Origin of the sequence: Billgrantia kenyensis (genome assembly GCF_013697085.1) — a bacterium.
Taxonomy (GTDB): domain Bacteria; phylum Pseudomonadota; class Gammaproteobacteria; order Pseudomonadales; family Halomonadaceae; genus Halomonas; species Halomonas kenyensis.
On record NZ_JACEFT010000001.1, the window covers coordinates 396515 to 510147 of the forward strand.

Genomic DNA, 113633 nt, shown 5'->3' on the forward strand with positions numbered 1-113633 from the left:
CTGCGCGAGGAAGTCATCGATGGCGCTTCCTATACCTACAGTCATGGCCTCAAACAGCATGCCGGCAACTGCCAGCGTATTGCCCATGGCCACCGCTCGCGACTGCACATCTGGCAGCGGGGCGAGCGTTGCCCTGAACTGGAAGCGCATTGGGCGGCTTACCTGAACGATCGCTATCTGGTCGACCAGGCAGACATCAGCAGGCACAGCGAACCCGAGCTCAACCCCAGCCTGATCAGCCGCTATCGCGCCGGCCAGGGACGCTTCCATATACGGCTGCCACTGGAACGCTGCATCGTCATGGACGTGCCCAGTACCGTCGAGCACATTGCAGCATGGCTGGCAGAACGGATTGCCGACGAGACGGGGAGATCCACACGGGTGCAGGCATTCGAGGGCATCGACAAGGGCGCGATAGCCGAGGCCAGGGCATGAGCCGCCAAACGGCACGGCCAAGCGAAATCGGGAGTGAACAACCGGGGTGCCGTCCCGGCTGCGGCGCCTGCTGCATCGCTCCTTCGATCAGCTCGCCGATTCCCGGCATGCCTCAAGGCAAGCCGGCGGGCGTGCGTTGCGTGCAGCTGGATGACGACAACCTGTGCCTGCTCTTCGGCAGTGCCCTGCGTCCGACAGTGTGCGAGCGTTTCGCCTTCGACAGCGCCCTTTGCGGCTCCGATCGCATGCAGGCGCTACAGCGCATTACCCTGCTCGAGGGTGGCACTCACCCTGCCGTCTAATCGTTACCGACAACCTCGCGCTTGTTGGCACTGTTCGAAGGCAGCAACTGGCGATCCAGCAGGGTGCGCCAACGGATGAGCACCGGCGCATCGCTGTGGCTCACGGAATCCAGCAAGCTGCGGAACTGCTCGCGCACTGCCTCGTCATGAAGGTCGATCAGGGTCAACCACGCCTCCAGTGCGCAGAGCTCCTGATGCCGGTTCTCATGCAGGCGTGAGCACTCGAGCGCCTGCTCGACCAACAGCCTGATCTCTTCCTTGGGGCGGCCGAGCCGGTCACGCACACGGGCCAACTGCACTGCCAGCTCGGGCATGAACAGCGTGTTGCGTTCTCGAGCAATCATCAGGCACTGATCCAGGTAATCTTCCGCCCGGTCGAGTTCATCGAGCCCGAGACAGGCATCGCTGTACCACAGGGCCGGCCGGTGGTAGCGGTCGCGGCCGGTGATCTCACCGAGCTCCTCCTGGGCCAGCTCGATCATCGTCAGGCCGTCGCGATCTCCCGATAGCGCCCGGCGCCAGCCGAGGATACCTTGGGCCGATACCTGCCACAGGTGCAGATCGGGCATCTCGGTCATGGCGACCGCCTGCTCGGCCCGGCGTGCCGCCAGGTGGACGTGCCCCAACTGCCGGTAGAGAGCTGCCGCAAACAGCAGCGCCATGGCCAGCGACCCCGGATGGCCGATCTGTTCGGCCAGGCGTATGGCCGACTCGACCTGCTGCTCGGCACGACGATAATCGCCACGCAGGCAGATCGCCCAGCCCTGGAAGCAGGCGGCCGCCACCTGGGGGTGCTCGGAGAACGGCAGCCACTCGATCATCATCGGCTGCTCCAGCGGGGCAATCTCGTCGAGATGCTCATGGGCCTGCCTGATGCGGCCGGCCCAATACTCGCAGTTGGCGCGGGCATAATCGGCCAGGCGCTGGTAGCGCGGATCCTCGAGGCGGCCGGCGATGGTGGCCAGGCTGGCCGCCAGCGAGAAGGCGTCGGCGTGGGCATGGCGCTGGCTGCAGCCGACCCACAGGCCCCACTTGACCAGGAAAGCCTGCTCCAGATCCTCCGCATCCTCTGCGTGGCAGCCCTCATGCTGGACCAACAGCTCACGGGCCCGCACGAAACTCTCGTGCGCGGTTGGCGAGCCGTGTCCCTCGAGGGCGAAGGCGGCCTGGCCGCGCACGGTCAACAGGCTTATCTCGCGCTCGACCTGATCTTCCACATGACGCAGGCTGGCCAGGCCGAAATCTGCCATCTTCATGGCCGTACGGTTGGCGCTGACCTTGAGCGCCTCCCGTGCGGCCAGCTCGAAGTAGCGTGCCCCGCGCGCATAGTGGCCGCTGCGCCGCAGGTGCGTGGCGAAATCCCCGGGGTGACGGCCGATCCACATCGGAAAGCGCTCCTCGATGAGGCTCACCACCTGCCGATGGATCCTCACCCTGACGTCCCGCGGGCAAGAGAGATAGGCTGCCTCCTGAAGCAGCTGATGGCTGAACTGAAACTCGCGACGGCCCCCCTCTCCGCCTGCGGGCTCGATGATCTCGAGCCGTCGCATCTGTTCAAGAGCGCGATTGAGCTGAGCCATGTCCCAACCGCTGCACTCGGCCAGGAAGTCCAGCCGGAAGCGTCGCCCAAGCACCGCGGCAATATGGGCCACCTCGCGGTCGCCGTCGAGCTGATCGATACGGCCGGCAAGCAGCCCAAGCAGCCCACGTGGCAATTCATCCAGGTGCACGCTGCGCCCTTCGCGGCGATCCATCTCCAGGCGGCGGCAGATTTCCTGCATGTATAGCGGCACGCCATCGCAGCGCTCGATGATCTGGCCGCGCAGGCGCGGGCTGAGGTGCAGCCGATAGCGACGGGCCAGCTGGGATAGCAGGCGTGACGACTGCATGGCATCAAGATGGCCGAGGGTGACCTGCTGGTCCCAATGCAACCGGGTGGGCAGCGCCTCACGGCCATGGTGGCTGGCCACCAGCATGAAGGCGCAGTTGATCGGCAGACGTGCCTGGAGCCCGGACAGCACCCGGAACGAAGGCTCATCGAGCCACTGCAGATCGTCGATCATCAACACCTGGGTGCGCTCGATCGCCTGCCGCTCGATGACCCGGCACAAGAGCGCCACGACGAGATCGGCTGCTTCACCGCTCTTGGCCAGTTGCGCGACTTCCGATGACTCTCTGACGCCCAGGGCCTCTTCGAGAAGCGCCTGCTGCTCCGGCGTCAGCACCAGATCGACATCGCTCACGAGCTGCTCGAGGCTGTACTCGTCGAGCTTGCCGTCGAGGTGCCAGCGCAGCAGGGCACGGGCGACCCCATAGGGTTCAAGCACGGAAAGGCGCGTGGTGGGTTGCCAGCAGATCGCAGCGTCGCGACTCAGCTCGAGTTGGCGAAAGCCGACCATCAGGGCCGACTTGCCCATGCCCGAGGCGCCGCGCACCAGTACGCTCTGGCGCAGGCCGATGCCTGCCCGGGCCAGTGCATCGCGCAATACACGCAGGGAGGATTCGCGGCCCACCAGGCTGGGCGGCATCGCCTCGCGGCCCCCTTCATTGTGACCCAGCACCAGGGCGCGCAAGCGCACGCGACCATCGCTCGCCACCAGCCGTGAAGAGAGACGCGGCTGCAGGTCCAGCGCCGGCGGCATGTGCTGGCTGGCCTCCTGCGAGATCACCAGCTCGCTGCCCTCGGCTGCACTCATCAGCTCGAGCGCCCCCTGGGTCACCTGTCCCAGGGGGTCGACGAGCTGACGCTCGGGGAGGTAGACGACACGGCCACTGTTGAGACCGGCCGCCAGCTCGATTCGGGGAGGCTCGCCTTCCCCATTCCAGTGGCGCGTCACTTCCTCGGGCAGCACCCGTCGACAGTGTTCGTAGAGCGCGACCAGCTCGGCGAGCTGATGAGCCGGGCCATGGGTGCCGAAACAGGCCAATCCCAGCCCGCCAGTGGCACCGGGCAGCCAGAAACCGCCCAAGTGGTGACACTGCTGCTCGAGCCAGCGCATCAGCTCGATCTGCAGCACCAGGCAGGCGCGGGTTTCGTCACGGGCCGAGAAATCACCCTTCACCCGCAGCCGAATCGCCATCACCGACAGCTGGCGCTGCTCGATCTCGTCTTCACGCAGCGGAGAGCTTCCCGGCGCCAGGGTTCGAGAGAAGGCGCCTTGGGGGGACAGGCTCTGCAGATCGGGGGAGCCATCCGACCAGAAGCGCGCCAATTGAAGAAAATTTGGCTCTGGCTGCTGGCCGGAAAGCGCCAGCAGCTGCAGGTAAGCGTTGTACTGCTCGTGCGCAGCGGCCAGTTGGCCCTGCTCGGCGAGCTGGCGAACCAGCCGCTCGTGAAACGGCCCGTAGCCGGAGAAGCGGCTGACCAGCGTCTGCAGCAGCGCGTCGGGTACTTCCTCGTTACGCTCGAGAACGCCTTCGGCAAAGCGAATCACGCGTTGACGCCATTCATTGCGCAACTGCACCAGCCAGCGCTGGAATTCGGTGCAAGCAGGGAGCTGGAGCTCTTCGACCAGATCACCCCGGTAGTGCGACAGCAGCTGTTCCAGCGTCGCCACGTCAAGTGATCCCTCGAGCAGTTGCTGAAGCTCGTGCAAGTCGAAGCGCCAGCTGTCAGGGCGACTGAAAGCAATCGTCTGCCGGGTCACGACCAGCACCCGGTCCGCCTCCTCGCCCAGCGACTGGCGAAGGCAATGCAGCGCGTGACGAAGATTGGTACGTCCTGAGGAAAGGCCCTGATCAGGCCACAGCAGTTCGGCGAGGCTGGCCCGGTTGACAGGCTGCCGGTGTAGCAACAAGTAGACCAGTAGCCCCTTGACCTTGTCGTAGCTGAACTGGGTCAGCACGTCATCACCCAGGGACAGTGAGAATTGGCCGAACAGTGCTAGGTGGTCAGACTCACTGTGGTGCGCGATTACTGAAGCGTCCTGCATGACGGAACCCTGCATGGCAAAGTGGCGGAATCAGGCCGGCACGCCACTATGGAAACGAAACGCCGTGTCCGGCGTGACTATTAGTTGTGCTTCGCATTCGGCAAAGAAATCCACCCTCTTGTCAATGGGGGCCGGCGAAAGATGCTGAGCCAGCATCAGGTAATCTTCGTAATGCCGGCCCTCCGACTTGACCAGAGAGCGATAGAACCTTGCCAGCTCGGGATCGAGATGCGGTATCAGCCGGGCAAAGCGCTCGCAGCTTCTCGCCTCGATAAACGCCCCTATGATGAGAATATCGACAAGTCGCTCCGGTTCTTGAGGGCGAACGTGTCGGCGCAGCCCCTCGGCGTAGCGCGAAGCGCTCAGGTGGCGGTAGGCGATCCCCCTCGCTTCCATCAGCTTGACGACCTGCTCGAAATGCAGCAGCTCCTCGCGTGCAAGCTGGGACATCTTGGTCATCAGCAATGGCTGGTCGACATAGCGATAAAGGAGGCTCATGGCGGTCGAGGCCGCCTTCTTCTCGCATTGCGCGTGGTCGATCAACAGCAGCTCGGGGTTTTCGAGAGCCCATTGCAGCCAGGTATCGGGCGTGGGGCAGCGGAGGAAATCGAGCAGGCCAGACGGCAGCTCGACATCGCTGGGGGTCGCTTCAAGAGTGTCGGACATAATACAGGCTCATAGTCATGATCGAGAGCAGCCGGAGGAGGACAAGTCGCGATGGAGGTTGCATCGTCGTGCGCTGGCTTCTTCGAGCAGCTGCTCGCTCATCCGTGCGTGCAGCTCGGCAGCACTGTACCCGGCGGCGCCTGCCGCAGGTTCCAGGCCGTAGTGGCCGATCTCGCGAATGCGGTCGCGGCCGACACGCAGCAGCTCTACGGCCCGGGACAAGGCCGGCTGGTCCGCCCGGTAACGAATCCGGTGGCGGCGCATCTGCTCCTCGAGTCGAGCCTCGTCGACGACACGCAGGAAGCGACCGGCGACTCGCACACGCAGGCTGTCCAGCTCTGCCATACGATTTTCGCGCTGGCGGACGCTCAGCCCCGGCCACGCCGTGATCTCCTCATCCGTGCGCTGGCATCCCCGGCATACCGGATCGCCCAACGTCGTCGAACACAGACCTACGCAAGGCGACGCGATACGCGAACACATCCCACACTCCTTATTACTCATCCGTTCAATCTTACCGCGCTGCGCCCCTGGTAGCACGCTGTAGTTCAGCCGACATTGCGACGACCAAAGTCTAGGCTCCTGAAAGATGGGGTAACTTAACATTGTCGACAGTTTCCCGTAGAATCTCGCCACCCAGTGACCACGGTTGTTACACCCGCCAAGGCGGCAGTTTCGACGATCTTCGTCGTGTATCGCCCCGCCTTGGGCAACACACCAGATGAGGGCCCGAACGTGCTTGAAGCCTATCGCCAACATGTCGAAGAACGCGCCGCCGAGGGCGTCCCGCCGAAGCCCCTGACTGCCGAGCAGGTCGCCGCACTGGTCGAACTGCTCAAGAACCCGCCGGCCGGTGAAGAGGAGTTCATCCTCGACCTGATTACCAACCGCGTTCCGCCGGGTGTTGACGAGGCCGCCTACGTGAAAGCCGGTTTCCTTACCGCCATCACCAAGGGCGAGGCCGAGTCCCCGCTGATCGACAAGATCCACGCGGTCAAGCTGTTGGGCACCATGCAGGGCGGCTACAACATCGCCACTCTGGTGGAGCTGCTGGACGACGCCGATCTCGCCAAGGAAGTGGGCGAGCAGCTCAAGCACACCCTGCTGATGTTCGACGCCTTCCACGACGTGGAAGAGCGCGCCAAGGCGGGCAATGCCGTGGCCAAGGATGTTCTGCAGTCCTGGGCCGACGCCGAGTGGTTCCTGTCCAAGCCGGCCCTGGCCGACAAGATCACCCTCACCGTCTTCAAGGTGCCGGGTGAAACCAACACCGACGACCTCTCCCCCGCTCCGGATGCCTGGTCACGCCCCGACATCCCGCTGCATGCCAACGCCATGCTCAAGAACGAGCGCGAAGGTATCAACCCCGAAGTGCCCGGCACCACCGGCCCGCTCAAGCAGATCGAGGAAGTGAAGGCCAAGGGCTTCCCGGTCGCCTACGTCGGCGACGTGGTCGGCACCGGCTCCTCACGCAAGTCCGCCACCAACTCCGTGCTGTGGTTCTTCGGTGACGACATCCCGAACGTGCCCAACAAGCGCGCCGGCGGCTTCTGCTTCGGCGGCAAGATCGCCCCGATCTTCTTCAACACCATGGAAGATGCCGGCGCCCTGCCCGTCGAGATGGACGTCTCCAAGCTCGAGATGGGCGACGTCATCGACGTCTATCCCTACGAGGGCAAGGTGTGCAAGCACGGCACCGATGAGGTCGTCAGCACCTTCGAGCTGAAGACCCAGGTGATCCTGGATGAGGTGCGCGCCGGCGGTCGTATCCCGCTGATCATCGGCCGCGGCCTGACGACCAAGGCGCGTGAGTCCCTGGGCCTGCCCGCTTCCGATGTCTTCCGCCTGCCCGAGCAGCCCAAGGACACCGGCAAGGGCTTCACCCTGGCCCAGAAGATGGTCGGCAAGGCCTGCGGCATGGAAGGCGTTCGCCCGGGCATGTACTGCGAGCCGAAGATGACCACCGTGGGCTCCCAGGACACCACCGGCCCGATGACCCGCGACGAGCTCAAGGACCTCGCCTGCCTCGGCTTCCAGGCCGATCTGGTGATGCAGTCCTTCTGTCACACCGCCGCCTACCCCAAGCCGGTCGACGTGGACACTCACCACACCCTGCCCGACTTCATCATGAACCGCGGCGGCGTTTCCCTGCGTCCGGGCGACGGTATCATCCACAGCTGGCTCAACCGCATGCTGCTGCCCGACACCGTGGGCACCGGCGGCGACTCCCACACCCGCTTCCCGCTGGGCATCTCGTTCCCGGCCGGCTCCGGCCTGGTGGCCTTCGCCGCCGCCACTGGCGTGATGCCGCTGGACATGCCGGAGTCCGTGCTGGTGCGCTTCAAGGGCAAGCGTCAGCCCGGCGTCACCCTGCGTGACCTGGTCCACGCCATCCCCTACTACGCCATCAAGCAAGGCCTGCTGACCGTCGAGAAGTCCGGCAAGAAGAACGCCTTCTCCGGTCGCGTGCTGGAGATCGAGGGCCTCGAGGACCTCACCGTCGAGCAGGCCTTCGAGCTCTCCGACGCCTCCGCCGAGCGCTCCGCCGCGGGTTGTACCATCACCCTGTCCGAGGACAGCGTGACCGAGTACCTGAAGTCCAACATCACCCTGCTCAAGTGGATGATCGCCAATGGCTACGGTGACGAGCGCACCATCAGCCGTCGCATCCTGGCCATGGAAGAGTGGCTGGCCAACCCGAGCCTGATGCGCGCCGACAAGGACGCCGAGTACGCCGAGGTCATCGAGATCGACCTCGACGCGCTCAAGGAGCCCGTGCTGTGCGCGCCGAACGACCCGGACGACGCTCGCCTGCTCTCCGAGGTGGCCGGCGAGAAGATCGACGAGGTCTTCATCGGCTCGTGCATGACCAACATCGGCCACTTCCGCGCCGCGGGCAAGCTGCTCGAGAAGCAGCCGGCCGGTAGCCTGAAGACCCGCCTGTGGCTGGCGCCGCCCACCAAGATGGACCAGCACCAGCTGACCGAGGAGGGCTACTACGGCATCTACGGACGCGCCGGGGCGCGCATGGAAATGCCGGGCTGCTCGCTGTGCATGGGCAACCAGGCCCGCGTTGCCGCCAAGAGCACCGTGGTCTCCACCTCCACCCGCAACTTCCCGAACCGCCTGGGCGACGGCGCCAACGTCTACCTTGCTTCGGCTGAGCTGGCGGCAGTTGCCGCCGTGGAAGGGCGCCTGCCGACCGTCGATGAGTACCAGCGTTACATGGGCGAATTCGACGCCATGGCCGGCGAGATCTATCGTTACATGAACTTCCATGAAATCGAGGAGTATCAGAACGCCGCATCCAACGTGATTCCGGTCGCTCAGGAAGCCTGATCCCCCGAGTTCTGATAGAATCAATTTCGACTCCGATGCTCGCAACATCGATGGCGGCTGGGGACAGACGCCGGAGCCGATGAACGAAACGCCCTCGCAAGAGGGCGTTTTTTTTCGCCAAGACAGTGGATTATGTCGGCAAAAAACGACGCCTCGCTACGTTTTTTTACCCGCTTCGTCTTGTTGGGCACTCCTTGCGAGTCTAAGTTTAAGAAGTCTTTGTGTGCGACCGGACGGGACACCGAGCGCCCACGAATTGAACTAGGGACATATGGGACATTCAAGGAGTCAGAACATGTCGAACAGAACGCTCCTCTGCGTATCACTGTCCGCTGCATCGCTGCTGATCGCCAGCGGCGCTCAGGCGCAAACCCACTACGAACCACATGAGCGCTATGCCTATCTGGGACTGGGCACCGGTTTCAGCTCACTGGAAAACGATCGCGATGAAGTCGACAACTTCATCGAAAGCGGGGGCCGCAACTTCAGCATCGACGACGACGGCAATGTCTGGAAAGGCTTTGCCGGCTATCAGTTCAATCGCTACCTGGCGGTGGAAGCCTTCTATGCTGACCTTGGCCGGGTTCGTCTGCGTGGAACCGATGGGGCCAGCGCCGATCTGGAGTCGACCGCCTACGGCGCCAGTGTGGTTGGCCAGCTGCCCGTGACCGACTGGTTCACTCCCTTCGCCAAGATCGGTGCCGCCAGCTGGGAAACCGAGGTGCGGGGCAACCTGGGTGATACCGATTTAACTCTGCAGGACAACGACGGCTTCGATCCGGTCTATGGCCTGGGAGCCCAGTTCAACATCAACCCGATCCTGATCCGCGCCGAGTACGAGCGCTACGATTTCGATAGCGACTACACCATCGATACCTTTACCGCCTCGGTGGGACTGCGCTTCTAGCCTGCAGATCCACGTGCGGCGCCACCAAACCGACGCCGGGGACTCCCGGCGTCGGTCATCTTGCGACGAATCGATGAAGACCGGACGACGGGCGTTATGGCATCATCCTGTCACTCACTATCCAGGCAAGGAGCCTACGATGAGCTCGATCATCACGCCCGACATCTGCGACGCCCATCCGGACGTGCAGGTTCTCGACCCCATCTTCGTCAGCTTCGGCGGCCGCGAGGCGTTCTGCGGGCCGATTCGCACGGTCAAGTGCTTCGAAGACAACTCGCTGGTGAAGCAGGCAGTGGGCGAGCCCGGAGAAGGCGCCGTACTGGTCGTGGATGCCGGTGGCTCGCACCGCTGCGCCATGCTCGGCGACATGCTGGCAGAGCAGGCAGTGGACAATGGCTGGGCAGGTGTCGTGATGTATGGCTGCGTGCGCGACGTCGATGTGCTGGCCGAGACGGACCTTGGCGTACATGCCCTGGGCGCCCATCCTCGCAAGAGCGAGAAGCGCGGCGAGGGACTGCGCGACATACCCGTCACCTTCGCCGGGGTGACAGTCGAACCAGGCCAATGGCTGTATGCCGACAACAACGGCATAGTGGTGGCAAAGGAGCGCCTGCCGCTGGACACATGAGCCCGCGCTCATCGCGGCAGCACTTGTGCATGGTGTGGTCGCGATGCCACCCTAGGGGCATGGACCCGTGTCGTGAGCCCGACATAACATGAAGTCACTCGGCGTCGATGTGCTGCGCAGCCTGCGAGAGCACCTGCGCCCTTTGGTGGCGTTTCATCTCTTCTTCACCGTGCTCGCCTCGAGCCTGCTGCTTCCGGCCGTCGCATGGACCCTGACCAGCCTGCTGCGCCGCTTCGATCGCCCGGTCATCACCAACGCCGGCCTGCTCGACCTGCTGCTCAGCCCAGCCGGAATCCTGTGGTTGCTGGCTGCCATCGCCCTCACCTTCCTGGTGCTCTACCTGCAGCAGGCCGGCATGATCCTGGTGGCGGTGAAGCGCCGCGACAATCATTTTCGTCTGGCCTTCATTGCGCTGTGGCAGTCCCTGCACCGGCTCCCCTCGTTGGCCGGCCTGGTCGTGCTGCAGGTAGGGGCGCATCTACTGCTCCTGCTGCCTGCGGCCATCCTTCTGGGCTGGCTCTACGACCTGATCATCGGAGGGCTGGACCCCTACTACGTACTGCGCATGCGTCCACCGGAGTATTGGACCTACCTGGCTGTCGCGATACCGCTAGGCCTCGGCTGGGCGCTGGTTGCCGCATCGCTCTACGTGCGCTGGATACTGGCGTTGCCGGTCGCCACACTGGAGGGTCTCTCCCCCCTGCCGGCCCTCAGGCGCAGCCGGGACCTGACGCGCGGCCACCGCGCTGAAGTGGCGCTGGTCGTGCTTTCCGTGCTTCTGGTCATCGTCGCGCTGCCCCTGATTGCCACTGCGCTCTTCGACCGGATCTTCACTCCGATGCTGTGGTGGCTGCCCGAGCGCAATGCCGTGCTGATACCTGCCATGCTGGGCTATGTCACCGGCTATATGCTGGTCACGCTTGCCATCACCTTCATTGGTATCGCAGCGAATGCACTGCTTTCGGCCTGTCTTTACCTGCGGCTGGCTCACCGCGAGCCTCGCCCCGCCCCGCCGCCGCCCGATGCACACCCCGGGCGACTCGCCTGGGGTGTCGAGCTGGCCGTGGTGCTGTTTGCGCTGGGTCAGGCCTGGTGGATCGTCAACAGCTTCGAACTGCAGGACGACGTGGCGATCATCGCCCACCGCGGCAGCTCCATGGCCGCTCCGGAGAACACACTTGCCGCCATCGAGCAGGCGATCGATGACAGGTCGCATTATGTGGAAATCGATGTACGGCTGACGGCTGACGGTGAGGTGGTGGTCTTCCACGACCGCAGCATGCGGCGCCTGACCGGCGATCCGCGCAACGTCCGAGATCTCAGCCTCGACGAGCTCAGGGAGTTCGATGTCGGCAGCTGGTTCGGTGACGCCTTCGTCGGGGAACGCATTCCCACCCTGGACGAGGCGTTCGCTGCGGTCCGTGGCAGAAGCGCACTGATGATCGACATGAAGCCTGATCCAGGCGCAGAAGAGGCATTGGTAGAAGCGGTGCTCGATGCCCTGGCGCGCGAGCAGGAGGTGCGCCGTCACTGCCTGGCCACCAGCGGCTCGAACCAGGCAGCTCAGTGCGGTAATCCGGAAGTCGCCAGTGAAACACGCCTCGCCGTGATGTCGAGCAACGTGCTGGAAATGGTCAAGGCGAGGGAACCGGAGCTGCGCGTGACACTGCTGGCCCAGCTGGTCATGCCGGGGACGCTCGACCGGCGCAGCTTCGATGCCCTTGGCCTGCGTCACAACCGAGTGACGCCCAACGAGATACGCCTGGCACGAGAGCTCGGCTATGAAGTGCACGCCTGGACGGTCAACGACCGGGCACGCATGTCACAACTGATCGACCTGGGTGTGGACGCCATCATCACCGACTATCCTGACCGGCTGGCGGAGCTAATCGACGATCGTCGCGAGCTCGGTGACGGGGCAATCCTGCTGGTGAAATTGCGCAACTGGCTGCGGCGATGAATAAAGGCGCCCGGTGGGCGCCTTCGGCTCGCCTGGCAGCGAATCACTCACCCATGACCACACCCTCACGGCGCGGGTCGGCGCCACCGAACAAGCCCTCATCGGTGCGCTGGATCGCCTGCAGGCCGCTGACCAGCTCGCGCTCGCTTACCTCATGGCCAAGCTCATTCAAGGCGTCGAGCACTTCTTCGGGGAAGCGCCCCTCCTCAAGGAAGGCCGGCCCGCCCAGGGTGATCGCATGGGGCAGGTTCAGCGCTTCCTGGGCATCGAGCCCCCAATCGAACATCGCCACCAGTGCCTTGGCGGTATAGTGAATGATGGCGGCTCCGCCGGGGGAGCCGAGGCTGGCAATGAGCTCGTCGCTCTCGCGATCGAAGACCAGCGTCGGACTCATGCTGGAGCGCGGTCGCTTTCCGGGCTCGACTCGGTTGGCGATCGGCGAGCCATCGGTGTCCAGGGGGCGAAACGAAAAGTCGGTAAGCTCGTTGTTGAGCAGGTATCCGCCAGCCAGTCCGGTACCGCCATCCGCCAGGATGCGGGAACCGAAGGCGGCCTCGATGGTAGTGGTCATCGCCACGGCGTTGCCTTCCTCATCGATGATACTGATGTGGCTGGTGCCGTACTCCGGCTGCATCGGCTGTATCGCCCAGGCCGTTTCGACTTCGCCTGGCACACCCGCCTCAGCGCCATCCGGCCCCATGCTGTGCTCACCGATGAGCTCGGCTCGCTCGGCCAGGTACTCTTCGTCGAGCATGCTGCTCCACTCGCCGCCGGGCGCATTGACGAAATCCGGGTCAGCGATGTATTTGCCACGATCGGCAAAGGCCAGCCGCGAGGCCTCGAGGAAGCGGTGCAGCCACTCGATGCCGAGACGGTCCTCATCGAGCGGCTCATCGAGGGCCGGGAGGTGTTCCAGCAACCCAAGGATCTGCATGATGGTCAGGTGACCAGAAGAGGGAGGCGGAAAGCCGCAGACACGATAGGCCTGCCAGTCGGTGCACAGTGGATCGCGCTCCTTGGCCACGTAGGTCGCCATATCCTCCAGGCTGATCGCGCCGGGCCGCCCGGGATGATTCTGCACACGATGCACCAGGTCCTCGGCAATCTGGCCGGTATGGAGCGCCTTGCTACCGTGCTCGGCAATCTCTTTCAGGATGGCGGCCAATGCGGGGTTCTTGAGCCGATGCCCGGCAGGCAATGGTTCGCCATCTTCCGTGTAATAGAAGGAGCTACCCAGCGGGTCATCACGCAGCCGCTCTTCGCCGGCAAGGCTGGTGTGCAGGCGCGGGCTGACCTCGAAGCCCTCTTCCGCCAGGGAGATGGCCGGTGCCAACAGCTCTGCCCAGGACAGCTTGCCATGCTTCTCATGGACCATTTCCAGCATGCGAACGGTGCCCGGCACACCCACCGAAAGGCCGCTTGCCGCCGCCTCCATGAATTCGAGAGGATCTCCTTCGCCGTTGAGGAACAACGATTCGCTGGCTGCTCGGGGCGCCGTCTCGCGACCGTCGTATGCCGTCACATCACTGCCGTCGTAGTGCATGAGGAAGGCGCCGCCACCGATACCGCTCGACTGGGGCTCCACCAGGGTCAGCACCATTTGTACGGCGATGGCGGCATCCACAGCCGAGCCCCCCGCCTTGAGCACCTGATAACCGGCATCCGTGGCCAACGGATTGGCGGCGGCGACGGCGAAGCGTTCGGACGCCCAACCTGGCTTCTCGGTATAACCGGATGCCGATTCCGGTGCGATAGCGGGGGTCTCATACTGAAAGGACGTCTCGGCGGATGCCAGCAGCGGCAGGCCCAACACATACGATGAAAAGACGCAGGCCAGCCAGCGTCGGGGAAAAATGACAGAGCGCATGTCCATGAAAAAAGCCCCTCGGTAACTCCATGTAAGAGGTGTAAGCATAGGCGAAAAAAGACCCGATTGAGAGCTCTCAATCGGGTCAGTTTGTAACCTAAGTACGCTTTATTTATGCCAGCGTCTCCCCCGCCAGCATGAACCAGGTTTCGAGCACCGCATCGGGGTTGAGCGATACCGAGTCGATGCCCTGCTCCATCAGCCATTTTGCCAGGTCGGGATGATCGGACGGCCCCTGGCCACAGATACCGATGTACTTGCCCTTGGCCCGGCAGGCCTGAATGGCCATGGCGAGCAATTTCTTGACCGCAGGATTACGCTCATCGAACAGATGCGCCACGATGCCGGAGTCGCGATCCAGGCCCAGGGTGAGCTGGGTCAGGTCATTGGAGCCGATAGAGAAGCCGTCGAAGTGCTCGAGGAACTCATCGGCGAGCAGTGCATTAGCCGGCAATTCGCACATCATGATCACCTTGAGGCCGTTCTCGCCGCGCTTGAGGCCATTGGCTGCCATCAGCTCGACCACTTCACGAGCTTCTTCGGTGGTGCGTACGAAGGGGACCATGATCTCGACGTTTTCGAGCCCCATCTCGTCTCGCACGCGCTTGAGCGCACGACACTCGAGCTCGAAGCAGGGCCGGAAGGCATCGGAAACATAGCGCGAGGCGCCACGGAATCCGAGCATGGGGTTCTCTTCCCCTGGCTCGTAGAGCTTGCCACCGATCAGGTTCTCGTACTCGTTCGACTTGAAATCGGAGAGTCGCACGATCACGCGCTGGGGATGGAACGCCGCGGCCAGGGTGGAGATACCCTCGACCAGCTTGTCGACGTAGAAATCCACCGGGCTGGCATAACCGGCGGTGCGCAGATTGATGGTCTGCTGCAGGTCCAGCGGCAGGGTGTCGTACTCCAGCAACGCCTTGGGGTGCACGCCGATCATGCGGTTGATGATGAACTCCAGGCGCGCCAGGCCGACGCCCGCATGGGGCAGGCCGGCAAAGCTGAAGGCGCGATCCGGGTTGCCCACGTTCATCATGATCTTGAACGGAATCTCGGGCATGGAGTCGACCGAGGTGACGCGACGGTCGAAGTCCAGCAGGCCCTCGTAGACGTGGCCGGTATCACCCTCGGCACAGGAGACGGTGACGTCGCGGCCATCTTCGAGCACCTCGGTGGCATCACCACAGCCCACCACCGCGGGAATGCCCAGCTCACGGGCGATGATCGCCGCGTGGCAGGTACGACCGCCACGGTTGGTCACTATCGCCGAGGCCCGCTTCATGATCGGCTCCCAGTCGGGGTCGGTCATGTCGGTGACCAGCACGTCGCCGGCATTGACCTTGTCCATCTCCTCGGGGGTGAAGACGATCTTCACCGCGCCGCGGCCGATGCGCTGGCCGATGGCGCGCCCGGTGACCAGGGTGCGCCCCTTTTCCTTGAGGTGGAAGCGCTCGAGCTTGCCGCCCTCCTGCTGCGACACCACCGTTTCCGGTCGTGCCTGAACGATATAAAGCTCGCCGTCGTCCCCGTCCAGCGCCCACTCGATGTCCATCGGACGCTTGTAGTGCTCCTCGATGGTGACCGCCTGGCGTGCCAGCGCCATCACCTGTTCGTCGTTGATGCAGAAACAGGCGCGATCCTTGAGCGGTACGTCAATGGTGGAAACCGACTTGCCGGCGCTGGCATCCTCGCCGTATACCATCTTGATCAGCTTGGAGCCGAGGTTGCGACGCAGCACCGCCGGGCGACCTGCCGCGAGAGTCGGCTTGTGCACATAGAACTCATCAGGGTTGACCGAGCCCTGCACCACGGTCTCGCCCAGCCCCCAGGAGGCGGTGACGAACACCGCATCGCGATAGCCCGATTCGGTATCCAGGGTGAACATGACGCCGGAGGCGCCGGTCTCGGAGCGCACCATCTTCTGCACGCCGGCCGACAGCGCTACGTTCTCGTGGGCGTAGCCGCGGTGCACGCGATAGGAGATCGCACGGTCATTGAACAGCGAGGCGAACACCTCATGCACGGCGCGCTTGATGTTGTCGAAGCCTTCGATGTTGAGGAAGGTTTCCTGCTGGCCGGCAAAAGAGGCGTCGGGCAGATCCTCGGCGGTGGCCGAGCTGCGTACCGCCACCTTGAGGTTCGGGTGCTGGCTGGCCAGCTTGTCATAGGCCGTACGCAGGTGCGCTTCGAAAGTAGGCGGCAGCGGGGTGTCGATCACCCATTGGCGAATCTCGGCGCCGACCCGAGCCAGCTCGTTGACGTCATCGACGTCGAGCCGGGCCAGGGCCTGATTGATACGTTCGTTGAGTCCCTCGTGGGCCAGGAACTCACGGTAGGCATGGGCGGTGGTGGCAAAGCCGCCGGGCACGGTGACACCGGCTCCCGAAAGGTTGGAGATCATCTCGCCAAGCGAGGCGTTCTTGCCGCCTACGCGCTCGACATCGTCCATGCCGAGTTGATCGAACCACAGGATGTAGTCTTCCACATAACCCCCTTGAATCTTCGTTGCCCAGATGTGGCCGCACCGGCCTGGCGAGATTCGGTGCCAAACCGCTTGCCAGCATCTGGTTTCAGGCAAAAAGCGCAATGGTGCTCACCTTAAACGCAAGCGGCCATATACGCCATTGGTCTAACATCGAAGTCAGTGGAGGTTTTTTACAACAATCGTCCGATTTGGGCGATTCCTGTAGTCGAACAGCCGACACCGGAAGAGCAAAGCGCCTTGCCGCCAGCACACCGAGCCCCGACAATGAGGCAGGACAATTCACCGAGGGACTCGCCAAGCCATGCCCCGCACAGCCTTTTTCATCTCCGACGGTACCGGCATCACCGCCGAGAGCCTTGGCCGCAGCCTTCTGGCCCAGTTCGAGAATGTCGACCTGAAGATGTCGACCAAGCCCTATATCGACACCATCGACAAGGCCCGTAACCTCGTCGACATCATCGAATCCACCGCCGTACGCGACGGCGAGCAGCCGATCATCATCGACACCATCGTCGACGAGTCGATTCGAGAAGTGATTCGTAGCGCGCCAGGCTTCAAGATCGACATCTTCTCGACCTTCCTCAAGCCGCTGGAGAAGGAGCTAGGCACGCACTCCAGCTACACCGTGGGGCGCACTCACTCCATCGGCAAGGACGAAGTCTACATGGACCGCATCCACTCGGTGCACTTCGCCCTGGACAACGACGACGGCGCCCGTACCCACCAGTACGACCAGGCCGACGTGATCCTGATCGGCGTCTCGCGCTGCGGCAAGACGCCGACGTCGCTCTACCTGGCGCTGCAGTTCGGCATCCGTGCCGCCAACTACCCACTGACCGAAGACGACCAGGACGAGAACGGCACGCTCAAGCTGCCTCCGGCGCTGGCCAAGCACCGCCACAAGCTGTTCGGGCTGACCATCGATCCGCGTAGATTGACGGCGATCCGTCACGAGCGCCGGCCCAACAGTCGTTACAGTTCACTGGACCAGTGCACGCAAGAGGTGGAACAGGCGGAAGGGCTCTACCGACAGATGCACATTCCCTACATCGACACCACGCGTTTCTCGGTGGAGGAGATATCCACCCGCATGATCGCCGAGACGGGGCTCACGCGGCGGTTCACGCCGCGCTGAGGCCGATGCACCATGCGCAAGCTGTCCCTGGGGCTCCTGATATTGCTGCTGACCGGCGGCCCACTCTACATGTGGCAGTTCGGCAATATCGACACCCGTGGCGATTGGCGCAGTGCCGATCGCACGCCTGCTGGCCTGGCCCCGGCGCCCAGCGAATTCGGTGAAGCCGTGGTTCAGGTGTACTCGGCCCGAGCCTTCAACTGGCGCGGGATCTTCGCCGTTCACGCCTGGGTGGCCACCAAGCCGGCGAATGCCGACAGCTATACCCTGCATCAGGTGACCGGCTGGGGCCGCCCCAGCCTCTCCTCGCGCGCCGGCACACCCGACCGCGCCTGGTTCGGCAGTGCTCCGACGCTGCACGCCTCCCTGTGCGGCAGGGAAGCCGAAAGCGCCATCGAACGGATCGAGGCACTGCTGCCCGACTACCCCTATCGCGATCACTATCGCGCCTGGCCGGGCCCCAACAGCAACACCTTCGTGGCCTGGCTGATCCGTGAAGTCCCGGAGCTGGACGTGGCCTTGCCCTCCAGCGCCATCGGCAAGGACTATCTGGGCGGGAACGTACTGGCCCCGACCCCTAGCGGCACGGGGATTCAGCTATCGCTGGCCGGCATACTCGGCGCCTCGGCCGCACTGAGAGAGGGGCTGGAGCTCAATATCGGCGGGCTCATAATCGGCATCGACCCGGCAGCGCTAGGGGTCAAGTTGCCCGCTATCGGCACCCTGGGATTGCGAGATGGCAGCCGGTCGCGGGGAGAGTGTTTCCCCATGCCGGCCGCAGATAGCTGAGACGACAGATCAGCGCACGATGCCCTCTCGGCGCAGCCGCTCGATCTCCTCGCCGCTGAGCCCCATCTCCGCGAGAATCGCGTCGCTGTCCTGACCCAGGCGTGGTGGCGCCAAGTCGCTGAGTGCCGTTTCGCCGTCGAAGCGTAGCGGAGACGACACCTGGGGTACCTCGAGGCCGTCGCGCTTCAAGGTGCACTGCATGCCGCGGTGCTTGACCTGGGGATCGTCAAACACTTCGGCCACGGTATTGATCGGGCCGGCGGGGATGCCGCGAGCCTCGAGATCGGCAAGCCACTGGTCGCGGCCACGGGTGCGGAAGATCGCCTGGATCAATGGCACCAACACGTCACGGTTGCCTACCCGCGCCGCATTGGTGGCGTAATCCGGGTCCCTGGCCCACTCGGGATGGCCCATCAGTTCGGCCAGTCGTGCAAACTGACTGTCGTTGCCCACGGTCAGCACCAAGTGTCCATCGGAACAGGCGAAGGCCTGGTAGGGCACGATGTTGGGGTGGGCATTGCCATGGCGCTCCGGGGAGTTGCCGCTGACCAGGGCATTGAGCGCCTGGTTGGCCAGCGCCGCCACCTGCACGTCGAGCAGCGCCACGTCAACGTAGCGCCCTTGTCCGGTGCGACTGCGCTCGTGCAGCGCCGCGAGCACACCGATGGTAGCGTAGAGCCCGGTCATCACGTCGGTGATGGCCACGCCGGTCTTCATCGGCATGCCGTCCGGCTCGCCGCCGATACTCATCAGCCCGCCCATGGCCTGGATCATGAAGTCGTAGCCGGCACGGTGCGCATAGGGCCCATCCTGACCGAAACCGGTGATGGAACAGCCGATCAGGCCGGGGTTTTCCACCTTCAGGCTGGCGTAGTCGAGCCGGTACTTGGCCAGCCCGCCCACCTTGAAGTTCTCCAGCACGATATCGGCACCCTTGGCGAGCCGGCGGATCATCGCCTGGCCGCCCTCGCTGGCGATATCGATCGCCAGCGACTGCTTGCCGCGATTGGCGCAGAGGTAGTAGGCCGCCACCCGCTCGACCTCATCGTCCTCGGCGAGCCACGGCGGCCCCCAGCCGCGGGTGTCGTCACCCCGCTCGGGGTGCTCGATCTTGATCACACGCGCTCCGAGGTCGGCCAGTAGCTGACCGGCCCAGGGGCCGGCCAGCACTCGCGACATGTCGAGCACCGTGATGCCTTCCAGCGGTCGGCTCATCTTGATTCCTTCCACACTCATCGCAGCGGCGGACAGGCCTGCCCTTCTTTCGGCCTGCCCCGTCGCCCGCGTTAGAGGTAGCGTTTGGATCTCGGTGTATCAGTTGGCGAATGCCTGGAGCCCGGTCTGCGCACGGCCGAGAATCAGCGCGTGGACATCATGGGTGCCCTCGTAGGTGTTCACCGCCTCGAGGTTCATCGCGTGGCGAATCACATGGTATTCGTCGGCGATGCCGTTGCCACCGTGCATGTCACGCGCCACCCGGGCGATATCGAGCGCCTTGCCGCAGTTGTTGCGCTTGATCAGCGAGATGGCTTCAGGCACCAGCTGGCCGGCATCGATCATGCGACCCACGCGCAGGGCGGCCTGCAAGCCCAGGGCGATTTCGGTCTGCATGTCGGCCAGCTTTTTCTGGATCAACTGGTTGGCGGCCAGCGGACGGCCGAACTGCTTGCGGTCCAGGGTGTACTGCCGGCCGGCGTGCCAGCACGCCTCGGCGGCGCCCATGCTGCCCCAGGCGATACCGTAGCGGGCACGGTTGAGGCACGAAAACGGCCCCTTGAGACCGGTCACGCCGGGCAGGCGCTGCGCGTCGGAGACCTCGACGTCCTGCATGGATATCTGGCCGGTGATGGAGGCACGCAGGCTGAACTTGCCGTCGATCTTGGGGGCGGTCAGTCCCTTCATGCCCTTCTCGAGGATGAAGCCATTGATCACGCCCTCGTCATCCTTGGCCCAGACCACGAAGACGTCGGCAATCGGCGAGTTGGTGATCCAGGTCTTGGCGCCGTTGATGCGCCAGCCGTTGTCGGTGCGCGTGGCGCGGGTGGACATGCCGCCCGGATCGGAGCCGTGGTCCGGCTCGGTGAGGCCGAAGCAGCCGACCCATTCGCCGGTCGCCAGCTTGGGCAGGTACTTCTCGCGCTGAGCTTCGCTGCCGAAGGCATGGATCGGATACATGACCAGGCTCGACTGCACGCTCATGGCGCTGCGATAACCGGAGTCTACGCGCTCCACCTCGCGAGCTATCAGGCCATAACTGACATAGTTCATTCCCGCGCAGCCGTAGCCGTCGATGGTAGCGCCCAGCAGGCCCAGCTCACCCATCTCGTTCATGATCTCGCGATCGAAGACCTCGTGGCGGTTGGCCTCGAGGACGCGCGGCATCAGCTTGTCCTGGCAGTAGTCGTGTGCTGTCTGCAGGACCATGCGCTCGTCTTCGTCGAGCTGATCGATCAGGCGGAACGGGTCTTCCCAAGTGACGGGGGTGATCTGGCTCATGGCGGGCTCTCCTGTTGGAATTTCTACATTTCCAACGAATGTAGAGCAAAGAAGCCATGAAGCCAACCCCTTTTGCGGCTTTTTGCTTACACTTTTGGCCGCAGCGGAATACCTTGGTCCGCATGATTGGACAGCCGGTCGAGGCGTCGATGCAGCGCCACCCAGGCCACCAACCCCACCGCTACATTGGCCAGGAACAGGCCGATGAAAATGCCCTGGGTACCGCCCACCACTCCACCAAGCCAGGCCAGGGGCACGGTGAGCAGGAACAGGCGGACGATCGAAAGGCGCATGGCACGCGCGGGTTCGTGCAGGGCATTGAAGGAAGAGACCGCCAGGATTACCACGCCCTGCGCCCCCAGGCCCAGTGGCACCCACCACAGGAAGCTGCGCAGCACTTCGCCCATCTCGTCGCCGGCGGTATAGCCGGCCACCAGCCAGGGAGCGAGCAGTTGCAGTAGCAGCCATATCCCCAGCTGCCACACCAGCACGAAGGCGAAGCAGCCGAAGATGGCTCGCCGCACGCGCTCATGCTGCCCTGCCCCTGCGTTCTGACTAACCAGCGGCGGCAGGGTCATGGAAAGCGCCAGTACACCGATCTGGGCGATCGCCTCGATGCGGGTGCCCACACCGTAGCCCGCTACCGCATGGTGCCCATGACCGGCGACGATGCGCGTCACCAGAGCCAGGGCCAGCGGGGTAAAGACGCTGGTGATCGCCGCGGGCACGGCGATACGCGAGAGTTCACGCCACGACTCAACCAACCCGGCCAGTGTCAGATGGCGCAGGTCGAGACAATCGCGAAGCTCGCGCTGCCAGAACAGCGCGGCGGCCATGGCACTCCAGCTGAGCACCGTGGCCAGGGCCGCGCCCTGGACGCCGAGCGCCGGGAAAGGTCCCACCCCGAAGATCAGCAGCCAGTCGAGCAGGCCGTTGAGCAGGGCCGCCAGGGCCATCATCAAGCCAGGGATCAGTGTATTGCCCTGGGCGCGCAGCACGCTGTTGAGCACCCGAGGCACGATCACCGCCGCCGCCCCCAGGTACCAGATCCCCATGTAGTCACGAATGTGTGGCAACAGCGCTACATCGGCGCCAAGCAGCCGAAACAGCGGCTCCAGCGTGGCCAGGCCCAGCAGGGTCAGCCCGACACCGACCGCCAGCGCCAACAGAGCGGCATCGGTGGCCCGCCGGCGCACTGTCTCCATATCTCCCTGCCCCAGACGCCGTGCCACCACCGCCGAGGTGCCGATACCCAGGCCGATAGCCAGGCTGATCACCGCGAAAACCACCGGGAAAGTGAACGACACCGCCGCCAGTGGCTCCGGACCCAGGCGCGATATGAACCAGGTATCGACCAGGTTGAAACTCATCATGGCGATCATGCCACCCACCACGGGCAGGCACTTGCGCAGCAGGGTCAGGGCAATGGGACCTTCGAGCAGTTCGCGGCGCATGGGCCGGCGGGCACCGGAATCTGAAGAAGAGGGCTTCATGAAACCTCTGGAAACGAGAAAACGGGCACATGATTGTGCCCGTTTCGAGAGAGCCTGCCAAAAAGACTCAGTCCTTTTCGCCACCCCGATAGAGCTTCTGAATGCTGGAGAAGTCCAGCCCGCCATGGCCCTGGGAAGCGTGCAAGACAAACAGGTTGCGGGCCTGGGAACCCATTGGCACCGTGGCCTTGCTCTCCAGCGCCAGCTCCCAAGCCAGCCCGAGGTCCTTGGCCATGAGTTCGGTGAGGAAGCCGCCCTGATAGTTGCGGGAGGCAGCTGAACCTTCCATGACCCCCGGCCAGGGGTTGTAGACGTTGAGCGCCCAGTTGCCGCCGCTGCTCTGTTTCATGATTTCGGAAAGCACGGCCGGTTCGAGTCCGTTCTTGACGCCCAGGGCCAACGCCTCGGCGGTACCGCTCATCAGGATGCCGAGCAGCATGTTGTTGCAGATCTTGGCCACCTGGCCGGCACCGATCTCACCAGCATGGAAGATGTTCTTGCCCATCCCCTCGAGGACAGGCCTGGCCTGCTCGAAGCCGGCTTCACTGCCGCCGACGATAAAGGTCAGGGTACCCGCCTGGGCGCCACCCACCCCACCGGAGACCGGAGCATCCAGATAGGTCAGGCCACGCTCCTTGGCGGCCGCACCGACGACACGGGCGTCCTCCGGGGAAATGGTGGAGGCGTCGATGATCAACGGCTTGCCCTCCAGCGCATCGAACAGCCCTGGCGAGCCTTCGCGCCCGAGGTAGAGGCGGCGTACATGCTGGCCGGCCGGTAGCATGGAAATGACCACTTCCGCACCGCTTGCCGCGCTCTGGGCACTGGCACAGGCGTGGGCACCGGCCTGCTTGAGCTGTTTCATGGCGGCTTCGACCAGGTCGAAAACGCTGACCTCATGGCCGGCCTTGACCAGGTTGTGGGCCATCGGGGCGCCCATGTTGCCAAGGCCGATGAAGGCGATTTTCATGCGAACTGCTCCTGTTTGTCGTTATCGTGATCTATCTGCAACGAGGCCTTCAGTGAATCGACTCGCCAGTCCCCAGGTCGCGGAGCGGATGCTCCCCTTCGCTCCATAACGGGGCCAGGAGTGCCTGAATGTCCTCTTCGGGGACACGGTCAACGCTGGCATGCTGCCACTGCGGGCTCTTGTCCTTGTCGACCAACAGCGCCCGCACCCCTTCGACGATATCTCCACGTCGGCAGCACTGCACCGAGAGGCTCAGCTCATCGCGGAAGGCGTCGGCCAGGCTGGTGTGACGGTGGCGTTCAAGCATTCGCCAGACCAGGTGGGCGCTCAAGGGGCTGCCTGCCTCGAGCCGCTTGCGGTTGGCGGCAAGCCAGGCATCCTCACGCTCGTCCTCGAGGATACGCAGCACTGCCGAGGCGGCATCGATGCGGCCGACCAGTGCCTGAATGTGGTCGAGGTGGGGCCCAACCTGGGCTGGCGGAGCCTGATCCCGCGCCTCCATGTCATCGAGCACGCGCTGTACCCCAGCCTCCAGGTCGCGCGGGCTCCGTGTACCGAAGTCAGCTTCGCCCAAGGCCTCGAGCAGCGAATCGCGGCACTCGCGAGGTATGAAATGATCGGCCAGGCCAAGATCGAGGACATCGCGAGCATTCAACTGAGCGCCGGTAATCCCGAGGTAGGCCCCGACCCCGGGCGGCATGCGATTGAGGAACCAGCTTGCGCCAATATCCGGATACAGGCCGATGGTGATCTCGGGCATGGCGATCAGGGTCCTTTCTGTCACCAGGCGCCGCGAGGCGCCCGCCATCAGGCCCAGGCCGCCACCCATGACAATACCGTCGCCCCACACCAGCATCGGCTTCGGATAGGTATGGATGCGGTAGTCGAGCCGGTATTCCGTGGTGAAGTAGGTTTCGGCAAAGAGGCTGTCCGGGCCGGATCCTCGGTTGTCGCCCACTTCGGTCATGGAGCGGTAAAGCGCGACCACGTCGCCGCCGGCGCAGAACGCCTTGTCCCCGGCCCCTTCCAACCAGACCGCTACTACGCTGCGATCCACCGCCCAGGACTGTAGCTTGGCATCCAACTGCCTAGCCATGTCGAGCGACAGCGCATTGAGCGACTTGGGTGAGTTGAGGGTGGCGATACCGATGCGTCCCCCGTCCCGGGTCGGCAGCTCATCGAAGATGACCGCAAGGTCTGTCATGCCGCTCTTCTCCTTGTGCTTATTGCAACGCTTCGATCACGCCATCCGCCAGCAGGCGGCGGGCCACGATCACACGCATGATTTCGTTGGTACCCTCGAGGATCTGGTGGACGCGGGTATCGCGTACCATGCGCTCGAGGGGAAATTCGCTCAAGTAACCATACCCGCCATGCAGCTGCAGCGCCTCGTTGCAGACATTGAAGCCCATGTCGGTGGCATGGCGCTTGGCCATGGCGCAATAGGCGGTGGCCTCGGGGTCGCCCTGGTCGAGCCGCCATGCGGCATGCCGAACCATCAGCCTGGCCGCCGTCAATTCGGTCGCCATGTCGGCCAGCTTGAACTGCAGCGCCTGGAAATGTGCCAGCTCGCGGCCGAACTGCTTGCGCTCCTGCAAGTAGTTACGCGCCAGGGTCAAGGCGTGCTGGGCCGCTCCCAGCGAACAGCTGGCAATATTCAGCCGCCCCCCGTCAAGCCCCTTCATGGCCAGCTTGAAACCCTCGCCCTCCTCGCCCAGGCGATTGGCGACCGGCACACGCACTCCATCGAAGCTGACCAGGCGTGTCGGCTGGCTCTTCCAGCCCATCTTCGCTTCGTTCTTGCCGTATTCGATGCCCTCGGCATCCGCCGGCACCAGGATCGCCGAGACTCCGCCAGCGCCACTGTCGGGCGCCCCCGTGCGTGCCATGACCACCATTACATCGTTGGCACCAGCGCCGGAGATGAACATCTTCGAGCCGGTAATGACGTAGTCGTCGCCGTCGCGCACGGCCTTGGTTCGCAGGCTGGCAGCGTCGGAGCCGGAGCCGGGCTCGGTGAGGCAGTAACAGCCAAGGCACTCGCCGCTGATCAGACGCTCGGTCCAGGTTTCGCGCAGCGCTTCATTACCCCAGCTCGCCACCATCCAGGCCACCATGTTATGGATGGTAAGATAGGCGGTCGTGGCAATGCAGCCTTGCGAGAGCTGCTCGAATATCAGCGAGGCCTCCAGGCGTGACAGACCCAGTCCGCCACGCTCCTCGGGAATGTAGATGCCCAGGAAGCCCGCCTCTCCTGCCCGACGAATCACATCGACCGGGAAGTGGGAACTGGCATCCCATTCGGCAGCGTGGTCGGCGAGTTCCGCCCGTGAGAAGTCGGCGGCAGCCTGGACGAGCGCCTTTTGCTCATCGGCAAGGGAGAAGTCCATCGAGAAACCCTCTTGTTATGGCAGGTATTCCTGCTGAAAAAATCTGGCCTGGCCTGCGTATCCGGTTCGCCCGTGAGATGCGCCTGCCAACCAACCTAGCACTTGCTAGGTTTTATAGCATACCTCCCTTGGTCGACAACCACTTTACGTTAACGTCAACGTCGTCTAGTGTTGCGGTAAATAGGGAGGCACGTCGTGTACGGATCCCCCCACTCATAGGACATAACAATGATGAACGCATCGAAAGCGGACCCCACCCCCACGGCCAATGGCAGCCTGCCGACGCAGCGCCGCACCTATTCGATAGGCGAGCTGGCCCGCATGTTCGAGGTGACACCGCGCACCATACGCTTCTATGAGCAGGAAGGACTTCTGGCACCGGAACGGCGCGGCCAGACCCGCATCTACCATGAGAAGGACCGGGTACGCCTCAAGCTGACCCTGCGCGGCAAGCGCCTGGGCTTTTCCCTGGCGGAGATCCGCGAGGTCATCGAGATGTACGACGCCATGCCTGACGGCAATGCGCGTCAGCTCAAGCGCCTGCTGGAAATACTCGCCGACAAGCGCAACAACATGGAGCGCCAGCTCGAGGACATACGCCTGATGCAGCGTGAGCTGGACGACGTGGAAATGCGAGCGCGGGAAGTCCTGGAGCGTCTCGACCACTGAGTCGACGTCATGCCAGCAGCCAAACGCGCTAAGGATGGGCACCTCACCGTCCGCCCACCGGCAAACGACTTCACAGCAACTGCCACAACAAGATGGGTAACACGATGACACGCCAAGCACTGCAAGAACGCGCCCCGAACAGCTACGTCAGCGGCATCAGCGACACGCCGCTCAAGGGTGAAACCATCGGCGACTGCTTTGATGCCACCGTCTCACGCTTTCCCGATGGCGACGCCCTGCTGAGCCTGCACCAAGGGCTTCGCTACACCTGGAAAGAGCTGCAGCAGGCGGTGAACCAGGCCGCTCGCGCCCTTATCGCGCTGGGCGTGAAGAAAGGCGACCGCGTCGGCATCTGGTCACCCAACTGCGCCGAGTGGACCATCACCCAGTTCGCCACCGCCAAGATCGGCGCCATCCTGGTCAACATCAATCCCAGCTACCGCACCCATGAGCTGGAGTATGCGCTGAAGCAGTCGGGTGCCTCCACCCTGATTCTGCAGGGCAAGTTCAAGACCTCCGATTACGTGGCCACCCTGGCGGAGCTGGCCCCGGAGCTGCGTGACGGTGCGCCCTCCACCTTCTCCTGTGCCAAGCTGCCCGAGCTCAAGCGCGTGGTGTGCCTCGATGCCGACCGTGCCTTGACCGGCATGTTCAGCTGGCAGAGCATGCTGGCCCACGCCGACGAGGTCTCCGAGGAGCACCTGGCCGAGATCCAGGCCACGCTGCAGTTCGACGAGCCGATCAACATCCAGTACACCTCGGGCACCACCGGGGCGCCCAAGGGAGCCACCCTCTCCCATCACAACATCCTCAACAACGGCTTCTTCGTTGCCCGCACCATGGGCTTCTCGGAGAAGGATCGCCTGGTGATCCCGGTTCCGCTCTACCACTGCTTCGGCATGGTGATGGGCAACCTGGGCTGCGTGACCCACGGCGCTACCATGATCTATCCGGGCGATGGCTTCGATCCGGAGGCCACGCTCAAGGCGGTATCCGAGGAGAAAGCCACGGCGCTGTATGGCGTGCCGACCATGTTCATCGCCGAACTGGAGCATGCCGACTTCGCCAAGTACGACCTCTCCACCCTGCGCACCGGCATCATGGCAGGCTCCATCTGCCCCATCGAGGTGATGCGCAAGGTCATCGACAAGATGAACATGGAGGACGTCACAATCTGCTACGGCATGACCGAGACCAGCCCGGTCAGCACCCAGACCCAGACCGATGCACCGCTGGACAAGCGCGTGACCACGGTGGGCACTATTCACCCCCACCTCGAAGTCAAGCTGGTCAGCCCCGAAACCGGCGCAGTGGTGCCACGCGGCGAGACCGGCGAGCTGTGCACCCGCGGCTACAGCGTCATGCTTGGCTACTGGAACAACGAGGAAGCCACCGCCAAATCGATCGACAGCGCCGGCTGGATGCACACCGGTGACCTGGCAACCATGGACGACGAGGGATATATCGCCATTGTCGGCCGGATCAAGGACATGATCATTCGCGGCGGCGAGAACATCTATCCGCGCGAGATCGAGGATTTCCTCTACACCCACCCAGCGATCTCCGACGTGCAGGTGATCGGCGTGCCTGACGAGAAGTACGGCGAAGAGGTCATGGCCTGGGTCAAGCTTGGCGAGGGGCAGAAACTCACTTCCGACGAGCTCAAGGAGTTCTGCAAGGGCAAGATCGCCCACTACAAGATCCCGCGCTATGTGAAGTTCGTCGACGAGTTCCCGATGACCGTGACCGGCAAGATCCAGAAGTTCAAGATGCGCGAAGAGGCGACCCACGAGTTGGGCCTCTCCTGACCCCGGGACGAGCCAGGCTCGTCAGTCGGCCTTGGCGCCCCTGCTTCGGCAGGGGCGCTTGCCGTTGATGGGAGGGTGACCTCACTGGCCGATCATGCGCCGTAGCTCATCAAGGTAGGTTTCCAGTACCAGGTTGGGCGGAGCGCCCTTGCGGGTAATGGCGCAGTAATGGGTAAGGTAGCAGCAGCGCTGCGGGCTCAGGGGTCGCATCCGGCCCTGCTCGACCCAATGCTCGGCATAGTGGGTCGGCAGGTAGCCGATGTAGCGGCCGGAAAGAATCAGGAAAGCGATGCCTTCACGGTCTGTCGCTGTGGCGGCGGCCCGCAGCGGCTCATGCAGTGCCTTGACCTCGGCGGTCTGGGCGTAGGCCGGGATCACGGCATCGCAATCCGACAGCTCACGCGCGGTGACTTCCGGGTCATCGAACAGGACATGGCCGGCGGCACAATAGAGCCAGGACGTTTCCTGGTAGAGCGGCAGGTAATCCAGCCCGGGCAAGGCCGAGAGTGAAGGCACGACCCCGGTATGCAGGCGCCCGTCCAGCACCCCCAGCTCGATGTCGTTGGGCGGAATCATGCGGATGTTGATGCGCACGTCGGGCCCGCGCTCCTTCAGCGCGCTGAGGGCGTTGGTGATATGCATTTCGGGCATCGTCACCAGGTTGTCGGTGATGCCGATATTGAGTTCACCCTTGAGCCAGGCATGGAGCCCGTTTACACGGGTGCGAAATCCTTCGACCGCCGAGAGTAATTGCAGGGTGGCTTGGTAGACCTCAGCGCCCTCCTCGGTAAGCGCGAAACCGCTACGCCCACGATGGCACAGCCTGAGCGAGAGACGCTTTTCCAGATCGCCCATGGCCATGCTGATGGCGGCTCGGCTGATGTTGAGCTCCACCTCCGCTGCGGAAAAGCCACCGCATTCAACCACTTTACGGAAGATTCTCAGCAACCGAAGGTCGGCATCGCCAGGCTGGGCCGAAAAGCCCTCCTTGCGGCGTGTCATGTGCAGTTCTTCCCCCTTGGGCTGGCAGAACTCGACCATACTCTCGCTGGGAAGGAAAGTTAAGTGATGGCTTACCCGAGCTTAAACAAAACTGGATTTAACTTATCTTCATGGGCTTCTAACCTCAACCAAGCACCTTCAACAATAGCGCTACCACGGGGGCGTATCGCCATGTCGAGTCAACAGCCTTTGCCAGCGGCCGGATTGAGCCAGGAACAGCTGGATGCCTACTGGATGCCCTTTACCGGTAACCGGCAGTTCAAGCGCGACCCGCGCATCATCGTGGCTGCCGAAGGCAGCTATTTCACCGACGCCGACGGCCGCCGCGTCTTCGACGCCCTGTCGGGGCTGTGGACCTGCGGCGCCGGCCACTGCCGCCCCGAGATCACCGAAGCCGTCACTCGACAGCTTCAGCAGCTCGATTACTCCCCGGCCTTCCAGTTCGGCCACCCCAAGGCATTCGAGCTGGCCCATCGCCTGCGCGGGCTGACCCCCGAGGGTCTCGACCATGTCTTCTTTACCGGCTCAGGGTCGGAGAGCGCCGATACCGCGCTGAAGATTGCCCGTGCCTACTGGCGCAAGAAAGGAAAGCCCAGCAAGACCAAGTTGATCGGTCGCACCAAGGGCTATCATGGCGTCAATTTCGGCGGCATCAGCCTGGGGGGAATCGGCGCCAATCGCGCCCTCTTCGGCCAGGGCGTCGATGCCGATCACTTGCCTCACACCTTACTGGCAGAGAATGCCTTCACCCGAGGCATGCCCGAACGCGGTGCCGAGCGCGCCGATGAGCTGCTGGAACTGATCGCCCTGCATGATGCGTCCAATATCGCCGCGGTGATCGTCGAGCCATTGGCCGGCTCGGCCGGGGTGATTCCGCCGCCCAAGGGCTATCTCAAGCGGCTCCGCGAGATCTGCGACACCAACGACATCCTGCTGATCTTCGACGAGGTGATCACCGGCTTCGGTCGCATGGGGTCGATGACTGGTGCCGAGGAGTTCGGCGTGGCGCCGGACATCATGAACGTGGCCAAGCAGCTCACCAACGGCGCGGTGCCCATGGGGGCGGTGATCGTACAGGGCGAGATCTATCACACTTTCATGGAACAGGGCGGCCCCGACTACATGCTCGAACTGCCCCACGGCTACACCTACTCAGGGCATCCGGTATCCTGTGCTGCGGCGCTGGCGGCGCTGGACGTACTCGAAAACGACCGCCTGATCGAGCGCGTGCGGCTGATGAGCCCGGTCTTCGAGGAAGCGCTCCATGGCCTGAAGGGCACGCGCTACATCAGCGACATCCGTAACTATGGCCTGGCCGGCGCCCTGCAGATCCAGCCCTACCCCGGCGAGCCGGCCCGACGCCCCTTCGAGATCGCGATGAAATGCTGGCAAAAAGGCTTCTACGTCCGCTATGGCGGCGACACCATCCAGCTCGGCCTGCCCTTCATCGTCGAGAGTGACGAGATCGACCGCCTGGTCAACGCGCTTGGTGAGACGATCGGCGAACTGGACTGACACTGACCGGAAAGCAACGAGCCAGGCGGCTACGCCTGGCTCGTTCCGTTGATGCCATGTTCCGGTATTGCACAGCGTTCGCTCAAACTGTCAGCTGTACTGCTAAAGGCCTTTGGGCGCGAATATCCCCGGCGCATTGCGCCAATACCCCTTGTAATCCATACCGAAGCCGAACACGTAGCGATCGACCACTTCGAGGCTGCAATAGTCGGCCTTGAGGCCCGGCACTGCCTTGCGATCGTGGCGCTTGTCCACCAGCACGGCAGTGGAGATGCTCGCCGCGCCGGCCTCCTGGCAATAGTCGAGAATGGCAGCAAGGGTCGAGCCTTCGTCGAGAATGTCATCGACGATGACCACGTGGCGCCCGGCCATGGGCACTTCCGGCGATACCCGCCAGAACAGCTCGCCGCCACGAATGCCGCCGCGATAGCGGGTGGCATGCAGATAGTCGACTTCGAGCGGGAAACCCAAACGCGTCAGGAGATGGCCGGTAGTGATGAGGCCACCGTTCATCACGCAATAAAAGACCGGAAGCTTGTCACCGAGATCGGCGGTGATCTGTTCGGCCATGCGGTCCAGGGCCTCTTCCACCTCTTCCTGGGAGATCAGGCAGTCAGCATTGTCCATGACGTCGCGCATGGTCGCCAGGGATGCATGAAAATCGGCATCGAGTTTGGGCATGAAAGACTCGTATCAGGAAAATGTAGCAGGTCGAAAGTTCAGCTAGAGGCCAGGGCCTCGAGCCGTGCATGTACGCGCCGCCAGCGCCCGAGGGCTTCGAGCGCGCTGATCTCGGGGCGTGCACGACCATAGCGCAAGCGCGCTGCGAGGCGTGTCGTGCGCCCACGACAGGCCTCCAGAGCCTCCAGGGCGGCTGTGCGATCGTTGCACACCAGGACCATGTCACAGCCGGCATCCAGTGCCGCCAGGGCACGATCTCCCGGGCCGCCGGCAAAGCCGGCACCCGCCATTCCGAGGTCGTCGGAAAAGATGGTGCCCTTGAAGCCCAGGGACTCGCGCAGCAAGCCCAGCCAGCTGGGCGAGAAGCCCGCCGGGCGCGAGTCGAACGCGGTATAGATGACATGGGCAGGCATGACGCCATCGAGCCGGGAGGCGAGTTCGGCAAAGGGTACCAGGTCATGCCGGCGTAGCTCGTCGAGCGGTCGCTCATCGACGGGCAGCTCCAGATGGGAGTCGGCCGCCACGCTGCCGTGCCCCGGAAAGTGCTTGCCCACCGCGGCCATGCCGGCTTCGTGCAAGCCGCAGATGAAGGCACCTGCCATGGCGCTTATGGCCTGAGGGTCGGAGGAGAAACTGCGGTCGCCGATGACGCTGGAGATACCCGAATCGACATCGAGCACCGGTGCAAAGGTAAGGTCGAGCCCGCAGGCGGCCATTTCCATCCCCAGCAGCCAGCCGGTATCCAGGCATAGCCTCTCGGTAACTTCCGGAGCCACCTGGTAGTCACGGCCGATTCGACCCATGGCGGGCAGCCGCGTCACACCCTCATGCAAACGCTGCACTCGGCCGCCTTCCTGGTCGATGGCCAGCAGCAACTCGGGACGAACGCGCCGGATAGCTTCGCACAACTCCCTGACCTGTCGGGCATGTTCGACGTTGCGAGCGAACAGAATGACGCCACCCACCTCCGGACGCTGGAGCAGATCTCGCTCTTCACCACGTAGCGTGACGCTTTCCAGATCGAGCATTACCGGGCCGAGGGTCTGGATCATGGGCACAGTCCTTGAGGCATGAAAAGGGGCTGATTCTAGACTAAAGCCGCCCCTGGCAACAGCCACCCCATGACCGGAGTGCCTGGAGCCTGACGAGGATCATCCTGGCCGCCGGCCAGCTCACTCGTGGAGCCAGACCGGTGTGCCTGGCGGCGCCAGCGCATAGACCTCGAGCAAGGCGTCGTCGCGCATGCGGATGCACCCGTGCGAACGCGGCTCCCCCATCGGCTGATCGGGCGGGGTTCCATGCAAATAGATATAGCGCCTTTGGCTGTCGACGTCGCCCCCGCGGTTGAATCCTGGCTCGAGTCCGCACAGCCAGAGGATACGTGTCAGGATCCAGTCGCGCTCGGGATAGGCTTCAGCCAGCACGGCATTGAAGACTTCGCCGGTGGGACGACGGCCTCGAAAGACCGCGCCGGGCGGCTGTCCCTCGCCGATGGCGGCTCTCACGTAATGCCAGCCCAGCGGTGTACAACCACTCCCCTCGCGCTGTCCGGTGCCTGCCACGGCCGAAGATATCGGCCACTCCTTCAAACGTCTCTCCCCTTGCCATAGCACGAGGCACTGGCGGGAGATATCGATCTCGACCCAGCCCCCCTTGTCAGGAGGCAGCGATTGCAGCCTGGGGGTTGGCATCTCAGCTCGCCTTGGCTGGCTGTGCAGCGGGTGGCGGCGGCAGCGGCGCGTTCATGGCAGCCACGACGACGGGGCGCAGGCGGCGAATGAGGTCGCGCACCGTGACGTGCTCCTGGTAATCCTTCTCGGCGATGTCGCGCAGGGCATCGAGGCCTGACAGCGTGAAGATCACCGTGCCGAGAACGAAGTGGAGACGCCAGAAACGCTCGGCATCGGGCAGCTCGGGCGTTGCCTTGCGGACCAGCTCAGTGAAACGGCTGAACACGCTGCCGTATTCCTCCTGGATATAGCGACGCAGATGTCCCTGGGCCTGGCTGTAGGCCAGCCCCAGCAGCTTCATGAAGACCTTGAGGCTGTGCTTCTCCGCCGGAACCTCTAGCACCGTGCGCGCCATGGTTTCCAGCAGCTCCTCCAGGGGAATGACGCCGCCGGCGTGCCTAGCTTCGAGTTCGTCCAGCGCACTGTGGAAACGAACCGTAAAGGGGTCGAGATAGCGCGCAAATACCGCCTGGATCAGCGCCTTCTTCGATCCGAAGTGATAGTTCACCGCTGCGAGGTTGACCCGCGCCTTGCTGGTGATGGTGCGCAGCGAGGTTTCGGCGAAGCCGCGTTCGGCGAACAGGACTTCGGCCGTATCCAGGATACGCGTGACGGTATCTGACTGTGCCATGATCGGTTCCTGCAATAAACATTCGTTTGAAACATGACATAAGTCTACAAGATCCTGCTCCCCCCTCTCAATCAAAGGAGGATGCCAGACCGTTTAAAACGCCAATACATGAAAGGCCTGACATAATGTCGCCCTTTTACTGGATGTACTTCCATGCTGTATACTTTACCAATACGGCCGTCAGCTACCGGAGTACGCCATGAACCGCCCTCTCACTTCACGCCAGCAGAACGTCTATGACTTCATCGTCAAGACCATGAATGAGTTCGGCTACCCTCCGACCCGAGCCGAAATTGCCCGGGCACTGGGCTTTCGCTCCCCCAACGCTGCCGAGGAGCACCTGCGTGCGCTGGAGCGCAAGGGCGTAATCCGGGTAATTCGCGGCACCTCCCGCGGCATTCGCCTGCCGGCCCAGGAAAACGAGAGCGCCACGAGCGAAGCCCGCGAGGGACTACCGATCATTGGTGAAGTCGCGGCGGGCAGCCCCATTCTTGCCGCAGAACATATCGATCGCTACTGCCCCCTCCCCCCCGAGTATTTCACTCCACGCGCCGACTATCTGCTCAAGGTCCGCGGCCTGTCGATGAAGGACGCAGGCATCCTTGAAGGCGATCTGCTCGCCGTGCATCGTACCGACCGTGTGCGCGACGGCCAGATCGTGGTGGCACGACTGGAGGACGAAGTGACGGTCAAGCGCTTCCACCGCCACGGTCACGTGGTGACCCTCGAGGCGGAGAACACGGAGTTCGCGCCGATCGAGGTTGACCTGCGTCACCAGCCGCTGGAAATCGAAGGCGTAGGGGTGGGGGTCATTCGAGGCGGCAACGGCCAAGCTTTAGGGTAAGAGCTGGCTCCGATGCCTTGGTGAAACACCATGAGCCGCAAGATCCTGCATGCCGATTGCGACTGCTTCTATGCGGCAGTGGAGATGCGCGACAATCCGGCGCTACGGGAGGTGCCGCTGGCCATCGGCGGCAGCGCCGAGGGGCGCGGGGTCATCGCCACTTGCAATTACCCGGCCCGCGCCTATGGCATCCATTCCGCGATGCCGACGGCACGGGCACTGCGGCTGTGCCCTCACCTCACCCTGCTCAGTGGCGACTTCGAGCGCTATCGCGAGGCCTCACGGCAGCTTCAGGCCATCTTTCATGAGCTGACGCCGCTGGTGGAGCCGCTGTCGCTGGACGAAGCCTTCCTCGACGTCAGCGATGTGAGCCGATTCTCCGGCAGCGCTACCTGGATGGCACGCTGGTTGAAGGAAGAGTGCCTCAGGCGAGTGGGCATCACCGTATCGGTCGGTGTCGCCCCGGCGAAGTTCCTGGCCAAGATCGCCAGCGACTGGGAGAAACCCGACGGCCTCACCGTGATTGCCCCGTCCCAGGTGGAGGGCTTCCTACGTGACCTTGCGGTCACCAAGCTGCACGGGGTAGGACCCGCCACCGCGAAGCGTCTGGAGGCGCTTGAAATCGTCACCTGCAACGACCTGCAGGGCGTGCCGCTGGAGCGTCTGGTTCAGGAGTTCGGCAAGTTTGGCCGGCGCCTCTACGAGCTGGCGCGAGGCATCGACGAGCGGCCGGTACGCGTGGAGCGCGAGCGCAAGTCGATCAGCGCCGAGAATACCTTTGCGCGTGATCTCCCCGATTTAGCCCTTTGCCACGACGAACTCGTACCACTGTGCGAACGTCTCGAGGCACGCATCTCACGCCATGGCTCCCCACCGGTGGCCGCTGCTTTCGTCAAGGTCCGCTTCGATGACTTTTCCCTTACCACTTTGGAGTGCCGCGGCACGTCCCCTTCTCTAGCGACCTTTGTCGACCTGCTCGACCAGGCATGGGCACGCCGCTCGCGCCCGGTGCGCCTGCTGGGCGTGGGAGTTCGGCTCGTGCCTGAGGATGCGCGCCGTCAGCTCGACCTCCCCCTCTGATGGGTCACTTGGTATCGATATAGCGATGGCTGTCGAAAGTCGCGACCCAGTGGGGGTGGTAGACCATCAGGATGCTGAGCAGCATGCCGGTGATGAACGCTTCCGATGGCATCAGCAGCGGCAGGAAGAGTGCATACTCCCTGGCCAGGTAGACCGCTTCCGGATCGGTGGCACCCAGCATGACCAGCCCCAGGCCTGACAGCCCGGTCCCCAGGGTCGCCAGCGCCGAGCCAAAGAAGCCACACAAGAACAGAAAAAGCATCAGGTTGTCGGGCAGGTAGCGATCCACCAGACGCCATATCAGCACCATGACTGTGACGGGAATCACACCGGTTATCAGGATGTTGATGCCCAGCAGCTGCCATTCCGCCTTGCCCAGCACGACCAGCGACAGGTTGGCAAGCAGGTTGGCCAGCAAGGCCAGCGGTGCCTTGAAGACCAGCGTCAACAAGGCAGTCAGCATCAGGTGCAGGCTCAGCCAGTCCACCGACTGCGCCCTGAGCTGCCACATCAGGATCACGGCAACGCTCGCCCCCAACCAGCGGTGCTGCAGCTCCCGATCGGCAAGCAGTTCGCGCCAGGGGCGTTGAGCCAGCGCCAGCCCCAGCACGGATATCGAGATCAGCCAGGCGGCAACTACCACCCAGTGAGACAGGATCAGTTGGGAAAAGGTCATGCCCCCCTCCTGGCTGGGCTCAAGCAAAGACCACGGTCTTGTTACCATGGATCAATACCCGGTCCTCCAGATGCCAGCGCAACCCACGCGCCAGCACGGCTTTCTCCACATCGCGCCCGAACCGGACGAGGTCCTGGGGCGTATGGCAGTGGCTGACACGATGTATGTCCTGTTCGATGATGGGGCCGGCGTCCAGTTCCTCGGTCACATAGTGACAGGTGGCACCGATCAGCTTCACGCCGCGGGAATGGGCCTGATGATAGGGACGAGCTCCGGCAAACGAAGGCAGAAAGCTGTGGTGAATGTTGATCACTCGACCGGCGTAGCGCTCGCAGAGTCGCGGAGGCAGGATCTGCATGTAGCGCGCCAGCACCACCACATCGGCCTCCAAGGCCTCGACGCAACGCTCCACTTCATCGAAAGCGGCCAGCTTGTCGTCCGCGGCAACCGGTACGTGGAAGTAAGGCAGTCCATGCCACTCCACCAGGCTACGCATGTCGTCATGATTCGAGATGACACCGACGACATCGCCTTCCAGCTCACCGGCGGTCCAGCGATACAACAGGTCGACGAGGCAGTGTGACTCGCGGGACACCATGATCGCCACCCGGGGCCGCCGACGAGTGTCGCGTAGCGCCCAGGTCATGTCGAATTCGCGTGCCACCGGCTCGAAGGCTTCCTTGAGCTCGCTCGAGGTCATGCCGATGGAGTCGGCAAGGATTTCGTAGCGCATGAAAAAGCGCCCGGATTCCAGGTCCGAATGCTGGCTGGCCTCCGTGATAGAGCCTCCGTGACCGGCGATGAAACCCGAAACGCGAGCAACGATGCCGCGCCGATCGGGGCAGGAAACGACGAGTCGATAGTAATGTGACATGAGCCAATCCATTGCAAGACGGAACCGGGAGCACGCATTGTAGCGGAGTCGCCCATTTCCCGACATGCCCAACCCGCAGCAGCCGAGATCGCATTGTTCAGGGTCGCGTCGATCCCTTATAGTGAAGGCACACCTGACTGATCACGAAATGCCGATGCCATCAACTCGCGCCACGATTCGCCCCCGCCGCCGTTCTCCACTCTATTTCCTGCCACTGGGGGGCTGCGGAGAAATTGGCATGAACCTGAGTTTGTATGGACATGAGGAGGCGTGGATCGCCGTCGATTGCGGCATGATGATTCGCCAGGATCTCCCGGATACTCCTCTTCAGGTGCCCAGCCTGGAAACCACCGAGGCCCTCGGCATTTCTCCTGCCGCACTGATCATCACCCATGGTCACGAAGACCATATCGGCGCTGCCGCCTGGCTCTGGCCCAGGTGGCAGTGCCCTGTATATGCCACGCCACTAGCAGCCGGACTTCTACGCGCCAAGTTCCATGAACGTGGGCTCGCCAGCGACGCCATTCGGGTAATCGAACCCGGCGAAGCACTGGAGAGCGGCCCCTTCACCCTGCGCTACCTGCCACTCACGCACTCGATTCCGGAGAGCTGTGCCCTGTTGATTGCGGCTGGCGATCATCGCGTACTGCATACCGGCGACTGGAAGCTCGACCCGGAGCCGCTGATCGGTTCACCCATCAAGAGCTCGACTTTTCGCGCCCTGGCGCCGATAGACCTGGTGGTGGGAGATTCGACCAACGCGCCTATGCCGGGGCACTCCCGCAGTGAAGGTGAGGTTGCGCGGGCTCTGGAGCACCGGCTCGCCCAGTGCGAGGGTCGCGTGGTGGTAAGCTGCTTTGCCAGCAATCTGGCCAGGGTCCTGGCCGTGGCTCAGGCGGCAGAGCGTTGCGGCCGTCGTGTCAGCCTGATGGGTCGAGCCATGGAGCGCATGGTGGCGGTGGCTCGTGGCCTGGGCTATCTGGACGACATGCCCCCGCTGGTTCCGGTCGAAGACCTGGGCTACCTGCCGCCCGAAGAGGTGCTTGTGATCGCCACGGGAAGCCAGGGCGAGCCCCGAGCCGCCCTCAGCCGGCTGGCCAACGGCCGACATCGCAGCTTCGAGCTCATGTCGGGAGATACTGTCCTCTTTTCCGCCAAGGCGATCCCGGGAAACGAGCACCAGATCGAGCGCCTCAAGCATGCCCTCCGGCGACTCGACATCGCTATCTGGGATGAATTCAATCACCCGGAATTGCATGCCTCCGGCCACCCTGCCCAGGAAGAACTACGCACTTTCTATGGCTGGATCAGGCCTCGCCATTTGCTTCCGGTTCACGGCGAACGTCGCCATCAGCAGGCGCATCAGGTACTGGCAGAGTCGATGGGCATTCAGGCCCCTCTTGCACCGATAAACGGCGATATGATCCGTCTCGATACCGAAGGGCTGAGCCTCGAGTCTCGCCATCCCCAGCGCCCGTGCATCGTTGCCCAGAACGCTGTCACTCCCCTCCCCGGCCTGGCTGCCGAGCAAGGCTCTTCCCGACACGGCACCCTTTATCTTGCCCTCTCGGTCGCCTCGACGGGCACAGGCTGGACGCGTATCGGCAGGATGATGATGGATGCTCACGGCGTCAGGAGCATGGACGAGGAGAGCTTTACCGATTGGCTGGATGAGAGATTGGAAACCATCGAGGCAGAAACACTGGCGGAGCTGAGAACTGCCCTGCAGCCTCTCGTCACCTCGTGGCTGGGGCAACACCTACGCCAACTGCCTGACGTGCATCTACAGCTGATGGCCGTCGAGGTCCCCGTGTTCCGCTAGCTCGACGACAATGCCAGGTCTCACGACCTTGGACATGAAGGAAAGAAAAGAGGGCCATGCTTCATGCTTGGCCCTCTTTTGGTGTGAAGCTGACAGGCAACTGCTACCCTGCGGCTCACGAACCACTGGCGTTCTTGGGCGGACGGCCACGCCGACGACGCGGCTGCTCCCCCACGAGATCTTCCACGGAGAGACCGGCATCCATCATGGCCTCGCGGATCTCAGCCAGTTTCTTTTCCTTGTCCGCTTCTTCCTGTTTGCGGAGCTTCTCTTCCTCGTTCTTCTGCTCGATAACCTCGCCGATGACATCAGAGAGTTTGTGCAACTGCTCCATACTCAACTGGCGAGCCGCGGCGCGAGCCACGTTCTTGTTGCGGGCGATGCGCTCCAAGGTTTCGCTGGACATTTGCCTTCTCCATGCAAGATTACGACGAGTCAGCCATAAGGCTCACTCGTCGAAAGTATATGCCGATTTGCCGAATTGGCAAGAAAGGCCAGCAAGAAGGAGGATGAAATAGAGCCGATCAACCGCCGGTCATATTCATGAAGCGCACGACCTGCACATCCCCATCTGTCGTGAAATGATGGCGTTCAGGCTTCAGCGGGAGAGCCTTGACGATAGCCAGTTTCAGGGCATCGAGATTACCAGGATGCTGGCGGAGCACGGCACGCAAGTCAACAGAATGCTCATTGCCCAGACACAGCAGTAGACGACCTTCTGCAGTCACTCGCACGCGATTGCAGCTGGCACAGAAATTATGGCTATGAGGGGAGATGAAACCAATTCGAGACTCGCTGTCGCTCATGCGAAAGTAACGCGAGGGACCGAGGGTAGTCTCCGTCGTGGGTATCAGCTGATGACGCTGCTCGATCGCGGCCTTTACCTCGTCGCTCGAGCAGAAGGTTTCTGCCCGCGAGTGATCCGAGACCTCTCCGAGCGGCATCTCTTCGATGAAGCTCAAGTCGACTTGCTCGTTTCGGGCAAACTCCACCAGATCAAGCACCTCGTCATCATTACGCCCCTTGAGGATCACGGCATTGAGCTTGATCCTGTCGAAACCCGCATCACGGGCAGCGCGCAAGCCATCGAGCACCCTGGGCAGGTCGCCGGTGCGGGTCAGTCGGCGAAATCGCTCGGGGTCGAGCGTATCAAGGCTGATGTTGAGCCGTCCCAGCCCGGCCTCCCTAAGCCGATGCGCATGCTTGACCAGACCTGCCCCATTGGTGGTCATGGCCAGGTCGCGAAGACCGGGGAGAGCGCTGGTCTGCTCGATCAACTGATCGATACCGCGCCGCACCAAGGGCTCTCCGCCTGTCAGGCGGATCTTCTCGACCCCCATCTCGACGAAGGCCCGGGCCACCATGGCCAGCTCCTCGATGGTCAGTACCTGAGCCCGAGGCAAAAACGTCATTTCCTCGCTCATGCAGTAGACACAGCGAAAATCGCAGCGGTCAGTAACCGAAATGCGTACGTAGCGGACATGTCTGCCGAAGTCGTCGATGAGCTGATTCGGCAGCGTCTCAGGGGATCTCGTCATTATCGCTCTCCCAGCGATTGGCATCCCGGTGGTCAGACTCCCGTTCGGCGACCCAGTAATCCCCGGTGATGCTATGCTCTTTTTTCCAGAAAGGTGCGCGGGTCTTGAGATAATCCATGATGAAGTCGCACGCCTCGAAAGCCGCCCGGCGGTGAGCACTGGCGACGACTACCAATACAATAGGATCCCCGGGCGCCAGCCGTCCAACCCGATGAATGACCCGAGCCCCCTGCAGCGGCCAGCGAGATTCCGCCTCTGACACGATCTCGCCCAACGCCGCCTCCGTCATCCCCGGATAATGTTCCAGCGTCAGCGCTGTCACGTCGGGAGACTCGTTGAAGTCACGAACCAACCCCGTGAAGCTGACCACCGCACCGATATCCGTTCGCCCTGCCAGAAGCTGCCGTTGCTCCTCACCAGCGTCGAAGGAAGCCTGCTGTACCCGAATCATGCGTATCAGCCTCCGGTCACAGGTGGAAAGAAGGCGACTTCGTCATCATTGGTGATCGGCGTTGCGTCATGCGCCATGACCTGGTTCACGGCACACAGCACGCGACCCTCGGTCAACTTGCTCAAGCGGGTGTCGCGTTTCGCCAGTGCACTCTTGAGACTACCGACATCGGTACTTGGAAGGCTATCCAACGGTACTGCAAGATCGCTGATCCCCAGGCGCTCACGCAGCTCAGCAAGGAACTTCACTCGCACACATGGGCTATCGATATCGCAGCGACTGCCCACGGACACCTGTCCCGCCGCGCCTTCCCCCGTGACGATAGGGGCAGCTGCCGCGTCCGGGTGGCGCTGGTAGTCGCCCGACTTCCCCCCGCGCTTGGCATCGACTTGAATGGCGCCGATCACCATCTCCTTGTCCACCGCCTTGCACATGTCGTAGAGCGTCAGGCAGGCGACTGAAACAGCGGTCAATGCCTCCATTTCAACGCCGGTACGGCCGTTCAAGCGGCAGGTGGCGGTGACTTCGACACGCGAATTGTCCGTGTCCAGATGGAAATCCACGGCGACTTTCGACAGCGGCAGCGCATGACACAAGGGGATCAGTTCATGGGTGCGCTTGGCCGCCTGAATGCCGGCAATGCGCGCCGTCGCCAGCACGTCCCCCTTGGGTAGCCCGCCCTCGCTTAGCAGGGCAAGGGTCTCGCGTCGCATCACGACATGACCGGAGGCGACGGCCTCCCGGCGAGTTTCACGCTTGTCGGCGACATCGACCATGTGGGCTTCGCCGCGCTGATTGAGATGGGTCAGGCTCATGTGAGACTACCTCGAAAAATAAAGCCAAAAGAGACTCGGGTTAAATCCATCATGACCGGGGACGCGGCGCCCTCTCGTTTTGCCAGCGCCCCGGCCAGGCACAGACCCATTCGGTGATACCCTCCAGATCAGCGAGGTCGAGCCAATCGACCCCTGGAGGCACCTCCACCGCCGGCTGACTCGCCACCGCCTTGACCCAGGGATCCTCTGCGACTCGCAGTGGCTTGCCCACCGCGTGACGGTGAAGCTCCAGCTTGGGCAAGGGCCAGGCCTTGAAACCTTCGACCAGGACCAGATCGGGCTGTTGGCAGCGAACGACGTCGACCAGCTGGGCCAGGTCTGCTTCCTCTTGATCGGGCGTTTCCTTCATCATGGCCCACCTGGCACGGGAGGCAACCAACATGGGAGCCGCCCCCGCCTGGCGCAGGCGGTGACTGTCCTTGCCGGGCTGATCGACATCGAAGCCGTGATGCGCATGCTTGATCACCGCAGTGCGCAAACCTCGTGCCGCCAAGCGTGGCAGCAGTGCTTCCAGCAACGTGGTCTTGCCGGTCCCGCTCCAGGCGGCGATACCCAGCAGCGGGGGAGAATCGTCAAGGCGCAGGCGTATGGGCTCCGCTGGGTTCATCAGGCTCGTTCCTCCCTGTTCAGGCGCGACTCCAGGTCCCGTTTCTCCTCCTCGGTGTTGAGATTGACGAAACATTCCGGGCAATCGCTGAAATCCACCGGGGTCCAGGCGTGTCGCTCGATCCATCGACCCACCTTGCGCTCGCCCATCACCAGCGCTGCATGCAGGTCGTCGGCAAGCGAGCGCTCGAGCAGAAGCACGACCGGGTGCAGGCGTACGCCATCATGGGCCACGGCGATACGATGATCGCCGATGCCGGCGGCCATACGCACCACGAGGTCATGCGGCAATACCGGGGTATCGCAAGGGACCACCAGCACCCAGGGGGTGGAAGCCGTGCGCAAGCCGCTGTAGATACCCATGAGCGGGCCCTGGTAGCCCTCTTGCAGGTCGGGTACGACTCGCACTCCACGCCCCCGGTAGTCTTCGAGATGGCGATTGGCACTGATCAGCAGGTCGGCGACCCGCCCCCTCAGGCACGCCTGGACATGGCCGACCAGGGGCAGCCCCGCGAGTGGCTCGAGACCCTTGTCGCAGCCTCCCATGCGGCGCCCCTGGCCACCGGCAAGAATGAGAGCGGTGACGTCCTTCAGAGGGTTCACTACATTACGTCCAGCTAGGTCTGACATAGCTACATGATGCCTGAGGCGCCACGCCGCTACCATGACATGTGGGCCCATCCGCGGTATGCCATGACCGGTATCACCTTATCCAACGCCTGTTTTACGGGTATCATGTGTCAAACAAATCGAACGAACCCTGGATTGACGATGGAAGGATTTGATGTCGGGACTCGCCTACGCGAGTTGCGCAAGGCACGCAAGCTATCACAACGCGAACTGGCCAAGAGAGCCGGCGTAACCAACAGCACCATCTCGCTGATCGAGCAGAACAGCGTGAGCCCTTCAGTGAGTTCGTTGAAGAAGATCCTCGACGCACTGCCAGTCTCGATAAGCGCCTTCTTCGCCGGTGACGAACCTGCACCACCGCGCGCCTTCTACCCAGCCGAAGAGCTGACCGAGATTGGCGACGGCTACCTTTCATGGCGCCTGGTGGCGGCACGTCGGCCCGACCGTAGCATGTCGATCATCTACGAACGCTACCCGCCAGGCGCCGACACCGGTGACGCCATGCTCGAGCACGACGGCGAGGAAGGCGGCGTGGTGGTGGCCGGAGAAATCGAGCTGACCGTATCCGGTGAGGTGCAGATCCTCTGCGCAGGAGACGCCTACTACTTCGACTCACGCCTACCCCACCGCTTTCGCAACATCGGCAAGGAAGAGTGCGTGATCGTCAGCGCCAACTCCCCGCCGACCTTCGCGGAGGGCGGCAGGGAAATGCATCACGCCTAGGCCTTCGCACAGCCCCTCTTCCGACAAGCTTGAAGGCGCCGATCACTCCTCCTCTTCGGCGCCAGGCAGCACCCAGTTGAGCACGATGCCGACCAAGGCGGCGAGGCTCACGCCCTGCAGGGTAAACTGGCCGCCGCCGAACTGCATGCCGCCAATGCCGAACACCAGAATCAGCGAAACGACCACCAGGTTGCGTGGGGCGGTCAGCGAGTGGCCGGCACGCACCAGGGTGTTCATGCCCACCACGGCAATCGAGCCGAACAGCAGCGTCATGATGCCACCCATTACCGGTCCGGGAATGGTCTGCAGCAGCGCCCCGAGCTTGGCGACGAAGGCCAGGCCGATGGCAATGCAGGCTGCCACTACCATGATTCTGGGGTTGAAGGCGCGGGTCAGGGTCACCGCACCAGTGACTTCGGAATAAGTGGTGTTCGGCGGGCCGCCGAACAGTGCCGCAGTGGTGGTCGCCAGGCCGTCGCCCAGCAGGGTGCGATGCAGGCCCGGCTTCTCCAGGTAGTTCTTGCGCGTGACCGAGCCGATCGCCACCATGTCGCCGATATGCTCGACGGCTGGGGCAATGGCTACCGGGATCATGAACAGGATGGCCGCCCAGTGGAAGCTAGGCGCGGTGAACGAGGGTATGGCCAGCCAGGCCGCGTCCCGTACCGGCGTGAAGTCGACGACACCCATCAGCAGAGCCAGGACATAGCCCGTCACGATGCCGCCCATGATCGGCACCAGCCGCAGCAGGCCGCGGCCGAAGACGGCCAGTACCAGGGTGACCAGCAGACTCACCATGGAGAGGAAGATGGCGGGACCGTAGCCGATGTTATCGCTGGTCTCGCCGGTGGCCATGCTCACCGCCACCGGTGCCAGGGCCAGGCCGATCACCATGATGACCGGGCCCACCACTACCGGCGGCAGCAGGCGATGCAGCCAGGCGGTCCCCTTCAGGCGTACTGCCTGGGAGATGGCCACGTAGACCAGCCCCGCCGCGATCAGCCCCCCCATGGTTGCCGACACGCCAAAGTTGGCCACCGAACTCTGGATGGGAGCGATGAAGGCAAATGAGGAAGCCAGGAAAACCGGTACGGTGACCTTGGTCACGCCATGGAACACCAGGGTGCCGACCCCGGCGGTGAAAAGCGCGACGCTGGGATCGAGCCCCGTGAGCAGCGGCACCAGCACCAGGGCGCCAAAGGCGACGAAGAGCATCTGCGCACCGGTGAGGATGACCCTGGGCAGGGACTCGGCCGGCGCCTGTGCAGTCGCCACGTGTTCGTTCATGGGTTTTTCCTTCTTTTATCGATTCATGGAGTCGAAGGCTTCCTGCCCAGAAAAACGCCCCTGGATCGCGATCTCAGGGGCAACATCTTGCATTTTTTTGCTGCCTACCGGGTGCCGAAGATCTTGTCTCCCGCATCGCCCAGACCAGGCACGATATAGCCGTTTTCGTCGAGGTGATCGTCTACCCCGGCGGTATAGATCTCGATATCCGGGTAGGCATCCTGGACCCGCTTGATGCCTTCGGGAGCGGCCACCAGCACGATCACCTTCATCTGCTTACAGCCCCGCTCGCGCAGCATGTCGAGGGTGGCCACCATGGTGCCGCCGGTCGCCAGCATGGGATCGATGACGATGGCCAGTCGCTCGTCGAGCTCGCCCGCAAACTTGGCGAAGTACGGCACCGGCTCCAGCGTCTCTTCATCGCGATAGAGGCCCACCACGCTGATACGTGCGCTGGGGATCAGGTCCGTCACGCCGTCGAGCATGCCGAGGCCGGCGCGGAGGATCGGCACGATGGTCACCTTCTTGCCCTTGAGCAGCTTGACGGGGATCGGCTGACCGCTCCATCCATCGATGTCCTGTTCTTGCAGCTCCAGATCCTTGGTCGCTTCGTAGGTGAGCAGCTTGGCCAGCTCACCGGCCAGCTCGCGGAAGCTTTTGGTACTGATGCCGGCTTCGCGCATCAGCCCCAGCTTGTGCTGGACCAGCGGGTGTTGGATGGCATGGACGCTCATGACGGACCTCTTGGCATGGTGTGGAAATAGCGACCTTCGTCGCATCGACGGTCGCGCGCATTCTACCTGCAACCTTTCAGCAGGTTAAGGCATACACCGCATCTCTGCCTTCGCTTCAGGGCTCTTCGGGCAGCTGCCAGTCGACCGGCTCACGTCCGTTGGCTTGGAGAAAGGCGTTGGCCCGGGAAAAGTGATGATTGCCGAAGAATCCCCGGTGCGCCGATAGCGGCGAAGGGTGAGGAGACTCGAGCACGAGGTGGCGAGTGCTATCGACCAACGCTTTCTTCTGTCGCGCATGGCTGCCCCAGAGCAGAAAGACGCAGGGGCCTGCATGGGCATTGACCGCCTCGATGGCACGGTTGGTGAATTCCTCCCAGCCCTTGCCGCGGTGCGAGCCAGCGTTGCCCTGCTCCACCGTGAGTGAGGTATTCAGCAGCAGCACCCCTTGGCGGGCCCAGTGTTCCAGGTTGCCATGCCCAACGGGACGAAAGCCTACATCGGCGATCAGTTCCTTGTAGATGTTGGCCAGCGAGGGCGGAATCGCCACCCCTGGTCGCACCGAGAAGCACAAGCCATGAGCCTGATCCGGCCCGTGATAGGGATCCTGACCCAGGATCACGACCTTGACGCGATCCAGCGGGGTCAGCTCGAAGGCCCGGAACCAGTTCGAGGAGTGGGGATAGATCACTTTTCTGGCGGCCTTCTCGGCAACCAGAAAATCACGCAGCGCCAGCATGTAGGGAGCGTCGAACTCCCTACCCAGCCAGTGCTGCCAGCTCTCCGGCAATGGACGATTCATGGCATTCACGCGAGCCCTTACCGCTTGACCTGATCGACCAGCGGCTCGACGTAGGCGACACCCATGTCCCAGGGAAACTGGATCCAGCAGTCCTGCGCCACCTCAGTGAGATACTGATCCACCAGCGGACGCCCTTCCGGCTTGGCGTAGACGGTGACGAAATGCGCCCTGGGCAACATCTCGCGCACCTTGCGGGCAGTCTTGCCGGTGTCCACCAGGTCATCCACCAGCAGCCAGCCTTCACCATCGTGCTCCACGCCCTTGAGCACGGCGAGGCCGCCCTGCTCCATGTGGTCGTAGCTGCTGATGCAGATGGTATCGATCAGGCGCACGTTCAGCTCGCGGGCGATCAGCGCTGCGGGAATCAGGCCTCCGCGGGTGATCGCGACGATCCCCTTGAAGTCGCGCTCGACCAGGCGATGGCAGAGTTCGCGCACGTCACGATGAAGCTGGTCCCAGGAAACGGTGAAATGCTGGTGGTAGCGGGCATGGCTCATGGTGGTGTCACTCGTTTTCATTGAATGAGCAGACCGCAAAGACGCCGAAACCGGCCTCGCGAATCTTGCTCGACCCGCCGATCTCCGGCAGGTCGATGATGGTGGCGGTCTCCACCACCTGACCGCCGGAGCGGGTGATGAGCTTGGCGGCAGCCAGCATGGTGCCGCCGGTGGCGATCAGGTCGTCCATGACCAGGATCCGGTCGCCGGCGCGAAAGGCATCCGAGTGCAGCTCGACCTCGGCCTGGCCGTACTCCAGGGTGTAGGTTTCGCTGATAGTGCGAAACGGCAGCTTGCCCTTCTTGCGCACCGGCACGAAGCTGCAGCCCAGCTCGTAGGCGACCGGGGCCCCGATGATGAAGCCGCGCGCATCGATGGCGGCGATGGCATCCAGCTCCATCTCCTGGTAGCGATGCACGAAGCTGTCGATCAGCTTGCGAAAGGCCGAGCTGTTCTGCAGCAGCGGGGTGATGTCGCGAAAGTTCACCCCCTCCTGCGGCCAGTCGGGGACGGTTCGGATCACGGACTTGATGTAGTCGCCGTAAATGCTCATCGCAGCTCTCGGTGAGGAATTGTCAGTCTAGGAACAGGAACTTCAATACGAATAGGATCGCCAGCACGACGACCGCCGGGTTGAGATCCCGGAAGCGGCCGGACAGCGTCTTGATAGCAGCGTAGCTGATGAAGCCCAGCGCGATGCCTTCGGCAATGGAGAAGGTCAGCGGCATGGCCAGGGCGGCGATCAGCACGGGGGCGGCATCGGTGGGGTCGTCCCAGTTTGCATGGGCCAGGCTGCCGGCCATCAGCACAGCCACGTAGAGCAGCGCGCCGGCGGTGGCATAGGCCGGTATCGATCCCGCCAGCGGCGCAAAGAACAGGCTGATCAGGAACAGTCCGGCCACCACCACGGCGGTCAGGCCGGTACGGCCTCCCGCGGCGATGCCGGCAGTGGATTCGATGTAGCTGGTGGTGGTCGAAGTCCCCAGCGCCGCGCCGGCCATGGACGCCCCGCTGTCGGCCATCATCGCGCGATTGAGGCGCGGCAGCTTGCCGTCCTTGTCGAGCAGCCCGCCCTTGTGCGCCACACCTACCAGGGTCCCGGAGGTATCGAACAGGTCGACGAAGAGGAAGGCGAAGATGACGCTGAGCATGGCGATGTCGAGCGCGCCCATCAGGTCCATGGCCATGAAGGTGGGCGCCATGGAGGGCGGCATCGACATCAACCCGCCGTACTCGTTATGACCCAGCACGATGGCCAGCACGGTGATACCCAGGATGCCGATCATCACCGCTCCGGTGATCTTCAGGTAGGCCATCGCGGTGATGACGAAGAAGCCCAGCAGTGCATAGATGGCAGCCGGCTCGGAAAGATCGCCAAGGGCTACGTAGGTGGCCGGGTTGGAGACCACGATACCGGCGTTCTTCAGCGCGATCATGGCCAGGAACAGGCCGATACCGGCAGCGATACCCAGGCGCAGGGAGAGTGGAATGGAGTGGATGATCCACTCCCGCACCTTGAAGACACTGAGCAGGAAGAAGCAGAAACCGGAGAAGAACACCGCGCCGAGTGCGGCTTCCCAGCTGTAGCCCATGCCCAGCACGACGCCGTAGGTAAAGAAGGCGTTGAGGCCCATGCCGGGCGCCTGGGCGATGGGATAGTTGGCCCACAGCCCCATGATCAGACAGCCAATGGCTGCAGCCAGGCAGGTGGCAACGAACACCGCCCCATAGTCCATCCCCGCTTCGGAAAGAATGCTGGGGTTGACGAAAATGATGTAGGCCATGGTCAGGAAGGTGGTGATCCCGGCAATGACCTCGGTCTTCACGCTGGTGTTGTGTTCCGACAGCTTGAAGTGTCTATCGAGCATGTTCTTCATTTTTATCTCATCCTGCGCGCAAGGGCTGGTATTCGACCAGGGGGCGAGAAAAGCCGCACATGGTACCCAAAGGCTGGCTGCGATGCGAGGCCCTCCTCCGGGCACTTTGACGGCACGGTTCGCCCTGTATAAGCAAACTCTGCGCCATGCGCCAGCCGACCTACCAACGGAATCTTGACGAAACGGTCATTTGAACTCGTCTCAGGCGCCTCGTGCTGCCAGAACGCGCTCGACGGTTTCGACAATGGCCTGGGTCTGGGGGTCGATCTCGATATTGACCCAATCACCCGGCGCACGGTCAACCAGAGTGGTCCGCTGCAACGTCTCGGGAATCAGGTCGACGCAGAAACGCGGACCGTGCACCGCTGTGGCACGCCTCGTTTCACCTATCGTGAGGCTGATGCCATCGACGCCGACATAGCCCTTGTCGAACAGGAAGCGCGCCAGCGCATGGGGTACCTCGAACCACAGCCGGCGATTGTTGGGCGCCTGATCCAGCTCCACCAGCTCCGCCATGGCCATCACGTGGCCGGACATGGCGTGTCCGCCGATCTCGTCACCGAAGCGTGCCGCACGCTCGATATTGACACGGTCACCCACGCCCAGTGCACCAAGGTTGGTCACGCGCAGCGTCTCACGCATCAAATCGAAGCTGACTCGCTCCCCTTCAATTGCAGTCACGGTCAGGCATACGCCGTTGTGGGCCACCGAGGCCCCCAGCTCGAGGCCCTCGTGCAGAGGCGCCGGCAGACACACGACATGGGTGCGGAAGGCCTCCGCCTCCTCGATGGCGACGATCTCGGCCGTTCCTTGAACAATGCCAGTGAACATGGCGACTCCTGGGTAGGCTTAGAGGGAAGGACGGGCTCGCAGTGTAAAGAAACCCACGGCGCAGCGTCCATCGACTGCCGCCGCTCAGGCCTGGCTGTCGCCGCATAATTTGATGAGCAGAATGCAATGTGCAGCAAGATAACCCAGGACGAAGCAAAGCCTGACGGGATATATTCCACAGAAATTGACAGGCTACGTCTTTGGTCGTATCATGCCGGCTCACATTTCAGGCGCCGATTTGTACCCGGATTGCGGGCGCCCACTTCGCTGCCAGTCGAGATCCCGTATCTCGCTGGCAGCGAGGTGAAGTGCAGCTAAAAGGGTGTGTCCAGCGTTGATGGCCACCCGTCAGGGTGGCCTTTTTTTCGTTCGGCCATCCGCTCTGGTTCCGCTGCGCCCGCACCACCGGGACGGTCCCTCAGGAAGCCAGATGATCACGCTACGCAACGTCTCGAAAACCTACCATCTCGCCAGCTCCCGAAGCCGGCTGCCGTTTGTTTCGCGCAGCAGCACGCCTGCCAGAACCATCGAGGCCCTCAAGAACGTTGACCTGCATGTGCCAGGCGGCGAGATTCACGGGGTTATCGGCCTGTCCGGTGCCGGCAAGTCCACCCTGATCCGCTGCGTCAACCTGCTCGAGCGCCCCACCAGCGGCAGCGTCGAGGTCGATGGGCAGGAACTGACGCAGCTGACGGCCGCCGAGCTCAACCAGGCGCGCCACAGGATCGGCATGATCTTCCAGCACTTCAACCTGCTAACCACGCGCAACGTCTACGACAACGTGGCGCTGCCGCTGGAGCTGATGGGGATGAAGCGATCCACGATTCGCGAGCGGGTACTACCGTTGCTCGAGCTCACTGGCCTGGCCGACAAGGCACGCCAGTATCCGGCTCAGCTCTCCGGCGGCCAGAAGCAGCGTGTGGCCATCGCCAGGGCGCTGGCCAGCGAGCCCCGCGTGCTGCTGTGCGACGAGGCGACCTCGGCTCTAGACCCGCAGACCACCGGCTCGATCCTTGCCCTGCTGCGCGAGATCAACCACAAACTCGGCCTGACCATCCTGCTGATCACCCACGAGATGGAAGTGGTGAAGTCGATCTGCCATCGAGTCAGCCTGATCTCCGACGGCGAACTCGTCGAGGAAGCTGAGGTTGGCGACTTCTTTACCACACCAAGTACCCGGCTCGGCCGCGAGTTCCTCAACGATTTCCTGCAGCTGGAGCCGCCCAAGGCCCTGGTCGAGCGACTCGAGGAAGCGCCAGGGGAACACACCCACCCAGTGGTGCGCCTGGCGTTCTCCGGCGATGCGGTTTCCACGCCGCTGATCTCGCGCCTGGCGCGCGAATGCGAAGTAGACGTCAGCATCCTCCAGGCCAAGGTGGAGTCGATCCAGGAGCGCACGCTGGGGCTGATGATCGCAGAGCTGCTCGGCTCACCCGAGCAGACCCGCCGCGCCATCGACTATCTCGAAACCCATGACCTTCACGTGGAGGTACTCGGCCATGTCCAGCGCGATGATTGACCTGATTGTCCAGGCGACCCTGGACACTCTCTACATGGTGGCAGTATCGGGCGTGATCTCGGCACTGCTTGGTGTGCCCCTGGGGGTACTGCTCTATGTCACCCGGCCACGCCAGATCCTGACCCACCCCCTGCTCAACCAGGTGCTGGGAATGGTGACCAACATCGGCCGCTCGATCCCGTTCATCATCCTGATGGTGGCGATCATCCCATTCACTCGCCTGGTCGTGGGCACCTCCATCGGCACCAACGCAGCCATCGTGCCGCTGACCATCGCCGCCATCCCCTTCGTTGCCCGCCTGGTAGAGGGAGCGCTGAACGAGATTCCACCCGGCCTGGTCGAAGCCGCCCAGTCGATGGGCGCCACACCGCACCAGATCATTACAAAAGTGCTGCTGCCCGAGGCCCGCGGGGGAATCATTACCGGCCTGACGATTACCGTCGTGACACTGGTGAGCTACTCGGCCATGGCTGGCGCCGTGGGCGGAGGCGGCCTGGGCGACCTTGGCATCCGCTATGGCTACAACCGCTTCAACCCCACCGTCATGCTGATTACCGTGGCTATCCTGGTGATCATGGTTCAGGGCTTCCAGAGCCTGGGGGATTATCTGGTACGCAAGTCGGATCGCAAGTAACGCTACCTTCAAGGAGAAACACGCAATGCAAACCACCCTGCCCCGCCTGCTTGGCGCCGCCGCCCTGGCGGGCACACTCGCCACTACCAGCCTGATTGCCGGCTGCGGCAACGACGATGACGCCACCGAGACCCGTTCGATCAAGGTGGGCACCATGTCCGGTCCCGAGTCGGAGGTGATGGAAGTGGCGGTGGGAATCGCCCGCGAGCGGTACGACCTCGAGGTCCAGATCATCGAGTTCACCGACTATGTCTCACCCAATGCGGCACTGGCCGACGGCAGCCTCGACGCCAACGCCTTCCAGCACGAGCCCTACCTGCAGAGCATGATCGACGATCGCGGCTATGACCTGACCGTAGCAGGCTACACCTTCGTCTATCCGATTGGTGCCTACTCCGAGCGCCACGACAGCATCGAAGCGCTGCCCGAACGCGCCATCATTGCCCTGCCCAACGACCCCACCAACGGCGGCCGAGCGATGATCCTGATGCACAATGCCGGCCTGATCGAGCTGGATGATCCGGAAAATCTCGAAGCAACGCCGGTCAATGTCATCGATAACCCGCACGGCTTTCGCTTCCGCGAGATCGAAGCGGCCCAACTTCCGCGCGTGCTCCAGGACGTCGACCTGGCCTTCATCAACAATACCTTCGCCCAACCGGCCGGCCTGAGGCTGGAGGACGCACTGATCAAGGAAGGCACCGAGTCACCCTACGTCAACCTGATCGCCGTGCGAAGCGGCGACGAGGAGCGCGAGGAGATTCAGCAACTGGTTTCGGCCTACCAAAGCGACGAGGTCGCGGCCAAGGCGCTCGAACTGTTCGACGGCGGTGCAGTCCCCGGCTGGCAGTAAAATACCAGCGGTGACCTGACCCTGACGGGCCGACGCAGTGCGCCGGCCCGTTTCCATTTGCGAGTTCCACCGCTCAAGGAGAAGACAGGATGACGCAACCCGATTACGAGCGACTCAGCAGGCAGCTCGAAGCCCTGCTCGACCAACGCGACTGGCTGGTGAATGCCGCCCAGACCTGCGCCTTCATCATGCAGCAGATTCCGCAACTCAACTGGGTGGGTTTCTATCTGCAGCGGCAGCCGGAGCTGCTTACGCTCGGCCCCTTTCAGGGCAAGCCCGCGTGCAACCCCATCCCCTTCCACAAGGGGGTGTGCGGCGCCGCCGCACGAAGCCGGCAGACCCAGCGAATCGGCGACGTGCACGCCATCGCCGAACATATTGCCTGCGATGCCGAATCGAACGCCGAGCTGGTGGTACCCGTCATGCGGGGCGAATCGCTGTGGGGCGTCCTCGACCTGGACAGCCCGCAACGAGAACGCTTCACTACGCAGGACCAGGCGGGCATCGAGGGGCTGGTCAGCGTATTCACAGCGGCAAGCGAATTACCCGACTTCCTGAATCAGGATCGATAAGAAAAACAGAAACGCCCCGTGGGGCTGACCCACGGGGCGTTTCGCATGTCTGGTAGGACCAAGCGGATTTGAACCGCTGACCTCCACGATGTCAACGTGGCGCTCTAACCAACTGAGCTATGGTCCTGAAAGATAAGCGGGAAGTTTGGTAGGACCAGGCGGATTTGAACCGCCGACCTCCACGATGTCAACGTGGCGCTCTAACCAACTGAGCTATGGTCCTTCATCCCTTTTCCGGCACTGTCACTGGCCTTGCAGCCGTTCGACACCGCCATGCCGCCCAAGCCAAATTACGCTGTGGCAACGGATGCATATCTTACCGATATCGCTGGTTTTTGCAAGCTTCACAAGTGGCTTTTTCGGCCTCGACGCCTCCCGCTCATCGCCCCAAGGCAAGAACCTGGCCGACGTTACAGGCCCCTTCGATCGGATGTTCGCTTCTGACCACCTGCCGCACGCCAGCATGTTCGTAAATCTTTAGAACTTTCGTATAGACTGCAAACGATCATCTGCCGCTAACATGACGAATCGCTTACACTCGCGAAATCTGAAGGGAGCCGTCATGAACCAGCAACTCCGCCAAGAGGCCATCGTTGATCTGGTACGCCGCCAGGGTTACGCCAGCATCGAGCAATTGACCGAGCATTTCTCGGTGACGCCGCAGACCATACGCCGCGACCTCAATGCCCTGGCGGAAGAGGGCTTGCTCCGACGGGTGCACGGTGGCGCCGGACTGGAGTCCAGCACGGTAAACACCTCCTACAGCACACGCAAGAACCTGAACCTCGAGGCCAAGCGGCGTATCGCCGCCATGGTTGCCAGACACATTCCCGATCACGCTTCGCTGTTCATCAATATCGGCACCAGCAATGAAGTGGTGGCCGAAGCGCTGCTGGATCATCAGGGCCTCGAGGTGATCACCAACAACCTCAACGTCGCGGCCATCCTTCAGCACAAGGAGGACTTCAACGTCATCATCGCGGGCGGGCAGGTCCGCTCCCGGGACGGCGGCATCATCGGCGAAGCTACCATCGACTTCATCAACCAGTTCAAGGTGGACTTCGGCATCATCGGCATCAGCGGTATCGATGAAGATGGCTCATTGCTCGAGTTCGACTATCAGGAAGCACGTGTCGCCCAAGCGATCATTCACAACTCCCGCCAGGTCTATCTGATCGCGGACCACTCGAAATTCCATCGCAATCCCGTCGTACGCCAGGGCAACATCGCTCAGTTGGACGCCCTGTTCACGGACCGCCAGCCCCCCGAGCGCATCGTCCACCTGTTGCAGGTGAACGAGGTTGCCTTGCATCTCGCCTGAGCCGCCCACCGCGGAAACCTGACAACCGCGAGTACAAGCCACGGGTTCGCCACCCGGCTTCGCCATTGACACTTGATGTTCGCTTTCGATTGTCCTATGTTCGTTTTCAAACACAAACGAATCGTCAGCGTCTCCGCTGGCCTGGCTGCAAGATCGGAGCCCTTCCCCCATGGTGCAGACCTCCGGCAAGTTACTCGACATCTTCATCATCGGCGGCGGCATCAATGGCACCGGCATTGCTAACGATGCGGCCGGACGCGGACTCTCCGTCGGCCTCTGCGAACAAGGCGACCTGGCAGGGGCCACTTCCTCTGCGAGCAGCAAATTGATACATGGCGGGCTGCGCTACCTGGAGCATCGCGAGTTTCGGCTGGTCGGCGAAGCTCTCAAGGAGCGTGAGATCCTGCTTCGCAAGGCTCCCCACATCATCTGGCCTCTGCGTTTCATCCTGCCCCACCGCTCCCACCTGCGTCCCGCATGGATGATTCGCGCTGGCCTGTTCCTCTATGACCACCTGGGCAAACGCAAGACGCTTCCAGGCTCGCGCGGCGTTCGTTTCGGCTCCGACTCACCCTTGAAACCAGAGATGATGCGCGGTTTCGAATATTCCGACTGCTGGGTGGATGATGCGCGCCTGGTGGTGCTCAACGCCCTGCAGGCACACGAAGCCGGCGCAGAGATCCTGGTACGTACCCGCTGCACGCACGCCAGAGAGGATAACGGGATATGGCGAATCGAGCTGGAAGACGTTCGCAGCGGCGAACGCTTCGAGCGCCGTGCGCGCGCCCTGGTCAACGCCGCCGGCCCCTGGGTTGAACAGGTGGTCCGCGAGCAGGCGGCTCGCCCTTCACGCTACAGTATCCGCATGATTCAGGGCAGCCATCTGGTCGTACCTCGCCTGAACACCGACGAACGTGCCTACATCCTGCAGAATGGAGATCGACGTATCGTCTTCGTACTGCCCTACGAGGACGACTTCAGCCTGGTCGGCACGACCGATAGACGCTATCAGGGCGACCCCGCCAAGGTCGGTATCAGCGATGAGGAAGTCGACTATCTGCTGGGTGTGGCCAACGAACATTTCCGCCGCCAGCTCGATCGAAGCGATGTCATCGCCAGCTTTTCCGGCGTTCGCCCTCTGTGCGACGATGAATCGGCCGACCCTTCGGCCATGACCCGCGACTATACCCTGGCCCTCGACACCTCCGGCGTACCGCTGCTTTCCGTTTACGGCGGGAAGATCACCACCTATCGCAAACTGGCGGAGGCAGCGTTGCGCCAGCTGGCCTATGCCTTCCCCGTCATGGGAGCGAGCTGGACCGCCAAGACTGCCCTGCCGGGGGGCGATATCGGCAGCCAAGCAGACTTCCTCGCCCAACTGATGCAAGACTACCCCTGGCTGGAGGAGCAGCGAGCTCGGCGCTATGCGCGCAGCTATGGCACGCTATGCCTGCGCTTCCTGGAGGGCGCCGGGAGCGCGGACGACCTCGGCGAGGAGTTCGGCGCAGGTCTCACCGCAGCCGAAACCGACTATCTGATAGACCATGAGTGGGCCCACAGCAGCGAGGACATCCTCTGGCGACGCACCAAGCTCGGCCTGCGCCTGACGCCGCGGCAGGTCGAGCGTCTCACCCAGCACATCGAAGCCCACCGCCAGGCGATGGCCGCCTGACGCTGGCACGCTACTCCGGGATGCCGCCCCGGGTCAGCCTGGCGGGATCAAGCAGACGCTCGAGCTCCTCCCGGCCCAGATCGGTCTGCTCCACGGCGACATCGATGATCGGCCTCCCGGCCTGATAGGCCTGCTTGGCAATCGCTGCCGCGGCGTCATAGCCAATCACTCCATTCAACGCCGTCACCAGAATGGGGTTGCGGGCCAATGGCTCGGCAACCTGATCTTCGCGAACCTGGAACGTGGCGATGGCTCGCTCGCCAAGCAGGCATGCCGTGTTGGCCATCAGCGTAATCGAGGTCAGCAGATTGTTGGCGATCAACGGCAGCATGACATTGAGCTGGAAGTTGCCGCTCTGCCCTGCCACGGTGATCGCCGTATCCAGGCCGATCACCTGAGCAGCGGCTTGCGCCGCCGACTCGGGGATCACCGGGTTGACCTTGCCCGGCATGATCGAGCTTCCCGGCTGCAACGCTTCGAGTTCGATCTCGCCAAGGCCTGCCAGGGGGCCTGAATTCATCCAGCGCAGATCGTTGGCGATCTTCATGATGACGCAGGCCAGCCCCTTGAGCTGGCCCGACAGCTCCACGGCAGCGTCCTGGGAGCCGAGACTGGCGAAGAAGCTGTCGTTGGGCACCAGGGCAAGACCGGTCTGCTCGCTGAGTTCACGAGCCATGCGCGCGGCGAACTCTGGATGGGCATTGATGCCAGTCCCTACCGCCGTCCCCCCTTGCGCCAATCGGGACAGCCTGGCCATGGCACCGTCGATTCGCTCGATGGCCTGACCAACCTGGCTCGACCAGCCGGCAAGCTCCTGCCCCATGCGCAGAGGCATGGCATCCATCAGGTGGGTTCGCCCGGTCTTGACTACCCTGTCCAGCTCGACGGCGCGCTCATCGATGATCTCCCGCAGCCGCACCAGTGCCGGACGCAGGTTTGCCGTGACTTCGAGTGCCGCCGACAGATGAATGGCGGTAGGGATGACGTCGTTGCTCGATTGGCCCATGTTGACGTGATCGTTGGGCCCGATACTGAGCCCCTCGCGGCTGGCCAGATGGGCAACCACCTCATTGACGTTCATGTTGCTCGAGGTGCCCGAGCCGGTCTGGAAGACATCCACTGGAAACTGCTCGTCATGCTTGCCATCGACGATCTCGCGGGCCGCCGCCATGATGGCTTCGCTCCGCTTGTCATCCAGCAGACCAAGCTCTTGATTGACCTTGGCTGCAGCCAGCTTGATCCGCGCGATCGCATGGATGAAGGCCGCCGGCATCGGCTGTCCCGAAACAGGGAAGTTCTCGACCGCACGCTGGGTCTGGGCGCCGTACAGTGCCGTGCTCGGCACCCGCAACTCGCCCATGCTGTCGCGCTCGATGCGATATTGCTCGCTCATGCCACTTCCTCCTTGATCGCGTCCTTGTCTCACCATGAGGCCAGGAAAGACCGCATGCAAGAGCATCGATGGCAGGCAGGCACAAACGCCCACCCTCCCTCTTCACCCATAGATTTGCCCAAAGTTGACAGTTATCAAGATTCATGACGCACCGATCATAGTCGCTTGAACTTTATGACAACTGTCATTGTTCCGGACAACCCGCCTCCCTAAGATGACTTCGCCAGCCCACCGGAAGGCACTACAAAAAAGACTCTTCAACAGCCAATGTACAGCGGATAAATATCGACATGATGGACATGCATGCTTCCTTGCTGCTCCTGCCTCAGGAGCAACTGACGCTCGCCAACGCACACGAAACCACCGAGCTCAAACGCTACCGCCGCCTGACCCTCAGCTTCCTGCCCAAGGCGCCCCAGGCCAGTCGCCTGATGGCGAGCCTTGCCCTCCAGAGCGAGCGCAGGCTCGACACCCTGCGCCGGGCTGCCAGGAGCCTGGATCTCGAAGCCTGTGTCAGCGTCCCGCCCATGGATACGCCCAGCTACGAGATGACGCATCGCCACTTCTTTGTCGTAGACGACAACATGGCAACCCAGTTACTGGACCAGGCGATCCGGGCCGTCGTGGAGTCCAAGCACTTCTTTGACTGGCTGCTGAATACCAATGCGACACCGGAGCTGCACCAACCCTTCGTCGATTTTGTCAGCGAGAAGGAAAACGAGTGTCGTGTACTGCTTGAATTCCGTGAGCAATACCACCCTCGCGGCATCTTGCGTCACGCCTGACGCGCTCGCCTCACCTCCTCTTCTGCCGCCTGCCGGTGGAAGAGGCCATCTGCTCGAGGCGGGACAAGTCGAGGAGCTGGTACTCACGCCCCTCTATCCGCAGTAAACGCTGTGCCTGATAAGCCGCCAATGTCCTTCCGACGGTTTCCTGGGTCAGGCCCAGATAGTTGCCAATATCTTGTCGTGACAATGGCAGGCGAAAGTGCCTCGACGAGTAACCGCGACGGCGGAAGCAGTCCGAAATGGAGAGCAGAAAGCAGGCCAGGCGAGCCTCGGCGGTGCGGCAGAGCAATTGGTGCAGACTCATCCGCTCCTCATGCATGGCAAGGCTGAGGTTGTAGTGAAGGTACTGGTATAGCTGGGGCAGTTCATGCGCCAGCGCTAGAAAGCTATCGAATGGGAGCTTGCACAGTGTGGACGATTCGAGCGCACTCACCGTTCCGGGATACCGACCGAGCCCTATTGCATCGCTGCCGATGATATCGCCTGGGAACCACAAGGCGGTCAACAGCTGCTCGGCCCCATCAAGCGCCGTTTCCTGCTTCAGAAACCCGGTCCTGACAGCATAGAGGCTATCAAAACGCGCTCCCTGAGAGACGAGTACCGCCCGTTTGTCCAACCCGACGCAGGTGGTCACGACCTGACTGAAGAGCTGCTTCTCGCAGGACGACAGGTTCGCTGGTATGCACAGCGCCTTGAGGTAGCACGAGAGACATCCGCTATCTCGGGGTACGCCAGCATGCCGTTTCGTGTTCTGGCCTGGCATGGCTCGGCTCTCCAATCCGCACTCCATGAAAAACAGTATAAGGCGATACCGATTGGATGCAGGCTGACTTGCCTCATGCCCTTTACCGAGCGAATTGAACCAGGGTCCGTCTTCGTCATGATGAAATTCATGCTGCAGGGAGAGGTGACTGGACCTAACGTCAATTCATGCTGCAGAGCGGCATGTAACGCACTACCTCTGGGACAAAGAGGGGCGCAACTGAAGGGACAGGATCATGCATGAATCGACCAGGTTGACCTCCGATCTTCTCAATAGACTGAGCGCCAACGCTGGCATACTGCTGGTGCGTACTCTCTGGGAGTACTGCCCCGAGCATATGTTCATCGTGCGTGTCGAAGGGCCGACCGACTTCGTGATCGAAGCGATCAACCCCACCCGGCAGGCCATGCTCGGTGAGCAGGCAGCGTTTATAGGCAAGCGTATCGAGGAGGTGCTGCCGGCACCCATGTGCCACGCCCTGGTGGCCAATTTCATTCGCTGCGTGGAATCCGGCATGCCCATCCACTACGAGGAGAGCGGCGCGGCTTTCATCCACGAGGGGATCTATCAGCAGGGCAGGTGGCAGACCCTGTTGGTACCGATCACCCATCAGAATGGGAGGATCACCCACCTGTTCGGCGTTTCTCGCGACCTCGCGGCCCTGCCGATTTCCTCGACGGTCGGGCTGCCGGAGACCCGGGAGCTGGAACGTCGAGTGAATGAGCGCACCGCCGAACTGATGGCGACCAACGAGAAGCTGGCTCATCTGGCGACCCATGACCACCTGACGGATACCTATAACCGGCGCTATCTCATGGAACTGGCAGAGCTGGAACTGCGCCGCGCCGTTCGCTATGAGCAGCCCCTGTGCCTGATGATGCTCGACGTTGACCACTTCAAGACGATCAACGACACCGAGGGTCACCTGGCAGGGGACGAAGCCTTGCGAATCGTGGCACGGACGCTGCTGGCCTCGGTCCGCGAGTGCGATCTGGTTGGACGCTACGGTGGCGATGAGTTTCTTATCCTGATGCCCGAAACCACCGCCGAGGCCGCGTGGGAGATCGCCGATCGTCTGCGCCGAACTCTCGCCCAGACAAACCACCTGACGATCAGTATCGGCATCGCCGGCCTCCTACCTGAAGACCGCTTCGTCGTCGACCTGATTCACCGCGCCGACAAGCTCCTGCTCCAGGCCAAACGCAACGGTCGAAACCGCGTCGAGTGTGCGGCGTGATTATTGCGACGCAGCATCAGCTCTGCTATGCTGCGTCGCAATAAACCTTGTCTTTTACCTCATGGTTACCCTACACCTCATAGCCGGAGAAATCCTGAAATGATGCAGAACTACCGTTTCGACACCAAGCCCTTCGAAGCCATGTTGCTTGGCCCAGCTCGCGCCTATGCCACCCTGAGCCTCGAGTACACCGAGAAGCTCGTGGCCGCCCAGCTCGACGCTGCCAAGAGCTACACCGACACCAGCCTGGCCCAGGCTCGCAGCCTGCTCGACGTGCGTGACGCCGACAGCCTGCGCACTTACGTGGAGAAGCAACAGCAATTCGCCACGAATATTTCCGAGCGTCTCAAGAACGATGCCGAGAAGGTCGTCAGCCTGAACCAGGACTTCTTCCAGCAGAGCCAGAAGCTGGCCGAGAGCAACCTGAAGCAGGCTCAGCAGGCAACCAGCCAGGCTGCCAAGGCGTAACGCCACGTCCAGGGCTGCTTTCCACGAGGCCCCATCGAACTTGCTTCGATGGGGCCTTTCTCATTATCCGTGCATTTCCCCTGTCGCCTGCCCGACTTCATCATTTATGCTCCTAACGCACGGGCATGAGCATTGAGGATGCAACCGAATGAAAGCCTGGATTCCCCTGGCCCTGCTGGGCCTGACGCTTGCCGGCTGCCAGATGCAGCCCGGCCCGCCTCCCGAGCGCATCGAAGTGATCGATGTCAGCGATCCGCAGCGCACCGAAGAGATTCGCCCCGACGCCGAGCCCACGGCGCCGCCACCAGGCCGTATCGCACGACAGGTCGCCTTTCCTGCCGAGGAGTACGCTCAGCTGGAGCGAACGGGAAATGCGGCGATTTCCGGTCGGCTCAGCCTGAACGGCAGCCCGGGCGCTGGGGAAACGGTATCGGTGGCGCCGGTCACCACCTACTCGGCCGAAGCCGCCGAACATGCTCTCGCCGGGCGTGCCGTCGAGCCTGCCGATCCCCGTGCCCGCGAATTCACCCACACCGCGCGCACCGATGGCAATGGCAATTTCACCATCAATGGGCTTCCTGCCGGGGAGTTCTATGTCTCGGGGAGCATGGTCAACTCGAGTGGCCAGCGTCAGGTCATCCTGCGCCAGGTATCCCTGCGCAACGGCCAGCGCCTCGAGGTGAACCTGAGCCGCTGAACCTGGGTCACTACCATCCCAGCGCCTGCTTGACGAAGGGAATCGTCAGCTTGCGCTGGGCAGACAGCGACGCACGATCGAGTATGGCAAGTTCATCGAAAAGCTCGTCGAGGCGCCGCGGGCCACGATGGAGGATGTAGCGCGCCACCTCATCCGGAAGCTGCATGCCGCGAATCCGAGCGCGAAGCTGCAGCGCCTGCAGCCGCTCGCCATCGTCCAGTCGCTGCAAGTGAAAAGTGACGCCCCAGGTCAGTCGTGATGCCAGGTCGGGGAGCTCGACCGGCAACTGGCGAGGCGCCATGGACGCCGACACTACCAATCGCTTGCCGGCATCTCGCAGGCGGTTGAAGGTATGAAAAAGCCCCTCCTCCCAACGCCGCCTCCCGATCACGCTGTCGATGTCATCGATGGCGACCAAGTCCAGCCGCTCGGCATCCTCCAGCATCAGCGGCGGGAAGTGCCCCAGCTCCCGCAGAGGTAGGTAAAGTGCACGCAAGTCACTATCCGAGGCGGCGTGGCAAGCCGCCTGCAGCAGGTGGCTACGGCCGCTGCCAGAGGCTCCCCACAGGTAGATGAAGGGCTCACCATCATCACCCAACTGCCGGGAAAGGCTCTCCACCAGGCCGGCAGCATTGGCTGCCGGCAGGAAGCTATCGAAGGTGGCATCGTCACGCAGCCCCACCCCCAATGGCAGCTGCGCTGGTGCTCGGCTCATGGTGATTCCTCGTCGCTACGACCGCTCTTCTCGTCGTCGTACAGGGTGCTTCGCTTGTAACGCTCGTTGAGCTCCCGCAAGAGTACCATGATCACGGCAGCCGCCGGCAGCGCCAGCAGGACCCCGGTAAAGCCGAACAGGTTCCCCCCCGCCAGCACGGAGAAAATCACCGCTACCGGATGCAGTCCGATGCGATCGCCCAGCAGCTTGGGCTGCAGCAAGACACTTTCGATGATCTGTCCCACCGTGAAGACGATGACCACACCAAGCAGTGCCAGCAGGGTGCCGAACTGGAAGAAAGCCACGATCAGCGCCACGCTGATGCCGACGATGAAGCCAAGAAACGGCACGATGCTGGCCAGTCCGGCTACCATGCCGATCAACAGGCCGAAGCGAACGCCCATCAAGGTCAGGCCGATTGCATAGATGGCCCCGAGGGTAAGCATGACCAGCAGCTGCCCCCGCAGGAAGGCTGACAACACCTCATCGCAGCGCTTGGTCAGCCGTACAGCATCGGGCTCCCAGCGACGCGGTAACATGTTGCGCAGGTTGACCAGCAGGCGGTCCCAGTCGAGCAGCAGATAGAAGGTCACCACCGGGATCAGGGCAAAGTAGGTCACCCAGGCCAGGAAAGCGGCGCCGGAACGTCCCACTTGCCCCAGGAACTGGGCCAGGTAGCCACCGGCATCCTGCCAGTGCTCGGCCAGGGTCTGCTGCAGGTCATCGAGATCGGCGGCCACGTCGAGGCCGGTCCAGCCGCGAATCTGCGGGGCGAGCACGGTCTCCACCCAGGCGAAGATGCCAGGAACCATCATCCCGAACTGGCGTACCTGCTGCGCTGCCAACGGGATGAGCACCAGCAGAGCCACCCCCAGGACCAGGGTCAGGATAAGGAAGACACCACACACCGCCAGCGTGCGGGACAGCCCCATGCGCTGCAGCCGGTTGGCCAGGGGATCACTCAGATAGGCCAGTATCATGCCGGCGATGAACGGCATCAGCATCGTTTCCAATTGGAACAGCAGCCAAATCAAGGCCACCGCTCCAATGAGTATCCACCACTCTCTACGCATCACACCTCCCTGCGTCTGACGTTCACGGCGATGCGAGCCGTGCGCCGTGATGCTACAATTCCGGCCTTATCTTGCCCACTGTCGCGGGCCAGGCGCCCTGCCGTCTCGTGTCAGCCAACGCACCAATGACCGCTTCTTCTACGTACAGGACAGGCCATGACCGAATCCACCTCTCCCGATAACGCCAAGGGATCGCTGAGCTACAAGGATGCCGGTGTCGACATCGATGCAGGCAATGCCTTGGTCGACCGTATCAAGGGCGTTGCCAAGCGCACCATGCGCCCTGAGGTGATGGGCGGGCTGGGCGGATTCGGTGCCCTATGCCAACTTCCTTCCGGCTACCGCGAGCCTGTGCTCGTCTCAGGTACCGACGGTGTCGGCACCAAGCTGCGCCTGGCCATGGACCTGGGCCGTCATGACACCATTGGTATCGACCTGGTCGCGATGTGCGTCAACGATCTGGTCGTAGCCGGCGCCGAGCCGTTGTTCTTCCTCGACTACTATGCCACGGGCAAGCTGGATGTGGACATCGCCACCGATGTAGTTACCGGCATCGGCGAGGGCTGCGAGCGGTCCGGCTGCGCCCTGGTGGGTGGCGAAACCGCCGAGATGCCCGGCATGTATGAGGGCAGCGACTACGATCTGGCCGGCTTCTGTGTCGGCGTGGTGGAGAAATCGGACATCCTAGATGGCAGCAAGGTGGCTCAAGGCGACGTTCTGCTGGGCATCGCTTCCAGCGGCGCCCACTCCAATGGCTATTCGTTGATCCGCAAGATCCTCGAGGTAAGCGGCGCGTCGATTGACACTGCCATTGACGGCCAGGCCCTCGGCGACGCCCTGCTTGCCCCCACTCGCATCTATGTCAAGCCGCTGCTGTCGCTGATCAAGGAGAGTGGCATCGACGTCCATGCACTATCCCATATCACCGGCGGTGGGTTGCTGGAGAATGTTCCCCGGGTGCTGCCTGATTCACTTGGCGCACGCATCGACGTGAAGAGCTGGACGCGCCCCGCCCTGTTCGATTGGCTCCAGAAGCAGGGCAACGTGGCAGAACAGGAGATGTACCGAGTACTCAACTGCGGCATCGGTATGGTCGTGGTGGTACCCGCGGCGCAGGCTGACCAGGCACGCGCCCACTTGCAGGCCCAAGGCGAGACGGTCTATCGCATCGGCGAGATCGTTGCTCGCAACGAAGGCGACGAAGCGGTCCGCCTGGAGAACCTCGAGGCATGAGCGACACCTACGCCAGCGACACCCTCAACGAACTGACGCCGGAACCAGCCGATGTACGCCGGGTCGTGGTACTCATCTCGGGCAACGGGAGCAACCTGCAGGCGCTGATCGACGAGCAGACCCACGACCGGCTGGGAGGCGAGATCGTCGCCGTGATCTCCAACGTGGCGGATGCCTACGGTCTTCAGCGCGCCCGTGACGCGGGAATCGACGCTGTGGTACTGCCGCACGGCGAGTACGACAGCCGCGAGGCCTACGACGGTGCCCTGATCAAGGTGATCGAGCGCCATGAGCCGGACCTCGTGGTGCTGGCCGGTTTCATGCGCATCTTGAGCTCTCGCTTCGTGCAGCGTTTCCACGGCCGAATGCTCAACATTCACCCCTCCCTGCTGCCCGCCTACCGCGGACTGAATACCCATGCCAAGGCGCTAGCCGACGGCGTGGCCGAGCATGGCTGCAGCGTGCATTTCGTCACCGAGGAGCTCGACGGCGGTCCGGTTGCGATCCAGGCCGTGGTAGCGATTAACGAGGGTGAGAGCGAAGCCAGCCTGAAGGAGAAGGTGCACGCCCGCGAGCACCTGATCTATCCCATCGCGGTGAAGTGGTTCCTTGAGGGGCGCCTGCGCCTGGACGGCGACGCCGCAGTGCTCGACGGCACCCCGCTGCCGCCCCAGGGCCTACGCCTCTCCCACGCCGACGCCGCCGAAGAGCTGGACGAAGACCTCGGCGACGTATGATAGGTGAAACTGAATAAGGAACCTGTACAGAAAGCCGGCGATTTATGTCGCGAGCGATGACATGCTGATCGCCGCCGGAGCGCAAAAACCGGAGTGTAGCCTGCTACATGAGGATTTTGAGCACCGCCGGCGGTCAGAAGGTCGAGCGCAGCAATAAATCGGCGCTTTCTCAGGTGCGGGGCAAAGTCACTCCCCTCTGCCCCATATACTTGCCACCACGATCCTTGTAGGAGGTCTCGCACACCTCGTCCGACTCCAGGAACAGCATCTGCGCCACGCCCTCGTTGGCGTAGATCTTGGCCGGCAGGTTGGTGGTATTGGAGAACTCCAGGGTCACGTGCCCTTCCCACTCCGGCTCCAGCGGCGTCACGTTGACGATGATGCCGCAGCGAGCGTAGGTCGACTTGCCCAGGCAGATGGTCAGTACGCTGCGCGGGATACGGAAATACTCCACGGTGCGCGCCAAGGCAAAGGAGTTGGGCGGGATCACGCAGACATCGCCCTTGATATCGACGAAGCTCTTTTCGTCGAAGGCCTTGGGATCGACCACCGCGGAGTGAATGTTGGTGAACACCTTGAACTCGTCGGCACAGCGTACGTCGTAGCCGTAGCTGGACGTGCCGTAGGAGATCACCCGTTGATCGTTCACGTAACGCACCTGGTCGGCTTCGAAGGGTTCGATCATGCCTTCCCGCTCGGCCATGCGGCGGATCCAACTATCGGGCTTGATGCTCATGGGACGTCCTGAGAGGTTATGCCGAAGAATGAAGTAGGGCCGCTATCATAGCGGCCCTAGATGCACTCGTCACGACCCGCAACCAACGGGCCGAACCCTCGGCTGACTCAGTCGCTGAAGGAGATACTCGGCCCGCCACCCTCTGGCTGCTCACCGAGCTGTTCGGCGATCTGGCGAGCCATGTCACGGAAGGTGCCCGTCACCTCGCCTTCTGGCTCGGCAATGACGGTCGGCCGTCCGCTGTCCGCCTGTTCGCGGATCGACAGGGTCAGCGGCAGCCTGCCCAGCACACGAGCGTCATATTCAGCGGCGATCCGCTCGCCGCCGCCTTCGCCGAAGATCGGTTCGGCGTGACCGCACTGGGAGCACACATGCAGGCTCATGTTCTCGACGACGCCCAGCACCGGCACGTTGACCTTGCGGAACATCTCGATACCCTTGCGCGCATCGAGCAGGGCGATGTCCTGAGGCGTGGTCACGATGACCGCCCCATCCACCGGAACCTTCTGCGCCAGCGTCAGCTGGATGTCGCCGGTGCCCGGAGGCATGTCAATGAACAGCACGTCGACATCCTGCCACGCCGTCTGCGTCAATAGCTGCTGAAAGGCCCCCGCTACCATCGGGCCGCGCCAGACCATGGGCTCGCGAGTATCGACCATGAAGGCCATCGACATGGCCTGTACCCCGTGCGACTCGAGTGGCTTGAACTTGTTTTCCCCGGCCTGCTGTGGCCGCACGCCCTCCGGCACACCCAGCATCTGGGCCTGGCTGGGGCCGTGGATGTCGGCATCCAGAATACCAACCCGGTACCCCTCGGCCGCCATGGCCAGCGCCAGGTTGACGGTGACGGTGGATTTGCCCACCCCACCCTTGCCGGATGCCACGGCCACGATATGCTTGACCCCCTCGATCACGACTGACTCCTCGTATTGCTGGGCTGTTACGCCGCCTTGGCTTGCCAAACAGGAGTATAACGCTCCATCGGCATCGCAGCAGACACCATTGTACGGTCCTTGAACGGCATTGCGGCGAGCCGAGGCCCGCCGCAATGCCAGCCAAGCAGATAATCAGCCGCGCTCGACGGCCTCTTCGTCCTCGGCCTCTTCGTCCTCGGCCTCTTCATCCTCGGCCTCTTCCTGCTGCTGATCCTCCTCCTGTTCTTGCTGCTGTTGCTGGGCCGGCGCACCGCGCAACTCGAGGTCAGTCAGCGCATCACGCCACTGCGCCAATTGCTCCTCGAGCTGCTGCAGTTGCTGCTGCCGGCGGTCGACCTGTGCTTCGACCTGCTGGAGCTCATTGCGCCCCGCCTCGATCTGCTGGGCCAGGTCCGCGTGCTCCTCCTGCAGTGCCTCGATATCGGACATGGCGGCATCACGTTCGTCACGAATTTCGCCGACTTCGCGCTCGACCTCGCCACGCCAGGCCTCGAGAGCCTCGATATCGTTCTCCAGGGCTTCCAGAGTCTGTTGACGCTCCTCGATGGCTTCACTCAGAGTATCGAGCTGCTCTTGCGCACCCTCGGCCTCTTCACGCTTCTGGCCCAGCTCATCGGCTAACTGCTCGAGCTCGGCTTCGGCCTGCTGGCGCGCTTCGTCCGCCTGCTGGCGCTCGTCTTCAGCAGCCTGGCGAGCCTCCTCGGCTTCCTGACGCGCTCTCTCCGCGTCCTGACGGGCCGCATCGGCATCGCCGCGGGCTTCTTCCACAGCCTCATACTCTTCGCGAAGAGCTGTCATGCTCTCCTCCATCTCGGCCTGTTCGCTGCGGCGAGCCTCGATGTCGCTTTCCAGCTCAGCCTGCCGCTCCTGGAGCTGCTCGATGCGATCGGATGCAGCATCGGCTTCGGCCTCCAGGCGCTCAACCTCATCGCGAGCGGCTTGCTGTTCCTCGGCCTGGGCCGCTTCCGTTGACTGCCGCTCTTCCTCGAGCGTGGCCAGCTGAGCCTGGAGAGACTCCATGTCTTCTCCGGCCTGGTCCCGTTCGTCCAGTTCCTGCCTCAGCCCCTCGTAATCGGCTTGCAGCGACGCCAGCTGCGACTCCAGGGCAGCGCTGCGTTCGCGGTGATCCCCGGCATTGTTATGCGCAAAAATGGCCCAGATGATCGCCAGGACCGCCACGGCCACCAAGGCCATGACGCGTCTATCCTTGAACAGAGGTGTATCGGGCTTCTCGGGTGTCTCCGGCATGAGCATGACCCTCCTGATGGTCCATGGTAGGCCTCCACTCTCGAGCGAAGGCCGATTAAGGTTCCTGTCTCAGCATACATAGCGATACCGAGCGGTGAAAGGAATCGTCAAAATGTCCGCTCGCAGGACTCGCCAAGCGCAACTACTCGATCAGGGCGCATCGATGCGCCAGTTCGACAGCCATGGGGAGCCGCTGATCTCAACGTCCAGATCACGCAGCCAATGCGCCACGATCAGGTTGGATTGGTGGAGCGCCGAATAGCGCCGCGGGTAGGGTACGAACTCGAGTCCGAATTCATCGCTTGCCACCGGCTCGCCTCGTGAATCCTCGAAGTGAGCGTCGAGCCGGCTGCGCAATGCACCAACCCTCGCCGCCTCGGCATGCAGGGGATACACCGCAACAAGCCCCTCCGGAGCAAGCCGGGAAAACTCCCGGGGATGGTCGATCTCGGGGTGCACCCCCCGGCCCAGGCCCGCCTCGGTAGGCCAGAGCATGGCAGAGACTCCGGCGAGGAAGTGACGCTCGCCCTCAACGTACCAGCGCCACTCGCCATAGCTGTATCTCACGACACCCGATGACTCTCCCGGCAATACCAAGCTGGCGTGTCGTCCATGGTCGAGCAGAAAGACCTCGACAGGCTGTGCCAGCGCGGCAGGTTCCGGCGCTGCCACTCGGCCGACACAGCCTGTCAACAGCAGGGCGAATACCGCGATGCCAAGGCCGCGTGACAGGTCACGATGTAGAGTCATTCCCCACTTGCTCCTTAGCCATCGCTGCTGGGAAAGTCCCATGCGGATTGCCGGCAGTTCACCCTGGTGTGCGAGTTACGGTCAACGCAACCCCAGCATGGACAGGATGAAGAGCACCACTACGACCAGGCCAACGATATAAATGATATTGTGCATACAGCTCTCCTTGCTGTGGTCAGGGAATGAAGAGGGCGACCAAAAGGCCTCCTCCAGCTCCAGTGTAGCGAACATGCGGCATACGGCCAGCGAAGCGGCATGCTTGCGGAGGCCAGCCGGGGCGAATAGCTTACAAAGCAGGATCGTCCCAGTCGGCACAAGGAGCCACGCTCGCCATGTTACAGGTACGCAAGTCGCAGCGTGTCATGTTCGTGCTGTTACCCCGCACGGGAGCCTTCCTCTGGCGCGTGCTGGCCAATTTCATGCGCAATCGCGGCATCCTGCTGGCGGGTGGGGTGGGCTACAATATCCTGCTATCGATCGTACCGCTGTTCGCCCTCCTGGCGGTCCTGTTGACTCAGATAGTCGACGAGGCGGTGCTGCTAGAGGTGCTGCGCGTGCAGGTCGACCACCTGGCGCCGGCTCATGCCGAGGGGCTGATGGAGGCGGTGAGTACCCTGCTGGCCTCGCGAGACGTGATCGGCCTGTTCGGCATCCTGGTGCTGCTGGTGTTCAGCTCCTTCGCCTTCCGCATGCTCGAGGATGCGCTGGCGATCATCTTCCATGCCCCCGAGGCGCACCAGAAGCGCAGCGTTTGGGTCTCGGTGCTGCTGCCCTACCTGTTCATGCTGGTGCTGGGCGCGGGATTGGCAGCCCTGACCCTGATGGCAACCCTGGCCGAGGCGATCGGTACGCTCTGGCGAGCAGTGCTGGGACGTGATATGCCCCTCGCCGGCCTTTCCGATCCCCTGCTCAATCTGTTCAGCTTCATCGGCGTCTTCCTGCTGTTCAGCGCCATCTACAAGGTGCTTCCGGTGGTCAAGGTCCAACTGAGGCGTGCGGTGGTGGGCGGATTGGTTGCGGCACTGCTGTGGGAAGGCGTGCGCTTTCTGCTGATGTTCTACTTCGACACTATCTCGCTGGTCAATGTGGTCTACGGCTCGATTGCCACGATCATCGTGGTACTGCTGACCCTTGAGGTCGGCGCAATCATTCTGTTGCTAGGGGCACAGGTCATCGCTGATCTTGAGCATAACGCTCGCCGGGGCCTGCCCTGGTACGTCGACCCACGCCGGGAGCCCATTACGCATGTCGACTAGGAGCGGATGTTACTAGCCCGCCTCATTGCCCCCACTGCCCGCTGCGCTTCATTACGCCCCACTGGTGCTTGCGCCGGGCAAACCACTGCCACAACCCGCGACAGCGCCACAGCGTGTTGAGCTGCCGATAGCCGAAATTCTCCAGCACCGCGACGAGGAACAGCCTCAGCATGTCGCGGCGGCGCTGATAGACACGAAACGACAGCGTTTCCAGCAGCAGGCCGTTTACCGACAGCAGGATACCCATGCCGATGGCCACCAGCAGGAACACGATGAGAGCCACCGGCGAGATGAGGCCCATGGTGAATCCGCCGAGCATGAAGGCGTAGCCCGCCAGCTCCACCAGCGGACCCAGCCACTCGAAGATGGTCATGAAAGGCCAGGCCAGACGCCCGGGTGCCCCGCCTCGCCGCCCGAATGCCAGCCACGCATGGCGACTCAGGCTTTCCGCCAGCCCGCGCTGCCATCGGCTGCGTTGACGCCCCAGCGTGCCCAGGTCCTCGGGAGCTTCGGTCCAGCAGATCGGGTCGGGCAGGTAATGAATACGGTAGGGAATCTGTTGCTCACGATGGTAGCGGTGAAGTCGCACCACCAGCTCCATGTCTTCGCCTACCGTGGAGATGCTGTAGCCCCCGATCTCGGCAACACGCTCACGGTCGAACAGCCCGAAGGCCCCTGAAATGATCAGCACTGCGTTGAGCGGAGACCAGCCCAAGCGGCCGAACAGGAAGGCACGCAGGTACTCGACGATCTGAAAACGCGCCAGCAGGCTGCCTGGAATCCCCGCCTCGAGCAGAAAGCCGCCGCGCACGGTCGAACCGTTGGCGATACGCACCGTCCCCCCTGCGGCCACGGTTCGCTCATCCTCGAGGAACGGCTGCACCACACGCAGCAGACTGTCCCGCTGCAGGATGGAATCGGCATCCACGGCGCAGAACAGCCCGTGGCGGGCGGCATTGATGCCGGCATTCAGTGCATCTGCCTTGCCGCCATTGGCCTTGTCGATCACTTTCAAGTTGGCGTAACGACGAGAGCGGTAGATCCCCCTCACCTCCTGATGCGGCACGTTACGGCGTAGCGGCTCCGGATGCAGCTCGAGCTCGAAGGCCTCGACCAGCACGTCCAGGGTTTCGTCCTTGGAGCCGTCATTGACCACCACCAGTTCGAATTCGGGGTATTGCAGCTGGAGCAACGACAGCAGCGAGGTGCGTATGGTGGCTGCCTCGTTGTAGGCCGGCACCAATATCGATACGGCGGGCTCGATGCCCAGATAGGGCGCTTGCTCCCCCAGTTCGGCGCGCTGACGCATATAACGCCGCAAGCTCACCATGGACAGTACGTTAAGGGCCAGATAGCCGCCGTTGAGCAGCACGAAATAGCCGATGAAGCCGACCTGCACCCACCACACCCAGTCGATGCCCATGGTTGCCTCCTCAGCGGCGTCGCTCCGCAATGGCTCGAGTCAGGGCATCACGTCCGTACCGATCCTTCAGCTCGTGCTGCCAAGTCGTGATGTCGGCGTCGCCGATGCCGGGAAGCTCGACCAGCGCATCCGCTGCGGCCTGACGAACCCACCAACTGCTGTCGGTCAGCCGCTCGAGCAGGAAGGGTGCATCTTCGAGCACCGCCTGACGACGCAGCGCCTGAACTGCCACCAGGCGAACCTGTGGTGAGTCGGCTATGAGCCAGCTCAACAGCAGCGGCCTGTCACGTGGGTCGCGTTGCTGTCCGAGACAGCTCAATGCGGCACACAGCGAGACGTCGGCGCCCTCTTGCTCTTCGACTGATCCAGCCAGGAACCGCCTGGCCCAGGGTGCCACACGATTCGGCTCGGCCCAGGCAAGCAGCGCGACCAGGCGCGCTGGGGGTTCTTCTCCTTCGCCCAGACGCGACAACAGAGGTCCGCTCACTGCCGTCGGGCCGGCCTGCCGGCACAATGCCTCCAGGCGTGGTGTGGCCCAGTCGCGGCGCAGCTCCACCAGCGGTATCAGGCGCTGCATGGCCCGCTCCGGGTTCATGGCCACCAACGTTTGTGCGGCCGTCAACGCCACCACCGGGTTGGCATCATTCACCAACGGCAACACATCGGCCCAGTAGCGATCATTGGCCAGGTATTGCAGGCAACTCAGCGACAGCAGGCGGCGGTGCACGCCCCGCCCACGCAGCAGTCGTACCACACGACCGCTCATGCCGATGCCTTCGAACAGCGCATTGAGTCGTTGCTGTGACTGCCCCCGAACCTGGCGCCGCAAACGCAACCACAGCAGCATAAACCAGATCTCTTCCTGTCTGCCGCGCGGTGGCCAAGGCAGTGCATCGCCATGCTCCACGCTCCATGCCGCTAGTTGCGGCCGCCAGTGACCGGTGAAAGCCAAACGGCGTCGCTCACGGCGACTGGCCAGCTCGGTCAGAACCAGCACCTGAATCAGGATCAACAGAGTCAGCCCAGCCAGCACAATGGCGCTGTATACGGCAAAGCGCAGCACCGGGTCCTCAGGCGGTGTGGTCAACACCTGCAGCGCCTGATACAGCAATCGCTGCAGTCCCACTAGCTCAGAAGGCATGTCTCAAGCCCAGTTGGATACCGTATCGATCGTACAGATCACCCTGGCTCAGCGCGCCCAGCTCCCAGCTCAACGCCCAGTCGTCATGAAACCAGTGCCTTCCATGCACCGACACGCTGGCCACATCCGTCGTCACCACCTCACCTCCAGGCAACCCCTCCTCCTCACGACCGAGCGCACCGCGCACACCCACCAAGCTGCGCTCGCCGTAGTAGTAGTCCAGCGCCACGGCATGCCCGACCGGCGTGCCTGCCACATCCACGTCGCTGACATTGAGGGTATAGGCGCCACGCCAGTTGCCCCAGTAGCGCTCCATACCCAGGGCCAACCTATCGACCTGGGAACCCTCATAGCGAGTTCGCCGCAGGCTGACGCTGCCCACGTAGCCGCCGCCCAGCACACGCTGTACACCCAGATCGGCGTGCCACTTGGCAAGAAAATCAGCAGAAAAGGTACGTCCGACTTCCGGCTGCACCACCCAGGTCTCGCCCAAGGGCACTGCCGCCCCTGCCAGTAACGCTTCATCCCATGTGCCATAACGGCGCTCGCGGTGCAGGGCGCCATACCAGGTTGGCGCACCTCGAAGCCTCGACTGCACGTCGAGACGCTGGGTGAGCCAGTCGTCGAAGCCGCTGTCCAGTGCATCGTATCGCAGCGACGCCTCCATCTCGGTACGCCGCTCCTCATCCTGCGCATCGGCGAACGGCGCCGGCACGAGTACCAAGGCACCGACAATGGCAGCCATCGCAGCAGGTCGGGCATCAACCATCCATTGCATCAACGCCTCCTCATGAAACGCCTCAGCCGGGCGAGCAACTCCTCCGGCTGAAACGGCTTGGTCACGTAATCGTCGGCCCCCAGTTCGAGCGCACGCACGACATCGGCCTCTCGAGCCTTGGCTGTGAGCATGATCACGGGCACGTCCTGCCATGCCGGAAGGCTACGCAGCCGCTCCAGCACCTCCAGGCCATCGTGATAGGGAAGCATGATGTCGAGTAGAGCCAGGTTCACCGGGGAAGTTTCGGAGAGCAACTCCAGCGCCCGCCGTCCGTCCGGTGCATGCTCGACCTCGAACCCTTGGCGCTCGAGTAGAAAGCGAATCAGAAAAGCGATGTCCTCCTCATCCTCTACCATCAGAATGCGTGGTTTGGTTTCGCTCGACGTCATCCTTACCCACCCTCTTGTTCTTGATTTGCATGTCCTCCGGGTCCCGCCAGGGCGGGAAAACGCACTCTAAACTCGCTGCCGTCCCCGGGTACCGAGTTGAAGTCGATCTCGCCGTTCATGGCATGAACCAAGCCACGAGTGATCGACAGCCCGAGCCCGGTGCCGCCGATACGACGCCGATCGGAACTGTCGGCCTGAGCAAAGCGTTCGAAGACACGCGGCTGAAACTCCAGCGGTATGCCCTCCCCCGCGTCACGCACCGCTACCTCCCACCAGTCAGCAGCGGCATTTGTCACCGACCTGATGACAACCATGACGACAGCACCTGACGGTGAGTGTTTACAGGCGTTGGAGATCAGGTTGGCAAGCACCTGGGCGAAGCGATGCGGGTCCAGCGCCGCCTGAGCTTGGTTTTCAGCACGCTGCAACTCCAACGTCACGCCAAAACCGTCGGCATAGGGTTTGTTGTCGATCAGCGCCTGCTCAACCAACGCAGTCAGCTCGACGCGCTGCAGCCGTACCTCGAGCTGACCGGCCTCGAGCTTTTCGATAGCGAGGATGTCATCGATGAGGTGTACCAGACGCTGGCCGTTCTTCTCGGCCACTTGGACCAGGGTTCGGGCATCATCGGGCAGCTTGCCACCGTAGCCCTGCTGCAGCATGCCCAGTGCCCCCTTGACAGCGGTCAGAGGTGTGCGCAGCTCATGGCTGACGGTGGCGATGAACTCCGCTTTCATGCGCTCCATCTCGCGCCGCTGCGTAATGTCGACAGCCACCGTCAGCAGGTGTTGGCTGCCATCGGACAAGGTCAAGGGGCGTTTGAGCATCTGCAGCCAACGTTCGTTGCCCTCACTGTCGAGAATCTTCAGCTCCGGTACGCGCAGCTCATCGCGTCCGGCAAGCAGCTCGCTGTCACCTACACTCAGAGGGCGAAGCAGCGGCGCCTGATCCAGCTCGGACACCCGGCGCCCCTCCACCTCGCTCGGCTGCAACCCGAAAAAACCGGCGAAGGACTGGTTGCAAAGCAGGAAGCGTCCATCAGCATCGCACGAGAAGATCAGGTTCTCGTCTGCATCCACCACCCGACGCAAATACATCTGTTGATCGCGCAGCCGCCGGCGGCTACGAAGCCGGTCGGTAATATCCCGAGCGATGACCAGATGCTCACCGTCCCGGGTGGGAAGCATGCGAACCTCGTATTCGGTATCGTCGGGATCGTGCCAGACAAAACTGTGCAGCAATCCATCGCTACCGCTTTCGCCCAGGCGCTCATGCAGCTCGCAGGCAAAGGGGTCGGTCACCGGCGCCTCGCCCACCAGACGATGAATGCCTCGCTCGGCATCGATGACGTACAGTTCGTCCGGTACGGTATGCAGAAGTGCCTGCAGCCGCGCCTCACGATGTTCCGCATCTTCGAGCAGTTGACGACGAATGGCGAGCACACGGTTCAAGGCGCCATAAGCTGCCACGAAGAGAACCACCACGAATGCAACGCCGATGATTGCCACCTGACGGGCGCGAGCAGCCTGCTCGGCAGCACGATCGTTCTGAAAAGCCAGTAACTCACGCTCTCTGCTCTTCAGCGGGTCGAGTATGTCGCGTATGCGAACCATGGTCTGACGGCCACCTGCAGCCAGTAGCCGTAGCGCTGCAGCCTCGAGCCCATCGCTTTCACGTACTTCGATATTGCTATCGGCAATGCTCACTCGCTGATCGATCAATGTCGTTAAGCTGGACAATTGCTCATTGGGCATCCGCCCGCCGGATTCCAGTCGATCGACCAGGTCGCTGCGCTCGGCGTCAAGGCGTTCGAGCGCGTTTCGATAGGGAATCAGGTAATCGCTACGACCAGTAATGACGAAGCCACGCTCACCGGTTTCCACTTCGAGCAGACTCACCTGGAGATCCTGGATGGCCGAGATCAGTGCCAGGCCGTCATCTACCGTTTCATTGACCTCAAGCAGCGCCTGCTGGACCCGCCCCGCCTGGAGAGCGAGCACGATCAGCAGCACGAAGGCAAGCAGTGAGGCAAGACGATGCAGGGCAACGGCAGAGAGTCGCTTGACCACCGGACTCATCTCGTAGGTCGCCTGCGATCCTTGCGAAGCCGACCCAGCAGGTGGAACAGGGATTTTCCGCTGACCATGCCCAGTACGTAGATCGCCAGCAGCAAGAGTGCCAGCGGCATGCGCGCGCCCCAAGCCAGGAAGCGCACCTCGACCAGAACGATGTTCTGCGCAAAGAGAATCACGACCAGAAGCGTGATGACGATCTTGATCGCCAGCAGTAGCGTATCCATGCACTCTCCTTTCCCAAGCATCTCCTTAAAGCTGGGCGGCGGAGCGATTTCTGTCAATTTTGCCAATACGTTGCGCCCGGCCAGGCCGGGCGCAACGATAGCGGGTGACGGTTCAACCCGGGCGCAACGATAGCGGGTGACGGTTCAACCGATGGCGAACAGCGCCCCGGCAGCGGCGATCGCAACGCCCAGCGCCCGCAGGATACGGTTCTCACGCGCTATCAGGAACGAACCCGCTGCACGCCCCGCATAGGTGATGGCCACGGTCGCCAGGGTGAAGCCAGCCAGATACGCCAGGGTGGAAACACCATGGGGCATCTCGCTGCCGTGGGCATGGCCGTGGAACAGCATGAACAGCACCACCACGCCGGCGCCCACCGGCGTGGGCACCTTCACCAGCGCAGCAATCAACACCCCTGCCAGCAGTACCGACATGGCGATGCCGAATTCCACGCCCGGCAATGCCATGCCGGCCCAGGCCAGCCCCGCCCCCAGCAACATGCCGCCCGCCGCCAGCGCCGGCGCAGCGAGACTGAAAGCACGGCTCTGGCGCAGGCTCCACAGGCCCACCGCCAGCATCGCCAGCAAGTGGTCTAGCCCCAGAAACGGGTGGGCCAGGCCGGCGGCGAAGCCGCCATCATGAGAGTGGTCATGTCCTGGATGCGCCCCGGCCAGGGTGGTGAAGAGCAGCAGTGCTGGCGCTGCAAGCAAGGCCAGACGTGAGGGTGTAAAAAAGTTGGCGTTCATGGGTACGATCTCCTTGCCCTTTGGTAGCTCTGTATAATTTTCGTCAAGCGCTGGCCGGCTGGGCCTCAGGCCGACGCTCCGGCAGCATGCCGCGATCGATAATGAACCGGATGATCTCCTCGAGGCCGACGCCGTCGTAGAGATTGGTGAAGACGAACGGGCGCTCGCCGCGCATCTTCTTCGAATCACGCTCCATCACTTCCAGCGAGGCGTGAACCTGCTCGGCGATGTCGATCTTGTTGATGATCAGCAGATCCGACTTGGTGATGCCGGGGCCGCCCTTGCGCGGAATCTTGTCGCCTGCTGAGACGTCGATCACATAAAGGGTCAGGTCGGAGAGCTCGGGGCTGAAGGTGGCCGAGAGGTTGTCACCGCCGGACTCCACCAGCACCAGTTCGAGACCGGGATGCCGCGCTTGAAGATCGTCGATGGCGGCGAGGTTCATCGAGGCATCCTCGCGGATCGCCGTGTGCGGGCAGCCGCCGGTCTCCACGCCGAGAATGCGGTCGGCCGGCAACGCCTCGTGGCGCAGCAGGAAGTCGGCATCCTCACGGGTGTAGATGTCGTTGGTCACCACGGCAATGTCGTAGTGGTCGCGCAGCGCCAGGCACAGCTGCTTGAGCAGGGCCGTCTTGCCGGACCCGACCGGGCCACCGACGCCGACGCGTAGGCAATGTGTCATGTCGTTACTCCTCGTTCATTCTCGAATGCAGCGCGCCTGGACATGGGAGACGCCGACTCACCACACCACGCGACCGAAACCCTGGCCCGGCGGCCGGTCTCAGCGGTCGGAAAGACGGCACATCCCTGTGCCGGCTTTCCTCGATCTTCTTCCCTGAAGATCGACCGCTTCGCTTCGGCCGTCATGCCAGCGGCCGCGCGAGGTGGATTCGCCAGCGCTCCCCCATGCCCCCGGTGTGTCATGTACCCATTCACCTGACGCCACGGTTCATAGCAATCAACTCCGAAACAGCCTCGAGTACTGCGTTTCGTGCAAAGCGCTGGCCAAAGCCAGCCCGGGCAGCGCCGGGCCAAGTTCGTCGTCACCGAGCGCGAGGGCTTGATCCACCGCAGCGACCAGCGTCGGGCGCAGCCGCTCGACCAGGCGCTGGGCGGCGGTGTGCCCCAGCGGCAGCGCCTTGCAGGCCACCGCCAGTTGGTTCTCGAGCCAGGCCCAGGCGAAACCGAGCATGGCCTGGCGCGGCATCACCCCGCGCACCTGGGCGGTCCAGGCAAACATCGTCACGTAACCTGCCCCGGTCGGCAGAGCGGGAGTCCCATTCGGCAACTCAGCGGGCAACAGCCCCAGGCTGCCCAACAGCCGCGTCAGCGAAGCACCCAGCCGCGAGTCCTCGGCGGCCAGCTCTGCAGTTTCGCGGTTGGCGGCAAGCCAGCCATCCCACTGCGCTATCGCCTCGGCGTCCTGCTCTGACCAGGCCTGCTGCAGGCGCGCCAGTACCGGCAGCTCGCAGCGGGTCAAGCCGTCATCGAGCACGCCTTCCAGCCACTCGCCGAGGCTCTCTTCGTCATCTACCCAGCCCAGCTCGAAAGCGCTCTCGAGCCCCTGGGAAAAGGCAAAGGCCCCGATCGGCAAGGCCGGGCTGACCAGCTGCAACAGCCCCAGCAGCGCCAGGTCGTTATCCGAACCCACTGGCGATGGAGCCGGCTCAGTGGGCATGGTGATGCTCATGGCTGTGCTCGTGGTCATGGTCTTGGTTTTGGTCGTGCTCATGACCATGAGCGTGTGAATGGCCGAGCTGGTTGTAGGCACCCGGCTCGGGGTCGAAAGGCGCCTCGTGCCGCTCCAGACTCGCTCCCAGCAGTTCGGCCAGCTCTTCCAGCACGTGATCCGGCGGGAAGCGCACGTAACCACCTCGCCAGTCCTCGCCCAGGGCCAGTTGCACGTGGCGATTGCCCAGGTGGTAGGCGAGCCGCGCCAGGGGCAAGCCCGCTTCGACCCGAGCGGTCACCACCGGCTCGTCGGCGGCCCTGACCCGCACGATCTCGCCAGTCTCGGCTCGCAGCCCCTCGCCATGGCGTAACACTGGGCCACGGTCGAGGAACAGCCCCAGCTCACGACCGGAGTCGCTCACCGCTTTGAGCCGACCACGGATGCGCAGCTCATAGGGCAGCGTGAGGGTGTCGCTGGCCTGGCGCCCTTCGATGGGTCCCAGGCGTTCGATCAGTTTCAGCATCGCTATTGCCTCTTCGCTCGCCGCCAGCCTTGCCCTCGCTCAACGCCACGTGACCGAAACCCTGACACCATGTGCGAGCTCCCGCGGTCGGAAAGACGGCACATCCCTGTGCCGGCTTTCCTCGATCTTCATCCATGAAGATCGACCGCGTCGCTTCGCCCGTGGTGTCAGCGGTCACGTGAGGTTTCGCGATGACAAGCTGGCTAGGCGATGTCGTCATGCTTCAAAACAGGTGGTAGCGCTGCGCCAAGGGCAGCTCGGTAGCCGGTTCGCAGGTCAGCAGCTCGCCATCGCAGCGCACCTCGTAGGTCTGCGGATCGACGCTGAGCTCGGGGCAGGCGTCGTTGAGCTTCATGTCGCTCTTGCGCACCCCGCGCACGTTCTTGCACGCCACCAACGGGCTCGCTAGCCCCAGCCGCTCCCCGATGCCGGCGTCCAGCGCTGACTGACTGACGAAGCTCACGCGGCTCTGGCTCGCCGCACGGCCAAAGGCACCGAACATGGGCCGGTAGTGAACCGGCTGCGGCGTGGGAATCGAGGCATTGGGGTCGCCCATGGGCGCCGCTGCGATCATGCCCGCCTTGAGGATCAGCGCCGGCTTGACGCCGAAGAAGGCCGGGCTCCACAGCACCAGGTCGGCCAGCTTGCCCACCTCGATGGAACCCACCTCATGAGCGATACCGTGGGTGATCGCGGGGTTGATGGTGTACTTGGCCACGTAGCGCCGGGCGCGGAAATTGTCGGCGCCCAGCGCCTCGTCCTCCGGCAGCAGGCCGCGCTGCACCTTCATCTTGTGCGCGGTCTGCCAGGTGCGACACACTACCTCCCCCACCCGGCCCATGGCCTGGGAATCCGAGGCGATCATCGAGATCACCCCCATGTCCTGCAGGATATCCTCGGCGGCGATGGTCTCGCGACGAATGCGCGAATCGGCGAAGGCCACGTCCTCAGGAATGTTCGGGTCGAGGTGGTGGCACACCATCAGCATGTCGAGGTGTTCGTCGATGGTATTGATCGTGTAGGGCCGCGTCGGGTTGGTCGACGACGGCAGCACGTAGGGCTTGGAACAGGCAATCAGGATGTCCGGCGCATGGCCGCCCCCGGCGCCCTCGGTGTGATAGGTGTGGATGCCGCGCTCCTTGAAGGCGGCCAGGGTGTCCTCGACGAAGCCCGACTCGTTGAGCGTGTCGGTATGAATGGCAATCTGCACATCGTACCTTTCGGCCACACTCAGGCAATTGTCGATGGAAGCAGGCGTGGTGCCCCAGTCCTCGTGCAGCTTGAGGCCGATCACCCCGGCCTCGATCTGCGCCTCGAGCGCCTCGGGCAGGCTGGCGTTGCCCTTGCCGAGCAGACCGATATTCATCGGCAGCTCGTCCACCGCCTGCAGCATCCTGCCGATGTGCCAGGCGCCCGGCGTGCAGGTGGTGGCATTGCTACCGGTGGCAGGACCGGTGCCGCCACCCAGCATGGTGGTGATACCGCTTATCAGCGCCTCTTCCACCTGCTGTGGGCAGATGAAATGGATGTGCGCGTCGATACCGCCGGCAGTGAGGATCTTGCCCTCGCCGGCGATCACCTCGGTGCCGGGGCCGATAACGATTTCCACGTCGGGCTGGGTATCGGGGTTGCCCGCCTTGCCGATGGCCGCGATACGGCCCGCCTGGATGCCCACATCGGCCTTGACGATACCCCACCAGTCGAGGATCAGGGCGTTGGTGATCACGGTGTCCATCACCGTGGCATCGGCGCGCTGGCTCTGGCCCATGCCGTCGCGGATCACCTTGCCGCCGCCGAACTTCACCTCCTCGCCGTAGTGGGTGGCATCGCGCTCCACCTCGATCCACAGCTCGGTATCGCCCAGGCGCACCCTGTCGCCCACGGTGGGGCCGTACATGTCGGCATAGGCCTGCCGGCTGATCTTGCTAGGCGTGCTCATGCGTCACCTCCATCCAGCTTGCCCATCACGTCACCGCGAAAGCCGTAAATGTGGCGGCTGCCGGCAAAGGGGATCAGCGTGACTTCACGGGTCTGGCCCGGCTCGAAGCGAATCGCCGTACCCGCCGCCACGTCCAGGCGAAATCCACGCGCCTTGACTCGGTCGAAGACCAGCGCCGGGTTGGTCTCGGCGAAGTGATAATGAGAGCCGACCTGAATCGGCCGGTCGCCGGTATTGGCCACCTCAACGGAGATCCGCTCGCGTCCGGCGCAGAGCTCGATCTCGCCGTCCTGTAATTGGTACTCACCGGGAATCATTGATCTTCCCTCTACGTTATGACTGTCATTGAACAGCTAAAACTGAGCGAACTAGGGCCTTTCTTACTCCCTAGACGATCGGTGTGTGGACAGTGACGAGCTTGGTTCCGTCGGGGAAGGTGGCTTCGACCTGCACCTCGTGCACCATCTCGGCCACCCCCTCCATCACATCGTCGCGGCCGAGGATCTCGCGGCCGTAGCTCATCAAATCGGCCACGCTGCGCCCGTCGCGCGCGCCTTCCATGATCTCGAAGCTGATCAGGGCCACGGCCTCGGGATAGTTGAGCTTGAGACCGCGGGCCCGGCGTCGTTCGGCCAGCTGGGCGGCGGAGAACAGCAGCAGCTTGTCCTTGTCTCTCGGGGTCAGTTCCATGCGTCTCTCCTGGTGAGTCAGGTGAACCAGATACGGGGCGGATGAGCGGGCACACCGATCAGCAGCGGCCTCAGGCAGGCCCAGGCCTGCCGGCAGATCTTCCAGGCTTCGTTGCGCTCATGGCCCAGGTAACGCAGCAGCAGCACGCCATGGCGCACGGTCACCGCCCAGCGCGGGCTCGCCGTTATCGCATCACGCAGCGCCTCGATGGCTGCGGTTTCGTTGGTGAGGCCCACGGCCCACAGGGTGGCCTGCACACTGGCCCCACCCTGCCCCCAGCGACCGGCGAAGCGTGGGTGTGCCGGGTCAAGCGGTTGGCGCTCCAGCCACAATGGCTTGCCATCGCGATACAGCCGAAAGCGCTGATCGATGCGCCCCGACACATAGGGCAGCCGGCTCGCCGGCCGCCCCAGTGCCAGCACTTCCCAGCCCAGGCAGCGTGCGCCCGCGTCGAGATCGATGAGGGTCTCCTGCACACCCCGCGAACCATCGAAGGCAATAGTTTCCTGGGGCAGCCATTCAAGACTGCCGTGCTGAGATACCTTCAGGGTGGTGCGCTGTTCCCAGGCCACGCCGTGGCTGTCGGCACGATAGAGCTTGTTGGCCGCAGGCGTGGTCAGCAGCGCGTGGGCTTGCGCCTCGACCCGCGCGGCGATGCTCAAGGCATCGCCGCTGACCAACCCGCCGGGCGGGTGCAGCAGGTAGACGTGGCAGGCGCCATCTCGCCCTTCCGGGTAGAAGGGCCGCTGCACCCGCAGCGGGCCGCGGTGACGCGCCTCGACCATACGCGTCAACCCATCGCGGCAGTCAAAGCCGAGCGTCAGCGACGCCGCCCAGTGACGCTCGGCATCGAAGCGATGGCCGGAGTGCGTCGCTGGCTTGGCGAAAGCGGAGGTGGCGAAAGCGGTCATTGGCGGCTCGTGGCATACATATCTGACAAACCCTTCAGCAAGGGCCGTACCAGCTTGGTGAATCGCCCTGACTCACTTTTATAAACAATACCCTATAAAAAATCGGCGCGACGCAAACGCGACCCGCCGACTCCTTTTGGTGCGCCAGATCAGCACTTTTGCACCAGCCTAACGCACCATTTTCGCCCGCAGCACATTAATGGTGCGTGATCGACCGATTAAACCGTCAGGTGTGCCTTGATCAACGCATCGGAGAGTTCTGCGATCCCCCCCTTGGCCACCGGCCTGCCGCGATCCATGATCACGAAGCGATCCGCGTACCTACGCGCGAAGGGCAGCTTCTGTTCCACCAGCAGCACCGTCAACCCATCCTCCTCGATCAGCTTGCGAATCACCTGGCCAATCAAGGTGACGATGTTGGGCTGGATGCCCTCTCCAGGCTCATCGAGTATCAGCAAACGCGGCTCGATGACGAGCGCCCTGCCGATGGCCAGTTGCTGCTGCTGGCCGCCGGAGAGATCCCCGCCCCGGCGATGCCTCATCTCCTCGAGCACCGGGAAGAGCTCATAGATACGCTCAGGAATGGTGCGCCGACCATCGCCGCGAGCCGCCAGGCCGGTGCGCAGATTCTCCTCGACGGTGAGCAGCGGGAAGATCTGTCGCCCCTGGGGAACGTAACCGATGCCCAGACGCGAGCGATCCTCCACTCGCCGCCTGGTCAGCTCGACATCGTCGGCATAACGGATGCTGCCAGAGTCGACCTTGACCTCACCCATGATCGCCTTGAGCAAGGTCGTCTTCCCCACCCCGTTCCGCCCCATCACGCAGGTGCACTGGCCAGCCGCTACCATCAGGTCCAGGTCCCACAGGGTATGGCTTTCGCCATAGTACTGGTTGAGCTTCTCGATCGTCAGCATCAGACGGTTTCCTCCTCGGCTTCGGCACCCAGATAGACCTCGACCACCCGAGGGTCGCTGGAAACCTGATCCATGCTGCCCTCCGCCAGTACGCTACCCTGATGCAGCACCGTGACCTTGCGCGCAATGGAGCGCACGAAGCCCATGTCGTGCTCTACCACCACCACCGACTGCTTGCCGGCAAGACCGGTGAGCAGTTCAGCGGTGCGTTCCATCTCCTGCTCGGTCATGCCTGCCACTGGCTCATCCACCAGCAGCAGCCGCGGCCGCTGCATCAGCAACATGCCGATCTCCAACCACTGTTTCTGACCATGGGAGAGAATGCCCGCCGGACGGCCACGCAGCGCCTTCAAGCCGATCACTTCCAGCACCTCGTCGATGCGATCGCGAATCTCGCCATTCATGCGGGCGGTGAGGGTGGGCAGGATGCGCTTGTCCGCGGCCATCGCCAGCTCCAGGTTCTCGAATACCGTGAGCGCTTCGAACACCGTGGGCTTCTGGAACTTGCGACCGATGCCGAGGCTGGCGATCTCCGGTTCGTTCATGGTCAGCAGATCGTGCCGGCTGCCGAACCACACCTGCCCACTGTCGGGCCGAGTCTTGCCGGTGATGATGTCCATCATGGTGGTCTTGCCGGCACCATTGGGCCCGATGATGCAGCGCAGCTCGCCATCATCGATGGTCAGGCTCAAGTCATTGATCGCCTTGAAGCCATCGAAGCTGACCGTGACGTCCTCCAGGTAGAGGATCGGTCCATGTCGCACATCGACGGGAGATGCCGCCGGGACCAGAAAGTCGAACACCCGGTCGCGCTGAGCCAGGGAACGCAGAATGCTCATGCCGATGCCTCCTTGCCCGAGAGCGAGCCGCCGTCATCGCGACGCTGCCTGAGTCGCAGCGCCAGCAGTCCTGCCACGCCCTTGGGCAGGAACACCGTGACCACCACGAAGAGCCCGCCCAAGGCGAACAGCCAGGCGTCCGGCATGGCGCCGGTGAAGTAGGTCTTGGCATAGTTGACCAGCAGCGCCCCGATCACCGCCCCATAGAGGGTTGCACGTCCGCCCAGGGCCACCCACAGCACGATCTCGATAGAGAACAGCGGCGAGAACTCGCTCGGATTGATGATCCCCACCTGGGGTACGTATAGCGCTCCGGCCAGCCCCGCCAGCATGGCCGAGACCACGAACACGAACAGTTGGAAGCGCTCGACCCGGTAGCCGAGAAAACGCGTGCGCGCCTCGGCGTCGCGTGTCGCCACGCATACCCGGCCCAGCTTGCTGGTGACGATCGCCCGGCACAGCACATATCCCAGCGCCAATGCCACGCCGGAAGCCAGGAACAGCCCCAGCCGGGTCTCGCTGCTGCGCAGGTTGAAACCCAGGATCTCGCGGAAGTCGGTCAGGCCGTCGCTGCCACCGAACCCCATCTCGTTGCGGAAAAAGGCCAGCATCAGGGCGAAGGTGAGTGCCTGGGTGATGATCGAGAGATAGACCCCGGTGACGCGAGAGCGGAACGCCAGGAAGCCGAACACCAGTGCCAGCACCCCCGGCACCAGCAGCACCATCAGGAAAGCGAACCAGGCCATGTCGAAGCCGAGCCAGTACCACGGCAAGCTGTCCCAGTTGAGGAAGACCATGAAGTCCGGCAGCACCGGATGGCCGTATACCCCGCGCTCACCGATCTGGCGCATCAGGTACATGCCCATGGCGTAGCCGCCCAGGGCGAAGAAGGCGCCGTGGCCCAGGCTGAGAATACCGAGATAGCCCCACACCAAGTCCACTGCCACCGCCAGCAGCGCGTAGCTCAGATACTTACCGAACAAGTTAACGGTATAAGCATTGACATAGAGCGGGTGCCCGGGAGCCAGCGCCACATGCAGCAGCGTTACCAACGTCATGGCCGCCAGCAGCACGCCGAGAAAGATCAGCGTCGAGCGCTCGCCAAAGGGGCGCAGCAGCCAGAGTCGAGAAGAATCCATGGATCAGCCCTCCGCCGCCCGGCCCTTCTGCGGAAAGAGTCCGCGGGGGCGCTTTTGAATGAACAGGATGATGAACACCAGCACGATGATCTTGGCCATCACGGCCCCTGCCCAGGGTTCCAGCACCTGGTTGATCACGCCCAGCGAGAGACCCGCCACCAGGGTGCCCCACAGGTTGCCCACGCCACCGAATACCACCACCATGAAGGAGTCGATGATGTAGTTCTGCCCCAGGTTGGGCCCCACGTTGGTCAGCTGGCTGAGCGCCACGCCGGCAAGCCCTGCCACCCCGGAGCCCAGGGCAAAGGTGAGGATATCCACCCGGGTAGCCCGGATACCCATGGAACGCGCCATGGTGCGATTCTGGGTCACTGCCCGCACCTCCAGCCCCAGCCGGGTGCGACGCATGACCAGCATCAGCAAGGCGAACACCACCAGGGCGAAGCCAAGCACGTACATGCGGTTGAGGGTGAGTGACAAGGCGTCGTTGACGGCGATGGAGCCGCTCATCCACTCCGGCGTGATCACGGTGCGGTTGAGCGGCGAGATGCCGGTACGCACCAGCTGCTGCAAGATCAGGCTGATGCCGAAGGTGGCCAGGAGCGTCTCCAGCGGGCGCCCTTTCAGGAACTGGATGACCCCGCGCTCGATGGCGATACCCGCCAGTGCCGACACCATGAAGCCGGCGGGGATGGCCAGGATAAGCGCCAGCCCGGGCTGACCGGGCAGCAGCTGTTGCATGGCCCAGGTGGTGTAGGCCCCCAGCATGATCAGCTCGCCATGGGCCATGTTGATCACCCCCATCACGCCGAAGGTAATGGCCAGACCGATGGCCGCCAGCACCAGCACCGAGCCGAGGGAAAGACCGAAGTAGAGCGTTTCGGCGGCACGGTTGACCTTGAGCATCTGTTCGATACCGCTGAGCGCCTCACGGGCTGCGTCGGCAATGAGCGGGTCATCGGCGTTGGCGGCACGGTTGAGAGCCACTCGTACGCGGGAGTGCAGGCTGCCGTGCAGGTCATCGATCGCCTCGAGCTCGCCTTGCTCCAGGCGGTAGATGGCAAGGGCCTGGGTCAACCGCCCGCGCACGCGCGCGTCTGTCTCTTCCTCGATGACCTCGGCCAGCGGCCCGGCCAGGTCACCGTCGACCTCGCCCAGCAGGCGCTCGGCCGAGGCCCGCCGTAGCTGTAGGTCAGGAGAATAGAGGTCCACCACGGCAATCGCACTGCGCAGCTGATTGCGCAGTGCGTTGTTGATGCCGATGCGTCCCAGGTCGCGGCGCGACATCTCACCCAGGGACTCACCGGTGAGGGCATCCTGCACCGGCCAGTCACGCCCGGTATTGTCCAGCACCACCACGAAGCGGCCGTCGTCGGCACGCTGCAGGCGGCCATCGAGCAGCGCCTGGAGCCAGTCACGCGCACGGGGATCGTCGCTACGGACGATGGCGTCGATGGCCTCGCCCTTGACCGGGAAGCTGTCGACATCCAGCGCCTCAAGCAGCGTCATAGCGGCGGCATCGTCGGTTGGCTCGGTGTCCTGCGCCAAGGCGGGGGGCGTCATGATGAACCCGAGCACCAGCGCGAGAGCCAGCAGGATTCGCATCGGCCAGAAGGCTCGAGGCTGGGAGGCTCGTTCATCCCTGGCGGCTGCGCAGCCGGCCCTCGCCCTGGCCGTCGCTGGCCCGGGCATGGGAGAATATCTCATCGGAGCGTTCCTCGAATCGGTAGAGAAGGCGTGCTCCCCCGCCGCCGCGGCAGCGGGGGATGGGGGCTTACTCGGCGAGTGCAGCTTCGGCCTCTTCAGCCGCCGTGCTGCCGCCGCAACGACCGGTGGCGACGTTGAAGTTGCCGCAGCGCATGGGCGCCTGCCAGTCGGCCATCAGGTCGCGGGAGCCCGGCAGGAACTCGGACCAGGCATCGCCGGCAACCGTAGAGGGCGTCTGCCACACGATGTCGAACTGGCCGTTGTCCTGAACCTCGCCGATCAACACCGGCTTGGTGATGTGGTGGTTGGGCATCATTGCCGCATAGCTTCCACTGAGGTTGGGCACCACCACGCCGATAATGGCGTCCTTGATCGCATCGGGGTCGGTGGTGCCGGCCTTGCGCACCGCCTCGGCCCACATGTTGAAGCCGATGTAGTGGGCCTCCATCGGGTCGTTGGTCACCGCCTCCTCGTCGCCGGTCCAGTCGATCCAGGCGTCGATGAAGTCGTAGTTGGCATCGGTATCGACGCTCATGAAGTAGTTCCAGGCTGCCAGATGGCCAACCAGCGGCGCGGTATCGATACCGGTCAGCTCCTGCTCGCCCACCGAGAAAGCGATGACCGGGATGTCCCCGGCGTCCACGCCCTGGTTGCCCAGCTCACGGTAGAACGGCACGTTGGCGTCACCATTGATGGTCGAGACCACCGCGGTGGGCTTGCCCTCGCTGCCGAAGCGGCGCACCTCAGCAACGATGTTCTGCCAGTCGGAGTGGCCGAACGGCGTGTAGTTGATCATGATGTCCTCGTCGGCGATGCCGTGCTCCTCCTTCAGGAAGGCCTCGAGGATGCGGTTGGTGGTGCGCGGATAGACGTAGTCGGTACCGAGCAGCGCGAAGCGCTCGATGCCCATCTCATTGATCAGGTACTCCACTGCGGGAATCGCCTGCTGGTTGGGCGCGGCACCCGTGTAGAAGACATTCTCGGAAGACTCCTCGCCCTCATACTGAACCGGATAGAACAGCAGGCCGTTGAGCTCCTCGAACACGGGCAGCACCGCCTTGCGCGACACCGAAGTCCAGTTGCCGAAGACCACATCCACTTCGTGTTGCTCGAGCAGTTCGCGCGCACGCTCGGCGAACAGCGGCCAGTTGGAGGCCGGGTCGACGACCACCGCCTCGAGCTGGCGACCAAGCAGGCCGCCCTGCTCGTTCTGCTGGGCGATGAGCATTTCCACGGTGTCTTTAAGCGTCGATTCACTGATGGCCATGGTGCCGGAAAGCGAGTGCAGGATGCCCACCTTGATGGGATCCTCCTCGGCGAGCGCCTGGCCGGCAGCACTCAGAGCGACTGCCGACAGCAGCGAGGCAGCCACGGAGCGAAACGGCAAAGACCTGGTGCGAAGCGGGAAAGACATGTTGCGACGGGAAGCGTTCACGCAAACCTCCTTGCGCCCTCCTGTGGGAGGAACTTGTTGTGGCGCACGGTCGACAGTGACCGAACGTTGCTAGGCAAGATGGCTTTGCAAGGCCTGCGCCACTTGGTTCAATCCATGTGTAAATCTCCTGAAAACAAAAGCATGTGCCCCCACCCGTCAGTTCATAGCACCCTCTGTGCACCTTTCGCGTGCAGCAACCGAGTGCTCTCCTGCGACACGATGATCCACCTGCACCCTTGCCTCGCACCAGATCAGTGCACCATCCCCACCAAACGCAGCAGGGGCGCCGATTTCTCGACGCCCCTGCTGCCGGGTTGCTGTTGGATCAGCTCAGCCGCGGGCCTTCACCATCACTTTCTTGGCCAGCGGCAACACCAGCGACAACGCCGCGATGATGAGCAGCCACATGGATATCGGCTTGTCGATGAAGATCGACCAGTCACCACCGGAGATCTGCAACGCCCGACGCATGGACTCCTCCATGATATCGCCAAGAATCAGCGCAAGAATCAGCGGAGCCGCCGGGAAACCGAACAGGCGCATGCCAAGCCCCAGCAGGCCGAAGCCAAGCAGCAGCAGCAGGTCGAAGACACTGAAGCTCATGCCGTACACCCCGATCATGCAGAAGATCAGGATCAACGCCAGCAGCAGCGGCCGCGGCAGATCGAGGATCTTGGCGATAAGCGGAATCAGCGGCAGGTTGAGTACCAGCAGGAAGATGTTACCCAGGTACATGCTGGCCACCACGCCCCAGAACACATCGGGACGATCCACCAGCATCGCCGGGCCGGGCGACACGCCCATCACCAGCAGTGCACCAAGCAGCACTGCGGTAGAGCCGGAGCCGGGCACGCCCAGGGTCAGCAGCGGCACGAATGAGCCGGTACAGGCGGCGTTATTGGCCGACTCCGGCGCCGCCACGCCCTTGATATTGCCCTTGCCGAAGGTGTCACCATCCTTGGCCAGGCGCTTCTCCATGCTGTAGCCGAGGAAGGAACCAATGGTGGCACCGGCGCCAGGCAGCACGCCGGTAAAGAAACCCAGGATCGAGCTACGCCCCACAGGCGGTGCGATCTGCCTGATTTCCTGCTTGGACAGCTTGAGCGAGCCAATGGCGTTACGCGGCTGCTCCTTGCCTCCGCCACCCTTCAGCAGCATGTAGAACACCTCGGCCAGGGCAAAGATCCCCAGCGCGACAACAAGGAATTCGATGCCATCGAGCAGGTGTGCGGTACCAAAGGTGAAACGCTCGGTGCCGGTCTGCAGGTCGATGCCCATGATCGAGATCATTACCCCCACCACGGCGGCAATCAGCCCCTTGACCAGCGACTTGTCGGAGAGCGAGACCACCGCGGTCAGGCCCAGCACCATCAGCGAGAAATACTCTGCGGGACCGAAGCTCACCGCCACCCGCCCCAGCAGCGGAGCCACCAGCATGAGGAAGATGATCGACACGGTGCCGCCGATGAAGGAGGCATAGGCGGCAATCGCCAAGGCCTTGCCGGCCTGGCCCTGCTTGGCCAGCGGATAGCCATCGAAGGAGGTCGCTACGGTTCCGGCAACCCCAGGGGCGTTGAGCAGGATCGACGAGGTCGACCCACCGAAGATGGCACCGTAATAGACCCCCGCCATCAGGATCAGGCCCGACGACGGCTCCATGCCGAAGGTCAACGGGATCATCAAGGCCAGCGCGCTGATCGGCCCCAGCCCCGGCAGCATGCCGATGACGGTACCGGCAAAAACCCCGGCGAAGACGTAAAGAATGTTGATCGGCTCCAGCGCAATGCCGAAGCCGTACATCAGATTGTTGAAAGCTTCCATGGGCTCGCCCTCCGGCCAGTCAGATCGGCAGCACGCCGGTGGGTAGGTAAACGCCCATGATGCGTGTCATGGTCAGATAGAGCCCCAGCACCACGCCCAGCGCCGTGGCGAAGTTGATCCAGTGGCGCCGGTAGCCGTAGTAGGCTGCCAGTCCGAACACCAGGGCGACCGATGTCAGCACGAAGCCGACCGGCACCAGCAACAAGGCATATGCCGCAAGCGCCAGCGCGGTGATCACCACGCGGGTCCATGGCCGCAGCAGAAGCGGCAGCTGCTGTTCCTCAGGATCGAGTTCCTCGGGGACGTCCTGGGCCTGGGGTTTCTCCAGGAACAGCAGTACCGAAAGCCCCAGCAGCATGAAGCCCAATACCTTTGGGAACAGATCGGAGTCGATCGGACGTGGCAGCGGAAAGGCGGGAATCTGCCAGGCCATGGCCAGATAGCCCACCGACACCACTGCAAGCAAGAGTGCAATGACCTGGTTGGAGTTGAGTCGCGTCATGGGAGTCGGTCCCGGGCCACCGCCGAGCGGGCAGCGCCCCAGTTTGGCGTTCGAGTATGTCCGGGCTTCGCTAAGCGAAGCCCGGACCCGGGAAGTGACAGGAAGTGGCGAGAGGGGTTATTCGCCCAACAGGCCGAGGTCGCCCAGGATGGTGCTGAACTCCTCCTTCTGCTCATCGAGGAAGGCGCCAAACTCTTCGCTGTCCTGATAGGCGTCGATCCAGCCCAGCTGCTCGCGAGCCTGCTCCCAGCCGTCGGTTTCGAGCATCTGGGCGAACAGATCTTCGTAGTAGGCCACCGCTTCGGCAGGCATGTCGGGGGTTCCCATCACGCCGCGCCAGATATCGAAGGTGTAATCGATATCCTGCTCCTGATAAGTCGGAACGTCTGCCAGGGCACCGCCAAGGCGCTCCGGTGCCGAGACGCCCAGGGCGCGCAGCTCGCTGCCTTCGCCGAGCTGACCCGAGGCCTCCCCGGCGCCGGTGATCACCGCCTCCACATGTCCACCCATCAGGCTGGTCATGGCTTCGCCGCCGCCGGAGAAGGGAATGTAGTTGACCGCTGCCGCGTCAAGCCCCGCCGCCGCTGCCAGGCCAGCCATGGAGATATGGTCCATGGACCCGGGAGCGCTACCGCCGCCGACGCTGAGCTGGGGGTTCTCCTCCATGGCTTCGATCAGCGATGGCAAATCCTCAAAAGGTGAGTCGTCGCGCACCAGGACGATGGAGTAGTCGGTGATCAGCCTGGCGATGGGGGTGAAGTCGGTATGATCGTAGCGGGACGCGCCGGCCAGAGGCACCAGGATGATCGGCGGGCTGGTGGCGAACAGCTTGTGGGGATTGCCGCTGTCACGAGCGATCTGAGCCCAGGCCACCGCTCCGCCGCCGCCCGGCACGTTGATGGCACCGAAGCTGCGCTCGGCCAGGCCTTCTTCCTGGATGACACGAGAGGTGGTGCGCACCAGCGTGTCCCAGCCGCCACCGGGGTTGGCCGGGGCGATGAATTCGATGTTACGCGTTGGAGCCCACTCGTCGGCCTGGGCGGCCGTGCTCATGCCCACCACCGCGGCAAGCGGCAGCACGATGGCGCTGAAACGGGTGAGGTGTTGCTTGGCAGTCATGGCGTTCTCCTGGAGAGGATTTTGTTGTGATGGCGGGTCTCACGCCCGCGTACAGGGAGAACGTTAGAAGAGCCGGATACGAAGCGGCAAGTTTATGCGCATAAACGATAAATTGTTCGTTTTGCGCATTTTGTTCATTTTGCTCACGGCTTACCGCAGTGTTCGCGCCCGACTCAGCACTCTTCGCACCAGGCCGCCGCATCACCTACGAGGCGGTAACGTCTTTCAGGTCTCCCTACATCACCGTAGCCCAGTTCGGCTCCAACCACCTGCACCGACACCAGAAATTCCAGATAGCGCCTGGCCGTGGAGCGGCTGGCCCCCATGGCGCGGGCAACGTCCATGGCTGCCAGCGGCTGTGCCGCGCTCTCCAGCGCCGCCACTACGGTACGCAACGTCAGCCGATCGATACCCTTGGGCAGGCTACGGACACTGGCACTCGTTGTGCCTTCCGGGCGCAGACGGGCCAGCACGCGGTCGAGCTCCTCCTGGCTCATCTCGCTACGCGCCGCCAGCGCCTCGCGCTCGCGCCGGAAACTGGCCAGCATCTGAGTCATGCGCGTCGCTTCCACAGGCTTGATGAGATAGTCGAAAATACCACCGCGCAATGCCTCGGAAATGGTGTCGACCTCCCTCGCCGCCGTCACCATGACGATATCGACATGCAGATAGTCATGACGCAATGCCCACAGTAACTCCAGCCCCTCGACATCCGGAAGGTAGGCATCCAGCAGCACCAGGTGGACGGCGCTGCCATGTCGAGCCATCAGGTCACGCGCCTCGGCCCCATTGCGGGCCATGCCCACCACGGCGAAACCCTCGCTCTGCTCGATGAAGGCGCGGTGGATCTCGGCGATGCGAAAGTCGTCCTCGACGATCAGGATTCCGTATTCTTCAGGCTTCAGGCCTGCTGAGCGCATTTCTCCCCCATGCTGTTGTTATGATAATGGGCTGCCGGCTTCGACCGGCTGGGACGTACGACACAATGAGCGGTCCAATACTGCCGTGAAGCAGGCACCGCCCAGCTCGCTCTCCTCCAGGGTGATGGCCCCGCCATGCTCGCGGCAAAGACGACTGACCAGCGCCAGGCCGAGGCCGCGGTGCTTGCCCGGCTTGGTGGAAAAGCCCTCATCGAAGATCGCCTCGACATGCTCGGCTGCGACACCCGGACCGTTATCCTCTACCTCGATCAGCAGCTGCTCACCCAGGTCGGTGAAGAACAGTCGCACCTGTCCGTCGTTGCCGCGTTGTTGAGCGGCATGACAGGCATTGTCCAGCAGATTGCCGATGACCGTCATCATCACCTCCTGGCCGGTGACGGTCAGCGGTGAGGAGAGCGAACTGTGCTCGTCAATCTCGAGCGCCACGCACAGCTCTCGCGCCCGCGTCATCTTGCCAAGCAGCGTGCCGCTGATGACAGGATCGGCGACATGTTGCATCAGGAAGCTCATCTGCTCCTGCTGGCGTGCGTTCTCCTGGTGGATCAGGGCCAGGGCATCGTCGATGCGATCGAGCTGCAGCATTCCCGAAATGGTATAGAGCTTATTGGAGTACTCATGTGCCTGGGCACGCAGCATGTCCACGTCCCGACTGGCTGCGCTGAGCGCATTGGACAGATCGACGATCTCGCGACGACTGCGAAACGTCGACACCGCCCCCTCGATCTCGCCACCATCCAGGATCGGCACACGATTGACCACCACCGGATGATCGCCCAGCCACATCTCCTGGTCGAACTGACGCTCGCCGCGCTCGAGCACCTCCGACAAGCGCGAATTAGGCACCACTTGCTGAATCGGCTGCCCCAGCACGCGCTCTGCAGGCGGCAGGCCGAGAAACCGCCGCGCCTGCTGGTTGACCAAGGTGATCTGCCCTTCACGGTTGACGGCCAGGATCCCCTCGTGAATGGATTGCAGGATCGCTTCCTTCTCCATCGCCAGCCGCGCGATTTCGTAGGGCTCCAGGCCGAGAATCACCTTCTTGAGGTGGCGAGAAAGCAGGTACGCCCCGGCGAACCCCAACACGATCATCAGTGCCACGAGCCACCACCCCAGGCTGGTGTGCTCGGTCACGTCCATGGCCACGCGGTCCAGCATGAAGCCCACCGACACGATCCCGATGATGTTGCCCTCGGCGTCGAACACCGGCGTCTTGCCACGCATCGCCTCACCCAACGAGCCGGTGGCCTCCGAGACATAGGACTCGCCGTGCAACAGCGCACGATCGTTGTCGCCGCCCACCATCCGCTTGCCCAGGCGCTCAGGCAGCGGGTGGGAGTAGCGTAGACTGTCGGTATTACCCACCACCACGTAACGGGCGCCGGTCTCACGGCGAATGCGCTCGGCAATGGGCTGGATGGTGGCACTGGGATCGGGGTCGTCGAAGGCAGCTATCAGTTCGGGAATGCTCGCCACGCTGAGCGCTACGGCCAGCGCGCGCTCCCCCATCTGCTGACTTACGATCTCACCCTTGCGGTGATTGAGATAGGCGCCCTGGGCCAGCAGCATGCCGGCCAGCAGCACGCCCACCAGTAGCATTACCTGCAGGCGAAAACTGCGCGTCAGCCAGCCACGCCGCGGACGACCGCGGCGCAGGCGCTGGAGATCGGCAATGGATTCGCTGCGCGGGGAAGACATGACTGGCTCTCGCTGTAAGCGAAAGTGTCATTGTCGCATGAGTCACGCAGCGAGACACCCTACTCGGGCGACAGGCGGACTTCCACCACGCCTGGACCGATCATGTCGAGTTCCTCGGCCGCCCGCCGCGAGAGATCGATCACACGCCCCCTGACGAAAGGGCCGCGATCATTGATACGCACGACCGTCTCACTGCCGTTGTCCAGGCGGGTCACTCTCACGGTGGTGCCGAACGGCAGGCTGCGGTGGGCCGCCGTCAGTGCATTGCGGTCGTGGCGTTCACCGCTGGCGGTCTGTCGGCCGTGGTAGCGGTCGGCATAGAACGATGCCAGGCCCTGCTCACCGTTCCAGCCAGAGGGTGCCGGGACGCGCTCGCCCTGCCCGCCACCGCGGCCGGCACAGCCGGCGATCAGCACTGACAGAAACAACACCAGCACGACTCGGACGAGGCCGGAATCGGCCGAGCCGGCAACGACGACGGAACGTACGCTCATCTCTCTCACCTCGAAGACGTTCCCAGCGAACCGGCCCGACATTAGCCCCAAGCCCCGCGGCAAGCAAGCCTTCAGCCTGCCAGGGTTCGCCTCAACCTGGGACTCAGGATCTCACCGGCGAGGGTGACAAGGGCCAGCAGCAGAAGCAGCCAGGGCCAGTGCATGCCGAACTCGACCCGCGCAATTCCCAAGGCATCGACGAAGATCACAAGGATCCCCAGCGGGCTGACATAGCGCACCATGAACAGCCACAGCGCATGCCAGTGCGGCGCCAGGCCCAGCTCCTCGCGAAAGCTCTCGCTCTTGAGCACGAAGCCGGCCAACAACGCCATGCCCAGCCCGCCTAGCGGCATCATCCAGCGCGAGGTGAGGTAGTCGAGCCAGTCGAAGAAATGACGCCCCGCCAGGGTCCAGTCCGCCCCCAGATTGAACGACAGCATGGCCAGGGTGCTGATCAGCCACAGCACGATCCCGGTGCCCCAAGCCGCGGTGCGGCGGCTGATCCCCTTGTTGTCCACCAGCCAGGAAACGGTGGCCTCGACCATGGAGATCGACGAGGTCAGCGCCGCCATGGAGAGCATGACGAAGAACAGGATGCCGAACAGCGTGCCCAGTGGCATGGCCTGGAAGGCCAGCGGCAGGCTCATGAACAGCAGGCCGGGGCCCTCGCCGGGATTCAGGCCGTTGGCGAAGATGATGGGGAAGATCGCCAGCCCCGCCATCAGCGCCACTAGGGTGTCGGCCACCGCCACGCTGAAGGTGGTCCGGGCGATGGAGGTTCTCGATGGCAGATAGCTGCCATAGGTGAGGATGGCACCCGAAGCCAGCGACAGGGTGAAGAAGGCGTGGCCCAGGGCAGCCAGCATCCCGTCGCTGGTCAGACTGCCGGCATTGAAGGAGAACAGGAAACGCCACGCCTCGCCGAAGCCGCCGGAGAACATGCCGTAACCGATCAGGATCAGCAGCATGATGACCATGCCCGGCATCATCCAGCTGACGCTGCGCTCGATGCCCGCTTGCACCCCCTTGCCCACGATCAGCATGGTCAGGAGCGTCACCAGAGTGCTCCAGAAGCCCAGGTTGAACGGATTCGCGTTGTTGGCCGCAAAGATCGCTACCATGTCGTCGACATTGCTGCCGGCGAGCTGGCCGGTGACCATCTTCCACAGGTAGGAAAATGACCAGCCGGCCACCACCACGTAGAAAGAGAGAATCATGAACCCGGCGAGCATTGCCATCCAGCCCAGCAGCGACCAGAGTGGCGAGCGTCCCGACTCGGTGACCACGCGGCGTACCGCATCGATGGGACTGCCCCTGCCGCGACGCCCGAAGGCGATCTCGGTCATCATCACCGGCACGCCGACGGCCAGGATACAGGCCAGGTAGACCAGCACGAAGGCACCACCGCCGTGCTCGCCGGTGATGTAGGGAAATTTCCAGATATTGCCCAGGCCGACGGCAGAGCCGGTCGCCGCCAGCACGAAGCCCCAGCGGCCTAGCCACTGGGCGCGAGGTTGTTGCGGAGTCGTCATCGTGTCACCAGGGGAGTGTTGTTGTAGTGCGGACGCAGCAATATGCCCGCCGCAATGTCAGGTTAGCAACGTTATTTATTGTAGAACTAGAAAACTGCATGAAAGCTGCCTGAAAAACAGGCAATAAAACGGCCCCCACCTGAGGAGTGGGAGCCGCTTCAGACTCAGTCGTCCTTGAGGACGCCGCGGCGGATCTGATCCTCCTCGATGGATTCGAACAGGGCCTTGAAGTTGCCCTCACCGAAACCGTCGTTGCCCTTGCGCTGGATGATCTCGAAGAAGATCGGGCCGATCACGGTCTCGGTGAAGATCTGCAGCAGCACGCCTTCGTCCGGGCCGCCGTCGATCAGCAGGCTCAGCTCGCGCAGGTCCTCGACGTTCTCTTCGTGGTTGGGCACGCGAGAGTCGACCTTCTCATAATAGGTGTCCGGGGTGGTGAGGAAGGTCACACCGTTGGCGCGCAGCCCGCGCACTGTGGCGTAGATATCGTCGGTGGCCATGGCCAGGTGCTGGATGCCCTCACCGTTGTACTCGCGCAGGAACTCGGCGATCTGCGAGGTATCGTCGGCCGACTCGTTGATCGGGATGTGCATCTTGCCGCAGGGTGCGGTCATGGCACGGGAGTGCAGACCGGTCTTCTTGCCCTTGATGTCGAAGTAGCGGTTCTCGCGGAAGTTGGCGATCTCGGTGTAGAAATCGGCCCACTTGTCCATCTGGCCGCGGTCGACGTTGTGGGTCAGGTGGTCGAGCACATTGAGGCCCACGCTGTTGTCGTTGGGCGAACGACCGGGAATCGGCTCGAAGTCGATGTCGTAGATGGTACGCCCTTCGCTGTCGACCTTGTTGTCGACGAAGTAGAGCAGCGAGCCACCGATGCCGCGCACCGCGGGAATGCCCACCTCACCGGGGCCGATCGGGTTCTCCACCGCTTCGGCGCCGTGGGCCAGGGCGTACTCGAAGGCCTGCCTGGCGTCGGCCACCTTCCACGCCATGGCACAGGCACAGGGACCGTGCACCTTGGCGAACTCGGCGGCGTGGCTATCAGGCTCGGCATTGAGCACGAAGTTGACGTTCTGCTGCTGAAACAGGAACACCTGCTTGGAGCGGTGCTTGCGCGTCTCGGTAAAGCCCATGCGATTGAACAACGCACGCAGCTCCTCGATACCTTCGGCCGTAGGTGCACTGTACTCGACGAACTCGAAGCCGTTGGTTCCGATGGGGTTGTCCTGGCTGATCGGGGTGACGGTCTTGGCGGGTGCGTTCATGGTTTCCTCCAGGGGATGGACGTTGTTATGCAAGCGCATTCACTGCGTCAGGTCGTTTCGGTGGCCTGCTTGCCGCCGATGGGGTGACCCCAGCCTAGTGCGCCCCCTCCCCCGGCGAAATGCCGCCCCTGCGGCTTTCCCAGCCTCCTCGGAGCCAGACCTCACCCGATTTCGTCAGGGTTTCTTTACACATCGCCATGACACGTTCTTTCCCACTTCGGGGCGGTGCAAAATCATGACAGAGCGTAAACTTATCTTTACGCAGGAGTCGTTCGCTCAAGAGAGCATGGCGCCGCTGGCAATCCTCCACGCCACCCACGCCAGGATGAGGCCGATCACCAAATCGATGGCCCGCCACACACGCGGGCTGGCCAGTCGTGGCGCCAACCAGCCCGCGGCAGCAGCCAGGCCAAAGAACCAGCCGAACGAGGCCATGGCCGCACCGAGGAAGAACCCCAGCGGGCTGGGTTGCACCGCACCGATGGCGCCGAGCAGCACCACCGTTTCGAGATAGACCTGGGGATTGAGCAGGGTCACGGCCAGGGTTGCCGCCAAAGCGGCCTGCCACGATTTGATGCCACCGCCGTCGGCTACCAGCGCCTGACCGATGAAGGCCCGACGAAACGCCAGCGCTGCCTGCCAGGCCAGAAAGGCGGCTCCGGCCCAGCGGGCCACTTCCATCAGCATCTCCTGCTGGGCGATCAATATGCCCAAGCCCAACACGCCGACACCGACCAGCAGCCAGTCGCACAGCGCGCAAACCCCGGCCACCAGCCAGGCATGCTGCCGACGCAGGCTCTGCTGCAGCACGAAGGCATTCTGGGCACCGATGGCGACGATCAGCCCGGCGCAGATCAACAGTCCGTTGAGCCATGACAACCACATCGTATTTTTCTCCCTGGCAAGTCGATGCCGCCAAGGCTAAGCTCCCCACCAAGATAAGAGAAATCAATAAAACAACTGAGGGATAAGCATTACTGATGCTCGACTACAAACTGCTCGAGGCGCTGGTGGCGGTGATCGATCAGGGCGGTTTCGAACGCGGCGCGCGATACCTGGGGCTCACGCAATCGGCGGTGTCGCAGCGTATCAAGCTGCTCGAGGCGCGCCTGGGTCAGCCAGTGCTGGTGCGCAGTCCGCGCCTCGCTCCCACCCCGCTGGGGCGGAAGCTGCTCAACCATGCCCAGCAGGTACGGTTGCTGGAAGGCGATCTGCTCGGCGAGGTGCCGGCGCTCGGCAGCGGCGAGCAACGCTTGCGCCTGGCGATCAACGCCGACAGCCTGGCCACCTGGTGGCCGGAGGCCATCGGGCGCTTCTGCGAGCGCCATCCCGTGCTGTTCGACCTGGTGGTGGAGGATCAGGAGGTGGCGCTCAAGCGCATGCGCGACGGTGACGTGGCCGGCTGTATCTGCGACTCGCCCACGCCGGTTCAAGGCGCGCGCAGTTATCCGCTGGGCAGCATGCGCTATCGCGCCCTGGCTAGCCCCGCCTTCGTGACACGTCATTTCGCCGATGGCGTAACCCCGGAGGCGCTGCGCCGGGCGCCAGCCATCGTATTCGGCCCCGACGACCGCCTGCAGCATCGCTACCTGGCCATGCACGGTGTCGAACCGCCCTTTCCCCACCACCTCTGCCCTTCCTCGGAGGGCTTCGTCGGCCTGGCCCTGGCCGGGCTCGGCTACGGCATGGTGCCGGAGCGCCAGGCCCAGCGCGAACTGAGCGAAGGCCGCCTGCAAGAGATCGACGCGGGACCGCATCTGGCCGAAGGCCGGCTGGTCGATCTCTCGCCGGGCCATGTCATCGACGTGCCGCTCTACTGGCACCACTGGCGTCAGGGCGGCAAGGTGCTCGACGCCCTCACCGACCACCTGCTACGCCTGGGCGATGCCTGGCTTACTCCGCTCTCCAAGGTATAAGCACCACCGTAGGCACGGCGAGGAACGAAGCGTTCAACCGTTACGCAGCTTGGTCTCGACACTCGTCACCTTGTCGGCCATGGACTGCTCGCGGTCAGTGCGGGTGCCCAGCTTGATGGTAGTGGTGATCCGTGGCGCGCCCATCTCGTGCACCACCTCGTGGCAGCGCTTGACCACCGCCATCACCTCATCCCACGGCCCCTCGATATTGGTGCCATAGGCGTGCATATGGTGATCGAGGCCTGAAGCCTCGATCACCCGCTGACAGGCGGCGATCTGCGGTGAGACCGACACGCCCATCCCCAGCGGGACGACGCAGAGATCGATGATGACGTGCATGATGGTTAGCCCCTTCAGCATCAGACAAAACGACACCCCATGGTAACGCAGAGCACGCTAATCTCCGTCAAACCTGAGGATAAAGCCGCCGGTCAGCCGGGAATGACTCACTGGTCAATGCTGCCTTGCTTGCATCTGGATGAAGAGGGTTGAGGAGAAAGTTCATGTTGTGGGGAACGATGGCGGAGGGCACTCGTAGCAGAAGCGACTCTCCCGCTTCAAGCCAATCGTCCCCAAGGCGCCGTGTGATAGTCCGGTCATCACGCCATGTCGCATCCAGGTCGACCGTGGGCGCGCGACTCACGACCCCGGAAGGAAGCTCCACTCGTAGCAGGGTGAATGCCTCGGGAAGTTCGTCTGGCTCCCCTTCCATATGCACCAGGATTTCCAACAGGCAGATGGCCGGGCAATCGCCAAGGTAGACGATGGGCCTGCCCTTGTTGTGCCAACGCCCAGCCACCTTGGTACCGCCAATGCCCGAGAGATCCTGAAACTGCGAGATCCGCCAGAGACTCTCCTTGGTCATGCGACGTACCCATGGCGCAGCTGCTCCAGTAGCTCCTCTACTGCCAGGTAGCCAGGGGTCGTCTTGATGGCCTCGAAAGCATTTCGCCCGCCAAGGGCTCTGCGCGGCTTGTTCAGCCAGGTGGCCGCTTTTTCCTGGCTACCGAATACATCCTCAGCCAGCACGACGATGCGGCTCACGCGATAGAGTCGATCGCCTTCATCGCTGTTCAATGGTTCAGACTTCTGCCGGCGGTGACGCAGTGTACGAGGGTTGATGATGCCCAGCCGGCCGGCATCGATGCCATGTTGGGCAAGCTTGTCCAGAACCGACAGAGGGATGCCAGACCGGATCAGCGCGTCTGGAGTGTCACCTTCGTGCCCTCCAAGGAGCTCCAGGACCTCCTCTTCAATGTCGCGCTCGTGTTCGCGTTCTTTTGTCAGCGCCTGCATGATCAGCCCTCCCGATGCGGCAATATGCCCTGAGTATACGGCAAAATGCCTATGCAGGCGAACTGCCGGCCGACGCTTCCCCCTTCGTTTTGGCCGCTTGCGTTCATAGACTCGCTGCCACTCTTCTCTAGCCAGGCCAGGACTTCCCTGGCCGCCTCGCTCAGCATCAGACTGGCATCGCGCATCGCTTACTCCTGGGTCACCGGCTCGCTGACGTGGATACCAAACAGGCTCGCCTCACCGACGCTGCGGCCGAGAGATTCCGGCGCGGCGATGCGACCGTCGCGCACCATCACGTGACCGCCCTGCCCCTGGGCGCCGCCGATCACGCTGCCCACCAGATAGGTGGGGAAGATGTCGGGGTCGTTCTCGTAGTTGGGGTTGTGGATCAGGCCGATCATCTGGAAGCGCCCGCGGGTGTTGCGCAGCGACTCCAGCGAGTCCTGGATCAGGCGACGGTGCGAGAGCTTGGAGAACAGGCCGTCGAGCAGGATCACGCTCTCGCGGCTGGTGCGGGTGCGGCGGCGGTGGTGCCCCGGCAGCTCGCGCAGCTCGCGCTCGATGGCGAACTCGGAGAGCTTGACCAGCCACATCAGCGATACCGCCTCGCGCTGGCCCTCCGACATCTCCTCGTTGAGCGAGAACAGCCGCCCATGGGGGCGAATGGCGTCGTGCTTGAGGCGGATCGCCACGTCGTGGAACAGCCCGCGGTAGATGCGTCGGCGAATCTGGCGCAGCAGGTCGTCGTCGCGGCGGCGCGCCTCGCCGTCGACCATGCCACCGTCGCGCTCGGCGCGGCGGCGCATGGCGGCCTGGTGCTCGTCGATGTCGGCAAGCAGCGTGGCGATCAGATCGCGCAGCTGGTCGGGGCCGATCAGCGAGGCCTTGACCTCGAAGAAGGCACCGCCCTCGCCGCTGCTCTTGGCCACGCGCTTGAGGATGTCGAGGTTGCCGGCGGCGTCAGAGATGATCGAGCTGAGGCGCTCCACCAGGGTGCCTTCGATCTGCTCGCGAGAGGCGTGCAGCCGCTCGACCCGTATCTTGTGGTCGTCGAGCTGACCGGCCAACTGTTCATGCAGACGCGAGAGGTCGTCCAGCGCCTCGGTGCTGGCCTGGCTCGAGCTGGAATGACTCAGCCCGGCCAGACGCGCGCGCTCGGTGTCGCTGAACATGCGGCTGTGGGCCGCCTCGGCCAGAGCCTCGGCCAGCTTGCGCTCACCGCCCTCGACCTGGCGCGCCTGACGCTCGCGGTTACGCGCCTGCTCGCCCAGGTTGAGTTCGCCCAGGGCATCGACCAGGGTCTGCTGACAGGCTTCCAGCGCTTCGAGGTCGAGTTCGCCCTGCCTTTCGCTTGCGACCATGTCGTGCCAGGCCTCGAGGGCGGCATTGCGCGCCGCGTGTTCGTCCGCCTCTCCGGGCCAGCAGCTGGCCTCGGCGAGATCGACCAGCGCCGCCAGGCGCCGCGGCCAGCCCTCGGGCAGGTCGCGCAGCACCCGCAGCCACTCCACCGCCAGCTGATCGATGCAGGCCAGCGCCCGGCGCTGCTCGGCCAGGCGTGCTTCCAGGGCGTCGCGCTCTTCCCCACGGGCCTTGCGCGTCTCGCGCAGCTCGCCCAGCTCGCGCCGCACCCGGGCGATCTCGCGCTCGAGTTTCTGGCTGCCACCGGCGGCGTCGCGCACCTCCAGGTAAGCGCGAATGCGGGTGAAGTCGAAGTCGGCACGGCGGGTCGCCCGGGCCTGAGCGGCCTCCAGCTCCTCCTGCACCTCGCCGGCAGTGGCCATGAAGTCGACGCCGCCCTCGGCTTCGAAGCGAGCCAGGGCACGCAGGCGGTCGCGCTCACCGTCGCTGAAGATACTGCGCAGCTGAGCTTCGGTTTCTTCGACCTGACGCTTGAGCGTCTCGCGCTGCTCCTCGGCGGCGGCCAAGCGCTCGCTCGCCTCGCTCAGATGGCGCTCGAGTTCGGCGAGGCGCGCCTCCAGCGCCTGCAGCCGTTCAACGCCGCCAGCGTCGCTGAACTGTTCGGCGGCGAGCCAGGTCTGGCCGTGGGCCTCCAGCTCGCGGGCCGCCGCTTCGCGCCGCGGTGCGAGTTCGGCCAGCGCCGTCTCGGCTTCGAGCCGTGCCTCGGCGGCCTCCTGCTGGGCGAACTCGCCGCCCTCCTGCAGGTAGCGCTGGTAGTCGTCGATGCAGGCGAGCGCGACATCGGTCAGACGCGGGGCCAGCTCCGCCTCGCGCTCGGCCAAGGCCGCCTGCCGCTCGGCCAGGGCCTCCAGGGCCATCTCGACCTGGGCCTCGTCGGCCTCGCGGGCACGCAGCGCCAGGGCAAAGGTCTCGCCATGGGGGTCGAGCCGCTCGCACTCCACGGCCAGCGCCTTTTGCCGCTCGCGGTCGGCGGCCAGCCGCTTCTCGGTGGCCTCGCGCAGCGCTTCCAGGTAGCTCGGGTCCAGTGCGGCCTTCACCGCCAGGGTCTCAACGCCGGCCACCGCGCCCAGCGGCGGCTCGCCACGGGCCAGCAGGCCGGCCAACGCCTCGGCCTCGAACACCGGCACCGCCAGGCCCGCCTCGATCAGCTCGGCGGCGGCAGCCTCGGCCGCTTCACGCCCGGCCACTACCGGGGCGAACAGCACCCCGGCGGCCTGTACCAGCCACTCACGGCGCTGCTCGGGGGTATGGGTCTCGACGTTGAGCACTGCATGCAGCGGCTGCCAGGCGATGCCGGCTTCGTCCAGTTGACGGTGGGCCTCGGCCTCCACCACGCGCCGCTCCAGCGGATCGCCGGAGAGGCTCTCCAGGTAGCGCTCGCGGGCGGCGATGTCGGCTTCCAGCGTCTCCGCTTCACGCAGCAGCCTCGGGTAGCGGCGCCGGGCGTCGGCCAGCCACTTCTCCGGGGCCAACTCGCTGCGCTCGGCGAAGTCGAGACGTGCCCGGTGCAGTGTGCGCAGGTGGTTCTCTTCATCGAGCAGCCGCTTATGCTCGTCGCCCAGCTCACGCTCGCGTTCGCGCAGGCGTGTGCGCAGGTGCACCGGCTCGTCGTCGCCGTGCAGCTCGCCGTAACGGCGGGCGGCCTCGGCCAGCGGTGCCAGCCGGGCCAGGGTGCGCTCTGCCTCCTGGCGGCGCTGCTCGGCCTCGCGGCAGTTCGACTCCAGCTCGGCCAGCGCCGTCTTGCGCCGCGACCAGAAGCCGCTCACCGCTTCGCCCGGCCAGCCCTCGATGAAGGCGCGCCAGGGCGCCTGGCCGCGGGCCAGCAGGCCCTGCTCGCCGGTCAGACGTTCACGCTCGCCGTTGAGCCGCTCACGCTCGCCGCGGGCGGTCTCGAAGGCGCCGAGCGCCTCGTCGCGGCGCCGGGTCAGCTCGTCGAGGGACTCCGCCAGCTCGGCCTCGCGCTCCTGTTTCTCTTCGAGCCGCTCGGCCGGTGCCAGATCGGGGCACTCGCGGCGGTAGGCGTCGTGCCAGGCGGCGACCTGCTTGAGTTCGCCGACACGGCCCAGGTGTGCGTTGAGGGCGTGGCGAGCGTCGGCGGCCTCGGCCTTGGCCGCTTCGGCGCTGGCTTCGGGGGTTTCCAGCTCGGCCTCGCTGAACAGCCCCTCGGCCAGCGCCTGGGTATAGAAGCTCTGGTTGTCGACGAAGTCGCGCTGCTGGGACTCCAGCCGCTCGCGCTCGTGCTCCAGGTCGTCGCGACGCTCGTCGAGTTCGGTCAGCTCACGGGTCAGCTCCTCGAGATAGACTCCGTCGCCGATCACTTCCTCGCGGAAGCGGTTGCCGTCGGCGGCCTCGAAGGCGTCGGCGCCCTCGTCCAGTGCGCTCAGGGCGCGGTCGCGGGCCGTGTCGTCGGCCAGGGAGTGACTTTCAGCCAGCCACTCGCGGGCGGCCTTGAAGCTGACGTGGCCGACGTCGCGGTTGAGCGGCCACTCGGCCTGGGGCAGATGAATCAGCCGCCGGTGCACGTCGACCCGGGCGCCGCGCTCGGAAAGCGCCTGGCGTACGGCCCGCTCGGAAAGGCCGGAAAGCGTCGCCAGCAGCGAGGTGGAGACACGCGGCCGCGAGGTATCGCCGGCGATCCAGGCGAAGCCCTCCAGCGGAGCGGCCCCGCGCTCTTCGGCATCATCTTCCGAGCTGGCACGCGGCAGGCCGGGCAGGCCCAGCAGCGCCTGGCCGCCCAGCAAGGCTTCGCTGGCCGCCAGGCCCTGGTCGAGCTCCATCAGGCGGGCACGGGCGTCGCGCAGTGACTCGCCCTGCTCGCGCAGCTCGGCCAGGCGCACCACCTTGTCGCTGGCGCGGCGCTGGTCGCTCTCGGCCTCTTCCAGGCGGTGGCGCAGCTCGGTGATGTTGGTGCCGGAGTTGAGGATCACCTCCTCGATCAGCTCTTCGCTCTCGTCGGTCTCGCCGCGGGTGGCGCCGGAGAGGATCTCGGGGGCCAGCACCTCGAAGAAGAACGCCTGGTCGGCCTTCTCGCCGGCGCGGGGCTTGATGGCGTTGAAGATCTGGCTCTTGTCGGCGCCGCCCTCCTTCTGGAAGGCGGCGAGCTGGGCCAGCTCGCGACGGGATACGTGGGCGCCCACCGCCTCCAGCCACTCCTCGCGGTTGTGGGTCAGGCGCACGCTGCGCTCGGCCAAGGCCGCCTTGACGTCGCGGTTGGCGTAGAGCGCCAGCTTGCCGTCGAGAGTCTGGTGGTGCACCGGCACGTCTTCGAGGCGCCCGGCATAGTGGTAGAAGGAGAGCCCGCTGCCGTCGCTGTAGCCATAGAAGCCGAACACGAAGGTCTCGCCGGCCACCTCTTCGCCGACGGCGGCCAGCATGTCGTCCTGGCGCTCGAGCCCGCTGCGCGAACGGAACTCCACCCGCAGGTGGCTCCAGCTGCGTGCCGTGCCGCCCACCGCCGAGGGCGAGCACTTGCGCCGGGTGCGCGAGAGCAGCGTGCGGTCCCGCGACAGCAGGCCGATCAGCGCCTCGGAGAGCGTGGTCTTGCCGAAGCCGTTCTCCATGCTGATGGCGCTCGACTGGCCGCGCAGGTCGAGCAGCAGGTGACGCATCTTGGCGTCCCAGGGCGAGGCCACGTCGCCGTGCTTGTTGAGCAGGTTGGCGACCTCGATGCGGTTGATCACGCTCATGCCTGGGTCTCCTCGTGCTCGTCGATGACGGCTTCGTGTTCTTCGTCTCGATAGCGGCCCTGGGCGCGGCCCTGAGCCAGCGCCTGTAGATGGCCGAGCTGATGAATGCCGATCTGCTCGCTCTCCAGCGCCCCGAGCAGGGTCTGCTGCCATACCTCGCCGACGCTCTCTTCGATGCCGGCACTCGCTTCGGCATCACGCAGGCTTTCGAGCAGCCCGGCGCGCACCTGCAGGTCGATGAAGGCGCGCACTCGGCGGCTGATGTCCTCACCGCGCTCCTCGAGCAGAATACGGCTGGCCTCGGGGGCCTCTTCGCCCAGGCTGCGCAGCGTCTCCAACTGGTCGCGCATCAGCTCGACCAGCTCGGCTCCGGCAAAGGTGGCCTCCTGGTAACGGCTGACGTCGGAGAGCGCACGGTTGTAGCGGGTGTAGAGCAGCGTGTGCATCAGCAGCCACAGCTGCAGGTACCACTGGGCCAGCTCGGCGCGGCTCTCCTGGCGTAGCTTGAGCGCCTCAAACACCGGCTCGCGGGTGTAGAGCGGAGGCTGCTCCAGCTCCGGGTCGGGCAGCAGCGCGTAGTAGCGCGAGCCGGGTGCGATGCCGGGGTAGTCGCCGGATTCGAAAGCCTTGAGCCGCAGGCCCTGGCCGGCGAGGAAGTCCCGCAGCGCCTCGCGCTCGGCCTCGCTGGCGTCGTCGATTAGTGCGCAGACGTCGCGCTCGGAGAGCTGCCCTTCACGGGCGGCGCGACGCTTGCGCCCGCCGCCCGGGGTGCGTTCGGCACTGCGGTAGCGCAGCAGGTAGGCGACCACTTCGCCCATCTCGGTCATGTTCATACTGGCTCGTCCTGATCGATGCGCGATATGTCGTTAGGCGCGGCTTCGGGTGCCTGTAAGGAATGTGGCGCGGACTCGGGCGCCTGTAGAGAGAAGAAACCGAGAGAGGGAGTCACGGCTCCCTCGATGCGGCGGCCGTCGTCGAGTTCGAGCTCGAACGGCGTCGCGTCGATCCCCACCGTCAGCCCCGGGGCCAGCAGTTCGGTATCGACGAAGGTGTTGAGCAGTTGGGCCAGGCAGTCGCCCTCTTCGAAGCGGTGCCAGCCCTCGGCCAGCGCCTCGGGCAGCGACAGCGGCGCGCGTCTGAGGCGCTGGCGCAGCGCCGGCCCCCGCGCTTCGAGGAAGCGTGCCAGCAGCGGGTCCTCGGGCGCTGCGTCACGCGCCTCATCGAACACCAGCGCCACCGGGCTGACGTCGGCGCGGCGACTCTCGAGCAGCGGCACCAGCGGCGCCAGGCGCGGGAAGGTGGCCTGCACGTGCAGCGGCATCATGCGCGCCACCACGGCGTCGCGCAGCGCGCCTGCGGGGGGCGCCTCGAGCAGCTGGCGCGCCATGTTCTGGAAGTCGATCACACCCATGGCCTGGATGCGCCCCTCGGCGATATCGGCCAGTAGCTCGGAGAGCCGCCGCGAGAGGTTCTCGATGGCGGTGAGCACGCGGCCGATGGCGCTGGAAAGCACGCGCAGGTCCCAGTCGTCGGACTGCGCCTCGCGCCAGCTCTCGAAGCGCTCCATCAGCCGCGGCGTGGCGAGCTGGGCACGGGCGTCGAGCAGCGTCTGCTGAATGTTGGTCAGGGCATTGTGGTAGTGGCGCTCGTTGTCGAGCAGCGCGGAGAGCTTGCCTTCGCGGGTAGGATTCTCGCGCACCCGCCGCAGCTCCTGGGTCAGGGCGCGGATCGCCAGCAGGATCTGGTTGGTGATGTCGGGAATGCGGGAGAAATCGCCCCGCGCCAGCGCCGCCAGCACCTTGGCAGCGTCGTATTCGGAGTAGAGCAGGTCCTCGACCTGGCTGGCCAGGGTCACCGCCTGACGGCCGCTAGGGGTGAGGCGCACCTGGCCGGTCTGGCCCTGCTTCTCGATCAGTGCGGTGCGCTTGGTGCTGCGCCGGCTGCGCTCCTCTGCCGTTGCCTCGTCGCCCGTCGTCGGCGATGGCGATGTCTGACGGAAGTGAATCTCGCTGGGGGTAGAGAGCAGGTTGATGACGAAGCTCAGGTCATCGTGAGGCAGCCCGGGGTAGCTCTCGCGCAGGTGATTGAGGCAGCGGCTCTGCGAAACGAAGGCGCTGTTGGTGGCAAAGTCCTCGTCGAGCAGATAGTCGAGCAGCAGGCAGCCGAGGTCGAGCCAGTAGCCGTCGCGCAGCCCGCGACGCTGCTCCTGGCTCACCTGAACGAAGGGCGAGCCGGGTTCGTGGGCGCTGTCGTGCAGGTCGATCAGCCGCGTCGTGGCGATCAGCAGCTTGCTCCAGGCGGTCATGGGGTCTTCCCTGCGGGCGAAGAAAAAGGAGCATTATGCCAAGCTCGGCATCTCGGGTCATGGCGCGGATGGCTCCATTTTCACACGCTTGGGATTTTGCACACGGCCACGTGGAAACGGCCGGTTTGCCGATATGCGAGAATGCTCGCTGTCTGGCGAGATCGTCACCTTCTCGCCTCGGAGTCCACAGCAGCGCAGGGAGTGCCCAAGTGATCGATCAGACGTTACAGCAGGTCTTCGGCTATGACGAATTCCGCCCCGGACAGCGCCCGGTCATCGAGGCGATAACCAGCGGCCGTTCGGCGGCGGCGATCTTTCCCACCGGCTCCGGCAAGTCGCTGTGCTATCAGCTTCCGGCCCTGCACCTGCCTCACCTGACCCTGGTCATCTCGCCGCTGCTGGCGCTGATGCAGGATCAGCTATCGTTCCTGGCCCGCCACGGCATCGCCGCCGCCAGCATCGACTCGGGCCAGAGCCGCGAGGAAACGGCGGCGGTGATGGAAGGCGTCAAGCGCGGCGAGATCCGCATCCTCATGGTCTCGGTGGAACGACTCAAGAACGAGCGCTTTCGCGCTTTCATCCGCCGCGTGCCGATCTCGCTATTGGTGGTCGACGAGGCTCACTGCATTTCGGAGTGGGGTCACAACTTCCGCCCCGATTACCTTAAGCTGCCCCACTACCGCCATGAGTTCGGCATTCCCCAGGTACTGCTGCTGACCGCCACGGCCACGCCGCGAGTGATCGCCGACATGCGCGAGCGCTTCGGCATCGCCGAGGCCGACGTCACCGCCACCGGCTTCTACCGCCCCAACCTCAACCTGGAAGTGGCGCCGGTGCCGGCCGAGACGCGCCCGCGCCGCCTGGTCGAGTGGCTCAGGCCCCGGCTCGGCGGCGAGCCGACCCAGCCCACCATCGTCTACGTCACCCTGCAGCAGACCGCCGAGCGTCTGGCCGCCTACCTCAGCAAGGCGGGTTTCGTTGCCACCGCCTACCACGCCGGGCTCGACGCCGAGACCCGCGAGCACATCCAACGCGACTTCATGGAAGGTCATACGCCCTGCATCGTCGCCACCATCGCCTTCGGCATGGGCATCGACAAGGCCGACATCCGCAACGTGGTGCACTTCGACCTGCCCAAGTCGGTGGAGAACTACAGCCAAGAGATCGGCCGCGCCGGCCGCGATGGCCAGCCCTCCGACTGCCTGATGCTGGCCGGGCGCGATCACGTCAACGTGCTGGAGAACTTCGTCTACGGCGACACCCCGGAGCTTCACGGCATCCGCAAGGTGATCGACGAGCTGATCGAGGCGGCCGGCAGCGCACGCCAATGGGAGCTGGTGCTCAACTCGCTCTCCCAGCACAGCAACATTCGCCCGCTGCCGCTCAAGACCCTGCTGGTGCAGCTCGAACTGCGCGGCTACATCGCGCCGCGCTACAGCTACTTCGCCGAGTACCGCTTCCGCCTGCACGACGCACCCGAGGTCCTGGTATCGCGCTTCCAGGGCGAACGCAGCGCCTTCGTTCAGGCGATTGTCGACGCCTCGCAGCGTGCCCGCACCTGGTTCAACCTCGACTTCGCGGCCCTCGAACGGCTAGGCGAGGAGCGCGGCCTCAACGTCGAGCGCGCCCGCGTGCTCACCGCGCTGGACTATTTCGTCGCCCAGGGCTGGATGGTGCTCGAGAGCAAGCAGATGACCGAGGTCTATGAGGTGCTGCGCAGCGACATCGACGCCGCGGCTCTGAGCGAAGAACTGCACGCCTATTTCCACGACAAGGAGCGGACCGAGGTCGAGCGCCTGCACGCCATGCTGGCGCTGTTCGAGAGCGAAGCGTGCCTGAGCCGCCGCCTGGCCGAGTGGTTCGGCGACACCCGGGCGCCGGAGCGCTGCGGCCATTGCTCGGCCTGTCACGGCGAGGTCGCCCACCTCCCTGCCCCGGAGCCGCTGGATCCTCTCGAGGACAACGCCATCGAGCGGCTCGCCGGCGAACTGGTGCAGCAGCTCGCCGCCAGCACGGAGCCCCATCCCGTCACGCCCGACCTTGTTGCGCGCTTCCTGTGCGGACTCACCAGCCCCCTGCTGACCCGCCTCAAGGCGCGGCGCCTGTCAGGCTTCGGCGCCCTCGAGCGCTACCCCTATGGCGAGGTGCGCGAGCGTGCCGAGCGTTCGCGGCTGGTTACATCCGCTTGCGAGGCTTCAATCCGCTGAGCCGATGCCGTACTGGCGCAGCTTGTTGGCAATGGTGGTATGCGACACGCCGAGGCGCTTGGCCAGTTGGCGGCTGGAGGGGTGCTGCGGATAAAGCGTCGACAGCACGCGCCGCTCCACGTCGCCCATGATGTCGGCGAGCGAGCCGTCGAGGTCGATGCCCGAGAGCCCAGGCGCTTCGCCCACGTCGGGCAGGCGCAGGTGGGCGGGCTCGATGGTATCGCCCTCGCACAGCGATACTGCCTGGAACAGCACGTTCTCCAACTGACGCACGTTGCCCGGCCAGTGGTAGGCCGATAGCCTGGCCAGCGCCGCCGGGGAGAGCCCCGGCATACGACAGCCGATCTGACGAGCGGCGCGGTCGATGAAGTGCAGCGCCATGGCCTCGATACCATCGCGGCAGTCGCGCAGCGGCGGCACCGCCAGCGATAGCACGTTGAGCCGATGATAAAGGTCGTGGCGGAAGTGTCCTTCGGTGCACAGCTTCGGCAAGTCCTGCTGGGTCGCGCAGATCACCCGTACATCGAGGTAGGTCTCCTCGTCGCTGCCCACCCGGCGAAAGCCCCCGTCCTGCAGGAAGCGCAGCAGTTTGACCTGCAGGCGCGGGCTCATCTCGCCCACCTCGTCGAGGAAGATGGTACCGCCCGCGGTCATTTCCAGCAGGCCGAGCTTGCCCTCGGGGCGCGCCCCCTCGAAGGCGCCCGGGGCATAGCCGAACAGCTCCGTCTCGGCCATCGATTCCGGCAACCCGGCGCAGTTGAGCGCCATGAACGGCGACTGCCCACGGGCGCTGGCCAAGTGGCAGGCCCTCGCCAGCAGCTCCTTGCCGGTGCCGGTCTCGCCGTGGATCAGCAGCGGCGCGTCCAACGGCGCCATGCGGCGCGCCTCGCGGATCAACGCAGCCAGCCTTGGGCTGGCCTGGAACAGCGCATCGAACCCACGCAGTTCCTGACGCTGGACCTGATAGATGCGCTCACCGATGCGGTCGGCGCTGTGCAGGGTGATCACGGCCCCCGCCAGGGAGGCGACGTCATCGTGGTGCTCGCGATGCAAGGGCGCGATGTCTGCCAGGAAGGTCGCATCACGCAGCTTGATCCGCAGCCCGTTGACCCGTGCATTGTTGCGCCGAACCAGTGCCGGCAGATCCAGGTCGGGCAGGTAGCGATTGAGCGACAGCCCCGGTACCTCGTCGATACGTACCCCGAGCAGCTGTCCCGCCGCCCGGTTGGCCGCGACGATATGCCCCTCCATGTCGATCGACATCACCGGGTCGGAGAGCGACGAGAGCAAGGCGTCGAGCTCGAGGTGGCGCCGTTCGCTGGGCATCAAACCAACCCGGCGCACGCCGAATACGCCGGACACCGCTTCGAGCTCCGGCTTCAGCGTAGCCAGCTGCGCATTGAGCAGGTTGGGGACGTGCAGGTAGATGGCGTTGCCGTGTTCTCCGCCGACCTCGCCGCGGGCCACATTGAGGCCGTAATCAACGAAGTGCGAGACGATGTCCCGCAGGATGCCGATGCGATTCTGGCAGTGAAACCTCAACCTCATGGAGCGGCGCCTGTGCAAGGGTGGTTACGAGAGCCAAGTCAGGAAAGCGACAAAAATCATCGTCAAGCCGCCGTGACTGGCTGTAAAAATAACGTGACACCCCAGGCAGTACAAACCTTGATGAAACGGAAACTGCAGGTCCAGGTCACCTTCGCATGATGAGACGGAAAGTTTTCTTTACACACTGCTTCGCGTTACGCCGCAAAAACGACGTTTGAACCTCGCGAAGCGAACGTATGAGGCGTTCTAGACTCGGGAACACAAGGTTCGCAAGACAAACACAAGATACCGCTGACCGGAGTGCCCCATGACGTCATCCAACCCGCATCTGAGCGATGTCGCCAGCAAGACCGGATACCGTGCACGCCTGCCCGACGAGAACGGCCGGATCGACTGGCCGGAGCAGGACAACGCCACTTGGCACACCCTGATGCAGCGCCAGCTGGGCATGCTCGAGGGTCGTGTCTGCCAGGAGTACCTGGATGGGCTCGAACGCTTGGCGCTGCCCGAGGATCGAGTACCCCAGCTCGCCGATATCGATCGCGTGCTGCAGGCCAGCACCGGCTGGCAAACCGCCCAGGTGCCGGCGCTGATACCGTTCAACACCTTCTTCGAGCTGCTCGCCAACCGCCGTTTTCCGGTGGCCACCTTCATTCGCACACCGGAGGAGCTCGACTATCTCAAGGAGCCGGACATCTTCCACGAGATCTTCGGCCACTGTCCGATGCTGACCAATCCCGCCTTTGCCGAGTTCACCGCTACCTATGGTCGGCTGGGCCTCGCCGCCGAGCCCAAGGAGCGTG

The 113633-nt window shown here is 63.7% G+C and carries 106 protein-coding genes and 2 tRNA genes (2 of these 108 running past the window's edge); 31 read left to right on the plus strand and 77 right to left on the minus strand.

Translation table 11 applies throughout. From position 1 onward, the window contains the following. Both H1D44_RS01725 and H1D44_RS01730 read left to right on the plus strand, forming a co-directional pair. Window positions 1–435, plus strand: the 3' portion of a protein-coding gene (locus H1D44_RS01725) for a 6-carboxytetrahydropterin synthase (protein ID WP_181513111.1). Its footprint begins 411 nt before the window's first position; the window shows 435 of its 846 coding nt (coding positions 412–846); the start codon falls outside the window, past its left edge; the stop codon is at window positions 433–435. Next, entirely contained in the window at window positions 432–737 is a 306-nt protein-coding gene (locus tag H1D44_RS01730; protein ID WP_181513112.1) for a YkgJ family cysteine cluster protein, read from the plus strand. The genes H1D44_RS01725 and H1D44_RS01730 overlap by 4 nt, the downstream gene beginning before the upstream one ends. Here H1D44_RS01730 and H1D44_RS01735 read toward each other — a convergent pair. The 3 genes from H1D44_RS01735 to H1D44_RS21230 are packed head-to-tail and all read right to left on the minus strand — an operon-like array spanning window position 734 to window position 6094. Further along, window positions 734–4669: an ATP-binding protein gene (locus H1D44_RS01735; RefSeq protein ID WP_181513113.1), complete on the minus strand. Its 3936-nt coding sequence runs from the start codon at window positions 4667–4669 to the stop codon at window positions 734–736. The two genes, H1D44_RS01730 and H1D44_RS01735, sit on opposite strands and share 4 nt — an antisense overlap. A gap of 30 nt (window positions 4670–4699) precedes the next feature. Then, window positions 4700–5335, minus strand: a complete 636-nt coding sequence (locus H1D44_RS01740) for a MiaE family protein (RefSeq protein ID WP_181513114.1) — start codon at window positions 5333–5335, stop codon at window positions 4700–4702. 15 nt (window positions 5336–5350) lie between these two features. Then, window positions 5351–6094, minus strand: a complete 744-nt coding sequence (locus H1D44_RS21230; protein ID WP_338073451.1) for a DUF1289 domain-containing protein — start codon at window positions 6092–6094, stop codon at window positions 5351–5353. Here H1D44_RS21230 and acnB point away from each other — a divergent pair. The 4 genes from acnB (at window position 6071) to H1D44_RS01765 (ending at window position 12169) form a co-directional block, all read left to right on the plus strand. Then, window positions 6071–8674 (plus strand): bifunctional aconitate hydratase 2/2-methylisocitrate dehydratase, encoded by a 2604-nt coding sequence (gene acnB, locus H1D44_RS01750; RefSeq protein ID WP_181513116.1) that lies wholly within the window; start codon window positions 6071–6073, stop codon window positions 8672–8674. The two genes, H1D44_RS21230 and acnB, sit on opposite strands and share 24 nt — an antisense overlap. Before the next feature lie 295 nt (window positions 8675–8969). Further along, window positions 8970–9581, plus strand: a complete 612-nt coding sequence (locus H1D44_RS01755; RefSeq protein WP_181513117.1) for a porin family protein — start codon at window positions 8970–8972, stop codon at window positions 9579–9581. Between the two features lie 139 nt (window positions 9582–9720). Further along, complete coding sequence (gene rraA, locus H1D44_RS01760; RefSeq protein WP_181513118.1) at window positions 9721–10209, plus strand: ribonuclease E activity regulator RraA; 489 nt, start codon at window positions 9721–9723, stop codon at window positions 10207–10209. Window positions 10210–10297: 88 nt separating this feature from the next. Then, a complete protein-coding gene (locus H1D44_RS01765) occupies window positions 10298–12169 on the plus strand; it encodes a glycerophosphodiester phosphodiesterase family protein (RefSeq protein WP_181513119.1) in 1872 nt (623 codons plus the stop codon). Window positions 12170–12212: 43 nt separating this feature from the next. Here the strand turns inward: H1D44_RS01765 and ggt are convergent, their stop codons facing one another. Both ggt and ppsA read right to left on the minus strand, forming a co-directional pair. Beyond that, a complete protein-coding gene (gene ggt / locus H1D44_RS01770) occupies window positions 12213–14036 on the minus strand; it encodes a gamma-glutamyltransferase (protein ID WP_422671646.1) in 1824 nt (607 codons plus the stop codon). Between the two features lie 112 nt (window positions 14037–14148). Further along, entirely contained in the window at window positions 14149–16521 is a 2373-nt protein-coding gene (ppsA, locus tag H1D44_RS01775) for a phosphoenolpyruvate synthase (protein WP_181513121.1), read from the minus strand. A gap of 301 nt (window positions 16522–16822) precedes the next feature. Here ppsA and ppsR point away from each other — a divergent pair, with 301 nt between their 5' ends. Together ppsR and H1D44_RS01785 are read left to right on the plus strand one after the other, a co-directional pair. Beyond that, window positions 16823–17656, plus strand: a complete 834-nt coding sequence (ppsR, locus tag H1D44_RS01780; RefSeq protein ID WP_181513122.1) for a posphoenolpyruvate synthetase regulatory kinase/phosphorylase PpsR — start codon at window positions 16823–16825, stop codon at window positions 17654–17656. Window positions 17657–17668: 12 nt separating this feature from the next. Next, window positions 17669–18445, plus strand: a complete 777-nt coding sequence (locus H1D44_RS01785) for a DUF3750 domain-containing protein (RefSeq protein WP_181513123.1) — start codon at window positions 17669–17671, stop codon at window positions 18443–18445. Between the two features lie 9 nt (window positions 18446–18454). On the opposite strand, the gene H1D44_RS01790 is transcribed toward H1D44_RS01785, so the two are convergent. The 6 genes from H1D44_RS01790 to H1D44_RS01815 all read right to left on the minus strand — a co-directional run bounded on the left by H1D44_RS01790 (window position 18455) and on the right by H1D44_RS01815 (window position 25794). Further along, window positions 18455–19660, minus strand: a complete 1206-nt coding sequence (locus H1D44_RS01790) for a CaiB/BaiF CoA transferase family protein (RefSeq protein WP_181513124.1) — start codon at window positions 19658–19660, stop codon at window positions 18455–18457. Between the two features lie 99 nt (window positions 19661–19759). Next, window positions 19760–20941, minus strand: a complete 1182-nt coding sequence (locus H1D44_RS01795; protein ID WP_181513125.1) for an acyl-CoA dehydrogenase — start codon at window positions 20939–20941, stop codon at window positions 19760–19762. A gap of 86 nt (window positions 20942–21027) precedes the next feature. Continuing rightward, window positions 21028–22434 carry an MATE family efflux transporter gene (locus tag H1D44_RS01800; RefSeq protein ID WP_238984349.1) on the minus strand — a complete coding sequence of 469 codons (1407 nt, stop codon included), beginning with the start codon at window positions 22432–22434 and terminating at the stop codon, window positions 21028–21030. A 67-nt stretch (window positions 22435–22501) separates the two neighbouring features. Next, entirely contained in the window at window positions 22502–23404 is a 903-nt protein-coding gene (gene mmsB, locus H1D44_RS01805) for a 3-hydroxyisobutyrate dehydrogenase (protein ID WP_181513126.1), read from the minus strand. 49 nt (window positions 23405–23453) lie between these two features. Then, entirely contained in the window at window positions 23454–24608 is a 1155-nt protein-coding gene (locus H1D44_RS01810) for an enoyl-CoA hydratase/isomerase family protein (protein ID WP_181513127.1), read from the minus strand. 19 nt (window positions 24609–24627) lie between these two features. Beyond that, the gene (locus H1D44_RS01815; RefSeq protein WP_181513128.1) at window positions 24628–25794 is read right to left on the minus strand and encodes an acyl-CoA dehydrogenase family protein; all 1167 of its coding nucleotides are present in this window, start codon (window positions 25792–25794) and stop codon (window positions 24628–24630) included. 231 nt (window positions 25795–26025) lie between these two features. Between H1D44_RS01815 and H1D44_RS01820 the strand changes: the two genes are divergently transcribed. Together H1D44_RS01820 and H1D44_RS01825 are read left to right on the plus strand one after the other, a co-directional pair. After that, window positions 26026–26463, plus strand: a complete 438-nt coding sequence (locus H1D44_RS01820; protein ID WP_181513129.1) for a MerR family transcriptional regulator — start codon at window positions 26026–26028, stop codon at window positions 26461–26463. A gap of 104 nt (window positions 26464–26567) precedes the next feature. Next, window positions 26568–28271 (plus strand): AMP-binding protein, encoded by a 1704-nt coding sequence (locus H1D44_RS01825; RefSeq protein WP_181513130.1) that lies wholly within the window; start codon window positions 26568–26570, stop codon window positions 28269–28271. 81 nt (window positions 28272–28352) lie between these two features. On the opposite strand, the gene H1D44_RS01830 is transcribed toward H1D44_RS01825, so the two are convergent. Further along, complete coding sequence (locus tag H1D44_RS01830; protein WP_181513131.1) at window positions 28353–29273, minus strand: LysR family transcriptional regulator; 921 nt, start codon at window positions 29271–29273, stop codon at window positions 28353–28355. 171 nt (window positions 29274–29444) lie between these two features. Here H1D44_RS01830 and aptA point away from each other — a divergent pair, with 171 nt between their 5' ends. Continuing rightward, complete coding sequence (aptA, locus tag H1D44_RS01835; RefSeq protein WP_181513132.1) at window positions 29445–30788, plus strand: omega-aminotransferase AptA; 1344 nt, start codon at window positions 29445–29447, stop codon at window positions 30786–30788. 102 nt (window positions 30789–30890) lie between these two features. Here the strand turns inward: aptA and H1D44_RS01840 are convergent, their stop codons facing one another. The 4 genes from H1D44_RS01840 to H1D44_RS01855 form a co-directional block, all read right to left on the minus strand. After that, window positions 30891–31469, minus strand: coding sequence for a hypoxanthine-guanine phosphoribosyltransferase (locus H1D44_RS01840; protein WP_181513133.1), 579 nt, complete (start codon window positions 31467–31469; stop codon window positions 30891–30893). A gap of 38 nt (window positions 31470–31507) precedes the next feature. Then, entirely contained in the window at window positions 31508–32521 is a 1014-nt protein-coding gene (gene nagZ, locus H1D44_RS01845; RefSeq protein WP_181513134.1) for a beta-N-acetylhexosaminidase, read from the minus strand. 120 nt (window positions 32522–32641) lie between these two features. Then, entirely contained in the window at window positions 32642–33160 is a 519-nt protein-coding gene (locus tag H1D44_RS01850; RefSeq protein WP_181513135.1) for a L,D-transpeptidase, read from the minus strand. Window position 33161: 1 nt separating this feature from the next. After that, window positions 33162–33830, minus strand: coding sequence for a TetR/AcrR family transcriptional regulator (locus tag H1D44_RS01855; protein ID WP_181513136.1), 669 nt, complete (start codon window positions 33828–33830; stop codon window positions 33162–33164). 199 nt (window positions 33831–34029) lie between these two features. On the opposite strand from H1D44_RS01855, the gene lexA reads away from it, so the two are divergent. Both lexA and dinB read left to right on the plus strand, forming a co-directional pair. Further along, window positions 34030–34674, plus strand: coding sequence for a transcriptional repressor LexA (lexA, locus tag H1D44_RS01860; RefSeq protein WP_181513137.1), 645 nt, complete (start codon window positions 34030–34032; stop codon window positions 34672–34674). Window positions 34675–34704: 30 nt separating this feature from the next. After that, window positions 34705–35754, plus strand: coding sequence for a DNA polymerase IV (gene dinB, locus H1D44_RS01865; RefSeq protein WP_181513138.1), 1050 nt, complete (start codon window positions 34705–34707; stop codon window positions 35752–35754). Window positions 35755–35758: 4 nt separating this feature from the next. On the opposite strand, the gene H1D44_RS01870 is transcribed toward dinB, so the two are convergent. Further along, window positions 35759–36430 (minus strand): energy-coupling factor ABC transporter permease, encoded by a 672-nt coding sequence (locus H1D44_RS01870; RefSeq protein WP_181513139.1) that lies wholly within the window; start codon window positions 36428–36430, stop codon window positions 35759–35761. Between the two features lie 19 nt (window positions 36431–36449). Further along, window positions 36450–37304 carry a formyltetrahydrofolate deformylase gene (gene purU / locus H1D44_RS01875; protein ID WP_181513141.1) on the minus strand — a complete coding sequence of 285 codons (855 nt, stop codon included), beginning with the start codon at window positions 37302–37304 and terminating at the stop codon, window positions 36450–36452. A gap of 238 nt (window positions 37305–37542) precedes the next feature. Here purU and H1D44_RS01880 point away from each other — a divergent pair, with 238 nt between their 5' ends. Next, the gene (locus H1D44_RS01880) at window positions 37543–39126 is read left to right on the plus strand and encodes a ribonuclease J (protein WP_181513142.1); all 1584 of its coding nucleotides are present in this window, start codon (window positions 37543–37545) and stop codon (window positions 39124–39126) included. Window positions 39127–39241: 115 nt separating this feature from the next. On the opposite strand, the gene H1D44_RS01885 is transcribed toward H1D44_RS01880, so the two are convergent. The 6 genes from H1D44_RS01885 to mobA form a co-directional block, all read right to left on the minus strand. Next, window positions 39242–39532, minus strand: coding sequence for an H-NS family histone-like protein (locus H1D44_RS01885; protein ID WP_181513143.1), 291 nt, complete (start codon window positions 39530–39532; stop codon window positions 39242–39244). Between the two features lie 118 nt (window positions 39533–39650). After that, window positions 39651–40643, minus strand: coding sequence for a GTP 3',8-cyclase MoaA (gene moaA, locus H1D44_RS01890; protein ID WP_181513280.1), 993 nt, complete (start codon window positions 40641–40643; stop codon window positions 39651–39653). A gap of 4 nt (window positions 40644–40647) precedes the next feature. Continuing rightward, the gene (gene moaE / locus H1D44_RS01895) at window positions 40648–41115 is read right to left on the minus strand and encodes a molybdopterin synthase catalytic subunit MoaE (protein WP_181513144.1); all 468 of its coding nucleotides are present in this window, start codon (window positions 41113–41115) and stop codon (window positions 40648–40650) included. Window positions 41116–41120: 5 nt separating this feature from the next. Further along, entirely contained in the window at window positions 41121–41930 is an 810-nt protein-coding gene (gene moaC / locus H1D44_RS01900; RefSeq protein ID WP_181513145.1) for a cyclic pyranopterin monophosphate synthase MoaC, read from the minus strand. 49 nt (window positions 41931–41979) lie between these two features. After that, the gene (gene mobB, locus H1D44_RS01905) at window positions 41980–42558 is read right to left on the minus strand and encodes a molybdopterin-guanine dinucleotide biosynthesis protein B (protein WP_181513146.1); all 579 of its coding nucleotides are present in this window, start codon (window positions 42556–42558) and stop codon (window positions 41980–41982) included. Beyond that, window positions 42558–43160: a molybdenum cofactor guanylyltransferase MobA gene (mobA, locus tag H1D44_RS01910; RefSeq protein WP_238984351.1), complete on the minus strand. Its 603-nt coding sequence runs from the start codon at window positions 43158–43160 to the stop codon at window positions 42558–42560. The genes mobB and mobA overlap by 1 nt, the downstream gene beginning before the upstream one ends. Window positions 43161–43328: 168 nt before the next feature. Here mobA and H1D44_RS01915 point away from each other — a divergent pair, with 168 nt between their 5' ends. Then, complete coding sequence (locus tag H1D44_RS01915) at window positions 43329–43910, plus strand: cupin domain-containing protein (protein ID WP_181513148.1); 582 nt, start codon at window positions 43329–43331, stop codon at window positions 43908–43910. A 42-nt stretch (window positions 43911–43952) separates the two neighbouring features. Here H1D44_RS01915 and H1D44_RS01920 read toward each other — a convergent pair whose 3' ends face one another. The 7 genes from H1D44_RS01920 to H1D44_RS01950 all read right to left on the minus strand — a co-directional run bounded on the left by H1D44_RS01920 (window position 43953) and on the right by H1D44_RS01950 (window position 49935). Further along, a complete protein-coding gene (locus H1D44_RS01920; protein ID WP_181513149.1) occupies window positions 43953–45197 on the minus strand; it encodes a uracil-xanthine permease family protein in 1245 nt (414 codons plus the stop codon). A 104-nt stretch (window positions 45198–45301) separates the two neighbouring features. Then, a complete protein-coding gene (gene upp / locus H1D44_RS01925) occupies window positions 45302–45931 on the minus strand; it encodes a uracil phosphoribosyltransferase (RefSeq protein WP_181513150.1) in 630 nt (209 codons plus the stop codon). Window positions 45932–46046: 115 nt separating this feature from the next. Next, entirely contained in the window at window positions 46047–46730 is a 684-nt protein-coding gene (gene ung / locus H1D44_RS01930) for a uracil-DNA glycosylase (RefSeq protein ID WP_181513151.1), read from the minus strand. A 17-nt stretch (window positions 46731–46747) separates the two neighbouring features. After that, complete coding sequence (gpt, locus tag H1D44_RS01935; RefSeq protein ID WP_181513152.1) at window positions 46748–47227, minus strand: xanthine phosphoribosyltransferase; 480 nt, start codon at window positions 47225–47227, stop codon at window positions 46748–46750. Between the two features lie 7 nt (window positions 47228–47234). Beyond that, a complete protein-coding gene (locus H1D44_RS01940) occupies window positions 47235–47780 on the minus strand; it encodes an adenine phosphoribosyltransferase (protein ID WP_181513153.1) in 546 nt (181 codons plus the stop codon). Between the two features lie 22 nt (window positions 47781–47802). After that, entirely contained in the window at window positions 47803–49095 is a 1293-nt protein-coding gene (locus tag H1D44_RS01945; protein WP_181513281.1) for an NCS2 family permease, read from the minus strand. A gap of 210 nt (window positions 49096–49305) precedes the next feature. Next, on the minus strand, window positions 49306–49935 hold the full coding sequence (locus H1D44_RS01950; protein ID WP_181513154.1) for a riboflavin synthase subunit alpha: 630 nt from the start codon (window positions 49933–49935) through the stop codon (window positions 49306–49308). A gap of 430 nt (window positions 49936–50365) precedes the next feature. Here H1D44_RS01950 and H1D44_RS01955 point away from each other — a divergent pair, with 430 nt between their 5' ends. The 4 genes from H1D44_RS01955 to H1D44_RS01970 all read left to right on the plus strand — a co-directional run bounded on the left by H1D44_RS01955 (window position 50366) and on the right by H1D44_RS01970 (window position 53513). After that, the gene (locus H1D44_RS01955) at window positions 50366–51454 is read left to right on the plus strand and encodes a methionine ABC transporter ATP-binding protein (RefSeq protein ID WP_181513155.1); all 1089 of its coding nucleotides are present in this window, start codon (window positions 50366–50368) and stop codon (window positions 51452–51454) included. After that, a complete protein-coding gene (locus tag H1D44_RS01960; RefSeq protein ID WP_181513156.1) occupies window positions 51435–52088 on the plus strand; it encodes a methionine ABC transporter permease in 654 nt (217 codons plus the stop codon). The genes H1D44_RS01955 and H1D44_RS01960 overlap by 20 nt, the downstream gene beginning before the upstream one ends. A gap of 25 nt (window positions 52089–52113) precedes the next feature. After that, a complete protein-coding gene (locus H1D44_RS01965) occupies window positions 52114–52941 on the plus strand; it encodes a MetQ/NlpA family ABC transporter substrate-binding protein (protein ID WP_181513157.1) in 828 nt (275 codons plus the stop codon). An 89-nt stretch (window positions 52942–53030) separates the two neighbouring features. Then, complete coding sequence (locus H1D44_RS01970; RefSeq protein ID WP_181513158.1) at window positions 53031–53513, plus strand: GAF domain-containing protein; 483 nt, start codon at window positions 53031–53033, stop codon at window positions 53511–53513. 50 nt (window positions 53514–53563) lie between these two features. Here H1D44_RS01970 and H1D44_RS01975 read toward each other — a convergent pair. Both H1D44_RS01975 and H1D44_RS01980 read right to left on the minus strand, forming a co-directional pair. Further along, window positions 53564–53640 (minus strand) — tRNA-Val (locus tag H1D44_RS01975). Window positions 53641–53659: 19 nt separating this feature from the next. Beyond that, a tRNA-Val gene (locus H1D44_RS01980) sits at window positions 53660–53736 on the minus strand. Window positions 53737–54075: 339 nt separating this feature from the next. On the opposite strand from H1D44_RS01980, the gene H1D44_RS01985 reads away from it, so the two are divergent. Together H1D44_RS01985 and glpD are read left to right on the plus strand one after the other, a co-directional pair. Then, window positions 54076–54834, plus strand: a complete 759-nt coding sequence (locus tag H1D44_RS01985; protein ID WP_181513159.1) for a DeoR/GlpR family transcriptional regulator — start codon at window positions 54076–54078, stop codon at window positions 54832–54834. 169 nt (window positions 54835–55003) lie between these two features. Beyond that, window positions 55004–56506 carry a glycerol-3-phosphate dehydrogenase gene (glpD, locus tag H1D44_RS01990; RefSeq protein WP_181513160.1) on the plus strand — a complete coding sequence of 501 codons (1503 nt, stop codon included), beginning with the start codon at window positions 55004–55006 and terminating at the stop codon, window positions 56504–56506. A gap of 10 nt (window positions 56507–56516) precedes the next feature. On the opposite strand, the gene H1D44_RS01995 is transcribed toward glpD, so the two are convergent. Continuing rightward, on the minus strand, window positions 56517–57899 hold the full coding sequence (locus H1D44_RS01995; RefSeq protein ID WP_181513161.1) for a class II fumarate hydratase: 1383 nt from the start codon (window positions 57897–57899) through the stop codon (window positions 56517–56519). Between the two features lie 290 nt (window positions 57900–58189). Between H1D44_RS01995 and H1D44_RS02000 the strand changes: the two genes are divergently transcribed. Continuing rightward, a complete protein-coding gene (locus tag H1D44_RS02000) occupies window positions 58190–58684 on the plus strand; it encodes a hypothetical protein (RefSeq protein ID WP_181513162.1) in 495 nt (164 codons plus the stop codon). A 10-nt stretch (window positions 58685–58694) separates the two neighbouring features. Here H1D44_RS02000 and H1D44_RS02005 read toward each other — a convergent pair whose 3' ends face one another. After that, on the minus strand, window positions 58695–59450 hold the full coding sequence (locus H1D44_RS02005; protein ID WP_181513163.1) for a helix-turn-helix domain-containing protein: 756 nt from the start codon (window positions 59448–59450) through the stop codon (window positions 58695–58697). A gap of 235 nt (window positions 59451–59685) precedes the next feature. Here H1D44_RS02005 and H1D44_RS02010 point away from each other — a divergent pair, with 235 nt between their 5' ends. The 3 genes from H1D44_RS02010 to H1D44_RS02020 all read left to right on the plus strand — a co-directional run bounded on the left by H1D44_RS02010 (window position 59686) and on the right by H1D44_RS02020 (window position 61852). Continuing rightward, entirely contained in the window at window positions 59686–60687 is a 1002-nt protein-coding gene (locus tag H1D44_RS02010; RefSeq protein ID WP_181513164.1) for a sensor domain-containing diguanylate cyclase, read from the plus strand. A gap of 99 nt (window positions 60688–60786) precedes the next feature. Then, window positions 60787–61155, plus strand: a complete 369-nt coding sequence (locus H1D44_RS02015; RefSeq protein ID WP_338073452.1) for a phasin family protein — start codon at window positions 60787–60789, stop codon at window positions 61153–61155. 148 nt (window positions 61156–61303) lie between these two features. After that, window positions 61304–61852 carry a carboxypeptidase-like regulatory domain-containing protein gene (locus H1D44_RS02020; RefSeq protein ID WP_181513165.1) on the plus strand — a complete coding sequence of 183 codons (549 nt, stop codon included), beginning with the start codon at window positions 61304–61306 and terminating at the stop codon, window positions 61850–61852. A 10-nt stretch (window positions 61853–61862) separates the two neighbouring features. On the opposite strand, the gene hda is transcribed toward H1D44_RS02020, so the two are convergent. Beyond that, a complete protein-coding gene (gene hda / locus H1D44_RS02025; protein ID WP_181513166.1) occupies window positions 61863–62567 on the minus strand; it encodes a DnaA regulatory inactivator Hda in 705 nt (234 codons plus the stop codon). Beyond that, window positions 62564–63640 (minus strand): AI-2E family transporter, encoded by a 1077-nt coding sequence (locus H1D44_RS02030; protein WP_181513167.1) that lies wholly within the window; start codon window positions 63638–63640, stop codon window positions 62564–62566. The genes hda and H1D44_RS02030 overlap by 4 nt, the downstream gene beginning before the upstream one ends. Before the next feature lie 156 nt (window positions 63641–63796). Between H1D44_RS02030 and purM the strand changes: the two genes are divergently transcribed. Then, complete coding sequence (purM, locus tag H1D44_RS02035; protein ID WP_181513168.1) at window positions 63797–64873, plus strand: phosphoribosylformylglycinamidine cyclo-ligase; 1077 nt, start codon at window positions 63797–63799, stop codon at window positions 64871–64873. After that, on the plus strand, window positions 64870–65610 hold the full coding sequence (gene purN / locus H1D44_RS02040; protein WP_181513169.1) for a phosphoribosylglycinamide formyltransferase: 741 nt from the start codon (window positions 64870–64872) through the stop codon (window positions 65608–65610). The genes purM and purN overlap by 4 nt, the downstream gene beginning before the upstream one ends. A 169-nt stretch (window positions 65611–65779) precedes the next feature. Here purN and dcd read toward each other — a convergent pair whose 3' ends face one another. The 4 genes from dcd to H1D44_RS02060 form a co-directional block, all read right to left on the minus strand. Then, window positions 65780–66346 (minus strand): dCTP deaminase, encoded by a 567-nt coding sequence (gene dcd, locus H1D44_RS02045; protein WP_181513170.1) that lies wholly within the window; start codon window positions 66344–66346, stop codon window positions 65780–65782. Between the two features lie 107 nt (window positions 66347–66453). Then, the gene (gene apbC / locus H1D44_RS02050; protein WP_181513171.1) at window positions 66454–67308 is read right to left on the minus strand and encodes an iron-sulfur cluster carrier protein ApbC; all 855 of its coding nucleotides are present in this window, start codon (window positions 67306–67308) and stop codon (window positions 66454–66456) included. Window positions 67309–67413: 105 nt separating this feature from the next. Next, a complete protein-coding gene (locus tag H1D44_RS02055; RefSeq protein WP_181513172.1) occupies window positions 67414–68529 on the minus strand; it encodes a coiled-coil domain-containing protein in 1116 nt (371 codons plus the stop codon). Window positions 68530–68679: 150 nt separating this feature from the next. Further along, the gene (locus H1D44_RS02060; RefSeq protein ID WP_181513173.1) at window positions 68680–69279 is read right to left on the minus strand and encodes a hypothetical protein; all 600 of its coding nucleotides are present in this window, start codon (window positions 69277–69279) and stop codon (window positions 68680–68682) included. 332 nt (window positions 69280–69611) lie between these two features. Between H1D44_RS02060 and H1D44_RS02065 the strand changes: the two genes are divergently transcribed. Beyond that, on the plus strand, window positions 69612–70535 hold the full coding sequence (locus tag H1D44_RS02065; protein ID WP_181513174.1) for a YihY/virulence factor BrkB family protein: 924 nt from the start codon (window positions 69612–69614) through the stop codon (window positions 70533–70535). Window positions 70536–70557: 22 nt separating this feature from the next. Here H1D44_RS02065 and H1D44_RS02070 read toward each other — a convergent pair whose 3' ends face one another. The 28 genes from H1D44_RS02070 to H1D44_RS02205 form a co-directional block, all read right to left on the minus strand. After that, window positions 70558–71958 carry a glycosyltransferase family 2 protein gene (locus tag H1D44_RS02070; protein WP_181513175.1) on the minus strand — a complete coding sequence of 467 codons (1401 nt, stop codon included), beginning with the start codon at window positions 71956–71958 and terminating at the stop codon, window positions 70558–70560. A gap of 10 nt (window positions 71959–71968) precedes the next feature. Continuing rightward, complete coding sequence (locus H1D44_RS02075; protein WP_181513176.1) at window positions 71969–73099, minus strand: HEAT repeat domain-containing protein; 1131 nt, start codon at window positions 73097–73099, stop codon at window positions 71969–71971. Beyond that, window positions 73089–73877 carry a YaiO family outer membrane beta-barrel protein gene (locus tag H1D44_RS02080; protein WP_181513177.1) on the minus strand — a complete coding sequence of 263 codons (789 nt, stop codon included), beginning with the start codon at window positions 73875–73877 and terminating at the stop codon, window positions 73089–73091. Before H1D44_RS02080 ends, H1D44_RS02075 begins: the two co-directional genes overlap by 11 nt. Next, on the minus strand, window positions 73877–74266 hold the full coding sequence (locus H1D44_RS02085; protein ID WP_181513178.1) for a response regulator: 390 nt from the start codon (window positions 74264–74266) through the stop codon (window positions 73877–73879). Before H1D44_RS02085 ends, H1D44_RS02080 begins: the two co-directional genes overlap by 1 nt. Window positions 74267–74268: 2 nt before the next feature. Further along, window positions 74269–76344 carry a sensor histidine kinase gene (locus H1D44_RS02090; protein WP_181513179.1) on the minus strand — a complete coding sequence of 692 codons (2076 nt, stop codon included), beginning with the start codon at window positions 76342–76344 and terminating at the stop codon, window positions 74269–74271. Continuing rightward, entirely contained in the window at window positions 76341–76565 is a 225-nt protein-coding gene (locus H1D44_RS02095; protein WP_181513180.1) for a LapA family protein, read from the minus strand. Before H1D44_RS02095 ends, H1D44_RS02090 begins: the two co-directional genes overlap by 4 nt. A gap of 144 nt (window positions 76566–76709) precedes the next feature. Further along, entirely contained in the window at window positions 76710–77312 is a 603-nt protein-coding gene (locus H1D44_RS02100; protein ID WP_181513181.1) for a HupE/UreJ family protein, read from the minus strand. Window positions 77313–77355: 43 nt separating this feature from the next. Continuing rightward, window positions 77356–77994 carry an urease accessory protein UreG gene (ureG, locus tag H1D44_RS02105; RefSeq protein WP_181513182.1) on the minus strand — a complete coding sequence of 213 codons (639 nt, stop codon included), beginning with the start codon at window positions 77992–77994 and terminating at the stop codon, window positions 77356–77358. 276 nt (window positions 77995–78270) lie between these two features. Next, window positions 78271–79002, minus strand: coding sequence for an urease accessory protein UreF (locus H1D44_RS02110; RefSeq protein WP_238984352.1), 732 nt, complete (start codon window positions 79000–79002; stop codon window positions 78271–78273). Further along, the gene (gene ureE, locus H1D44_RS02115; RefSeq protein WP_181513183.1) at window positions 78980–79507 is read right to left on the minus strand and encodes an urease accessory protein UreE; all 528 of its coding nucleotides are present in this window, start codon (window positions 79505–79507) and stop codon (window positions 78980–78982) included. The genes H1D44_RS02110 and ureE overlap by 23 nt, the downstream gene beginning before the upstream one ends. A gap of 223 nt (window positions 79508–79730) precedes the next feature. After that, on the minus strand, window positions 79731–81446 hold the full coding sequence (gene ureC / locus H1D44_RS02120) for an urease subunit alpha (RefSeq protein ID WP_181513184.1): 1716 nt from the start codon (window positions 81444–81446) through the stop codon (window positions 79731–79733). After that, entirely contained in the window at window positions 81443–81763 is a 321-nt protein-coding gene (locus tag H1D44_RS02125; RefSeq protein ID WP_181513185.1) for an urease subunit beta, read from the minus strand. Before H1D44_RS02125 ends, ureC begins: the two co-directional genes overlap by 4 nt. Before the next feature lie 70 nt (window positions 81764–81833). Continuing rightward, the gene (locus H1D44_RS02130; RefSeq protein WP_181513186.1) at window positions 81834–82136 is read right to left on the minus strand and encodes an urease subunit gamma; all 303 of its coding nucleotides are present in this window, start codon (window positions 82134–82136) and stop codon (window positions 81834–81836) included. Window positions 82137–82153: 17 nt separating this feature from the next. After that, window positions 82154–83047 carry an urease accessory protein UreD gene (locus tag H1D44_RS02135; protein ID WP_181513187.1) on the minus strand — a complete coding sequence of 298 codons (894 nt, stop codon included), beginning with the start codon at window positions 83045–83047 and terminating at the stop codon, window positions 82154–82156. A 218-nt stretch (window positions 83048–83265) separates the two neighbouring features. After that, window positions 83266–83964, minus strand: coding sequence for an urea ABC transporter ATP-binding subunit UrtE (urtE, locus tag H1D44_RS02140; RefSeq protein ID WP_181513188.1), 699 nt, complete (start codon window positions 83962–83964; stop codon window positions 83266–83268). Then, entirely contained in the window at window positions 83964–84803 is an 840-nt protein-coding gene (gene urtD / locus H1D44_RS02145; protein ID WP_181513189.1) for an urea ABC transporter ATP-binding protein UrtD, read from the minus strand. The genes urtE and urtD overlap by 1 nt, the downstream gene beginning before the upstream one ends. Continuing rightward, complete coding sequence (urtC, locus tag H1D44_RS02150) at window positions 84800–85942, minus strand: urea ABC transporter permease subunit UrtC (protein ID WP_181513190.1); 1143 nt, start codon at window positions 85940–85942, stop codon at window positions 84800–84802. The genes urtD and urtC overlap by 4 nt, the downstream gene beginning before the upstream one ends. 3 nt (window positions 85943–85945) lie before the next feature. After that, on the minus strand, window positions 85946–87547 hold the full coding sequence (gene urtB / locus H1D44_RS02155) for an urea ABC transporter permease subunit UrtB (RefSeq protein ID WP_181513191.1): 1602 nt from the start codon (window positions 87545–87547) through the stop codon (window positions 85946–85948). 169 nt (window positions 87548–87716) lie between these two features. Next, window positions 87717–89063, minus strand: coding sequence for an urea ABC transporter substrate-binding protein (urtA, locus tag H1D44_RS02160; RefSeq protein ID WP_181513284.1), 1347 nt, complete (start codon window positions 89061–89063; stop codon window positions 87717–87719). 351 nt (window positions 89064–89414) lie between these two features. Then, window positions 89415–90905 (minus strand): tripartite tricarboxylate transporter permease, encoded by a 1491-nt coding sequence (locus H1D44_RS02165; protein WP_181513192.1) that lies wholly within the window; start codon window positions 90903–90905, stop codon window positions 89415–89417. Window positions 90906–90924: 19 nt separating this feature from the next. Beyond that, complete coding sequence (locus H1D44_RS02170; protein WP_181513193.1) at window positions 90925–91407, minus strand: tripartite tricarboxylate transporter TctB family protein; 483 nt, start codon at window positions 91405–91407, stop codon at window positions 90925–90927. A 117-nt stretch (window positions 91408–91524) separates the two neighbouring features. Beyond that, a complete protein-coding gene (locus H1D44_RS02175; protein WP_181513194.1) occupies window positions 91525–92526 on the minus strand; it encodes a Bug family tripartite tricarboxylate transporter substrate binding protein in 1002 nt (333 codons plus the stop codon). 173 nt (window positions 92527–92699) lie between these two features. Further along, window positions 92700–93446 carry a response regulator gene (locus H1D44_RS02180; protein ID WP_422671644.1) on the minus strand — a complete coding sequence of 249 codons (747 nt, stop codon included), beginning with the start codon at window positions 93444–93446 and terminating at the stop codon, window positions 92700–92702. 18 nt (window positions 93447–93464) lie between these two features. Continuing rightward, window positions 93465–95162 carry an ATP-binding protein gene (locus H1D44_RS02185; protein WP_181513195.1) on the minus strand — a complete coding sequence of 566 codons (1698 nt, stop codon included), beginning with the start codon at window positions 95160–95162 and terminating at the stop codon, window positions 93465–93467. 59 nt (window positions 95163–95221) lie between these two features. Beyond that, a complete protein-coding gene (locus tag H1D44_RS02190; protein WP_181513196.1) occupies window positions 95222–95656 on the minus strand; it encodes a septal ring lytic transglycosylase RlpA family protein in 435 nt (144 codons plus the stop codon). Between the two features lie 71 nt (window positions 95657–95727). Next, window positions 95728–97188, minus strand: a complete 1461-nt coding sequence (locus H1D44_RS02195; RefSeq protein ID WP_181513197.1) for a sodium-dependent transporter — start codon at window positions 97186–97188, stop codon at window positions 95728–95730. Window positions 97189–97352: 164 nt separating this feature from the next. Continuing rightward, window positions 97353–98453 carry a 4-hydroxyphenylpyruvate dioxygenase gene (hppD, locus tag H1D44_RS02200; protein ID WP_181513198.1) on the minus strand — a complete coding sequence of 367 codons (1101 nt, stop codon included), beginning with the start codon at window positions 98451–98453 and terminating at the stop codon, window positions 97353–97355. A 276-nt stretch (window positions 98454–98729) separates the two neighbouring features. Then, the gene (locus H1D44_RS02205; protein ID WP_181513199.1) at window positions 98730–99338 is read right to left on the minus strand and encodes a LysE/ArgO family amino acid transporter; all 609 of its coding nucleotides are present in this window, start codon (window positions 99336–99338) and stop codon (window positions 98730–98732) included. Between the two features lie 95 nt (window positions 99339–99433). On the opposite strand from H1D44_RS02205, the gene H1D44_RS02210 reads away from it, so the two are divergent. Then, window positions 99434–100369 carry a LysR family transcriptional regulator ArgP gene (locus tag H1D44_RS02210; RefSeq protein ID WP_181513200.1) on the plus strand — a complete coding sequence of 312 codons (936 nt, stop codon included), beginning with the start codon at window positions 99434–99436 and terminating at the stop codon, window positions 100367–100369. Window positions 100370–100402: 33 nt separating this feature from the next. On the opposite strand, the gene H1D44_RS02215 is transcribed toward H1D44_RS02210, so the two are convergent. The 7 genes from H1D44_RS02215 to H1D44_RS02245 all read right to left on the minus strand — a co-directional run bounded on the left by H1D44_RS02215 (window position 100403) and on the right by H1D44_RS02245 (window position 109075). Continuing rightward, entirely contained in the window at window positions 100403–100708 is a 306-nt protein-coding gene (locus tag H1D44_RS02215; RefSeq protein WP_181513201.1) for an MTH1187 family thiamine-binding protein, read from the minus strand. A gap of 67 nt (window positions 100709–100775) precedes the next feature. Next, window positions 100776–101234, minus strand: coding sequence for an RES family NAD+ phosphorylase (locus tag H1D44_RS02220; RefSeq protein ID WP_181513202.1), 459 nt, complete (start codon window positions 101232–101234; stop codon window positions 100776–100778). Further along, window positions 101231–101665 carry an antitoxin Xre/MbcA/ParS toxin-binding domain-containing protein gene (locus tag H1D44_RS02225; RefSeq protein ID WP_181513203.1) on the minus strand — a complete coding sequence of 145 codons (435 nt, stop codon included), beginning with the start codon at window positions 101663–101665 and terminating at the stop codon, window positions 101231–101233. Before H1D44_RS02225 ends, H1D44_RS02220 begins: the two co-directional genes overlap by 4 nt. Window positions 101666–101667: 2 nt before the next feature. Then, entirely contained in the window at window positions 101668–101850 is a 183-nt protein-coding gene (locus H1D44_RS02230; RefSeq protein WP_181513204.1) for a hypothetical protein, read from the minus strand. Window positions 101851–101853: 3 nt separating this feature from the next. After that, on the minus strand, window positions 101854–106770 hold the full coding sequence (locus tag H1D44_RS02235) for a coiled-coil domain-containing protein (RefSeq protein ID WP_181513205.1): 4917 nt from the start codon (window positions 106768–106770) through the stop codon (window positions 101854–101856). After that, window positions 106767–107603 (minus strand): hypothetical protein, encoded by an 837-nt coding sequence (locus H1D44_RS02240; RefSeq protein WP_181513206.1) that lies wholly within the window; start codon window positions 107601–107603, stop codon window positions 106767–106769. The genes H1D44_RS02235 and H1D44_RS02240 overlap by 4 nt, the downstream gene beginning before the upstream one ends. Next, complete coding sequence (locus H1D44_RS02245) at window positions 107600–109075, minus strand: hypothetical protein (RefSeq protein ID WP_238984353.1); 1476 nt, start codon at window positions 109073–109075, stop codon at window positions 107600–107602. The genes H1D44_RS02240 and H1D44_RS02245 overlap by 4 nt, the downstream gene beginning before the upstream one ends. Window positions 109076–109284: 209 nt before the next feature. Between H1D44_RS02245 and H1D44_RS02250 the strand changes: the two genes are divergently transcribed. Further along, complete coding sequence (locus H1D44_RS02250; protein ID WP_181513207.1) at window positions 109285–111282, plus strand: RecQ family ATP-dependent DNA helicase; 1998 nt, start codon at window positions 109285–109287, stop codon at window positions 111280–111282. Here the strand turns inward: H1D44_RS02250 and H1D44_RS02255 are convergent. After that, entirely contained in the window at window positions 111271–112830 is a 1560-nt protein-coding gene (locus H1D44_RS02255; RefSeq protein WP_181513208.1) for a sigma-54-dependent transcriptional regulator, read from the minus strand. The genes H1D44_RS02250 and H1D44_RS02255 overlap by 12 nt on opposite strands. A gap of 307 nt (window positions 112831–113137) precedes the next feature. On the opposite strand from H1D44_RS02255, the gene phhA reads away from it, so the two are divergent. Further along, on the plus strand, window positions 113138–113633 hold the 5' portion of the coding sequence (phhA, locus tag H1D44_RS02260) for a phenylalanine 4-monooxygenase (protein ID WP_181513209.1). 332 nt of this gene lie beyond the right edge of the window; only the first 496 of its 828 coding nucleotides appear in the window; it begins with the start codon at window positions 113138–113140; its stop codon lies off the right edge, out of view.

Bases quoted from the DNA above. Each gene is read 5' to 3' on its own strand.
- H1D44_RS01840 (WP_181513133.1), bottom strand. From the start codon at position 31,469: ATGCCCAAACTCGATGCCGATTTTCATGCATCCCTGGCGACCATGCGC.
- mmsB (WP_181513126.1), bottom strand. From the start codon at position 23,404: ATGAAAATCGCCTTCATCGGCCTTGGCAACATGGGCGCCCCGATGGCC.
- ureC (WP_181513184.1), bottom strand. From the start codon at position 81,446: ATGAGCACGCCTAGCAAGATCAGCCGGCAGGCCTATGCCGACATGTAC.
- H1D44_RS02240 (WP_181513206.1), bottom strand. From the start codon at position 107,603: ATGAACATGACCGAGATGGGCGAAGTGGTCGCCTACCTGCTGCGCTAC.
- moaC (WP_181513145.1), bottom strand. From the start codon at position 41,930: ATGAGCCTGACCCATCTCAATCAGCGCGGCGAAGCCCACATGGTCGAT.
- H1D44_RS01870 (WP_181513139.1), bottom strand. From the start codon at position 36,430: ATGACCTTTTCCCAACTGATCCTGTCTCACTGGGTGGTAGTTGCCGCC.
- H1D44_RS02090 (WP_181513179.1), bottom strand. From the start codon at position 76,344: ATGAGTCCGGTGGTCAAGCGACTCTCTGCCGTTGCCCTGCATCGTCTT.
- H1D44_RS02125 (WP_181513185.1), bottom strand. From the start codon at position 81,763: ATGATTCCCGGTGAGTACCAATTACAGGACGGCGAGATCGAGCTCTGC.
- H1D44_RS01885 (WP_181513143.1), bottom strand. From the start codon at position 39,532: ATGTCCAGCGAAACCTTGGAGCGCATCGCCCGCAACAAGAACGTGGCT.
- H1D44_RS02020 (WP_181513165.1), top strand. From the start codon at position 61,304: ATGAAAGCCTGGATTCCCCTGGCCCTGCTGGGCCTGACGCTTGCCGGC.
- H1D44_RS02100 (WP_181513181.1), bottom strand. From the start codon at position 77,312: ATGAACGCCAACTTTTTTACACCCTCACGTCTGGCCTTGCTTGCAGCG.
- H1D44_RS02165 (WP_181513192.1), bottom strand. From the start codon at position 90,905: ATGGAAGCTTTCAACAATCTGATGTACGGCTTCGGCATTGCGCTGGAG.
- H1D44_RS02175 (WP_181513194.1), bottom strand. From the start codon at position 92,526: ATGACTGCCAAGCAACACCTCACCCGTTTCAGCGCCATCGTGCTGCCG.
- rraA (WP_181513118.1), top strand. From the start codon at position 9,721: ATGAGCTCGATCATCACGCCCGACATCTGCGACGCCCATCCGGACGTG.
- gpt (WP_181513152.1), bottom strand. From the start codon at position 47,227: ATGAGCCATGCCCGCTACCACCAGCATTTCACCGTTTCCTGGGACCAG.
- H1D44_RS01795 (WP_181513125.1), bottom strand. From the start codon at position 20,941: ATGAGCCAGATCACCCCCGTCACTTGGGAAGACCCGTTCCGCCTGATC.
- H1D44_RS02215 (WP_181513201.1), bottom strand. From the start codon at position 100,708: ATGCACGTCATCATCGATCTCTGCGTCGTCCCGCTGGGGATGGGCGTG.
- H1D44_RS02205 (WP_181513199.1), bottom strand. From the start codon at position 99,338: ATGTGGTTGTCATGGCTCAACGGACTGTTGATCTGCGCCGGGCTGATC.
- H1D44_RS01915 (WP_181513148.1), top strand. From the start codon at position 43,329: ATGGAAGGATTTGATGTCGGGACTCGCCTACGCGAGTTGCGCAAGGCA.
- H1D44_RS02005 (WP_181513163.1), bottom strand. From the start codon at position 59,450: ATGCCAGGCCAGAACACGAAACGGCATGCTGGCGTACCCCGAGATAGC.
- H1D44_RS02080 (WP_181513177.1), bottom strand. From the start codon at position 73,877: ATGCAATGGATGGTTGATGCCCGACCTGCTGCGATGGCTGCCATTGTC.
- H1D44_RS02075 (WP_181513176.1), bottom strand. From the start codon at position 73,099: ATGCCTTCTGAGCTAGTGGGACTGCAGCGATTGCTGTATCAGGCGCTG.
- lexA (WP_181513137.1), top strand. From the start codon at position 34,030: ATGAACCGCCCTCTCACTTCACGCCAGCAGAACGTCTATGACTTCATC.
- H1D44_RS02230 (WP_181513204.1), bottom strand. From the start codon at position 101,850: ATGCGCGATGCCAGTCTGATGCTGAGCGAGGCGGCCAGGGAAGTCCTG.
- urtB (WP_181513191.1), bottom strand. From the start codon at position 87,547: ATGCGAATCCTGCTGGCTCTCGCGCTGGTGCTCGGGTTCATCATGACG.
- H1D44_RS01985 (WP_181513159.1), top strand. From the start codon at position 54,076: ATGAACCAGCAACTCCGCCAAGAGGCCATCGTTGATCTGGTACGCCGC.
- H1D44_RS02245 (WP_238984353.1), bottom strand. From the start codon at position 109,075: ATGACCGCCTGGAGCAAGCTGCTGATCGCCACGACGCGGCTGATCGAC.
- H1D44_RS02185 (WP_181513195.1), bottom strand. From the start codon at position 95,162: ATGTCTTCCCCGCGCAGCGAATCCATTGCCGATCTCCAGCGCCTGCGC.
- H1D44_RS01825 (WP_181513130.1), top strand. From the start codon at position 26,568: ATGACACGCCAAGCACTGCAAGAACGCGCCCCGAACAGCTACGTCAGC.
- H1D44_RS02210 (WP_181513200.1), top strand. From the start codon at position 99,434: ATGCTCGACTACAAACTGCTCGAGGCGCTGGTGGCGGTGATCGATCAG.
- aptA (WP_181513132.1), top strand. From the start codon at position 29,445: ATGTCGAGTCAACAGCCTTTGCCAGCGGCCGGATTGAGCCAGGAACAG.
- H1D44_RS02220 (WP_181513202.1), bottom strand. From the start codon at position 101,234: ATGACCAAGGAGAGTCTCTGGCGGATCTCGCAGTTTCAGGATCTCTCG.
- ggt (WP_422671646.1), bottom strand. From the start codon at position 14,036: ATGCGCTCTGTCATTTTTCCCCGACGCTGGCTGGCCTGCGTCTTTTCA.
- H1D44_RS02225 (WP_181513203.1), bottom strand. From the start codon at position 101,665: ATGCAGGCGCTGACAAAAGAACGCGAACACGAGCGCGACATTGAAGAG.
- H1D44_RS01730 (WP_181513112.1), top strand. From the start codon at position 432: ATGAGCCGCCAAACGGCACGGCCAAGCGAAATCGGGAGTGAACAACCG.
- H1D44_RS02070 (WP_181513175.1), bottom strand. From the start codon at position 71,958: ATGGGCATCGACTGGGTGTGGTGGGTGCAGGTCGGCTTCATCGGCTAT.
- purU (WP_181513141.1), bottom strand. From the start codon at position 37,304: ATGTCACATTACTATCGACTCGTCGTTTCCTGCCCCGATCGGCGCGGC.
- urtD (WP_181513189.1), bottom strand. From the start codon at position 84,803: ATGAGCATTCTGCGTTCCCTGGCTCAGCGCGACCGGGTGTTCGACTTT.
- H1D44_RS01855 (WP_181513136.1), bottom strand. From the start codon at position 33,830: ATGGCACAGTCAGATACCGTCACGCGTATCCTGGATACGGCCGAAGTC.
- H1D44_RS02065 (WP_181513174.1), top strand. From the start codon at position 69,612: ATGTTACAGGTACGCAAGTCGCAGCGTGTCATGTTCGTGCTGTTACCC.
- H1D44_RS01810 (WP_181513127.1), bottom strand. From the start codon at position 24,608: ATGACAGACCTTGCGGTCATCTTCGATGAGCTGCCGACCCGGGACGGG.
- H1D44_RS01995 (WP_181513161.1), bottom strand. From the start codon at position 57,899: ATGAGCGAGCAATATCGCATCGAGCGCGACAGCATGGGCGAGTTGCGG.
- H1D44_RS01735 (WP_181513113.1), bottom strand. From the start codon at position 4,669: ATGCAGGACGCTTCAGTAATCGCGCACCACAGTGAGTCTGACCACCTA.
- H1D44_RS01880 (WP_181513142.1), top strand. From the start codon at position 37,543: ATGAACCTGAGTTTGTATGGACATGAGGAGGCGTGGATCGCCGTCGAT.
- hda (WP_181513166.1), bottom strand. From the start codon at position 62,567: ATGAGCCGAGCACCAGCGCAGCTGCCATTGGGGGTGGGGCTGCGTGAC.
- H1D44_RS01970 (WP_181513158.1), top strand. From the start codon at position 53,031: ATGACGCAACCCGATTACGAGCGACTCAGCAGGCAGCTCGAAGCCCTG.
- H1D44_RS01945 (WP_181513281.1), bottom strand. From the start codon at position 49,095: ATGCTCGATAGACACTTCAAGCTGTCGGAACACAACACCAGCGTGAAG.
- dcd (WP_181513170.1), bottom strand. From the start codon at position 66,346: ATGAGCATCAAGCCCGATAGTTGGATCCGCCGCATGGCCGAGCGGGAA.
- ureG (WP_181513182.1), bottom strand. From the start codon at position 77,994: ATGACACATTGCCTACGCGTCGGCGTCGGTGGCCCGGTCGGGTCCGGC.
- H1D44_RS01785 (WP_181513123.1), top strand. From the start codon at position 17,669: ATGCGCAAGCTGTCCCTGGGGCTCCTGATATTGCTGCTGACCGGCGGC.
- ureE (WP_181513183.1), bottom strand. From the start codon at position 79,507: ATGCTGAAACTGATCGAACGCCTGGGACCCATCGAAGGGCGCCAGGCC.
- H1D44_RS02000 (WP_181513162.1), top strand. From the start codon at position 58,190: ATGATGGACATGCATGCTTCCTTGCTGCTCCTGCCTCAGGAGCAACTG.
- purM (WP_181513168.1), top strand. From the start codon at position 63,797: ATGACCGAATCCACCTCTCCCGATAACGCCAAGGGATCGCTGAGCTAC.
- H1D44_RS01815 (WP_181513128.1), bottom strand. From the start codon at position 25,794: ATGGACTTCTCCCTTGCCGATGAGCAAAAGGCGCTCGTCCAGGCTGCC.
- H1D44_RS01965 (WP_181513157.1), top strand. From the start codon at position 52,114: ATGCAAACCACCCTGCCCCGCCTGCTTGGCGCCGCCGCCCTGGCGGGC.
- nagZ (WP_181513134.1), bottom strand. From the start codon at position 32,521: ATGATCCAGACCCTCGGCCCGGTAATGCTCGATCTGGAAAGCGTCACG.
- H1D44_RS02010 (WP_181513164.1), top strand. From the start codon at position 59,686: ATGCATGAATCGACCAGGTTGACCTCCGATCTTCTCAATAGACTGAGC.
- H1D44_RS01830 (WP_181513131.1), bottom strand. From the start codon at position 29,273: ATGACACGCCGCAAGGAGGGCTTTTCGGCCCAGCCTGGCGATGCCGAC.
- H1D44_RS02030 (WP_181513167.1), bottom strand. From the start codon at position 63,640: ATGCGTAGAGAGTGGTGGATACTCATTGGAGCGGTGGCCTTGATTTGG.
- glpD (WP_181513160.1), top strand. From the start codon at position 55,004: ATGGTGCAGACCTCCGGCAAGTTACTCGACATCTTCATCATCGGCGGC.
- H1D44_RS01820 (WP_181513129.1), top strand. From the start codon at position 26,026: ATGAACGCATCGAAAGCGGACCCCACCCCCACGGCCAATGGCAGCCTG.
- upp (WP_181513150.1), bottom strand. From the start codon at position 45,931: ATGAGCGTCCATGCCATCCAACACCCGCTGGTCCAGCACAAGCTGGGG.
- H1D44_RS02195 (WP_181513197.1), bottom strand. From the start codon at position 97,188: ATGACGACTCCGCAACAACCTCGCGCCCAGTGGCTAGGCCGCTGGGGC.
- urtA (WP_181513284.1), bottom strand. From the start codon at position 89,063: ATGTCTTTCCCGCTTCGCACCAGGTCTTTGCCGTTTCGCTCCGTGGCT.
- H1D44_RS01800 (WP_238984349.1), bottom strand. From the start codon at position 22,434: ATGAAGCCCTCTTCTTCAGATTCCGGTGCCCGCCGGCCCATGCGCCGC.
- urtC (WP_181513190.1), bottom strand. From the start codon at position 85,942: ATGGATTCTTCTCGACTCTGGCTGCTGCGCCCCTTTGGCGAGCGCTCG.
- purN (WP_181513169.1), top strand. From the start codon at position 64,870: ATGAGCGACACCTACGCCAGCGACACCCTCAACGAACTGACGCCGGAA.
- moaE (WP_181513144.1), bottom strand. From the start codon at position 41,115: ATGATTCGGGTACAGCAGGCTTCCTTCGACGCTGGTGAGGAGCAACGG.
- mobB (WP_181513146.1), bottom strand. From the start codon at position 42,558: ATGAACCCAGCGGAGCCCATACGCCTGCGCCTTGACGATTCTCCCCCG.
- H1D44_RS01790 (WP_181513124.1), bottom strand. From the start codon at position 19,660: ATGAGCCGACCGCTGGAAGGCATCACGGTGCTCGACATGTCGCGAGTG.
- H1D44_RS01940 (WP_181513153.1), bottom strand. From the start codon at position 47,780: ATGAGCATTTACGGCGACTACATCAAGTCCGTGATCCGAACCGTCCCC.
- H1D44_RS02180 (WP_422671644.1), bottom strand. From the start codon at position 93,446: ATGCGCTCAGCAGGCCTGAAGCCTGAAGAATACGGAATCCTGATCGTC.
- H1D44_RS01920 (WP_181513149.1), bottom strand. From the start codon at position 45,197: ATGAACGAACACGTGGCGACTGCACAGGCGCCGGCCGAGTCCCTGCCC.
- H1D44_RS01740 (WP_181513114.1), bottom strand. From the start codon at position 5,335: ATGTCCGACACTCTTGAAGCGACCCCCAGCGATGTCGAGCTGCCGTCT.
- H1D44_RS02130 (WP_181513186.1), bottom strand. From the start codon at position 82,136: ATGGAACTGACCCCGAGAGACAAGGACAAGCTGCTGCTGTTCTCCGCC.
- H1D44_RS02015 (WP_338073452.1), top strand. From the start codon at position 60,787: ATGATGCAGAACTACCGTTTCGACACCAAGCCCTTCGAAGCCATGTTG.
- H1D44_RS02095 (WP_181513180.1), bottom strand. From the start codon at position 76,565: ATGGATACGCTACTGCTGGCGATCAAGATCGTCATCACGCTTCTGGTC.
- H1D44_RS01850 (WP_181513135.1), bottom strand. From the start codon at position 33,160: ATGCCAACCCCCAGGCTGCAATCGCTGCCTCCTGACAAGGGGGGCTGG.
- H1D44_RS02135 (WP_181513187.1), bottom strand. From the start codon at position 83,047: ATGACCGCTTTCGCCACCTCCGCTTTCGCCAAGCCAGCGACGCACTCC.
- H1D44_RS02235 (WP_181513205.1), bottom strand. From the start codon at position 106,770: ATGAGCGTGATCAACCGCATCGAGGTCGCCAACCTGCTCAACAAGCAC.
- H1D44_RS02110 (WP_238984352.1), bottom strand. From the start codon at position 79,002: ATGAGCATCACCATGCCCACTGAGCCGGCTCCATCGCCAGTGGGTTCG.
- H1D44_RS01960 (WP_181513156.1), top strand. From the start codon at position 51,435: ATGTCCAGCGCGATGATTGACCTGATTGTCCAGGCGACCCTGGACACT.
- H1D44_RS02060 (WP_181513173.1), bottom strand. From the start codon at position 69,279: ATGACTCTACATCGTGACCTGTCACGCGGCCTTGGCATCGCGGTATTC.
- H1D44_RS02055 (WP_181513172.1), bottom strand. From the start codon at position 68,529: ATGCCGGAGACACCCGAGAAGCCCGATACACCTCTGTTCAAGGATAGA.
- hppD (WP_181513198.1), bottom strand. From the start codon at position 98,453: ATGAACGCACCCGCCAAGACCGTCACCCCGATCAGCCAGGACAACCCC.
- H1D44_RS02255 (WP_181513208.1), bottom strand. From the start codon at position 112,830: ATGAGGTTGAGGTTTCACTGCCAGAATCGCATCGGCATCCTGCGGGAC.
- H1D44_RS02085 (WP_181513178.1), bottom strand. From the start codon at position 74,266: ATGACGTCGAGCGAAACCAAACCACGCATTCTGATGGTAGAGGATGAG.
- urtE (WP_181513188.1), bottom strand. From the start codon at position 83,964: ATGCTGACGATCGAGAAGCTCAACCAGTACTATGGCGAAAGCCATACC.
- H1D44_RS02190 (WP_181513196.1), bottom strand. From the start codon at position 95,656: ATGAGCGTACGTTCCGTCGTCGTTGCCGGCTCGGCCGATTCCGGCCTC.
- ppsR (WP_181513122.1), top strand. From the start codon at position 16,823: ATGCCCCGCACAGCCTTTTTCATCTCCGACGGTACCGGCATCACCGCC.
- H1D44_RS01765 (WP_181513119.1), top strand. From the start codon at position 10,298: ATGAAGTCACTCGGCGTCGATGTGCTGCGCAGCCTGCGAGAGCACCTG.
- H1D44_RS21230 (WP_338073451.1), bottom strand. From the start codon at position 6,094: ATGTTGGCGATAGGCTTCAAGCACGTTCGGGCCCTCATCTGGTGTGTT.
- H1D44_RS01955 (WP_181513155.1), top strand. From the start codon at position 50,366: ATGATCACGCTACGCAACGTCTCGAAAACCTACCATCTCGCCAGCTCC.
- H1D44_RS02170 (WP_181513193.1), bottom strand. From the start codon at position 91,407: ATGACGCGACTCAACTCCAACCAGGTCATTGCACTCTTGCTTGCAGTG.
- H1D44_RS01950 (WP_181513154.1), bottom strand. From the start codon at position 49,935: ATGTTCACTGGCATTGTTCAAGGAACGGCCGAGATCGTCGCCATCGAG.
- ung (WP_181513151.1), bottom strand. From the start codon at position 46,730: ATGAATCGTCCATTGCCGGAGAGCTGGCAGCACTGGCTGGGTAGGGAG.
- dinB (WP_181513138.1), top strand. From the start codon at position 34,705: ATGAGCCGCAAGATCCTGCATGCCGATTGCGACTGCTTCTATGCGGCA.
- H1D44_RS01755 (WP_181513117.1), top strand. From the start codon at position 8,970: ATGTCGAACAGAACGCTCCTCTGCGTATCACTGTCCGCTGCATCGCTG.